Genomic DNA, 115,343 nt, shown 5'->3' with positions numbered 1-115,343 from the left:
GTCGACTTTGAGCTGCAGAAACCGAAAGTTTGGGACGTTGACTCACTCATTGACGAAAATATCCTGTTCAACTTCGAAGGGTTTTCCAATCACCGGGAAAAAGAGGCTATCTCTGTCCACGCCGAAAAAATATATCCGGCTTTTGAAACGTATAAAAAGGCTTTTAATCATGTTTACCAGCATTTGCAAGCCGGCAATTCCTTTTTAGTGAATCTTACCGCCAAAACTGAGCTCATTACATCGGCTAGCCTACCCGACATCTATCACGCCTCATCCGCCAAATACAAAATGTTCTACAAAGGCGAGTGGGTAGTTTTTTCCCCAGAGACTTTTGTGAGAATTTCAGGAAATACTATTGAAACCTGCCCTATGAAAGGCACAATTGATGCTGATTTGCCTGGGGCGGCAACCAGGCTGCTCAACGACCCAAAGGAACTTGCCGAACATGTGACAGTGGTGGATCTACTGAGAAACGACTTGAGCAGGGTGAGCCACGACGTGCGGGTGGAAAAATTCAGGTATACAGAAGAAATTCGCACCAACGGCAAGCACCTGCTTCAAACCAGTTCAAAAATTACCGGCAGATTGCCAAGTGGATATGAATCAAATCTGGGAGAAATTATAACGGAACTGTTACCTGCCGGCTCTATTTGCGGTGCTCCGAAGCCAATGACTTGCCAGATCATAAAGGAAGCTGAGGGTGAAAAAAGAGGCTACTATACTGGTGTTGCCGGATACTTTGATGGGGTCAGCCTGAACAGCTGCGTGCTGATCCGCTACATAGAAAAGGCTGGCGATCAACTTTTTTACCGAAGCGGAGGAGGCATCACAGCCCAAAGCCATGCGCAGCAGGAATATCAGGAACTAATCGACAAGGTGTATGTGCCTACTATTGGAGTCTATCAAAATAGCTAACGGGCAGCCCCAAAACCTGCCATGGCACCAGCGACGGCTCGATGCAAGCCGACTGGAAGTTTTTGGAGTTGGGCTGCCACCGATCAACCTTCTGGAGGTACTCGATACTTCCCAACTTGACAGCACCACTATTTATAAGGCGAGGGTAATTTATGGTGAACAGCTTAACAAAGTTGAAATAGAGCCCTACTCTGTCAGACCAATCCAATCGATAAGAGTAGTGGAAGCAAACAACCTCGATTACCGTCACAAGTATGCCGACCGATCAGCGATCAATATGCTTTTCAACGGAAAGGGGGGAGCAGACGAGATACTGATCACCCGAAATAGCCTCCTTACCGACTGTAGCTATGCCAATGTTTGTTTTTGGGATGGATCGAAATGGCACACTCCCGCAGAGCCCCTGCTGGCTGGTACCAAAAGAGCATCACTGCTTGAAAAAGGCCTGATCTCCGAAAGAAAAATAGCCGTCAACGACATTAAATTCTTTGAATCCGTCACACTCATCAACGCTATGCTGGACCCTGGCACAATTGTGCTACCAGTGAGCCAGCTCATTTGTTAACCAGATAAACCTGTTATTTTAGTGGCTGCATGCAAAAACACTTAGCATTCTTCTTTCTTTTACTTTGCCTGGCTTTAACAGAGTCATTTGCACAAAGTGCCAACGTGCCGTTGTGGAGCGACTACTACCATCTGCTTGACCGGTACGAGATCAAAAGCGGCAAGATGCACGATGGCTATTTCAGTTCTTTCAAGCCAACTCTGCGCCAGTCGGTAGCTGCTTTTACCGACTCGGTGTCCAGCCTGGGTGTTTTTGAGAGTTCGTCTGACAAGTTCAACGAAAAATATCTTCGACAGGACAACTGGGAGTTCTTTACCGACAGTCTGGAAGCAGCACCCACCAGCAAAAAACCCATCCTAAAATATTTCTACAGAACATCATCCGATGCCTTTCACGTGGGGGAAGATGGTATTGACCTTCATGTTAGCCCTGTTTTTCAGTTTGATGTTGGGCACGACCCAAATTCGCCCTCAACACCATTTATCAATACACGTGGAATAGTAGTGCGGGGCAGAATCGATGAAAAACTGGGCTTCTACACCTACCTCACCGAGAATCAGGCAGTGTTTCCGGCCTACACGCAGCGTTGGATCGACCGCTGGCACGTGGTGCCCAACGAAGGCTTCTGGAAGCGATTTGGTGAGGCCGGAACCGACTATATTACTGCCAATGGTTATTTAACTTTTAGTCCCACAAAACACATCCAATTGCAGGCTGGCCACGATAAACTCTTTGTGGGCAACGGCATGCGGTCGATGTTTCTTTCCGACTTTTCGAACAACTACTTTTTCCTCCGTTTCAATGCGAAGATCTGGAAGTTCAATTATACCAACGTTATCGCCAGGCTCAAGGCCGATGTTTTCTACTACAACGATGGGCTGCTGGGCACTAAGGAATTTCCCAACAAAAACCTGGTGATGCACCAGCTCAACTGGCAAGTCACCAAAAACTTCAATGTCGGTCTTTTTGAGGCAGTGATGTTTTCGCCGGAAGACTCGTTACGAACCGGCTCGTTCGATCCCAACTATCTTAACCCGTTTATCTTCTACAGGGGGCTCGAACAGCAGCTGGGCAGCCCCGACAATGTGCTTGTTGGCTTTGATGCCAAATGGAATTTTGCCCGCCACTTTTCGGCTTATGGGCAATTCCTGCTGGATGAACTATCGTTTACCAACCTGAAAAACAAGACAGGCTGGTGGTCGAATAAATACGCCTATCAGCTCGGCTTGAAGTGGGTGGACGTGGGCAACATCTCCAATCTCGACCTTCAGCTTGAACACAACTACGCACGGCCTTACACATACGCCCATCAGAGCAGCTACACCAGCTTCACGCATTACCGGCAACCGCTCGCCAACCCGCTGGGGGCAAATTTCAAAGAATGGGTGGCTGTGCTAAGGTATCAACCAATTGGAAAGCTTCAGCTCACTGCCAGGGCAATGCTTGCTTCCCAGGGTGAGGATATATTAGCGTCGAACTGGGGCAGAAATCCACTACTTCCCTATGCTACCTTTGAAAGAGAATTTGGGAATTTTACTGGCCAGGGAGTGGCTACAAAAATCAACCTTGTGGGCTTACAGGCCAGCTATCAGTTGCTCCACAATCTTTTCATCGATGCCAGATTCATTTACCGCAAAGAGCAACAAGAAAGTATTTCGCTGCGTAACAATGATCAGTTCTTTGGTTTTGGCATCCGGCTCAATACCGACACAAAACATCATTATTTCTAATTGACACCATTACACTCTACCTTTGCGCCCTCACTTCAAGTAGTTGAATGAAAACCTATTTCAGACTTCTTTCTTTTGCCCGCCCTTTCGGGAAGTTTATTCCCACTTATATATTGGTCACCATTCTCCAGGTTGTATTCAGCCTGGTGAACTTTGCTGTACTCATCCCACTGCTCGAAATACTCTTTGACCAGATAGAGCCGGAGAAGTTAGAGAACCTTAAACGCCTACCCGAGTTCACGATCAGCGTCGACTATTTCAAATCCCTTTTCTATTATCATTTTTCTGGCTTTATCGACACCGCTGGAAAAACCGGCGCCTTGAAATTTGTCTGCGCAGTCATCGTAATTTCAGTGTTTCTCGCCAACTTATTCAGGTATCTCTCCGCAGTAATGCTGGCAAAAATACGAGCGCTGGTCATCAAGAACCTCCGCACCCTGGTGTATGAACGCATCCTCTCTTTCCCAGTCAGCTTTTTTACCGAGCGCAGAAAGGGGGATATCGTAAGCAGGGTTACCAACGATGTGCAGGAAGTAGAGCATTCAGTGGTTAGCACACTTAAAGTGCTGTTCAAAGAGCCAGCCATGATCATAGGCTACTTCGCTGTGCTGTTCAGCATGTCTGTGGAACTCACCTTATACACCATGCTCCTACTGCCTATCTCAGGTGGGCTCATTGCAGGTATCGCCAGGCGACTCAAAAAGCGGGCTCATCAAAGCCAGCAGGCTTTGGGAAATATCAACAACATCCTCGACGAGAGCATCGGCGGCATTCGGATTATCAAGGCGTTCACTGCTACCAGGTTTGTGTTCCAAAAGTTCATAAAAGAGGTTCAATACTACGCCAGAAAGAATGTGTCTATTGCCAGAAGGTATGAAATGGCCGGGCCGATTTCGGAATTTCTCGGCGTTTCGGTCGTCGCTGGAATCCTTCTCGTTGGTGGAAACCTCATCCTGCAGGACAACTCCACCCTTACTCCCTCAGAGTTTCTTGCATTCCTTATCATATTTTCGCAAATATTACCTCCGGCAAAGGCTATGTCGTCTTCATTTAGCAATATCCAGCGTGGTCTGGCTGCCGGAGAAAGAATTTTCGAGGTTATCGATACGCAGTCGGCCATTACTGACGCCAGGAGCTCCACGGTGCTTCCCTCTTTCAGCACGTCTATAGAATTTAAAAACGTTTCGTTTGCCTACGAAAAAGAACTCGTACTGAAAAATATCAACCTAAGTATCCCAAAGGGGAAAACAGTAGCACTTGTCGGCCCCTCCGGAGGTGGTAAATCCACACTTTCAGACCTTATTCCAAGGTTCTACGACCCCAATGAAGGGGATGTGTGCATCGACGGAAAACCGCTCACCTCCTACACCATGGACTCCATTCGCAAGCAGATGGGCATTGTTACCCAGGAGTCCATTCTCTTTAACGACACGGTGTTGAATAATATCGCCTTTGGCGTGGCCGATGCTGATGAGAAAAAAGTAATAGCTGCGGCCAAAATCGCCAATGCACATGAGTTTATTGCTGAAATGCCGGAAGGGTATTATACAGAAATAGGAGATAGAGGCGTGAAACTCAGCGGTGGTCAGCGGCAAAGACTGAGCATCGCACGGGCTATTTTCAAAAACCCGCCTATACTGATTCTCGACGAGGCCACTTCGGCACTTGATTCGGAGTCGGAGAAGCTGGTGCAGGAGGCCCTTACCAACCTGATGAAAAACCGCACATCGGTAGTGATTGCCCACAGACTGAGCACGATACAAAATGCTGACCTTATTGTGGTATTACAGAATGGACAAATCGCAGAGCAGGGAACCCACAATGAGTTGATTGCCAGAGCAGGCCTTTACTCAAGGCTGATCGAAATGCAGTCGTTTTAGAAAATCTGTCTCACACAGCCTAAAAAAATAAAAACCCTGCTGACAGAGCCAGCAGGGTTATATTGTCATATCAACATATGACAAGCATCGACCTAATCAAAGTTTCATCTACCTGCCGAAGTCCAGCTTGACAAATGAATGCTCCATATTTTGTAGCATCATTTCCCATAGTTGTTCGTAAGGCACAATTTCTATCTCTGCAAATGCATCACCAGGTTCTGGCGTGCCTTTCAGCCTATTGAAATATTTTTCTCCCTTCTTGGCAGCTACGGTTGGATTAAAGCTGCTTTCCACCATAATAGTAATCAGCTTAAGGAACAGCTTCTCCCGCTGGCTTTCCGGGTTTTCGTTGAGGTAGCGATAAATATACTTTTCTGTGTTTGGCAATTTGGTGAGTGCAATATCCAGTTTATCTTTCTTCATTAAATCGATAAACTCGAGGATCATAATGGCGACCATGAGCCCCTGCTTGTCTTGAGTGTAAAAGGGCAGCTTCTGATAAATCTTGGAGAAATCGAGCACATCCTCCACGTCCCTATTTGGCATAAGGAAATATAAGTAGGCTTTGTACAGCTCCCACCTCTCTTTTGCCCTTTGCGAAATCTTTTCCATGTGTGGATTCCTGTACACCTGACCAATCAAATCCTCCGCCAATTCGTAGTTTCCGCTGTGCAGGGCCATTAAGTAGTAGTTCTCCATATGAGAAAACCAATTGCGTGAAGAGCGCCCGATATGCTCCAAACCAGCCTTTGCATAGCTCATACCATTCTTGTAATCCTTCGCCCTGAGGTATGCATATGTCTTTATGTAAACGTTGTATCTTACATCAAACCTAAGCGGATTAATTATCCCCTTTTTTACCATTTCTTCAGCCTCTCCCGTAACTTGAAGAATTCCTTCAAACTCCCCCAGAAGCTCATTAGACCTTATTTTCAACCTGTAATACTTCTCAAATACATTGTATGACTTACTCTTCTCCCAGAGAGCTTGCAATTGTTGCACCGATTTCAACGTCGAATCGAGGTGAGTCTTCCTGGAATGAACTGACTTTTGAAGTTGCATTTTCTTCATGCAGAAGATACTCTCAGCCTCTTCTTCTGCTCTAAGCAATTCTTCATACTTCTTAATTCTACCCAGGGTCTTTCTAAGATGATTAGGCCTGCACAACTCGGAATAAATCAACCTCAACATCCTAAGCCCTGATAAAGTCAACTCTGTAAATTCCGACTCTCTGGAAATGGCAAGTGCCTTATTTACATGCTTCTCTGCCAAATCATATTCACCCTCTTTAAACAATACTTTCGCTCGGAATATGTAACTGTGGCACTCCTGCTCATACGGGAATCCGATATTTACTTTAGAGTCGTTGAAGTCAACAAAATAAAGCAAATTATAGAGCTTGTACCGCAGTCGTGACTTGAGCATCCGGAAGCGCTGGTCGGTAGAATCCGATTCATACATGCCCAAAGAGGCTTCATCATCCGTATTATACAGCCCTTTTTGAATCCCGTTAAACAACTGCTGCTCTTTGCTAGGGTTTTCATCGTGGCTAATAACATCAATCAGCGAAACGTTCTTCTTTACTCTTGTTGTTATAATCCGCACTAATTTTTTTATCTCCTCCATTTCAATACAATTACTTACTTGCTAAATACTCACTAGGTTAATATTTACACTACTAGAACTATATTTTGTTATAGTTACGTCAAGTTACAAAGTGTCAGTTTTTTTTCCAAAGCACAGCCACATCTTCGTGCCATACAATTTTAATCATTTAAATCGCTTGACCTATGGCACAGTATGTTTTCTTTATGATTCTATCATTAGGGCTTTATTTTTCCGCTCCTAAAACAACCACTTCTCAGGTTTCAAAAAAGGCTAAGAAATCACTCCGCATCATCAAAACAGACGGAGGTGATTCAGAGTGGGATACAGGAGGAAAATAATCCGATAAATTACTAATAATCATTTCTCAGGTTTTAAATTAGCTCCTCTTTGAGGGGCTTTTTTTATGAATCAGAAATTAAGGTTATTAGGTTATTCTCTACTCTTTCTAGCTGGGTGCACTTCGCAGGTTGATTATCCTTCGCAATTGAGGATTCAAATCAATAGCTTTCCCGAAAGTTTTTCGCCCATCAAAACAAACGAGTTCGATGGGATTATATTTCAATTTCTAAGCGAAAGAGATTCGACGGATAAGATAGTTTCAAATTTAGCGGAACTTTCTGAAAAAATAACTATAAATGACACAATTAGTTTATTCGGCTTTACGCTAAAGAGCTCGGCCAAATGGGCAAATGGGGCTCCTGTGTCAAAAGAAGACGTGCTTTTTACCTTAAAACTCAATAAATGCAGGCTCAGAAGCGGCATTTCCTCAGGAAGCTTTCATTTAGATGCCATCAAAGCTTTTTACCCAGACTCTTCCAACGCCCGGTTTTTTCAGCTCGAAACGCATGGCAACCCGGAATATAGCAGGTCAGTAGCCGGAGATTTCCTTGTCATGCCCGAAAACATTTTTGACCCTCAAAAAACACTGAGAGATTATAGCCTGGAAGAGATAGGTAGCTTTAACGAGGACAACGCCCCGGATGATGTAAAAAAATACTTCGAGACGTTCAATGGCATTGCCCCTTACGATTCCGTCTACTTCAACGGTTCTGGCCCTTACCAAATCGAGAGCTACTATCCTGACCAAAGCATTAGCCTGGCACTGACTGAAACAAAGAAAGAGAAGCTGCCCTCACAGTTCCAATTGGCTGACAGGATCAACTATGTGATGATTACTGACCCTACGGCCGCCAGATTTGCTTTGCAAAACAATGAAGTAGACGTTATTACCCAGGTGCCCGCCACCGAGTTTGTTCAGCTGGAAGCCTTCAACAAAACCTCAAACACTCTTAATCTCTACAGACAAGCTGGATTCAAGTTTGTGTTTTTTGGCTTTAATACCCGTTGGCCAAAATTTAGCAGCAAGGACGTGAGAATTGCTCTTTCCCATATTATTGACGTTCAGGGCATTATCGACGCAGTGCGCCTGGGTTATGCTGAGCCTACCGTCGGGCCAGTAAACCCGGTGTTGTCGGATCTGTACAACGACGACATTAGCGTCTACAATTACAACCCAGACCAAAGCAAGGTGCTTCTTGAAAAATCAGGATGGAACTTCGACGGGAATAACTGGAAAAATGATGCTCGAGAAACGCTTGATTTCGAACTCACTTACAATGGAACAAATCCGGACTATCAAAAAATAGCGCTCATTATCCAAAGTGAAGCCAAGAAAATAGGCGTGCAGGTAAACCTGGCGCCGGAGGAGTCAGGCACTCTTTTAAAAAGGCTGCGATCGCACCAGTTCGAAGCTGTGCTCTATTCATTTGTTGGCTCGCCACGGGCCTATGATTACTCACCGCTGTTCCACACTGCGTCGGCTGCTCCGGGTAAAATGAATTTTTCTGGCTTCGGAACTGATGAAAGCGACCGGGAAATTGAAAAGGCTATCTTATCTACCTCAAGAGAAGAGATGGCCATTCATTTGAAAAAATTGCAACAAATTCTGCACGAAGAGCGACCTATAGTCTTTCTTTATTTTGAACAAAGCCTCATAGCAACGTCGAAGAGATTTCCTCGTTTAAACATTAGTTACTATCGTCCTGGGTACGATCCGGTTGGATTCTACCAGACACGCTAGTCCTGAAATTGAAGTATATCGTTTTTTTGTTTACTCACTCATTCTAACTACATTTTAGCCTCATTAGTTATCGAAAAATAATGCTTAAACGCTTTAGGTATATATTTTATCTGGTCTACGTCCTTTACGCTCTGATGCTCCTGTACCTTTGCGTTAAACTTCTGAAAGTGCCAGACGCCACAGAAGATGCCTTCTACCTTTATTTAAAAGAAACATTCGGAGGTTATTTTGGTGTGATCTCTTTCCTTGAAACTTACTTCAGATCGTTCCAAATATTTACCATTCTTGCCGTTGCATTTAGCTTCTTCATACTTTTCTCTGACTTCTTTGGGAAGCTTTTCCTTAGAAGAAAGATTGCCCGGCTTGAAGGGGAGGTTAACGATTTGAAGGCAAAACTTTACGACAGGGAGCAAAAAACCACTCCTCCGTCGATTACCACAACGCAACCAAGCTCTTCCGACGAAAAATGAAAGAATTGATCGAGAATGAGCTTAAAGAAGCTCATCAACTTCTTGAAAAGTTTCTCTCAGACCCTGCTACTGCTCAAAGCATCGAAAAGGCCGTTGACCTGATGGTAACCAGCATTTTGGAAGGAAAAAAAATAATTTCTTGCGGGAACGGTGGCTCAATGTCGGATGCCATGCATTTTGCCGAAGAGCTGAGCGGCAGATACCGGGGAAACAGACCTTCAATTCCAGCCGTTTCTATTTCCGACCCTACCCATATTACCTGCGTCGGCAATGATTACGGCTTTGACTACATCTTTTCAAGATATATTGAGGGACTTGGACAGCCGGGCGATGTGCTGCTTGGTATCTCAACTAGCGGCAATTCCAAAAACATCATCGAAGCGGTTGCCAAGGCAAAAGAAAAGGGATTGCGCATTATTTTGCTCACCGGAAAAGATGGTGGTAAACTCGCCAACGCAGGCGATGTGGAAATAAGAGTGCCGCATTTTGGCTTTGCTGACAGAATTCAGGAAATCCACATCAAAGTCATTCATATTTTTATTCTTCTCATTGAAAAGAAATTGGGGTACTGATGCTGGCAAAAACTTTCGGAAGCGCTGTATATGGAGTAGACGCCTCTATCATTACCGTTGAGGTAAATGTGAGCGCCGGCACCAAGTTTCTTATGGTGGGCCTGCCCGACAATGCCGTTAAAGAGAGTGAGCAGCGAGTAGAATCGGCCATTAAATACTTTGGCTATTCTATGCCAAGGATAAAAACAGTAGTGAACCTGGCTCCAGCCGACATAAAAAAGGAAGGCTCCGCCTACGACCTGCCAATCGCCCTGGGCATTTTAAAAGCATCGGGCCAGCTCACTACAGAAGCGCTTGAGCAGTACATCATCATGGGTGAGCTCTCTCTTGACGGCCTGCTGCGACCCATCAAAGGCGTTTTACCGATTGCCATTGAGGCTCGGAAGAAAGGATTTAAAGGTTTCATCCTGCCAAAGGAAAATGCCTCTGAAGCAGCCATCGTTGACAAGCTCGATATTATTGGTGTTGAGACGATCAATGAAGCCATTGAATTCGTGGAAGGCAGGCTGGAGATAGAGCCATTAAAAAAAGATACAAGAAGTATTTTCGAAGATACCTACGATGGGTATGAGGCAGACTTTGCTCAGGTGCAAGGGCAGGAAAATATTAAAAGAGCATTGGAAATTGCCGCTGCTGGCGGCCACAATGTGATCATGATTGGCCCTCCGGGGGCTGGCAAGACCATGCTGGCCAAACGGCTTCCTTCAATCCTGCCACCGCTGAACCTTCACGAGGCCCTCGAAACAACCAAAATTCATTCTGTCGCCGGAAAGCTTGGGGCTCATGCTTCACTGGTAGCAACAAGGCCATTTCGCTCACCGCATCACACTATTTCTGACGTTGCACTGGTCGGAGGCGGCGGCATTCCACAGCCGGGTGAAATTTCGTTGGCGAACAATGGTGTACTGTTTCTGGATGAGCTACCCGAATTCAAACGAACAGTGCTGGAGGTAATGCGGCAGCCACTTGAAGAGCGCCGGGTAACCATATCGAGAGCAAAAGTGTCCATCGACTTCCCTGCCAACTTTATGCTGGTGGCCAGCATGAACCCCTGCCCTTGTGGCTATTATAATCACCCTGAGAAGGAATGTGTGTGTCCGCCCGGCACAGTGCAACGCTACCTTAACAGAGTCAGCGGCCCACTGCTCGACCGGATCGATCTGCATGTGGAAGTCACACCTGTTTCCTTTGACGAAATGACCGCAGACCGGCAAGCGGAAACAAGCACGCAAATCAGGGAAAGGGTGATCAGCGCACGGCTGCTCCAAACCGAAAGGTTCAAAGACCACCCCACCATTTTCAGCAATGCGATGATGCCACCCCCGATGGTGAAAGACATTTGCCAGATCAATGAGGCAGGGAAAAAGCTACTCAAGACTGCCATGGAGCGGCTGGGCCTTTCGGCCAGGGCCTACGACCGCATTCTTAAAGTATCCAGGACCATTGCAGACCTGGCTGGCACCGAGGAAATCAGGATCGAACACCTGGCCGAAGCTATTCAGTACCGCAGTTTGGACAGAGAGGGCTGGGCTGGATAATTTGCGGTCAACTACTGGTTAAATATTGACCAAGATTTTTGATCATTCCCCACTAAATAAAATTCGGTTGTCTATTTTTGCGACGTGAAACAGGAGGACTTCTTTTACACGCAACTAAATGCACTTGTGGAAAATGCCCTGGCGGAAGATATTGGCGAGGGTGATCACTCAACCCTTTCCACTGTGCCTGCGGGAAAGCAAGGCAAAGCAAGGCTTCTGGTGAAGGACGACGGCATTATAGCCGGAATGGACGTGGCAAAATTTATCTTTCACAAATACGATCCTGCTCTTCAGTTTATCCAGCACATTGAAGATGGCTCAGCGGTGAAGGCAGGCGACATAGCCTTTGAGCTTACGGGCAGCGCCCGGTCCATATTAACCACCGAAAGGCTGGTGCTCAATTGTATGCAAAGAATGAGTGGAATTGCTACCTACACAAATAGTTTAAGTAGCATGATTTCGCATACAAAAGCTAAGCTGCTTGACACGAGAAAAACCACGCCGAACTTCCGGTTGCTGGAGAAAAGGGCGGTTGAAATTGGAGGCGGCAAAAACCATCGCTTTGCACTTTACGATATGATAATGCTCAAGGACAATCATATTGATATGGCCGGCGGCATCAGTTCTGCTATTCAGTCAGCTAAGAGTTACTTGAAAGAGCTCGGAAAAGGCCTTAAAATTGAAGTTGAAACCAGAAGTATGGCGGAAGTAAATGAAGTTTTAGCTGAGGGCGGGGTCGATTTCATCATGCTCGACAATATGAGCACCACAGAAATGAAAAAAGCAGTAGCTTTGATCGCCGGAAAAGCCAAAGTGGAAGCTTCCGGAGGAATAACCGAAAAAACAATAAAAGAGATAGCAGAAACCGGTGTTGATTTTATTTCGGTTGGCGCACTCACACACTCTTATAAAAGCCTGGATTTAAGTTTGAAAGTAGTAATAGAATAATTCATGATCGTAAAAACTAAGAAGTATCAACTTCCAAAAAATACCTATATAAAAATTGCTCTTTGGAGCGTGTTGAAGCAGCAATGGTGGGTTTCCCTCATCTATGTCGGCCTCAATCTGCCAGTGTTTTTTCTACCCAGCTGGTGGTGGTTCATTGGCTCTACCATTGCACTTGTACTGTATATACTGTTTTGGCTGATTCAGTTTGCTGGTGCCACTCAAATGGAGCAATTCAAAATTCTTTTTGACAAACTGGGCTATGAAATTGACAGCCGACAGATCCTGATCAAGATAAATACGAAACAGGGGATGCCGATGAAATGGGAAAATATCTCACGTGCGCTAGTCAAAAAAGACGCCTTTACATTGTTCGTGAACAAAGCGCAGATTATTCATCTTCCGTTCAAAGTTTTCAACACCGAGAATGAGGTGAAGTTTGTGGAAACCATTCTGAAAAGAAAAGGCCTTGTCAAATAGCTTTGACTGAAGCAGACAAAAAAAGAATAAAACCGCATTTGTCGAAGATGGCACATTACTGCTCCATGCAGGAACGTGCCGTTTCCGATATCCTCTTGAAATTGCGAAGCGCTGCTTTGTCTGATGATGACAAGAACCACATCGTAGCAACGCTGAAAAAAGAAGGTTTTCTGGATGAGGCCAGGTATGCCAGAGCCTTTGCCAACGACAAGTTCAAATTAAATCAGTGGGGCAGGATTAAGATCGGCTATGCGCTGAGGATGAAGCAGGTGGATAGTGCCATCATTGAAGAAGGACTCGAGCAAATTGACAAAGAGGACTACCAGGAGCTGATTGCTACTCTAGCCACAAGAAAGCTCAAAGATACCCGCTCAACCAGCGCCGCAGACCGCAACAACAAAATTGCCCGATTTCTTCTACAGCGTGGCTTTGAATCTGATCTCGTTTGGAAAACTATTCAAGCGTTGCCTTGATTTGTCTCGTATTTGACTAAAGCCCGTCTTTTTTTCAATCAGAATGATTAAATTCATCCTGATTCCCGTAAACTGTTGAGTTATTCACTCAAATGAAGTCTCATGAAAATCAGGAAGGTCGGAGTAATAATTTTGCGAATAGTGGCCGCAATAATTATGCTCCAAACACTGTATTTTAAATTTACGGGGGCCCCAGAGTCCATTTATATATTCAGCACCATCGGAATGGAACCCTGGGGCAGGTACATGGTAGGCAGCATGGAGCTTGTCGCATCAGTGCTTTTACTCATTCCAAAAATCTACTGGCTTGGCGGGCTGCTGGGCATGTGCCTCATGGCCGGAGCCCTGTTCTTCCACGCTGTATTTTTGGGTATTGAAGTACAAGGCGATGGTGGGCTTTTGTTTGGCTACGCCATTGTTGTATTTATTGCCAGCCTGGTGGCAGTGTTAGATCGTAAGAATGATATCCCTATTTTAAAAAATTTATTTTGAGTTACCTCTTTGTCCGTCATTTGACCGTATAGCGAATGAAGGATATGTATTTTTATAAGTTTGGATACCTAACATATATGAACCTAATTACCACCGCAGGAAACGTCTTGTCGCAGCTTGATGAAGTAATTGCTCAACTAAAGCCTGAAGATTACTCTCGTCCGGTTAAACTTCTCAACAACTCAACTATTGGCCAGCATGTGCGACATACGCTGGAGTTTTTTATCTGCCTCATGGACGGCACTCCCAGTGGTGTGGTCAATTATGACAACCGAAGAAGAGACAAGATGATTGAAGATGACGGAGACTTTGCCCGGCAAGTCCTGAGAGGTATTGGAGACTTTGTAAAATCCCATAAAGAAAATTCTACGCTGAATCTTGAGGCAGATTTTGGATCAACAGACCGACAGGCTGACCAGGAAGCAATGATAAGCATACCCTCCAACTACTTTCGTGAATTGGTCTACAATATTGAACATGCTATTCACCACATGGCGTTGATAAGGGTAGCGATCAACGAGTTTTGCGGGTACGTACAGCTGCCTGAAGACTTTGGGGTGGCCAGTAGCACCATTCGAAGCAGACAAGCGAGTAACTAAGATTCTACCTCATCACCTATTTCTGTAGTATGCGTCAAAGCAGCTGGCAGCTATTCAAAAGAAAGCTGTTTGAAGTGCCCTTCTTTATGAAGCTCTTCCATTGGGAATTCTGGCCATTTAATGTCGTCTACTTTCCCGTGTTCGTTTACTACGCTTTTCTGGCCGTCAGGGCCCGATCAATTTTTTTCTTTTCGGCGGCCAATCCAACTATCGAATTCGGCGGGATGCTTGGCGAATCAAAAGGCGATATTTTTAATCTCATCCCGGAAAAATACATCCCCACGACAAAGTGCTTCCCTCCTTCCTCCTCTGCCACGGACATTACCACCTGGATGGAAGCAACTAGCCAAAATTACCCGATTTTGCTCAAACCCGACATTGGGGAAAGGGGCTGGATGGTGAAAAAAATAGACTCCCTGGCTGACATTGAGCAGTATTTGAGGAGCGTCAAGGTCAATTTTCTGGCCCAGGCTTACGTTCCGTATCCAATTGAGCTGGGACTGTTCTACTACAGGTTTCCCGGGGCCAAAAAAGGCCGCATTTCGTCCATCACCCGAAAGGGCCTGATGGCGGTGACTGGTGACGGTAAAACCACCGTGCGCAGCCTGCTGAAGTCCAATCTTCGAGCCCGTCTTTATGTCAACGACTTCGAAGAAAAGTATCCGGAAAAAATGGACATGGTGCCGGGCAAAGGTGAAACTATTGAAGTGGAGCCAATCGGAAATCACTGCCGGGGCACAACCTTTCTAGACGACACAAAACTGGTGACAGAGGCGCTGGAAGCTACCTTTGATGAAATTGCAGCTTCTATCCCCGGATTCCATTTTGGCAGGTTTGACCTTCGGTGCCAGTCTTACGATAAGCTGGAAAGGGGTATCAACTTCAAAATATTAGAATTGAACGGTGCCGGTGCCGAGCCGGGCCACATCTACCAACCAGGGAGGTCTATTTGGAAAGGCTATAGAGACATTCTCCATCATTTGAATGTTTTGTGTAATATTGCCATCCAAAATCACCGATTGGGGGTGCCGTATACCCCATTTAAAGAAGGGCTTCGTTTCATCAAAAAAGTCAAAGCCTACAATCGGTTAAAAGAGAGTGAATGAATCTACTCTGGCTATTTGTAGTTGGTTTTGTTTGTAGTTACCTCGGATCGATTCCCCCGGGCGTTATTAATGTCAGTGTGCTTCAGTACGGGCTGCACGGACACCGATCCCTCGGGCTGCGGTTCGGCCTGGCAGCTAGCCTTGTCGAGTTTGTTTACGCTGCTGCCACTGTCCGTTTCCATATTTTTCTGACAGAGAATACCTCCTTCACAGAAGACTTCGAACTGGTGTCTGGGATTGTTTTAACTATTTTAGGAGTCGCCAGTTTACTGAGCTCAAACAAGGCTCCCTCAGAAAAAGCTGTTGAGGAATCGCCCAGGGCTTTTAGAAAAGGCCTGGTAATTGGCGTTACCAATATTATGGTCATTCCATTCTGGCTGGCGGTAACGGCCTACCTGCAAAGCAGGAGTATCGTGATCATCAAAGGCTCCGATTTATTCATATACGTGGCAGGTATTTCAGCCGGCACTTTTGCCTTGATGGCCAGCGTTGCCTACTTGTCAAACCGCTTCCAAAAGGTGGTGGAAAACCGGAAAACCGTCAACAAAATCCCCGGTATTGTTCTTCTCACGATGGGGCTCTACTCTTTTTACAACTGGTTCATGATGTCCTAAAGGCACTCTTCCTCCAGAAGATAGCTCTTAAACCCAGCGTCAGCATAATTGGCACCAACGCCAGGTGCAACATTTGCGGCAAAAAGCTCCATGAAACTATGACAAGAGCAAGTAGCACCGCTGCTGAAAGTAGGTAAGTACTTAGCCAATTCGGGGGACTATTTTTGAATGCATAAAAGGCGACAAATGCATGCACCGGAAATGCCCAAAGCAGATTGAAATTGTACTGCGAGATATGATCCGTGGCAAACCACAAAAACAACAACAGAATTCCCACTACCCCTACCACAAAAAACAAAGTGAAGTCAAGCCACTTTCTCCGCTTGCCTGCCTTCCACTCTTGCTGTGTAGAAAAACCAACCAGCATAAATACGAGAACAAACACAATGGTGGGGGTAACCAGAGAGGCCTGCGATTCTCCTTCCTCTATTGGCATAAACACCACCTCAGTATCACTCACAAGGGGCACTGTGCTATTACGTCTCTTAATGGTCGCCCCTGCAAAAGCCTTTTGAATATATTCAGGCAGGTACATGTACTGATAGCCAGTGGCTACCTTATCGATGCCTGTGCCAAGGCAAATATCAATGCCCAAATCACCCCAGGGCTGCTGACCGAGGTTCATATCCATTAGCTGACGGAAGGTCAGATCTTCAGTGACGTAAGAATAGTCAAACGTGATCCGGTCTTTGAAAACCGTTTCCAGCACGTCTCTGATTTTAGTGGCGCAGTTGTCGTAAACGTAATTGTAGTAGTAATCCCTGTTTTCTGGCTTGTTGTTCTCCACCAAAAAAGCATACAGCTGGTGTTTTTCGCTGACTGTCAGGTTGAGGTTTTGCTCCACAATCGACCTATTCTCTTCTATATAGGCCTCCTTGAAGTCTTCATACCGGTTGACTCCCAATTTGTAAAGGAGCTTCCCTCTGGCAAAGTTTAAGTAGAAATTAGGCTGATTGAAGCTGAAGATACCATAATTGAACACCAGGTCGATCCCGGTTTTATGATCAAGCACCCGAAATGCACTGTGGCCAAAAGCAGTGTACAGTTCTACCTGCGAAGGGCCCATGGTCATTACAGATACCGTGGTACTGTCGCTTATAAAGGGTGGTATTTGTGCCCGGCTTTCTGAAAAGCCACTTCCTCCCAATAGGAGGAGGCTGATTAAAACGAACTTTTTCATTAATGTCAATTTAGAACATCTCTGATTTAGGATGTAGCTGATTAGACACTAAATTTACTTGAATTTATTCAACAATGAACCTGGCAACATTCAATGATAACATAAGGCTGCTCAACAAATTGAGCTGGCGCAAGGCTGTCAATGGCGGCAAGCTGCTGGGTAGCTTCCTGGTGAGTAAGCAGCTAGGCAAGGCACATCACAGCGGGCTGCCAATTAGCCTGGCCATAGAACCTACTACAGCCTGCAATCTGCGTTGTCCTGAATGCCCCAGCGGACTGAGGTCATTTAGCCGACCAACGGGAAAAATTGCCCTGCCATTCTTTAAAAAAATCATTGATGAAGCACAGAGTCATTTGCTCTACCTCACCTTCTACTTTCAGGGAGAGCCTTATCTTCATCCTGATTTTCTGGAAATGGTGAGTTATGCACACCAAAAGAAAATATACACTGCAACCTCCACCAATGCACATTTCCTTTCGGACGAAATGGCCAGAAAGACTATTGAGTCAGGCCTCGACAGGCTGATTATCTCCATCGACGGAGCCACGCAGAACACCTACGCTTCCTATCGAAAAGAAGGCAAACTCCAGGAAGTAATAGGCGGAACCAAAAGGCTAGTGAAGTGGAAAAAGGATTTAGGCTCAAAAACCCCACATTTGATCTTTCAATTTTTGGTAGTCAAACCAAACGAGCATGAAATTGACGAGATAAAAGAACTGGGGAAAGAACTTGGTGTTGATGAGGTTCGGTTCAAAACTGCCCAAATTTATGACTATGAAAATGGATCTCCGCTAATTCCCACCATCGAGAAGTATTCCCGATACAGTGAAAATGGAGAGGGGAAGTGGTCTCTGAAAAACGTCCTTCGCAATGAGTGCTGGAAAATGTGGCACTCAGGAGTAATTACCTGGGATGGGCAAATGGTGCCCTGCTGCTTCGACAAAGACGCAACCCATTCGATGGGGAACGTTTCGGAAAATTCAATGGCCGAGATTTGGAGGGGAGCGTCGTACAATCGATTCAGAAACGCTTTGTTGCGGTCAAGAAAAGACATCGACATTTGCAAGAATTGCAGCGAGGGCGGAGCAGTCTGGGCCTGAGTTTTTACTTTTGAGCCGTTTCTTTCAGGGCCTTCTGGATGTCGGCTTCGCTACAGCCACAGCCTTTGGCACACCCCTTGTCAACTTTCAGGCTCAGATAAATCTTTCTCCCCAGGAATACGACGGCACCTGCAAATAATACCCCGATGATAATTGTTTCGATCATTTCAGTAAGTCAACGGTAGTATTGCTGCTGAAGTTCAGTCTAACCAGAATTTCTTAATCGTACCAAGCAGCTCGCTTTGTATGCCACAGCCAGCTATAAGCTCCCGGCCGAATATGTAGTTGTCGCCCCCTTTGAAGTCCGTAACAGTACCGCCTGCCTCCGTTACAAGTAAGACACCCGCTGCAACATCCCAGGAATTCAGGTTGAACTCAAAAAACGCTTCAAAACGGCCGCACGCAACATAGGCTAGGTCCACAGCCGCACTGCCCATCCTTCTGAGCCCATGAGAAGACTTCATCAATTCATTAAGAATATTCAGATAGGGCATCATCTTTCCAAAGTCGTTGTATGGAAAGCCAGTGGCGAGCAAAGATTCATTTATTTGTGTAGCCTTTGATACACTGATTGGTTTCCCATTGCAAAAGGATCCTTTTCCTTTTATGGCGTGAAAGCACTCGTCTCTGTTTACCTCATACACTACCCCCAGAATCGCTTGCTTGTCTCGTACCAACGCCAGGCTCACAGAGTAAATAGGAAGGCCGTGCACAAAGTTTGTGGTGCCGTCAAGCGGGTCTATCACCCATTGTAAGGATTGCTCTGAGCTGGCCACGGTTCCTTCCTCGGTAATAAAGCCAGCTTCCGGCAGCACTTCTCTCAAGCGCTCTACGATCATCTCTTCGCACGCCTTGTCAACATAGGACACCAAATTGTTGTGTCCCTTTAGTTCTATCATGTCAGGAGTAAAGCCTTCTGCTTCTTTTTTCAAAAATTGCCCGGCTTCCTTACTGATGGCTATTACGTGGTGAACAAGTGTTTCTAATGGTATTTCCATCGTGTTATTACTTTCCTGATACGACGATCACAATTTCCCCTTTGGGTGGCTTAGCCTGAAAATGAGCCAAAACCTCCGTTGCGCTTCCGGTAATGGTTTCTTCGTAGAGCTTGGAGAGCTCCCTGCTAACCGAAACCATCCGATCGCCGCCAAGTAAGGTAACAAACATTTCAAGAGTTTTTACCAACCTGTGTGGTGATTCATAGTAAATAACTGCCCTTTCTTCTTCCTTAATGGCTTCTATTTTGGACTGCTTACCCTTTTTGTGAGGAAGAAAACCTTCGAATACAAATCTATCGCAAGGAAACCCACTTTTGACAACTGCAGGAATGAGCGCCGTTGGGCCTGGCAAGCAATCGATCACAATGCCTGCACTTATCGCCTCCCTCACTATCAGGTATCCGGGGTCGGAAATGCCGGGAGTCCCGGCGTCAGAAATCAACGCCATGCTCTCACCTGCTTTCAACCTTGCCACAAGGTCACTTACTACTTTATGCTCATTGAAAATATGAAAGCTCTTAACCGGTTTACTGATTTCAAAGTGCTTAAGTAAAACACCGGATGTGCGGGTATCTTCCGCCAATATCACATCCACCTCCCTCAATACCCTTAAGGCTCTGAGAGTGATGTCCTCCAGGTTGCCAATGGGCGTCGGAACCAGATATAGCTTCGCTGCCGCCATCTATTTCAAGAGCGCATCTATCACGCTCGCAAGCTTCCTGTCCTTCTCAGTCACAGTATTGCCCGCACTGTGGGTGGTCAACTCTATGGTCACCTTATTATAAACGTTGCTCCAATTAGGGTGGTGATCCATTTTCTCTGCTTCAATGGCTACCTTTGTCATAAACCCGAATGCTTCAACAAAATTCTTGAAGGTAATTTCTCGTGCAAGTTTGTTGTTCTCTTCTGTCCACATAACATTTTATCTTTTAGTGGCGGTAATGATGTATTGGTAGGGTAGCGTCTTCGCATCTACCTCTTTTATAGTAAACCCCACTGCCTTCAATTCGTTCACGAGTTTTTGGCTCGAAATCCAAAAATTATCAGGCGGCGTTACCGGAGACCGCTCGGGCTTGAAGTCAACAATCACCAGTTGCCCCCCATCTTTTAGCCCACTCCTTATTTCTGCAAAGTACTTCTTCCTCTCCGGCAAAAAAGAGGCGGTATTGACTATGAGTACTCCGTCAGCTTCGTTCAACGCAATGCCGGGGGTTTCCGGCACTGTCTTTCTCGTCTCTATCCCACCTACGTTTGTTGGCAACTTCGTAGCCTCCTCTTCTATGTGATGCAAAAAGTTGTCGTCAATATCAATAGCTATCACATCGGCCCCTGATGCGGCCAACCTAAGAGTGAAATAGCCTGCTCCAGCACCAATATCGGCAATTTTCTTCCCCCGGGTATCACCAAACTTCTGTATGACCTCGTCAGGCTTTTGCCAGCTGTCCCGATCCGGATCTTCAAACTCATCAGAAAGCAAGTCTCCCCCGCCAACAGCAACACTCTCTGTTCCAACCACGTCCTTTTTTTGGCCTGACTCATCATTGTTAGCTGTCTCTCCGCCACATGACGTCAATACAATGCCTACACTCGTAATAACCAGGAACCGTTGAAAGCCAATCATATTACAAAGATATAACGCCCTCCACCGACTTCACAGTAACATAGACTTCAACCACTTCCTCGCTCGACTCAACAATCTTTTCCAAAGTCAAACTGGTGTACCGGTTATTGCTGGAGCTCCGCAAGCTTAGTTTTCCAACAGGGAGCAAACTTTCCACATCAGCAACTTTTTCGCTTGGAACAATAAATTTGAAGATATAAGCGCCTGGAAATGTGTGCTCCTGTTCCAGCTTCTCCTTGAAAGAAACGATTTGCGGGTCCATTCTTGCGTGTTGTAAAAGAAAAAAGGAGTTACCAAAAAATATCGGCAACTCCTTTCTTTAACTTCTAAATATTATCAGAAAAACTTATAACGCTCATCTTCTATCTCGGCAAACTCCCGAATAGCCTGCGATAAGCTAAATGATATTCTCGACTGACGACGCTGACTCAGTTGATCTCTGAATGTGCTGAAATCTGCCACTTCTGGAGCCTCTGTGATAGAAACAGTTTCAACTATTACTACTCCATTGTCTGCCTTCACCACACCTGACCTTTCGCCCGCTGCCAGCGCAAATGCCTGTCCAACAGCTTCAGGTGCGTTACCCACACCTGTAAGTGCGTTGGCGCTTAGCTTCAAATCGCTCATTGTATACACTGTGGCGTCAGCTCCCATTTGCTCGCTGATTTCATCCAGTGTGCCCGTTTTAGCTTTGAGTTTATCAGCAATTACAGCCGCCTTCTTTTCGTCCTTTACCTTTTTAGTAATGTCGTCCCTCACAGCACTCAGCTCTACGAGTCCTTTTGGCTGCTCCCCGGTCATGGCTGCCACTATATACTCGCTATCCAGCTCATAAACCTCTGATACTTTGCCCACACTGCCGTCGTTGAATAACCAGATGATAATTGTTCTGGCATCAGAAAGGCCGCCGAAACGGCGAGCATTTGGTGCTACTCCCTTCGCTTCTTCTACTTCAAGGCTCTTTTCTGCAGCATTGGCCCGGAACTGCTCCAGATTTTCGCTGCTCAATGCAAACATGTCTGCATCACGGTACGCCATATTGCGGGTATCATCGCTGGCAATAATTTCTTTCTCGATAGTAGCTACTTTGTAGGTAGTGTTTGTTTTTACAGCAGTTACCTCTATGATATGATAACCGAAATCTGTCTCAACTACGTCATTCAGTAGACCCGTTTTTGAAGCATCAAATACAGCCTTCTCGAATGGCTCAACCATGCGGCCTTCACCAAACCAACCCAAATCACCACCTCTGGTAGCGGTGCCGTCAGTTCCGTGAATACGAGCCATTTCGGCAAAACTTGCACCCTTTTTTATTTCACTTAGAATCTGTCTGGCTTCTGCTTTGGCTGCGCTTTTTGCTGCCTCACTCTCATCCTCTCCTTTGAAAAGGATATGATTCGCACGAGCATAGCCGGTTGTGCCTTCCGCTTTCTTGGATAGCTTGTAGATCGTGTACCTGTCATTGGCTAAGATTGGACCGATGATGTCGCCTTCTTGCATCGTTTTAATGGTGTCGTTCAATGACGCTGGTAGCTGATCAGGTGTGTATGTTCTAAAAGGTGTTTGTGCATCAGAGTTGGCTCTGGCGAAAAGCGAGTCGTTCTTCGACTGAGCCAATAAACTTTTAATCTCGTTAATCTCTTCGATCACCGCAGCTGTATCATCAGCGGAAGCGATGATAGGGAAAGAAATGTACTCAAGAGACCGTGAGAGCTCTCTTTGGTATTGGTCAGCGTTGCTCTTCAAGTACGCCTGCAGATCAGCGTCGGTTACGGTAACAGAAGAATCGCTAACGGTGTAATAAGGGACGTAAAGGTATTTTACCTCAGCGATTTTATTGGCTTGAGTATATTCCCTCTTAGCCTCCTCCTGAGTAACATAATTAGTTTGGAGAAACAAATTGTCAAACTTCAGCATTAACCTTGCCGGAGCCAGAGTACCCTCAAAATTGTACCACGCTGCCTGCTGTTGTGCGGGCATAGCGCTAAGATTCTGCAAATACGTGATGATCTGATCTTTGTCAAACTGGCCAGTTTCAGGGTTGGTAAACGCCTGAACGATTTCGGGGCTGATGTTATTACCCTGAACCATATCAACAACTTCTTCGTCAGATACAGTTATTCCCAGCCCGGCGAACTCTTCTTCATAGGCATACTTGTTGACCAGCAAATCCCACGCTTGCTGTCTGATGGAGTACATGTCGTCACCACTAGGGCTTCGTCCCTGACTCATTTGAAAGTTGAACGAAAGTTCATCTACCTTGCTCTGAAATTCATCAAGCTTAATAGTGGTGCCATTAATTTCGCCTATCTCGTTCGTATTGCCGCCCAACAAGGTCGAGTTTGGGCCAAGCAAATCTCCCCCTACTACGAATAGCCCCAACCCAACAGCAATAATACCTACTGCCAACCCAGTTCTCTCTCTTATTTTATTAATGAAACCCATATCGTCGTTTTTAGCGAGCCGCAAAATAATATCATTCGAAGCTAAAATCAAAATGGAGGTTCGAGGTTTTACTAGCCCCTATCTTCCTCATTTTGAACCGTTAGCTTCACTCTGTCAATCCTGTTGTCGGTTTTTGAATAAACGGTGATCACGAAAGGGGCGACCTCTATAATGTCGTTTACTTCAGGAATGTTTTCGTTCACAGAAAGTATCAGACCGCCGAGCGTTTCGTAATCTCCCACCGGCAAGTTCAAATCGTATCTATCGTTGAGGTAATCAATCTCAAGCCTCGCACTTAGTATGTAATTTCTTTGGTCGATTTTTTCTTCTACCAGATCCTCATCGTCATCGTGCTCATCGTTGATCTCTCCAAAAATTTCCTCAATGATGTCTTCCATACTTACGATACCCGATGTCCCTCCGTACTCATCTACCACCAATGCAAGGCTCTTTCTTTCGGTCAGGAACTGAATCATCAGCTCATTAACAAGAGAAGTTTCGGTAACGATAATGATTGGCGTTAAAATCGACTTGATGTCCTTCGGCTTTTTGAATACCTCAAGCGAATGACAGTACCCTATCACTTCGTCAATCGTGTTCTTATAAATAACAATTTTTGAATGTCCACTTTCAATAAAAGCATTTTTTAGTTCCTCTATCCCATCTTCAATGTCAACGGCCACAATCTCCGGGCGTGGAACCATACAGTCTCTCACTTTAACCGTCTTAAACTCAAGGGCATTATTGAAAATTTTCGCATCAACCTCCCTGTTGTCATTCTGGTTCTCGCTTGTCGACAAGTTTTTCAGGTAATTATTGAGGTCAATCAGTCCAAAAATGGGCTTGTCCTCAGAGTACTCGAACCTAAGTATTTTTGTTATGACAAACTTGGATGAAAGAACGATGATGAATACAAAGGGGTAAAGCACATAGTAAATCATCAAAATTGGTACTGCAAACAATGTGAGCAGCCAATCTGGATTGATCATAAAAATACTCTTGGGCGTATATTCGGCCGTGATGATCACTATAAAAGTTGAAAGCAGGGTTTGAATTAGCCCCACCGTCACATCGTTCCTCAAAGAGTCCGGAAGGCTTGTCGCCAGCCAGGGCTCGAGCAGCCCGGCCATGTAGTACCCATACAATACCAACGAAATAGTGTTCCCTACAAGCGTCGTGCTTATAAACTGGGATGGATTTTTTACAAACCGGGTTAAAATTTGTCCTGAAATAGCTCCCTGCTTACGCAGCAGTTCGATGTGAAGTCGATTGGCAGAGACAAACGCAATTTCTACACCCGAAAAGAAGGCTGAAAAAGCCAGGCAAACAAGAATAATTATGACTTGGTTTGGATCCATTAGCTTTGAAAGCCTCTATTGCCTTGCAAAGAAGAAGAACAAATCTTGTTACCCGACTTGCCCTTGAAATGTTTATTTCGGTTTATCATTTCACAAATTTATACAAAAGTAGCAGACAAACACTGATCATTAGGATCCAGTATGAATGCACCAGACCGACGGTCATCGTTTGATGAACGCCGATAATCAAAAAACCAACACTGAGTGTCAGCAATATAATACCCCAACCTTTCTTCATTGCGGGTCATCTATAGTCAACGTTCCTGTTGGCTTGGTGATGGAATAACTTGAAAAATCCTGGCGGGCTGTCATTCCTTCTCCAGTATGGATTTCGCCTTCAGACCTAATAGTAACAAATTTATCAGTGAAAATCTCTTCTTTTATTGGGGTCCAGTACAACTCTTCTGTGTTTAGCTCGTCTCCATCCAAAAGGCTGATAACAACCACATTCCCCTCTGCCTTGTAAAGGTTCTCCTTGGCATTTTTCTCTCCTCTATCGGCTCTCAGGGTGGATGACTTAGTGCCATCTTTCTCAAAAAACTCAATGTAAACACCGTCAGGAAACTCTCTGTCGCCATTCTCGAACTCAAATTGCGTTGGTGCTTCCAGCCTGATTCTTACTTTAGCGGAGTCGCTAAACAAGGTGACCACGTCTTTGATCTCCATGACAGGCCCCTCGTAGAGCGGCATGTCCGACATGTCTTCCTTTTTTTCGCAAGAAAATATAAGAAGAACAAAAGAAATAAGATAACCTAAGCAGACTCTCATATAAATAAAAAACGGTCGCTGCGTTACAACGACCGTCTCAATTAGGTTGTTATCCTTATGCTGGTCTTCTTTGTAAGGTAACAGATTCCTGTACCCAGCAGCCAACACTTAGGACGTCTCCCTCTTTCATGCCTTCCTCAAATATCTCTCCGATAGACGGAAATTGTTCTTTTGCTTTCTCCATGCCCTGGCTATTGCCGGCCTTCTTGTACATTTCATAAGCTGCAATGAATACCGCTCTGTCTTTTACTTTACTTTCTCCACCACGACAGTCGTCATAACTTGCCAGGTAAAGGTTGCCAATCAGCGTGTAAGCATCGGAAAATGAAGGATCCATGCTAAGTGCCTTCCGTGCGTTGGCACGGGCTGACACTTTCTGACCATCAGCAGCGTTAATTTTAGCCATGTCATAATAGATTTCAGCCTTCTTCTGGTTGTCATCTGCCAATTCCACTGCTTGATTGTAGTATTTAAACGCTTCTTCGTTCTTTCCTTCAGCAGCTAGCTTCTGAGCAATTACCTTGGTCAGTGAATATGTTGGCTCTTTTTCGTTAACAATCTTACTAGATGTCATGAAAAGAGGACTGTCGGTACACTTGCCGGTCAACTGAAGCTGTAAAATTTTCTTGGCCAATTTAAGATCTGTAGGGTCTGCCTTCAGCTTAGGCCCAAGGTTGTTTTCTACAAATTCGCAGTCAACGGTTACGGTAGCTGTAAGCAACTTGTCAATGTTTTCCGCAATTTTTTCGATCCTATCCAGGTTCTTGCCCGTAGCCTTTTTCAAATCGATAATGGCCATGATCTCGTCATAGTAGTCAAGCACCTGCACGTCCGTGATAGCACCGCCTGTTAGCTTAAAGCGTCTAACCACGTCCATGAACGCAAGCAAGTTGTTATCGAGTGTGTTCACTCCATTAAGTTCATACACCTTTTCGAACATCTTCATTAAGTCCGGGTATTTGGCCTTGTTGTCTTTGTAATACTTGTAGGCTGTGTAACCTTTTCTGTTTAGCACGTCCCCTTCGTTTCCAAAATACTGGATGCGCTTATCATACATTGACAGCGCTTGCTCCTGATATTGAACTGTTTTAGCTGCATCAGGCTCATTGTCGGCTAATCCCTCGTAAATCTTGGCTCCATTAATATACAACGACTCATTTAAGTCAGGAGCATTCGCCAACAACCAATCGAGGTGAGGCAATGCCGCTTTGAAATTATCTTGCTTTAGGAAGTCTGTGTAGAGAGCGTTTTTCTCTTCTGCCGTTGCTCTGTCTTCAGGCCAATTCCAACCCGGCTGAGCAACCGCTACCAGCTGGACACCAAGGAAAAACAGCAAACTGAAAATCCACGTCTTTTTCATGATTACTTAGTTTTAGTCATATTTACGTCTAACGAACCAACCTCTGTCATTGATGGTTGCTCCAATATATATCTGAATGTAATTCTCTTTTATCAAGTTATCCGTCACACTACCTCTTCTCCCGATTTTGGCCGCCACATCAAAACTTGACACACCCATTGGGAAAGATGACCCAAAGTTTATGCCAAAGTCAGTAACGTCATTCCCATTGGCCAAGTAGGGCAACCTCTCCCAAGCGGCCCCTAACCGGAATGTTGTGCGTGCCAAATAGCTATCCACGCTGCTAATATCGGGTGTATATTCTCCTCCTAAAACCAATTTTAGCCCTTTTTGATAAGTGGTGCTAACTATTTCAGGAGACGGATTCTCATTCCATTCGGAAATCCTTGCATCAAAGCCAACTGTAAATTTATTAAGATTTTCGAACGAAACGCCAAATCCCAGTTTTTTTGGCAAATTAAATGCAACTGATTGATCCAGAATCAGTGTATCGCCGGGTGTGGAGCCGCCTGTACTTCTTCTTTCAAGCCCGGCAAATCGAGTACCTGAAATAGATGAAGGAAGATCGTATACAACACCCAGGTTGACTGCTGTTCTTTCAGTCAACTTTTGTTGGTAGTGAAGACCTCCTCCAAATTCGAAATCTGCGTAATTGATTTTCTCTTTATAGGCGGTGGTGTAGTTGGTGCCACTGGTAAGCCCCAGCAAAAACGTTTCTGCCGACTTGTTAAACTCTCCAAAAACAAAGGAGCCACGAACGCCGAGCGAAAGTCCTTTGTATATTTTGAATCCATTAGAGAAATACGCCTTTGAAAGACCACCGTTTCCCTTGAAAAGATAATCTACCTGAGTAGTGGAATTGTTCACGTTGGCGGTGTAGCCAATGTTGTAGTTCATTCTGCTTAATGGCACCAGCCCAAAGCTGGAAGACCATTTGCCTGATACAATTGGGAAAGCATAGGCAAAATAGGCGAGGTTAGCACCCCCATTTCTATCGCTGCCGTTTGAACTGGACAGCGTCCTAATATCCGCAGCTACACCCATTTGGAAAGTGGACATCAGGTTCTGGGTAAGCATAGCCGGGTTCATCCCATTGATGTGAAATACCGTTGGCGTACCTATGCCCAGGTCGCCCATGGCAAATTGATTCGCAAAACTCCCCTCTTTGATGTCACCTATGCCATATAGCGTGAATGGTGAAAGTGTAACTTGTGCATAGGAAGTGGCACAGCAAAACAATGCTACCCAGCCCGTAATAACCAATCTAATTCCTCTCATTGTGCCTTAAAATACTGTTGAGTCCGATGAGGACCAATTCGGAGCGTACAAAGATGTGGTGTTTTATATTAGATTCAAAAAAATTACTCCCACCACCACACATAATCACCTGCAAGTCTGGCAGCAAACCAGAGAACCTCTCTATCATGCCTTCAATTTCTGCCAGTGTCCCGTGCAATACCCCATTGATCATTGATGTTTTTGTATCCTTTCCCGGCAGATCAACCCATTCGGGATGCTCTATAAACGGTAATCGGGCCGTAAAGGTATGCATTGATTTTAGTTTCATCTCTACTCCGGGAGAAATAGCTCCACCTTTATAGTAGCCATCGCTGGTGATGATGTCATATGTAATGCAGGAACCCACGTCTATTACCAGACAGTTCTTTCCCCTATAAAGATGGAAAGCTCCCGCTACTGCCGCTATTCTGTCGGTCCCAAGGGTATCTGTACTGCTGTAGTCAAGAAAGATTGGGAGCGGTAGCAGATGGGTCAATTTGACAACTTTATATTTTTCAGACAGTTCCTTCCCCAGGTTGCTTACGTCTTTGCCAACGGAGCTTACAATCACCTCCGACACCTCCTCCCCTTTGAGGGCACCCACAATAGCTTCAAAAGCCACGCTTGTTTTCAGCTTAATAAGCGAGTCATTTTCAAAAAAACCTATCTTGCACCTTGTGTTACCTATGTCAATAGCGGCGGTCATAGTACAGTAAACAATTAGTCGGCGATATTACCTATATAGATGCAATTATGGAAAAAGAGTTTCTTGTGATTGGCCTTATGTCGGGGACTTCTCTGGATGGGCTCGACGTGGCAGCGTGCAGATTTCGGCATGAAAAAGACAAGTGGGGTTATTCCATCGAGGCGGCTGAATCAATGGCTTATGAAGACGAAATGCAGCAGAAGCTCAAAGGCTCTGTCACACTGTCGGGGCTTGACCTGTCCTTGCTTGATGTCGAGCTCGGAAAATTCTTCGGCACCAGTGTACATGCATTTTGCAGAAAGCATGATCTTAAGCCACTATTTGTTGGGTCGCATGGTCACACCGTGTTTCATCAGCCTGAGAAACTTCTTACGCTTCAAATAGGCAATCCTGAAGCCATCAGCCATTTTTCTCAGCTACCGGTCATTGCCAACTTCCGACTTCAAGACGTCCTGAGCGGTGGACAAGGTGCCCCTCTGGTTCCCTATGGCGAGCACCACCTTTTCCCTGCCTACAATGCCTTTCTCAATCTTGGTGGCATAGCCAATGTCGCCTTGCACAGTCAAAACACCATGAAAGGCTTTGATACGTGCGCCTGCAATATGGGGCTCAACCACCTGGCGGGGAAGCTTGGGATGAGCTTCGACAAAAATGGTGAAGTGGCAAAAACAGGATCTATGAATGATTCACTTTTTCGATCACTCAACAAACTTGATTATTTTCAGCAAAAAGGCCCAAAATCTCTGGGGTACGAATGGTTCGAGCAAGAAGTAGCACCTTTACTTGACAACAGCAACACACCTGTGAAAGATGCCCTCCACACTTTCACTCATCACATTGCCTTTCAGGTGAATAACGGAATGGATGGCCTTGGATCTTCTACGGAAAAAGTAATGGTAACAGGTGGCGGTGCGCTAAATGGGTTCCTAATGGATGCACTTAATCGTTATGGCAAAGGAAGATTTACCTACGAGGCGCCGGATCGAAAAACTGTTGAGTTCAAGGAAGCATTAGTATTTGCCTTTCTTGCGTTGCAAAGGTTTCTCGGGCAACCCAACGTTTCTTCGCAAGTGACTGGCAGCAAAAAAGATGTGTCAGCGGGAAGCTTGCATGGAAATTTTAAGGCGTCGATACAATAGCTAAAACAAGTACACCGCATCTTGTTAGCTCCATCAGTCACTAGTGGTGTTGGAAGTGCCAGTCACCCGGGTAGTCATTTCTATTTAGAATAGTAGATAGTTTTTACCTATCTTATGCTCGACGGAGATAAAAATCTGGTAGCGGAAGCTGTGTTGATACACCGTGTTTCCAAGCTTATCGGGGCGCTCTCTTTCGAAATCATACCAGCTAAATAATCACGGTCAACAAATACCTAAAACTTCTTTTGAAATCGCACTAAAACAACTTATTTAAGCAGGAATTAACCAAGTGTATAAATAAGAGGAGCTAATTGGCAAAGCGGTACCGCCGCTCCTCCAGAACCTAACACTCTACTTTGATCGGCCTTTAATGAAAAAAATTGCAATATTTCTGTGCCTTAGTGTCGCTCTTATAACGGGCGTTTTTGCCAACGACGTAAAGGCAAAAGCATTGCATGAAAACAATGAGGTGGCAGCCAATATTGCCTTGAGCGACATTGCCGAAGAAACCCCTGGCACAGCCGAGGATGGGCATGCTGAGGAAGGAGAGCACCCGAGTGCACCCGGTTGGCTGGTGATTCCTTTCGTGCTGCTACTTTTGATGATTGCCACCGGGCCGTTGTTCTACGAGCACTTTTGGCACAAAAACTATCCAATTGTAGCTGTTTCGCTGGCTATACTAGTGGTGCTCTACTATCTGTTTGTGTTGCACAACGTGCACAATCCAGTGCACGCTCTGGCGGAATATATTCAATTCATAGCCTTGCTGACTGGCCTTTTTGTGGCAAGTGGGGGTATCATGATCAATGTCGACAAAGAGGCAAAACCACTGACTAATATAATTATTCTGCTTGTCGGGGCCGTCATCGCCAATATCATTGGCACCACCGGGGCTTCCATGCTGTTGATCAGGCCGTTTATCCGGCTGAACAAGAATAGGATCAAGGCCTACCACATCATCTTCTTTATTTTCATGGTAAGCAATATTGGTGGCTCTCTCACTCCTATTGGAGATCCGCCGCTGTTTTTGGGATTTTTGAAAGGGGTCCCCTTCTTTTGGACACTATTGAACAACAGCGTTTCATGGGTCTTTGCGCTTGCTTTCCTGGCCGGGATTTTTTACTTAATCGACAGAAACAACAAAGCGGACTATAGCTTCGGCGAGGATCCTCAGGATTTCACCAATAAGGTAACCGTAGTCGGTGCCAGAAACTTCGGCTGGCTTTTGGTTATTATTCTTTCTGTTTTCCTTGATCCGAATGTGTTAGAATGGGTTCCGGCCATCCATTACGAGGGACAGAAATTTTCTTTCATTAGGGAAGTCATTATGCTTTCCGCTGCCTTCCTTTCATTCAAGTTTGCAGAGAAAAAAGCACTGGAGGGCAACGACTTCAACTTTGAGCCTATTAGAGAGGTCGCCTTTATCTTTATAGGAATCTTCGGCACCATGATGCCCGCTCTTGAGCTGGTGAGCAATTTCGCTCAGTCCGAGGCGGGTGCTCCACTCATTACCCATAATTCACTTTACTGGGGTACCGGTGCGCTCTCGGGCTTCCTGGACAACGCTCCTACGTATCTTAACTTTCTAACTGCAGCCATGGCTGCCAAAGGAGGAGATATTGGGCAGGTCAAAGATGTGGTGGCGTTTGCCGCTGGTGGCACTTACGCTGACTCTGTCCTTGCGCTCAAAGCAATTTCAATTGCCGCAGTGTTCTTCGGTGCCATGACCTACATAGGCAACGGCCCTAACTTTATGGTGAAGTCGATAGCCGAGCAAATAGGCATCAAAATGCCATCTTTCTTTGGCTACATACTGCGGTTCTCGATTCCGATCCTCCTGCCTCTATTCTTAATCGTATGGCTGATATTCTTCTATATCCACCCTGTTTGAAAAAAGAATCAGGGATTATAAATTGAATAATCCCTTGTTCAAAACTTTCAGCGCTTCTGTTTTGTAGATGGTGTCGATAAGCAGGGAAATATTGTTTTTGCTTCCACCGTACGAAATCATTCTGACTGGTATGTCTTCAAGCGAAGCGAAGATATCTTTGCCTACGCCCTTCTTGTCGGCAACAAAGTCACCTACAATACACACAATCGACTGGTTCTTGTCTACCTCAATGGTGCCGTAGGGCTTCAGCTCTTCGATGATCTCGTTCAGATAAGTAGGCTCGTCTATGGTGAGAGACACAGCCACCTCCGACGTCGTGATCATGTCGATAGAAGTTTGGTACTTTTCGAAAACCTCGAAAATTTTCCTAAGGAAGCCGTAGGCCAGAATCATTCTGGTAGACTTGATTTTGATGGCTGTGATGCCATCTTTGACAGCAATGGCCTTGATGGCGTCTGGATTTTTGTTAGATGTAATCAAGGTTCCCCGTGCAGCTGGATTTAAAGTGTTTTTCAAACGAACCGGTACATTCTTTTGCTGCGCCGGAAGAATGCAGGTAGGGTGCAGGATTTTTGCTCCAAAGTATGCCAGCTCACCGGCCTCTTCGAACGATAACTCTGCAATAGGCATTGTATTTTCAACAATCCTCGGGTCGTTATTATGCATCCCGTCGATATCCGTCCAGATTTGAACCTCCTCCGCTTTGATGGCCGCCCCGATGAGGGTAGCGGTATAGTCGCTTCCACCTCTTTTCAAGTTGTCGACACCGCCAGAAGAGTTCCGGCAGATGTATCCTTGCGTAACAATTACACTTTTATCATCAATGCCTGCCAAAATTTTCCTCAGCTTTTCGGAAATCAAATCAAGATCGGGCTCTCCATTGTCTTTAAGGTACATGAAGTCGAGTGCTGAAAGAAACACAGCCGGCACCTTAATCTCATTGAGGTACTCATAAAAAAGACTGGTCGAAATAATCTCCCCCTGAGCCACGAGAAGCTTGTTGGCTTTGCCATAAAAGGGCTGCTTTACAAGCGTTTCTATCTGCTGGAAGTACCTGTCAATTACCTCTGTTCCCTTTTGCTTGCCTTCCTCAGTTGCGTAAAGCTGTTGCACAAAGTCAACATACTGAGCATAAAGCTTTCTTGTTCTGTCAAGTGCCCCCTCAATATGGCCATTGGAGAACTCATCAGAAATCGCAATGAGTTCATTGGTGGTGCCTGATACCGCACTAAGAACGACCAGCTTCTGGCCCGGCACACTCATCACAATGTCCTTCACAGAATGCATCCGCTCAGGCTTCCCAACTGATGTACCTCCGAATTTTACTACAATCATTGTTACTAGATAGGTTTAAAATCCAAGCATTTTAATAGCCGTAATGGCTGCCTCGTCACCTTTGTTTCCGTGCTTTCCGCCAGCTCTTTCCAATGCTTGTTTCTTATTATTGGTGGTTAAAACTCCAAAAATTACGGGCTTATTGTACTTCAAGCCGACCTCCGTAATGCCATTGGCTACAGCCTGGCATATAAAGTCGAAATGCTTTGTTTCGCCCTGTATCACGCAACCCAGGCTGATAACAGCATCAATGTCTGCCTGCTGAGCCAGCCACTGAGAAGCCAGGCTTAGCTCAAAACTGCCGGGTACGTTCTTCCTGATTATATTGTCTCTGTTTACCCCGTGCTTTACCAACACCCCGTAAGCACCCTGAAAAAGCGCCTCTGTCACTTCTTCATTCCACTCAGAGACCACTATCCCAAATTTCTTTTTGCTTACGTCCCCAACGTTGCTGCCGGAGAAACTGCTCAAGTTCTTTTCTGAAGACGCCATTTTTTGGTTTTTAGAAACAAAAAAGGGATAAAGCTATCTTTATCCCTCCTTCTGCCGATGTTTTCATCAACTATTTTGAAGCGAGGGCTTCCAGTCTGGCCTTGTGTTTCTTGGCGTCCTGGTACTCAGCTGCTCCGTAAAACTTATCTACTATCGTTGTGTAACACTTCAGTGCTGCACTTAAATCTCCTTGTCTTTCATAAGCAATCGCCGCTTTGGTCAAATACACAGGCGTAAACTGCTTGTTCGGCTTATAGTCTGATGCTTGCTGATAGTAGTCTGCTGCGTTCTTGTAGTCCAACTGCTCCATGTAAGCATCTCCAATGAGTGAGTAAGCTCTGGCCTGCACCAAATCGTCAGATGCGCCAAAGGCCTTCAGGTAACGAATAGCTGATTCGAAATCACCCATTTTCAGGTAGGTGGCTCCAGTATAAAAGTTCGCCAGGTTGCCGGCCTTCGTGCTACCGTACAGGTCAATGATGTCAAGAAAACCATAGTTGTTTCCGTCACCATTCAGGGCCTGTCCAAGACTGTCAGCCTCGAAGTAGTACACCGCCTGAAAAAGCTCCTTCTGGGCTGTAGTGTTTTGGTTCGACTGATAGTAGTTGTAAAATATGAACCCAGTGACTCCCAAAATAATAACAGCGCCTATGGCAAATACCAGCTGCCTGTTCTTTTCAAGAAATTCTTCTGTACGGGTGAGTTGCTCAGCTAAAGCTTCAGGGCTTTCCAACAAATCATTTCCGTGCTCTTTACCCTTTCTAGCTGACGCCTTTTTAGTCTTCGCCATTTATCCTAATCTTTTGAGGTCGCAAAGATATATTTTTTTCGATAAAATAAAGACTATCAGCCATTAAACAACCACATTATTTTAACCCCCCTATTTATCGCAGCTATTACCACTCATCACCTTTCCAGTGAATTGTGTGCGCAAACACCATAATATTTTTAAATTGTATGGTGACACATTATCTGCTAAAGAACACCACTATGAAAAAAATCGCTTTTCTTTTTATACTCAGCCTGGGGAGCATTGCCAAGGCTCAGCCGCTGGATTCCATCATGCCGGTGCGGGGGCTGGCGATAGTTGCGCCCAGCTCCAAAGGCCTTGATCGCTTCATCAAATTCATGGAAAATGAACTAACGGCCAACCATGTAAACACTTTGGTGTTGAGGGTTGACTGGAAGTATCAGTACAAGTCTTACCCAAAGCTTGCCGACAACGATGGCTTGACCAGGGAGGAAGTTAAAAAGCTGGTGGCGGCTGCGAAACGGAGCAATATTGAATTGATCCCACAGATCAACCTGCTAGGGCATCAATCGTGGGCAAGCACCACCTATGCCCTGCTGACAGAGTATCCTCAGTTTGATGAAACTCCTCATGTAACGATGCCGGAAAAGTATGAATGGCCAAACCCTGACGGCCTCTACTGCAAGAGCTATTGTCCATTGCATCCCGATGTGCATAAGGTAGTTTTTGATCTGGTAGACGAAATAATGGAAGTGTTCGAGGCAAAAACTTTCCACGCTGGCATGGACGAAGTATTTTATATAGGCGACGACAAATGCCCTCGCTGCAAAGGCAAAGACAAGGCAGAGCTATTTGCAGGAGAAGTGACTACTATTAGAAATCACCTGGCGCAAAAAGGGAGAAAGCTGTGGATTTGGGGAGACCGACTACTGGACGGAAGCGATACCGGCTTGGGGATGTGGGAAGCAAGCATGAACAACACGCACAGGGCGGTCGACCTGATTCCCAAAGATGTGGTCATTTGCGACTGGCATTATGAAAGGGCCGACCCAACAGCGGCCTATCTGGCTATGAAAGGTCTCTCGGTAATCACTTGCCCATGGAACAGGCCGGAGCCTGCCAAAAAGCAAGTAGCACAGACACTAGCGCTAAGAGAAAACAGCAGTAAAGTACTGAAGGAAAGATACCTGGGTATGATGCACACTGTATGGAGTGGTGCCGACGGCTTTATCGACAAATACTATGAGCTAAAGGAAAAAGGCACCTCGGAAGATGGTCAGGCCAATTGTTTTAATGCTATGTTTTCGGCGATTAATAGTCAGGTACAATGACGCTAACGGCTATGAACAATCGCATCGCCTCTATAGATATTTTCAGAGCGCTTACCATGCTGCTCATGATTTTTGTGAATGACCTATGGTCGCTCAGTGAAGTGCCGGAATGGATGGGCCACAAAGCAGGTAACGAAGACGGCCTTGGGCTGGCCGACGTGGTGTTTCCAGCATTTCTTTTCATAGTAGGTCTTTCGGTACCCATGGCCATTAAGGCACGCAGGGCCAAGGATGAAAACAATACTGAGGTGATTATCCACATCGCTAAAAGAAGCCTGGCCCTGATTGTGATGGGGGTAATGATGGTGAATCTGGAGAGCATCAACAAAGAATTAATTCCCATCTCAAAGCAAGCCTGGCAAATCCTGATGGCTATTGGGTTTATTCTCATTTGGAACAACTATAAAGACAAAAAGGCCTTCGGTAAAGTGCCTGAGTGGGTGATGCAGGTAGCAGGCATCGGCATTCTTATAGCCCTGTGTGCCATATATAAAGGAGGGCCGACAGACAATCCTGTCTGGATGAAGACTCATTGGTGGGGTATTCTTGGACTCATTGGTTGGTCATACCTTTTCTGCTCAGTTATTTATGTATTTGTAGGTGATAGAATACTTGTCATATCAGCAGTTCTAGTAGCCTTCTATCTATTCAATATCCACCAGATGAATGGAATACTAGGAATTCTTCCAAAAGGATTGCTGGTAGTAAGTGCCTCCAACCACGCCAGTGTGCTCAGCGGCGTGTGGGTAAGCCTTATGCTCACTTATTTTGCTCAAAAGAACAAACTGAGCCTCTTTCTAACCGCCTGTTTGGCCTTTGCTGTTATTTCTCTGGCTTTTGGCTTCATTACCCGCCCTGAATGGGGAATTTCTAAAATCAGGGCTACACCTTCCTGGACGGCCATCTGCGCTGGGATAAGCACCATTTCGTTTACGCTGGTTTATCTGATTGCCGACGTGTGGAAGAAGACGAATTGGGCTGGCTTTCTGGCACCAGCGGGAAGAAGCACACTCACCTGCTACCTGGTGCCCTATTGGTTCTACCCGATCTTTATGGTCACGATTGCAGCCTGGCTTCCCGAATTCGCCACAGTTGGGGCCGTGGGTCTTATCAAAACATTGCTGTTTTCTCTACTGGTTATCTACATAACCAGTTTACTGGAAAAAGTCAATATCCGTTTAAAAGTGTAAGTTTCATTCATTATGTAAAAGAAAGAGCTGCCTGATGGGTAGCTCTTTTTGCTTCTATGACCAATGATCAGTACTATGCTACTCCATCAAATAAGGGTAGTCTTGCTGAGCATACACATCTTTTAACGATTCTGACGGATCAGGCCAGCCTGAGTCCTCGGAGAACTGGACGGCTTCAGCTACCTGGTCCTTTATTTTGTCATCGATCTTGTCAAGATCAGCCTCCTTAGCGATTTTCTTATCGAGTATCAATTGGCGAACCTGCTCAATGGGGTCTTTTGCTTTATACTCTTCCAGTTCCTCTTTGGTGCGGTACTTGGCAGGGTCAGACATTGAGTGTCCTTTGTAACGGTAAGTCCGAAGTTCCAACAGGGTGGGGCCATCGCCCTTTCTGGCACGCTCGGCTGCTTCAGCAAATGCATGGTGCACATCGACTACCGACATGGCATCCACAGGGAAGGAAGGCATGTCGTATGCAGAACCCAGTTTATATAGCTCCGTTACGTTAGAAGTACGCTGAACAGATGTACCCATTGCATAGCCGTTGTTTTCAATAGCGAAGATCACTGGTATCTTATAAGTCATCGCCAGGTTGAGCGCTTCGTGGAAGGCGCCTTGCCTTACAGCACCGTCGCCCATGTACGTTACACACAGCTTGCCAGTTTTTTGGTATTTTTCAGCAAAGCCAATCCCCAAGCCTAGTGGAACCTGTGCACCAACGATCCCGTGTCCCCCGAAGAAGCCTTTCTCTTTGTCAAACATGTGCATGGAGCCTCCTTTGCCTTTCGAAATACCGGTTTCTTTACCGTAAAGCTCGGCCATGATGGTTTTAGGGTCGGATCCAAGGCCAATTGGGTGGGCGTGATCACGGTACGCTGTGATATACTTGTCGCCTGTTTCCAGGGCAGAAATAGCGCCCGCCACACAAGCCTCCTGGCCAATATAAAGGTGACAGAAGCCACGTATTTTTTGTTGACCGTATAACTGTCCCGCCTTCTCTTCAAATTTCCTCATCAGTTGCATGGTTTCATACCAGAACATGTAGGTCTCATTCGAAAAGTTGTCCTTCGCCGTTGCTTTTGCCTTCGCCTTATCTTTTACACTAGCCATTATTGGAAATATTTCTGTGTCTACGAATTGTAATATTACTTTTGGGATGTTGTGTTACCCTGCCCTGGAAATCAGCTGGCAGTTTTAACCCCCGCAAAATAAGTAAATTGCCTTCATTCAACAAAAGTAAATGTATCTGAGTAACCTGCACCTTGAGTCGTTCCGAAATTACCAGTCACTTGCTATTAACTGCTCAAGGGGTATAAATTGTTTTGTGGGGAAAAATGGCTCAGGAAAGACGAATTTGCTGGATGCAATCCACTATTTGTCGATGACAAAAGGGTCGTTGAATAGTGTTGACAGTCAGAATATTAGGAAAGGCGATCCGCTTTTTTTTATAAAAGGCGAATGGAAGGCTGCAAAAAAGGGTGCTGGAAAGGGCGAACAGGTGCAGGTAGCTTTTCAACCGGGGCAGAAAAAACTCATCAAAGTGAATCAAAAAGAGTACGAGAAACTGGCTGACCACATAGGTCGCTTTCCCGTGGTGTTGATCGCCCCCAACGACACAGACTTGATAAGGGAAGGCAGCGAAGGCAGGCGGAAATTCTTCGACAGCATCATTTCTCAACTGGATGCCAGCTACCTCGAAAACCTGATGGTGTATCACCACTACCTTAAGCAGCGGAACAGCCTGATGAAACAGTACGGTGAAACCAGAAGGCTGGACAAAACGCTGCTAGCAGTGTATGATGAGCATTTGATGAAGTCGGGGCAATTGATATTCGATAGCCGACGAGGCTTCACCGAAAAGTTTGAGGCTTTGTTCAGTCCCCGCTACCAATGGCTCTCTGGTGGGGCCGAGCAAACCAAGGTGGTGTACGTTTCTGAGCTTTCCGATGCCTCGTGGAAGGAAAACTTCAAAAAGGCGATTGATAAGGACATGGCCTTGCAAAGAACCACTTTTGGCATCCACCGGGACGACTTTGAGTTTTTGCTGGAGGAAGAACCTGTGAAAAAGTTTGGCTCTCAGGGCCAGCAAAAGTCTTTTGTGATCGCTCTGAAGCTTGCCCAGTTCGATATCACAAGCCAGGTAAAAGGATTTGCGCCCATCCTACTACTCGACGATATATTTGACAAGCTTGATGACGATCGCATCAAAAAATTGATGGAACTTGTGGGAGAGGACGATTTCGGGCAGCTGTTTGTAACGGATGCGAGACCAGAACGAACCATGACGCTTTTTAAAGGGCTGAAAAAAGACAAGAAGCTCTTCAAAGTGGAAGAAGGAAAGGTAGAGGAGATTGAGTTTTAAGATTGGAAGTTATGTACAAAAAGAAGGACGATAGAAAAAACGAGTCGCTGGAGCTGAAGGATGTAATCAGGGAAATGCTCCAGAATTACCATATTGAGGAGAAATTTGATCACACCAGGCTGCTTGCTTCCTGGGAACGACTCATGGGTAAGCCTATTGCCAGCCGCACCTCCAAGCTTTTTGTAAAAGACAACGTGTTGTTCGTGCGTCTTACGTCCGCCCCACTCAAAAGCGAGATGAATTTAAACAAAGCCAAGGTACTCGACATCTTCAAGAAGGAGTTTGGGGAGAAGGTGTTGAAGGATATTGTGTTTCAGTAAAAGGAAGAGCGGTGGATATAGTTTTAAATACTCTTCTACCCATCATTATCTTGCAAGTATTGCTGCTTGCCTTTTTTCTCTTCGCCCTTAAAAAAGGTAAAAAGCTAAGCAATCGACTGCTCGCCTTATTCTTTCTGTTTTTGGGAATCAATTTTTCCGACGGCCTTATCGGCCTTACCGGCTTTTACCAACAATACCCGGCCATTGCCCACCTCGAAGACGGGTTTGCCTTATTGCTCGGTCCTTTGCTATTGTTCTACACCCGGTCAGTAGTTTATGAAGGGTTTCAACTGAAAACTTCCCACCTGCTTCATCTCCTTCCTTTTATAATTATCACAATTACTTTTCAGGTCTTTTATCACTCTTACAGCCAGGAAGAACAACTTTTCATACAAAAATCTATCGCCGACCGACAGCTGCCTCCGGGCTTCTATTTCTCAGTAGCTTTAGTTTATGGCCATGTTTTGACCTACTTCTTTCTGGCACTGAAGGGAATCAGTTTCTATCAGCAGCGAATCAAAGACCTTTTTTCATCCACTGAAAAAATCAGCCTTGCCTGGCTACGCTTCCTCATACTGACCATGACAGGCATTCTATTATTTTCCCTCGTGAATGTGATGGCTCCATATGCAGGGCTTGACGCCTGGTTTCAGCCCACCTTTGCCATAGTGGTGGGGCTCTTTTTTCTTTTCGTGAATGCTGTCGTTTTCAAAGGCTTACAACAACCTGAAATATTCGCAGGGCTTGAAAAAAAGGACACTGCCAAATACACAAGCTCATCTCTTGGGAGCGAAGAAAAACAAGCACTGAAGGACAAACTGATTCAGCTGATGGAAAATGAAAAACCATACCTGGATCCAGAAATAAGTCTTGAGCAGCTGTGCGCAAAACTGGACGTGGCCCCCAGGAAACTTTCTCAAGTGCTGAATGAGCTGTTCGGTCAGAACTACTATGACTTTATCAATTCTTACCGGATCAATGAGGCGATGACCATCCTGTCCAATTCACCCGACTCAAAGCTTACAGTACTGGAAGTTCTCTACGAGGTCGGTTTCAATTCCAAGTCGTCGTTCAACACCATCTTCAAAGAAAAGACGGGAACCACTCCTTCTTCATTTAGGAAAGAAGCTCTTCAGAAACTGGCCGCTTCAACCTGAATAAAAAAGCTTCGGATTTCTGTCCCGGCAAAAAAACATTTAGTAGCCTGGAAGTGGGAGTAACCTTTTGCAATTTTTTTGAAAAAGCGTTCGACTTCCGGCAGTCGGTCGTGGGAGTGAGTACAATATGTCTCCTTTGTTCAAAAAACAAAGACATTATGAAAACTTTCACAAACACAAAAACTATTGCACTTTGGCTGTTGGCCACGATCAGCTTCTCACTGTTATCAGTTAAATGGATGTTTGCTCCGGCTGCCTGGGTAGCTCCGGCCTTCCTTATTTTGTTGATGAAAGAATACAAGCCCTGGAAAAGCCTGTTAATGGGGTTGTCGGTTCTTTACGTTTCGTCGTTGATTGGCAGTTACAAAGTCATGCCTTTCCCTACCATCGTATTTGTGGTGATCGCACTGATTGGTGCTTTGAAGCACTTGATTCCCTTCTTTCTTTTCCGCTTGCTTTCAAAAAGAGTTGAGGGCTGGTATGCTACTCTGCTGTTTCCGTGCCTCTATGTGGCTTACGACTACCTCAATGGTTTCGATGGGGGTGGCACCTGGGGATCGATTGGTTATACCCAGGTGAATAATGATGTTTTGATGCAGCTAGTTGCTGTTACTGGCTTATGGGGTGTTACCTTTCTCATTACCTGGGTTTCAGCACTTTTGGTGGCATGGTATTCCAACGGCCTTAGGTTTTCCTCAATAAAAAAACCAGCTACTGTCTTCTTATCAATCTTTACAGTGATCCTAATTGGCGGAAGCCTAAGAATCAACACACTATGGCAGGACGAAACAACTACTGTAAGGGTGGCTGGCATCACAGGGCAAAACCTTGAGTTGCTTCAGTCAACCTATGAAGCTGTGTTTGGAAGCCGACTGGATGTTGATCTGGCCAAGCTTACGCAAACCTCCCCAGAACTCCAGGAGCTAAACAAAGGTTTGGTGAAGTTTATTGAAAACCCAGGTGACCCAATTTTCGGTGCTTCTCATCGACAAATGGAAGCCTTTCAGGACAGCATGCTCTCTGTCGCTAAAAAGGAAGCAATTGCCGGGGCCAGGGTTGTCTCTTTTTCCGAAGGGCTCCTTTTTACCACCAAAGCCACGGAAGCCAAGCTTATTGCCAAAGCCAGGCGTTTGGCAAATGAAAACCAATTCTATCTGCTGTTAACAATGGCCTCTATTATCCCCGGCGAAGTCACCATGGGCTCGAAGTACCTGGAGAACAAGGCTTTGTTTATTGGCCCTGATGGGCAAGTGCTCAACACCTTTTTCAAAAATAAGCCTGTGCCGCTGGTAGAGCCCAGCATACACGGCGATGGAAAGGTTCCTGTAATCGACACCGAATTTGGGCGTATTGCGATCTCCATTTGCTACGACGCCGACTTCCCCTACCTGATGAGGCAGGCAGGGCAGCAAAACGCTGACATAATGCTGCTCCCTTCCGGCGACTGGAAAGAGATTGCTCCGTATCACGCCTGGATGGCCAAAGTCAGAGCTATAGAAAATGGTTTTTCGCTGCTGCGCCCCGTTAGCAATGCCACATCCATTGCTTCAGACTACTATGGAAAAGTACTAGGCTCCAATGACTTTAGCTCAGTGGGTGAGCATGTGATGGTCAGTCATCTGGCAACGAAAGGAATAGCAACTGTCTACTCGAAGATGGGGGATTGGTTGGCTTGGGGGTGTTTGGTGGGGTTGGTTGCTTTTCTTGGGCGCCATGGCGTGGCCTCTCAAAAAGTCATGGTTAAAACAGATTCGCAATAAATTACCCCAGGAACCACTCTATATGCGTACATTCTGAGCAGACAAAGCAAGTGGCGGTTCGGTCAGTCCAGTCGAGGTTGAAGAAGCTTGACACAGCGGAATTCATTTGAGCCCTCCTTGACCAGAACAGTTTGTTGTAGCAAATCGGGCAAGACAGCTCATGTCCGGCTACTTCTATTGGTTGTGGCTCTTCTTTCTTGAATAGTTTCATCTGCATAAAATTTACTTTTTAGAGGCCAGATGGAATAGCCTGTACCATTACGGAATAGATCGTAGTCTGTTGACTGGTTATTCATTCCGTTGGGTAGGGTATTCCTTATGGCTATTTCATGGTAGTAAAGTCAGCCCTTCGGTAAATAATGGAGAATATAGTATTTTATTACCTTATCTAAGTAAAATCGAGCTGAGGGAGTACAATTCCCAATTAATAATGGTTTTTGATTTGCTTCTGGAATAAATATCTTGAAGAAGAAACCTCATCCCTGCCCTTCTCCCCGGGGAGAAGGATTAAGTAACTCGGCAGCCTGCTGAGCGAGCCCCCTCTCCCAAAGGAGAGGGCCGGGGTGAGGAAAACACCTTGAAATACAGATGCCGAAACGAGACTTCCACAAAAACGCACAAGGCAACCTCTTCGAGTACGCAATAAATATGCGCAAGAACCACACAGCAGCAGAAGACCTGCTATGGCAAAACCTCAGAGGACGAAAGCTAGGCGGACATAAGTTTAGAAGGCAGCATCCCGTGGCTGGTTTCATTGCAGATTTTTACTGTCATTTTTTACTGTCATGAAGCGAAACTAGTGATAGATCCGGGTGGCAAAATTCATGACCTTAAAGAGCAAAATGAATATGATGGAGGGAGAACCCACGACCTAACGGAGCATGACCTGAGAGTGATTAGATTCACCAATGAAGAAGTTGAGAGGAATATTCTTATGGTGCTCGAGGAAATTAGAAACGCTTTAACGGAAAATTAAATTATGGCTCTAATAAAGCCTCTTCGAAAAAGAGCCTCTACTTCATTTTAAGAAATTCTTCTGGTGCAATATCGCATTGCTTGAGAATTGCTCTCAAAGTTCCCTCTGGCATATCTCCAGGATGATTGGGTATTGTGGTGAATCTACCAGTGCTTTCGTTCCACCAAATTTCATGGCTACCGGCCGCTTGCCTATGAAATGAAAAACCTAGCTTTTTTAGCATTTTTACAATCTCACGGTATTTAAAGCCCGACAACCTACCCATTACATCCCAATCACCAGCGGAAGATCAAACTCATTATCGAACTCAGGAAGCACAATGGGATTAGTTCCTTCCTGCGCTTCGAGCAGTTTCTTGGCCACATCTCTGGCGATCTCAAGCGTTTCCGAAATTGTCCTTCCCTGGGCAACCAGCCCCTGAATAGCATCAGAAGTTGCCAGGTAGACCCCTTCTGGTAATTTTTCTATATGTAAATCTATTTTTCTTTCCATATCATAAATATAGTTAACCCAGCTCTCATTTACGCCAATAGAACGCCTAGGTTGGTAGCCAAAAGTAGAGCAAATCAACGTATTGACCCTCTGTTTGCTCTAATCTTCACCTCAATCAAACATCCGCAGTTGTTGATGAACATTTTGATGAAATCGTGAATGAACTAGTAGGGTATTATCTCCAGCGCTCACCCAGGTGAAGAAGCACTGCATTTGTTCGAACGTTACTTGTGGTTTGGGCCAATCAGAAAAACAACAGGGTTTGGTAATATTAGCCTTGTAGAAACATGATCGTTTTTAAAAAGGTGCCAAAAAAAGGGGCATACCTATTAGGCATGCCCTGATTATATCTTTCTATTTCCCCTATTCTTCCGGCATCAACACCAACTTGATGAACTTCTCAGGATCGATATATTTCTTAGCCGCCTCCTGCATGTCTTTTGAAGTCAGGGTTTCAATCCTTTCTTTCGCTTTCAGGATACCTTCAGGATCCCATCCTTGATAATAATAGCTGCGCAGGGTATTGGCCCAGAAGCTATTGTCTTTCAAACTAACCTCCAGTTGCCGACGTTGACCTTCCTTAATTTTTTTCAAGTCTTCAGCACTCACGCCTTCCTTCTGGAGCTTCTTCAGCTCATCCAGGGTAGCCGTCACCAGCTCCTCAACATTTTCTGGTCCGCAAGGGAAGCTTACCTGGAAGGTATAGTGGTCGTACGGCATGTTCTCTGCATTGGCATTGGCCCCTACGCCGTACACACCACCTTTTTCCTCACGAAGTAACTCAACCAGCTTAATGGTCATTACCTCCCCAAAGCTTGACAGATAATATGACTGTTTCCTATCAAACTCCTGCTCTGTATCCCAATACATGATTACCTGGCTCTTTTGATCGACTCCTTTCTTCACTATTTTCTCCAACGGCGCCTTTGGTGGCCGTGGACTAACGTCCTTCCACTGGTCTTTTCTTCCTGAGGCTGGCAAGCTGGCAATGTACTGCTCCAGCATAGGCTTGATCTCGTCTACTTTAAATGCTCCGACAAAGAAAAAAGTGAAGTCGCTCACATCACTGAACCTGTCCTGGTAAAAGGCGAACGCTTTGTCCAGATCGATTTTATCCAAATCGGCCTCTGTCGGGAAGCCGCCTCCTCTGATGCTGTTGTTGGAAAGCGTACGTTGCACCTGATCCACAAAGTAGTACTGTGGGTTGGCCATCACATTCGACAAGATGGACTTGTTCTTTGTGATAAATGACTGGAACGCTTTTTCGTCCTTTCTTGGGGCTGTGAAATACATATTCGTCAGCTGGAAGAACGTTTCCATGTCAGCTGGCGTCGTGCTGCCCTGCACGCCCTCACTCAACTCTCTGATAAATGGCGTAACGCCAAGGCTCTTTCCTGCAAGCACTTTTTGCAAAGTGGTAATATCGTAGTCGGCAATACCGCCCTGATCCACCAAAGAGGCCGCATTAGAGGCAGACTGGTAGTCGGCATCGGAAGCAAGGCTGTGCCCCCCGGGACTCCAGGTAGTCATCACTATTTCGTCGTTCTTGAAGTCGGTCGGCTTCAAAAACACCTTCACTCCATTCGAAAGGTCGAGCTCGGTAATACCCAACGCCTCGTTCTTTTTCTCTGACACAATGCTGCCTGGCTTGGGCAAGGTGGTCATCAGGCTCTCACCAAAATCTTCGTCCTCGTAAGGATCAACTTTTAATATCCTGATCCTGTTGAGCACGCCTTTCACTTCATCCTCAGTTGGCAGCACCACACCCTCCTTGTCAGGTGCGGTGATCACCACTACCCTATTTTCTTTTGTGATCCATTTTTCGATAAGCGCATTTACCTCATCAAGACCAATGCCTTCAACATACTCCTTTGCAAAGTTGTATTCCCACTCAATGCCCGGAATCGGCTCCTTTTCGAGGAAATTATTGACATATTCGTCCACATAATTCTCCGACTCCGACTTGTCTCTTTCGTTGTAGGCGACTTCGTATGATTTCAGCAAGTCGAGCTTGTAGCGCTTTAACTCGCCTGAAGTAAACCCATGCCTACGAACCCGCTCCAGCTCGGTAATCATGGCCTGAAGTCCGCCTTTTATGTCTTTTTCATTTGCTACCGCAAAGGCCTGAAATGCATCTTTCGTTCTTGCCCAGGTGCCGCCATGGCTGGTGCTTGCGTATACAAATGGTGGCTCAGCTTCTCTCGTTAGCTCCTGTAGCCGCTTATTCAACATCCCGGTAAAAGCTCTCTCTACAAGAAAGTCTCTGTAGTCACTGGCTTTTGTCTCCTCTTCCGGGTCGGTTTTGAAATATAGGCGAACCTGGGCGAAGGTAGCTTCTTTGTCAGCCAACACAGAAACATAGGTATCGGCATGATCAGGCACCTTAAACTCTTCCCTTTTCTTTGGGCTTTTAGCCACAGGTATCCTTCCAAAGTACTTTTGAATCTTGGCCTCCATCACTGCTACATCAATATCGCCCACGGCTACCACAGCCATCAGGTCAGGACGGTACCAGTCTTTGTAAAACCGCTTGATCGCTTCATGCGGGAAGGTCTCCAGGTTTTCTTTGGTGCCTATTGGAAGGCGCTCCGCATACCTCGAATCCTTATAAATCACTGGCAGGTATTTGTCGAGCATGCGGCGCTCACCACTTTGACCAAGCCTCCACTCTTCAATCACCACACCCCTCTCTTTGTCTATTTCCTCTCCTTCAAAAGTGAGATTGTGTGCCCAGTCTTCCAGAATCTGAAGTCCCTGGTTGACAATTTTTTCATCGTCTGTGGGAATCGGCAGAATGTAGACCGTTTCATCAAAGCTGGTGTAGGCATTTAAGTCCGCTCCAAACTGCACACCTATAGATTGCAGGTAATTGACGATTTCATTTTTCTTGAAATTCTTTGTGCCATTGAAGGCCATGTGCTCCGTGAAGTGAGCAAGGCCGAGTTGGCTTGGATCCTCCAGAATCGACCCGGTATTTACTACCAACCGCAACTCCACCCGGTCTTCGGGACGGTCGTTGTGTCGGATATAGTATTTCATTCCATTTTTCAGCGTGCCGATCCTGACATTTTTATCGACTGGAATCTGTGAATCTAAGTCAACAGTTTGGCTTTGGGCCAAAAGTGAGGGCAGAAGCCCTAAAAGCAAGAAAAAGATAGCTTTTATAGCTCTGTTTTTGAAAGATGTTTCCATGGATTAAGTTCCAGGTTTGTTGAATAGGTGAAATTAACTAAAAATAGGCCTTCAAAATACGTCGAAGCAAAGTGCCGTCCAAAGCATCTTCGTTATTTCTATTGATCCATTTCCCTGGCTTCGGATTTTCTTTTTCCAAAAGGATTGACTTTCCTGGCAGCAGAAGAAACCCCTTCTGTGATTTTGGTGCCCGCTTTCACTATGGCCTGGCCCCCAGATTTAATGCTTTGAAATCCTGCATTTTTTGCAGCTTTCAGAATGCCGCCGACAACCTTTGTTGACCCCTGGGTCACAATCTGACTTAACATTTTTCCAGCCTCAAGGGTAGCGTTTTTCCTTGCCTTTTTGCTATCCCAGGTGGTTACGCAGCTACAATATTGCCGGGCAATGATGCCGACCCGCAGGGTAAGAAAGGCATTTGTGGAGCCTTCGAAAAGCGAATCCATCACCAGTGTGGCCGTGGGGCCCACCACCGGAATAGAAGAAAATGAGGTGCTTTTAGTTACACCCGATAGCAGCGACTCAAGCTGTAGACTGATGTCGAGGTCTTCAATTTCGGATACGAGAAAAGTGGTGGCGCCGATGTTCGCATAAAGGTGGGCGAGATCTCTCAGACCTGGTCGCTGGTGGTACAAATGGCAAATTTTCCACACCATGCGTGAGTGGGTAAAAAGGATGGTGAAGGCATCCAGCCGTCCGTTTTGAGAGATGGACGTAGTAAGGAATACTGACAGCGCCGTTTGTTTGATAATCTTGTCTGCCTCCTCATTGAGTCGGGTTAGCGAAACCTCCAATTGATCCTCAGAGGCGGGAACAAGACCCTCGGCGATCAACAGTTTATTTTTTCTAATCCGTTGAAATACTCTCCTTTTATGTTTGGGGACTTGGTCTTCCTCTTTAGGAGGTGTGAGGGTTTGCGGCAACCGCAAAAAGAGAAAAACAGGCACCAGCAGAATGCCTGCGGAAATGGCTATCAGGGCAACAAGTACCACCCTTCCGAAAGTTTCGTTTACACCAAGCGCCAGGTGATAAATCTGATAGACCTGATTGACCAGAAAAAGGGCTGTGAGGAAAACGATAATGGCAGAAAGCCAGACCGCAATAAGTTTGATCTCTTTTGAAAAGCTCGACATACCTGTATTAACGTTACGTTGGTTTGACAGGTTGGGGAAGACTGAAGTTACACGTTTTGTCGACTATTTGCGAACTACTTGCAGAGGCCCGAGTTAAAGTCGTGGACTGGCAGCTTAAATTGAAACATCACTCCAAAGAAAGGATTTCAAAGTCTTCTTTACGTCTTGGAAGCCTTTGCGTGAGACTATCCCCTGCAGCTTACCCTACCGACTGGGCATTTCGTGCTTCGTCGTCATCAGAAGGAACCTGCCCCACCATGGAAGTTTGAGAGTCGCCAGTAGCATCTCCTTCTTCGTGGTCAGCTTCTTTGAAAAATGACTTCTGGAATATGATAATAATTGCCACGCCAACGAAAATTGAGGCGTCTGCGACATTGAAAACGGGCCAAAGAGCTGTGTAGTCTCCACCGAACAAAGGCACCCACTCGGGGATTCTGCCCTCCCAGATGTCGATGTAAAACATGTCAACTACCTGGCCGTGAAACCATGGATTCGGTGCGTCGTAAGGAGCGTTGTTAAGAAAGACTCCGTAGAAAACACTGTCGATCAGGTTACCAATGGCTCCCCCAAGTATAAGCGCACCGCACCATAAAAGGCCGCTGTGTACTTCTTTTTTAGCCAACCTATAGAGGTAAACAGCAATCACGACCATGGCTATGAGCCTGACAACGGTAAGAATAAGTTTGCCGTTTTCACTGCCGAGCTGCATGCCGAAGGCCATGCCCGGATTGGTGAGATAGTGAAGCTTAAATACGTCGCCAAGGAGGTAAATCTGCCCGGCCACGCCCATTTCCATATTGAAGTGTACTGCCAACTTAACTACCTGATCCAAAATGATCATTGCAATGGCCAGTAGGTAATATTTAAAATACTTCACTTTGTCCTTAGTTTACAATGTTTGGTGTTGGCTTCGACGATTGATCTCTTTAAACGGCTACTTTGACTTCGAGGTTAAACTCATCCATATCCAAAACAACAGCGTCAGTCAGATCTCCCACCATTTCAAGCGAAAGGGCCTGGGTTTCACTACAAATATAGTCTTTGAAACTAATCAAAGCCTCATTTACCATTTTTTCACTTTCTTTAACAGACAGCCTGATTTTGTCCTGTACCTCAAGCCCCATGTCTTTCCTCAGGTTTTGTATCCTGTTCACAAGGTCACGGGCGATCCCTTCCCTCTTCAGGTCATCGGTAATGGTGATGTCGAGGGCGACAGTCAGGCCATTTTCACTGGCAACCAACCAGCCAGGGATGTCCTCAGAAGAAATCTCAAAATCTTCCGGCGTAAGCTCAATGTCGCCTTTGGCTGTTTTCAGTAAGAATTTGCCAGTACCCTCCAGGCTGGCGATATCGTCCTGTGTCATTTCCTTCACTGCAACGGTAATGTCCTTCATGATCGGGCCATGGTGCTGACCCAGCCTTCTGAAATTAGGCTTGATGCTTTTTACAAGGATGCCGGATGTATCGTCGATATACTCTATCGCCTTCACATTGACTTCTGACAAAATAAGGTCTTCCACGGCTTCGATATAATGCCTGGTAGAAGCATTCAGTACAGGAATAAGAATTCTTGACAATGGCTGACGCACCTTGATCATCTGCTTTTTGCGAAGCGAGTGAATCAAAGACGATACCTCCTGAGCCAACGCCATCTTCGTTTCCAGCTCCTTGTCAATAGCCGACTCGTCTGCCTTAGGGAAAGCTGCCAGGTGCACCGACTCTTCGGTTTCCCTTCCTGACACCTTATTGAGGTCAGAGAAAACACGCTCCATATAAAAAGGAGCAATCGGTGCTGCCAGGCGAGCTACTGTCTCCAGGCAGTCGTACAACGTTTGGTAAGCCGCTTTCTTGTCTTCGTTGTACTCACCCTTCCAAAAACGCTTCCTGTTCAGGCGCACATACCAGTTGGACATATCGTCCACAACAAAATTCTGAATCAACCGACCAGCCTTGGTTGGCTCGTAATCGTCATAGGCTTCTGCCACCTGCTTTTTCACCGTATTCAGGCGAGAGGTAATCCACCGGTCGCTCTCTGTCCTCTTATTCAAAGGAACGGCAGCCTCACTATAGTTAAAACCATCCAGATTGGCGTAGAGTGCAAAGAAATTGTAGGTATTGTACAGGGTTCCAAAGAAACGGCGCTGAACTTCTACTATTCCATCGATATCAAACTTGAGGTTGTCCCACGGATTTGCGTTGGTGATCATGTACCAACGGGTGGGGTCGGCACCGTACTTTTCCAGTGTAAGGAAAGGGTCGGCGGCATTGCCCAGGCGCTTCGACATTTTATTGCCGTTCTTATCCAGCACCAGGCCATTGGCAATCACATTTTTGAAGGCTACACTGTCGAACAGCATACCTGCTATTGCATGGAGTGTAAAGAACCAGCCACGGGTCTGGTCTACTCCCTCGGCGATGTAGTCCGCAGGATAGTTGGCTTCAAATACTTCCTTGTTTTCAAATGGGTAATGCCACTGTGCGTAGGGCATGGCACCCGAATCGAACCAAACGTCGATGAGGTCCGTCTCACGTTTCATTGGTCGACCGCTATCGCTTACCAAAACCACATCGTCTACAAAAGGACGGTGAAGGTCCATGTCGTCAGCCACAGGTGCTTTCATCAGGCCTGCCTTCACAGCCTTTTCTGATTCTGCCTTCAGCTCGGCAAATGAGCCAATGCATTTCATTTCCGACCTGTCGTCTGTTGCCCAAATAGGCAAGGGCGTGCCCCAGAAACGGCTGCGACTTAAGTTCCAGTCTACCAGGTTCTCCAGCCAGTTGCCAAAGCGGCCGGTTCCGGTCGACTGCGGCTTCCAGTTGATGGTGTTGTTCAGTGCAACCAGCTTGTCTTTGTAGGCTGTGGTTTTGATGAACCAGGAGTCCATCGGATAGTAAAGCACCGGCTTGTCTGTTCTCCAGCAATGCGGATAGGTGTGCTCGTATTTCTCTACCTTAAAGGCTTTGTTTTCCTGCTTGAGAATGATGGAAATAATGACGTCCGTCGACTTGAAATTCGGATCGCTTTCATCCTCCTCTTTATAGTTCTTTACATAAAATCCGTCTTCGTCATACTCCTTGTGGGCGGTGATGTCCCACTCTTTCATCTTGGCTTTCAGGTAGGCGCCCACTTCATTGACAAACTTTCCTTTCCTGTCAACGATAGGCACTTCAAAGCCACCCTCATCTTTTACAAAAACACCGGGCAGGTTGTTCTGCACGGAGGTTCGAAAGTCATCCGCACCAAAGGTCTTGGAGATATGCACGATGCCTGTGCCGTCTTCGGTCGTCACAAAGTCGCCAATCACCACAGTGAAAGCAGGTTTTTCCAGCTTCACCACAGGAACGAGCTGCTCGTAGGCCATGCCGGCCAGTTCTTTGCCTTTGTACTCCTGAACCACTTTAAAAGGAATCAACTTGTCACCCGGCTTATAGTCCTCAAGCTTTAGGTCAGCGGCCTTCTGATTGAAGTAAGCGCTGACTCTGTCTTTTGCCAGGATCACATTTACCGGCGCAAAAGTATACTGATTGAAAGTGGCCACCTTCACGTAGGCGATCTCCTTACCCACAGCCAAACCGTTGTTGGCCGGCAAAGTCCACGGGGTGGTGGTCCAGGCCAGGAAGTAGTCGTTTTCTGTTCCTTCGATTTTAAACTGCGCCGCAATGGTGGTGTCCTTCACCATTTTATACGTGCCCGGCTGGTTCAGTTCGTGAGAGCTTAGACCGGTGCCTGCTGCCGGTGAATACGGCTGTATGGTGTAGCCTTTGTAAAGAAGACCCTTGTCGTAAAACTTCTGCAATAAATTCCAGACAGACTCAATATAATCTTTCTCGAAGGTGATGTAAGGATTATCCAAATCGACCCAGTAGCCCATTTTCTCAGTGAGGTCGTCCCACTGCCCTTTGAACTTCATCACCGCCTCACGGCACTTCTGGTTGTACTCTTCAACTGATATTTTCTTGCCGATATCATCTTTGGTGATGCCCAGCTCTTTTTCTACCTGAAGTTCAACAGGCAGACCATGGGTATCCCAACCGCCTTTTCTTTTTACCTGAAAGCCTTGCTGCGTTTTGTAACGACAAAAAATATCCTTCACCGTCCTCGCCATCACGTGGTGAATACCCGGTGTGCCATTAGCTGATGGGGGTCCCTCGTAGAAAGTAAAAGTCGGGCGGCCCTCTCTTGAGTTTACAGATTTTTCAAAAATTTTCTTCTGCTTCCAGTCTGCCAGCACTTCGGAAGCTACTTTGGCCAAGTCTATAGATTTATACTCTCTGTATTTCACAGCTTTCGTCATGATCTTCTCCTGAAAATTCAATCTTTAAGTACTACGATTGTGTTTCTCTGCTATTGAGCTCCTCCAGCTTAATTCGGTCAATGTCAATTTCTTCGTCGTCATTTTCCGTGTAAAAATCGCTATAGCTATCAATAAGCAAATGCTCGTTTTTGTTCCTCTTGCCGCTATCGAATCGCAGCAGTAAAGACGGCAGCAAGATGGTGTTCGTAAACATGGCAAAGAACAAAGTGGTAGAGGTAAGTGTTCCGAGCGCCACTGTTCCGCCGAATTCTGAAAAGGCAAATATTACGAAGCCAAAGAAAAGGATGATCGAAGTATAGATCATGCTCGACCCAACTTCTTTAATGCTTTTGCTCACAGCCACGGGCACAAAGAAATTGTTCGCAAACAATTCCAGCCTATACTTGGCCAGGAAGTGAATGGAGTTATCAACCGATATTCCGAAAGCAATACTAAAAATAAGGGCGGTGCTTGGCTTAAGCGGTATTCCAAAATAACCCATGATTCCCGCCGTAATGATCAACGGAATAAAGTTGGGTATCAGGGAAACGATGATCATCCGCAGGTTTCTGAAAAGCAGCCCCATCACAATGGCGATAACAAAAAAGGCCAGCACCATGCTACTGATAAGGTTTTGTATCAGGAATTTATTACCCTTTATAAAAAGTAATGTAGTACCTGTGATGGTGGCCGACATTTTTGTTCCTTCAAAAAGGTCGGTAATCTTTGGCTCTATTACCTGAGTGACCAGGCTGTCCATTTTATCTGATCCCACATCGGCGATGCGTACTGACACACGAACGATCTGACCTGTTGAGTCGATAAAGTTACTGGCCAGCCCTGAGCTCATTCCAGCCTCACCCTGAAGATAGCGAAGGACAAATGCCTGATCTCGGCTGGTTGGCAGCGAATAAAACGCAGGGTTTTCGTTATAAAACGCCTGCCGGGCAGCTTTCACAAAACTCACAATGGAAACCGGCTGCGAGATATAAGGAATGCTGTCGAGAAAACTCACCAACTGATCAATTTTTTTGAGGTTGTTCAGGTTGAGTACTCCTTTTTTATTGCCAGTATCAATCAACAGTTCCAGTGGCATCACACCACTAAAGTTCTCCTCAAAGAAAGCGAGGTCGTACCTAACGGGACTGTCGTCTGGCAGGTCATCGATCATATGCGAAACTGCTCTGATACGAGTCATTCCAAATATCGACACCCCTACCAATACTATTGAGAACAAAAACACTTTGTATTTGTGCCTGTGCACCAGAAGGTCTATTCCATATAGCAGCTTAGCCAGCGGCTTCATGTCCAGGTGCTTCAGGTGGCGCTTTTTCGGTGGCGGCAAATAAGAGAATACCGTCGGGATGAATACGATGCTCACGATGAAAGTGGACATGATATTAATGCCGGCAATGGTTCCAAATTCACGAAGCACCACAATGTCGACAATAAGGAGTACAAGAAATCCAATAGCCGTGGTGAAGTTGGTCATCAACGTCACAATGCCGATCCGTCTGATCATGTTCGACAAGGCCATCATTTTGTCGCCATGCAGGGCATATTCCTGGTGGTATTTGTTGAGCAAATACACGCAGTTGGGTATGCCTATGACGACAATAATCGGCGGAATGAGCCCAGTAAGGAGTGTGATTTTATAGCCAAAGAGAGACAGTGTCCCCATCACCCATACGATCATGGTGCCAATAAGAATGAGCGGGAAAAGCACAGCCTGGAATGACCGGAAGAAAAAGAAAAGGATGATGCCCGTAACAATGATAGAAAGCACCAGAAATAGCTGGAGCTCGGCCTTTACCTTACTTGTGTTGATAAATCTGATGTAGGGCAAGCCAGCATAGTGTAGCTTGATGCCCGTTTCCTCTTCAAATAGCTGAGCCACCATCAGCACATCGCCCACCACACCATCACGGTTTTTTGTACTCAGAATCTCCTTGTTGATGGACACCATGATAAGCGTGGCTCCATTGTCAGGGTTGATTAGCTGGCCACTATAAACTTTGATTTGATTGGCCTCCCTCAACATAGAGTCGAGCGCCGGTTGCGTGTCAGGAATGCTCGTGAAAAACGGCTTCATTTCAAGCCGCTTTTTTTCATCGTTCTTCACCAGGTGCTGGAGGCTGGGAAGGGAAAGTACGTTTGTGATATTGTTGATGCGAGCCAGCTCGTCGGCCAGGTACCTGAACTTTTGAAAGTTCTCCACCTTGTAGATGGCGCTGTCTTTTACGCCAATAGCCAGCATGTTTCCATCTTCACCAAACAGCTTTTTGAATTCCTGAAAATAGACCATGTCGGGGTCTGTATCCGGAACTGTTTTGGCAAGATCGAACGACCACTCAACTTTCCGGGCCTGATAGCCAAAAAAGGCTGTAAGGATAACCAGAATGATAAGAAGGGGAAGCCTGAATTTCAGGATGATATGTGCTAACTGGGTCCACATTTCCAAACGGAGCACAAATGTAATGAAATAATCTTTCTAAGGTAGTTGAGGGTCATTATTCCTTTCCTATTTCTACGATCTTATTCCTGGCAGCGATATGCCGGTCAGGTTTCGGTACAGGGAAAGTGCATGCCCATCGGTGAGACCGGAAATAAAATCAAGTACCGTTCGTAAGAGTTGATAGGTCGTTTTTGACTTTTGAATGCCCAAAAGAATGTCTGACGGCATGAGTTTGTATACGAGCTGGTCTCTATAGCCTGGTTTGTCATCAAAACGAACTTTATAGGCAGCGCTACAGAAAGCCTCCATCAAACCTGAGATTACCTGAAACCCTGCCGCTTCTTTTTCAATCACCTGCCTCGACTGGTAAATCTGTGCCACCGACAGTTTGCTGATTTTTTCCAAAGTAGTACTGCAAGGCACCAGCGAAAACAGGTCAGTGTTCAATGTGCCGTCAAGGATTTCCTTTTCGTTATCCAGAAAGGCTTTTGTTAACTGCCCTACCAGCACGTTGATGGCCAGCGCCCTGAGCGTCGCCATCTTTTCCTCCACCGTTTCCAGGTCATCCAGCTTCTCCGGTTTGTAGGCGTCGCCTATTATTTCAGCCAGTAAGTCTCTTGCCACCTCGTACCGCACCCAACCAAGCCGGCACCCATCCTCCAGATCGATGATATGATAGCAGGTGTCGTCAGCCGCTTCCACCAGGTACACCAGCGGGTGCCTGGCCCAGGCTATGTTTTTTATTTCTTCTTTCAGGCTGGTGGCTGCTGCTACATCCTGAAAGATGCTTGCCTCTGTCTGATAAAAACCAAACTTCTTCTGGCTCTTTTTCTCTTTACTCTTCCCTTCAAATGACGACTGGCAGGGGTACTTAGTAAATGCCGCCAGCGTAGCATGTGTGAGCCGCAGCCCTTTGTTCTGAGCATGGCAAAGCAGCCGGAGCCCCTGGGCATTGCCCTCAAATGAAACAAGATCCGCCCATTCCGCCTTAGTTACTTTCGACTCGAATATCCTTCCTTCGGCATGGTTAAGAAAAAACTCAGAAATGGCCTTTTCGCCCGAATGTCCAAAAGGCGGGTTGCCAATGTCGTGCGCCAGGCAGGCGGCAGCCACTATGGAGCCAAAGTCAGCCGCTGTGAGCGCAAGGTCTTTTTCTCTTTCCAGTATTTTCTCACCGACCATTTTCCCCAGCGATCTGCCCACGCTTGACACCTCAAGGCTGTGGGTAAGCCGGTTGTGCACAAAGTCGTGGTCGGGCAGAGGAAATACCTGCGTTTTGTCCTGCAGCCTGCGAAAAGGATACGAGAAAATAATACGATCGTAGTCCATTTCGAAAGGACTGCGGGCAGGGTCGAAGTTGATGCTTTTGGTGGCGCCGTAGCGTTGGCTGTTGAGGAGTTCTTTCCAGATCATTTACTAGATGCTCGTATTTATAATTAAATGGAGAATTACTATCTAAGAATCGCTAATGTTTCAATATATTTCAGTCTCTTTTATATTATTAATCAATGGATCAATTCTTAAAAAGCTTCTTTTCTCTCAGTCTTTTGGCTGGCCTTACAATTTCGTTCAGCCCAATTCTGGCACAACCAGATTTTCGCCCAGGATATGTCGTCAGGTTACAAGGCGACACCCTGCATGGCTTCATAAATTACAGCCATTTGGAGATCTGCGAGTTCAGAGAAAACAAGCGCTCCGCAGTAAAATTATACAAACCTGTAGAAATAAAGGGCTATGGATTCATAAATAGCCGGTTTTATGAATCATTTAGTTCGTCAGCGACCAAATTGCCCGAATCCGTTTTTCTGGAACTGGTGCAAAGTGGAAAGCTTAGCCTTTACGCATATGAACATTATTTTTTTGTAAAAAAGGATACTCTTATTCGGCTCGATAAGGGAGAACAGAAGCGAGTTGAAATTGGCAACAGAGCATTCGTTCAGGAAGGAAAAAGCTACATCGGCATACTCAACTTACTTACAAGTGATTGCATGTTGGAGAACCTGTCAAAAGTGCGATACACCCAGAGAGAAATAAGCGATGTGATAGAGAAGTATAATGCTTGCTCAGGGAGTGAAGTGTTTATTCCAAAGAACAGCTTACCATGGATAAGTCCAAGATTATCATTGGCCTCAGGATTCAATAATTCACTCCTAAGCCTGCCTGGATATCCGGCCGGTATGTTTAACCCTGCCAAATATGCTATTTACGGGCTTGGCTTGTCCGTAAATTCCCCTCGCCTAAATGAGAAGATCGCTATTGTGGCAAGTGGGTTATTTACAAGTTCGATTTACCAGGGTCTATACACCTCAAAAGAAGGGTCTATTGCGTCTAATAAGGATATTATTATCAATTCCAGCTTTCTAAAAATCCCTTTTGGTGTGAAATATTCTCTTTTGTCCGAACTAGCAACTCCCTATATAAAAGGAGGCATTTCTGTTTCTGCATTCAGCAGAACATTCAGTAAAACAATTGAAGAGAAAATGTTGACCAACGGTGATGTTCAAACATATTTAGAGAAAAGCGAGGTAGAAAGCTTTTATCTCACTGGATATTGGGTAAGTGTTGGTTACGAAAGGAGGATATTGAGAAAACTGAGTGTGTTCGTAGAAGGATATTTTGAAAAGGCAACGGTGTTTAAAATTGTGAACTTTGCCGAGGACTCTAACGTCACGAATTTTGGGCTGCTTGTTGGGATAACCTATTAACCATTTGATTATGATGAAGATTGTCAGAACTATCTCCTTTATAACCATTTCCACAGTTTTCTTAACCTGTACAGAGGAGAAAGTAACTCCACGGGCCTACCCTCGGGTTCTTACACACCCCGTTACCAATATTACGCCAGGTGGGGCTACCTTCAACGGAGAACTATTCTTTACCTCGGTAGAAGTTATCGACTATGGGTTTGTCTGGAGTGATGCTCCAAGCCAGCAGTTGGGAAATACCGACTATGTTTCGCTGGGTAGTAGATCAAATACTGGAACATTTTCAGCAAAAATTGAAAGGTCTCTTGAAGAAGGCAAAACACATTATGTAAGAGCCTATGCCCAGAGTGCAGAAAACACAGTATATGGCCCGGTTCAGGAATTTGTAAGCCTGGGGAGCAAAGCTCCTTCAATTGAAGACTTTGAACCAAAAACTGGCACCTGGGGTGACACCATCCAAATCAAAGGAAAGAATTTTAGCCAGGTCTCTGGTAAAAATCGGGTTCTCCTGGAAGATGTCGAAACGCAGATTGTTTTTAATTCAGATACTCTGCTAAAAATTGTCGTGCCACAAAGCTTTATTAATTCTATCGGCAAAATCAAAGTAGTCGTAGCTGGAAACTCTGGCGAATCAAGCGACTTCTTCGAGTTAGAATCAGCTTTGATAAACGGGTTTAAGCCAGACTCAGCAAATTATGGGGTACCCTTCTCAATTACAGGAAGCCTTTTCAGTAAAAACTTTACCAAAGTTTACTTTAATGATGTCGAAATAAATGCCGTAACCGTCAACGACTCATTGAACATAATAACCTTCGAAGTCCCAAAGGGTCTCACAGTCGGGTTTCAGGATGTAAAAGTGGTAATTGGTGATCGAACTATTACAGCCGCCAAACAATTTTTCAGGGCGACCCCTATAATTAAAATGGTAGATCCTGAGTCTGCGACATATGGCGAAACCGTCACAATTACAGGAAAGTATTTTGCACCTGACATTAACGAAAATTCAGTAAGGCTATATTTTGAAGGCGATCCAATAAGATACCATGAAGTCCAGAAAGTTGAATCAAGCACAACAAGAATACTTGCGAAAATTCCTAACCAATACGTGGGGTATGCCCCAAAAATTGGTGTGACGGTGAACAACGATAATTCAAATAATGTATTGCTTAATATTCCCAAGCCCTTTATTGAATCAATTATTCCCTCCTCAGGCCTCCTACCTGGCAGCAAGGTTTTGATCACTGGTAGAAACTTCCCAATGGGCGGATCAGCTTTTGAGCTTTATGTAAACGGCGTAAGAATTAATAATGGCACAGTAGCAGTAAATTCCCATGAAGAACTGAGTTTCAATTTTCCGTCAGACGCTGAGTCACATAGTATTCAACTTAGTGTAAATATGGCTGGAAAAATTGGCGATTTTGACATAACAACCTCCTATGTGCCCCTCACAAAGACTAAGACAAGCTACGGAAGCCGTAGTTTTCTCAACTTTGGAGACATCTATCAGTATAATCCATCAGATGGGGGACCTTTCTGGAAATACAACCTTGCGTCCAACTCTTGGAGCGAACTACCAGCAGTGAGCGAAAGTGGCAATGGGAAGAATTTTTTTGTACTTCACTTTGATGGAGCCATGTATATGGGTGAACAAAGTGTCGTCAACCCTCCAATCAAGAATTTTCGCAAATATACATTTGCCGCCAATACCTGGGAGCAGAAAACATCTATACCAAATGCCGGTATCACCATGGCAAGCTACTCTGTTGGAGACTATGGGTATGTTATGTGGGCTGGCCACGATGGAGTCTCCCTTACTGGTAAGTTTGAATTGTGGAAGTTCGATTCCGCCACTGAAAGCTGGTCCTTTCTGGCCCCTTTTACACATGAGACAAATTACCGATCCCAAAGTTTTGCGATTTCCTTCGTCAGTTATGGAGAGTTGTTCTATACGGTAGCCAATTATGACGGTAAGCCAGCACCAGAACCCCTATGGCATTTTAATTTGGAAACCTTAGAATGGTCCAAAAAAGACATGGATTTCCTCTCAGATATCCAACATGTGCCCTACAATGGAAAATCATACATCCTTGCTAACGAATACGGGACTAACAATTCTCGAATCTACGAAATTGACAAAACCAGTTTGGAAATGACGCCTTCCGAATTTCCAGATATTCCTATAAGCCTGTTGAAGGGAAAGGCGATAATTGAAAATGGAAATAAGCTTCTCTTGATCAACCAGAACACCATTTGGGAATATGATCCGCAATACTAAAGCCGTTGTTTCTAGTGCGGTTGTCTGGATCCTACTTGGCCTTCTAACAGGGGCATGCGAAGAGAAGATTGATAATATCTCGATTATTAGAACCGGTGCTGTAACCGACATTTCCGCTGAAGGTGCCACGTTTCGGGGAAATATAACACAGCTCGGCCCAGAAGAGATAATTGATTATGGATTTGTCTGGTCGGAAGAAGCCTTTCCAACCGTGGAAGGAAATGCAAAGTTTTTCGGCAAACCACCAACCATAGGGGAGTTCGAATACCAAAACACTGCTGGACTGAAAAAAGATACCACCTACTATCTAAGAGCGTTCATGCAAACTTCCGGGTCGGTAATCTATGGAGATGTGGTCACCTTCAAGAGCCTCGGCGGGCAGCCTCCTGTAATTTCAGATTTTGAACCTAAAGAGGGCACATATGGGTCTGAGTTGACTGTAAAAGGGGATTTCTTCAGCGATGCTCCGGCGGAAAACTTCGTTAAAATCGGCGCACTAAATTGCGAGATAATTAAGGCCAGTAGAACTGAACTGACTGTTAAGGTGATAAATGGCACCATGATTTCAGGCAGCTACCCTCTTTTTGTACAAGTGGGAAATCATAAGACGCAGTCGATAGATTCCTTTATGATGGAAGGATTCCAAATCGATAGCATTTCGCCACACAAGGGAATAGCAAATGTTGATGTTCAATTATGGTGTAAGAATGCACCGCAATATTATATGCAGCTTTCACTCATAGCTAATGGTTCTTCAAACGACATTTCTGGCTATCACTACGCCTACTCGCCGACCGAAATCCGTTTCAAAATTCCATATGACTTTTCCTTTGTCGGCCCCGCACAAATCAGTGTTGAGTTTTTCGATAGCGAATATAACTCCGCAGGTTTGCTGCTCAAGGATTATGAAATTGCCGGGCCTCAAGTGCTTTCGTTTACCCCAAAACAAGCGTTTCCTGGCGAGAAAATATTTGTAACCGGCCAATACCTTGACAAAATAACCCAGGTATTGATCGGCAATTCATCATCAGTTCTAACACCAACGTCTTCAACCTCAGGAAGTGTAGCAATAGATTATGCCACGCCACCTGGCAAGTTCACGATAGATGCTCCCTGGGTAAATCACACCAAAATCCCATCCTCTGACTCAATAGAAATTATTAGCCCATGGACATCAGATCGAACATTTCCGGGAGGTGAAATTGCGAATGGTGTTGGCTTTGCTATCAACAATAAGATGTATGCTGGGATTGGTAGCATCATGCAACAAGACTTCAAAGCAAACAATGATTTTTGGGAGTTTGACGAAAATGGCAGCTACTCAAAAAAAGCGACTTTCCCAGGCGTAGCACGAACCTCTGCCTCTTCAGCGGCAATAGGAGATAAAGGCTTTGTGATAGGTGGTAAAACTGAAAAAAAAGCCAGCCTAGGGGATTTTTGGAGCTATTCTCCCGCCACGGACAGCTGGCTCCAGCTAGCAAACGTACCCTGTGGCACCCGATATGATGCCATTGCCGCTGTAGTCGACGAAGATATCTATTTTGGCACTGGTCTTTCCGGCTCATCTGCATACAGTTACACGTTTCATGCAGATATTTGGAGATACAGTACGATAACACAAAAATGGGATTCGATCACCAGTTACCCGGGTAGGGCACGCCAAAGCCTGGTTTCCTTCGTAATTGGGAACGATATATTTGTAGGAGGTGGGTTTCTTGGAAGTATTAATCCGAAAGATTTTTGGGTGTATCATACAAAAACTGATTCATGGCAGAATCTTGGCGCTTTGCCGCTTCTATATGCCGCCGCCAATGTAAGTGCATTGGTAATAGACAATGTCGCTTATGTAACAGGAGGGACGGGGTTACCTGAACAGATTTGGAAATTTGATCCTACAAATCACTTATGGACGCAGTTGCCTAGTATGACGCTGGTCGACAGAACAAACAGGGTGTATAATACCATTGGAATTACCGTCAACAAAAAAGGATATATCATTGGGGGATACAAAAGTTATGGACCAACCTACCTTTCAGAAGAAATTTGGGAATTTGACCCGTCTGTATTTTAAGCTCGCTTTTTTCTTGGTAGGTGTTCTTTATAGCTCGTGTACCTACTCACAAAAGCTGGTTTTGGACAACCACCTGGCCGTTGGGCTGAGTGGTGGATGGGGTAGCAGCAGCGGGGCAGCAAACACCGCCTCAAGTGGCTACTTTACTCCTGCTTTGTTTGCAAATTATGACAAATTGTTGAGCGCCTCTCTATTCGTGAATTATAGGCTTTCACCTTTTTTGACCGTCGGACTAACAGGAGACAATGTACATTTTTCAGATTGGAGCTACCCTGGTGATGCACAAACATACGAGGGGGCAAATTCTACTATCAAATCGCTACGTCCTTCGTTGAGGGTATTCCTACCTTACAGAAGGATTGGATTGAGAAATAGATTCAAACCGTTCCTTGAAGTCTTTCAGGTAAATAGTTCGATATCAACCTCACTAGCCTACCTCCCATTCGGCGAAAAAGAGTCGTTTGAAGAAACAACGTCAAAAGCTTTCAATTTCGGCTATGGAGCCAGACTCGGTCTTGAGCTTGCTTTGACCAATAGGCTTGGCTTTCAATTAACCTATGGTGTCACGAAACATCGTTTAAAATCCAAACTCTATGATGACACGTCTGTAATCTTTACCAAGACAGCGATGGGAATGTTTTACAGAGGACTATTAACTAAAAAACTTTTCTAATGTGGGCAAAAAATAGAACTTCCATATTACTGTTTGTTTATCTCGTTACATCCAGTTCTCTTTTTGGGCAATCAAAAAAATACAAGACCATAGGCAACTCCAATGAAAGTATCCAGCAAATCGTAGTCGGCGACAAAGGGGAATATATTGTGGCTCTCACAGAGAAATACATCTTACAGACTTGGCAAGTCTCCAACAACAGCCTTTTGGCTTCACAAAAAATAGATGGAGCGAGCGCCAGTATCTCGTTATCCCCGGATAACTCAACGCTGGCTTGTGGCACTTCTTCGGGGCAAGTCCAGCTACGAAGTTTCCCTTTGCTTGAGCTCAAGGAAACCCTGAACACAAAGGATAAACTTCCAGTTTTAAAAACCGCTTGGGCCAGTCAAGACTCCCTAACCGTATTGCTAAACGACAATTCTGTCAGCTTATTTAGTGTGAAAAGCTCCAGGCTGATTTACAACCTGCCCGCAAGCGAATTTTCAGCCACCTCCCTGGATGTTAGTGACTCACTCAACCTCATGGTTGTTTCGGACATTGAGGGGGGACTGTCCTTCAGAAAACTGTCTGATGGTCAGCTGTTACGAACTACAAAAAGCCACTCTAAACAAGTTCGTGAGGTCAAGATAGACAAAGAAAGAAACGCAATAGTAACAGTTGGTGATGACGGGAAATGCCAAATGACGAGCATAAAAACCGACTATCTCTTGTTCAAAAGGAAAAGATACTTCACCTGGCTTACCGCAATAGATTTAAATCAAAAAAGTATTCTACTAACATCTAGTGAAGGTTTCATTGAAATTATCACCCCGTTTAACAGCTACGACCTAAAAATTAACGCCGTCATCTCCAGCGCCAAATTCATTCCTTCTGGTGAATCGAACCAGCTAGTTCTGTGTCTTGGCACTTTAGGTAAGGGTATAATTATTGTGAAGGCTTCTAACATGAAAGCCAGAGAAAAGCTTAGGTCACCACAGATCCACGCCAATCGAATTTCGTTTTAACAGCAAGAGTGGCTTAGAGGCTTTGTTTAAAAATAATTTAAGCCTGCGTTTTGTCCTACAGCCAGCGAAAAGGATACGAGAAAATAATACGGTCATAGTCCATTTCGAAAGGACTGCGGGCAGGGTCGAAGTTGATGCTTTTGGTGGCGCCGTATCGCTGGCTGTTGAGGAGTTCTTTCCAGATCATTGCACCAAAGATAATAACCGGATGGGGTCCTGCCTTAACAAAAGCACTGTAAACTTGTAAAGCCTGGGGTGCTCCTGGTGAAAGCCTACTGGCCTCTCGAAGAAATTCTCTATGGCCACGGCAAAAAATTCGTCTATGGAAACCCCTCCATAGCTTCTAAAAAAAGTCTCCGTTCCTTCCCGTATTTCGCCGATGGTGTTGCGGGCAATAGTGGTCCACTCCTGGAGCACACCCTCGTCAAAGAAGTTATACTCTTCATTAAATATTCCATTCTCCAGCTTCAGGGCATGGGCCATTTCATGCAGGCCCAGATTGAGCCCGTCGGTGCCGTCAGCATAGCCGCTCACAAAACCTTTCCAGGAAAGCACGATGATGCCTCCTCCCAGATTTACTTCGCCCCGGTGGTAGCGTTTGAAAATGGTGCTGTAATAGTCATCCGGATAGACGAGTATTCTGCTGAAGTTCTCCAAATAGATGTCAGGCAGGCCAAAAGTGAGTTGCGTGGCAGCCGCCGAAATAAGCACCTTCATCTCCTCAGTCACCGACTGCATTTGGCGGGGCGTGAAATCTTTGCGGTCGATAAATTCTATCAGCTTATTTTCGAATTCAATTTTATACACAGGGGGAAGGCGCCGGTAGTAGTCAAAGTGCTTTTCGATGTGGGGGCGAACCCGGTCGGCAGTCAACGACGAGCTTTCCCACCGCATCCATCGCCAGTAGCTTTCTGAGCGGGCGCTTCTTCGTACGACAACCCACAAAAATGCAAATACTACACCAGCAGATAGAAAATAAGCCATTCAGGTTGGAATGAGGTAACTAACATTTCGGCCATACCAAGTAATAATAATAACAAAAGGCTCAATCATTCCAGAAAGAGCCTTTTGACAATTTACTAATTTAATCGCTTTACCCCAGCTTCTCAAATATCCTCTTAATCGAAACCGCCTCACCAATTTTTTCCTTCAGTTCCGAGATATGCACTCTTTCCTGCGCCATGGTGTCTCGGTGACGGATGGTGACAGTGTCATTTTCCATGGTCTCGTAATCCACTGCTATACAGAACGGTGTACCAATCAAATCCTGCCGGGTGTAGCGCTTACCGATTGACTGCTGCTCTTCATAAATCAGGTTGAAATCGTACTTCAGCATGTCAAAAATCTGGCGCCCTTTTTCTGGCAGGCCATCTTTCTTCACCAATGGAAAAATGGCCGCTTTGATAGGCGCCAAAGCCGGGTGCAGCTTCAGGTATGTTCTTTCTTTCTTGTCGTCTCCTTCTCCCACAGTTTCTTCTGTGTAAGCATTGCTCAACACCATTAAAAATGCCCTATCGGCACCAATGGAGGTTTCCACCACGTACGGAATGTAGTTCTGATTTATTTCCGTATCGAAGTACTGCTGCTTCTTTTTGGAGAACTCCTGGTGGTTCTTCAAGTCAAAGTCAGTACGGCTGTGGATGCCTTCCACTTCTTTGAAACCGAATGGATATTGGTACTCGATGTCAACGGCAGCGTTGGCATAGTGCGCCAGCTTGTCGTGGTTGTGGAACTTGAGCTTTTCAGCCGGAGTACCGAGCGCAAGGTGCCATTTCATTCTAGCCTCTTTCCAGTACTCATACCATTTCATCTCCTCGCCTGGGCGCACAAAAAACTGCATCTCCATTTGCTCAAACTCCCTCATGCGGAAAATGAACTGGCGAGCGACAATCTCATTTCTAAAAGCCTTACCAATCTGCGCAATTCCAAAAGGCACTTTCATCCTGGCTGTTTTCTGCACATTCAAAAAGTTGACGAAGATACCCTGCGCCGTTTCCGGCCTCAGATAAACCACATCAGCCTCCTCGGATACAGACCCTATTTTGGTGGAAAACATCAGATTGAACTGGCGTACCTCTGTCCAGTTGGCCGTTCCTGAGATAGGGCATACTATTTTGTGTGCCTCAATGAGTTCTCTCACCCCTTTGAGGTCTTCTGCAGTAAGCAGTCGGTTCATGTCGGCCAGCAACTGCTCTGCTTTTTCCGTGTCCCCGTTGTTCTCGTATTCGGTTGCCTTATCTTCAATTAGATTATCGGCCCGATAGCGCTTTTTCGAGTCCTTGTTGTCGATCATCGGGTCATTGAACCCATCCACGTGACCTGACGCCTTCCAGGTGGTAGGATGCATGAAAATGGCTGCATCGATGCCTACAATGTTCTCATTCAGACGGGTCATGCTTTCCCACCACACCTTTTTGATATTGTTTTTCAACTCAACACCATAAGCACCATAGTCATACACAGCCTGAAGGCCATCGTATATTTCGCTCGATGGATAGATAAAGCCATATTCTTTTGCATGGGCAATGAGGGTACGAAGCAGACTGGTTTCTTCTTTAGGTGCGTCCTTAGGGTTCATCGGTTCTTCTATTCAGTTCAAAATCAAAGACTCAGCGTCAGTTGACCTAAGTCTTTTCAGGCCGCAAAGATATAGGATTAATGCTTGCAGAATAAAGAATTGACAGGCAAAAATGGCTTATTCTGCGAAGAAACGTTAGTTGCCGAATTTCAGCTCTATCTCGTCGAGGCTGCTGTTAGACCCAACCATGGTCACGATGTCACCCACTCGCAGCCGGGTGTAGCCATGTGAAATGATCATTTGCCCGGCACGGCGCATAGAAAGAATGATAACCTCTGGGGGCAGGCGAAGGCTTCGAAGCGGGAGTCCGTGAAGATCCGGATTGCGGATGACAATGTCTCTGGTGTCCTGGCCCTGCTCCATTCCAAGCAGCAAGCTGGTAGCCTGGGGTGAGCGCACAAAATGGTCAAGCAAGCTTACCATGGCAGTGGACGGGTCGATCACTTTCACGCCCAAGTGAACAAATTTGTCGAGGTTGACCCTTTCGTTCAGGCGCACAACCACCTGTTTTGTCCCTATTTCTTCGTAGACTATCTCACATATTCTATAGTTCTCCTCGTCAGACAGCAAGGTTACAATGGCATCGAATTTTTTAGCATCGATCCCCTCAAATAGTTTTTTGTCGATCTGAGTAACAAAATGAAGTTTAATTCCGTCAGGGACTTCCACATCCTTTTGATCACTCAGCGTAATCATCTCTACTTTCCAGCCTTTTTCCATTAGCTGCCGTGAAAGGGCCAACGACTGGCTTTCGTAGCCAAAAATAAGGGCGTCCATAACGCCATCAAACCGGGGAACATCCGCTCTGCTTTTGTTTTCACCTACCAGGTCGATGGCCCAGCGGACAAATGGCGGGCCCACAAGTTGGTTGATAACTATGATGGCAATAATGAGTACTGCAAAATCTTCCCCCCATCCGGGAAACTGGTTGGCGATAACCGTAGCCAGGCCAAGGGCTACTCCAGCCTGGGCAATATATGGCATCCAAACCACCTTCAGAAACCTGTGCGGGTCTCCGGCCAGCATATTCCCCGCAAGGGCTCCCACCGTGGTTGCGAGCAGTCGGATAACAAAAAAAAGCAGCGCAATTCCCCAAACCTCTGCCAGTACAGGCAAGTCCATGGAAGCTCCCGTGAGTGTGAAAAATGCCACATATACAGGTGTTCCTACTTCATGGAGGATTTTAAGAAACTCTGGTCTGTAGTTGGAGTAATTGGCGACGTAAAAACTCCCAACGAGGCAAATAAGCAGCGGCTCCAGATAAAGCCCGTGCCCCGAAAGCTCTTCGCTCCACGCCAGAATGTGATGAGACAATAAGTAAACCAGGTACCCCAGGGCCAAAATGAGGACGGTTTTGACCAAGTGCTTGATTTTCAGTTTTAAAGCTGCCTCAAGCCCCTTCCCCACAAGAAAGCCCCCCCCAAACGAAACAATCAGCTCAATAACTATTATTAGCAGGCTTGTGAGCTCAAAACTATCGCCATGAGCCAGCGTTTTTGCCACGGCCAAAATAATGGCAAACATGACAACCACTACAAAATCCTTCACAATAGTGACACCGAGAACGACTTGAGTAAAAGGCCCCTTCGCTCTCAATTCATTGACGATAGCTATTACCGAAGCGGGAGAAGGTGTAACAAATATGACTCCCGTAAGCAGTGAAACCGATAATTTGTCGCCCAGCGAAAGCTCTTTCATAAAGGGGATCATATCGGCTAGGAAAAACACGAGGAACCCGCTTGCCAGAAAAGTGATGGCCGTTTGGGCAAAAGATTGAATCTTAATGCTCCGCAGCTTGCTCCGCATTTCGTTGAGATAAAGCTCTGAACCTGCGGCAAATGCGATATAAGCCAGGGCCGTCTCACTGATGAAGCTTAGTTGTACTTTGGCTATCTCTGGGATCAGGTTGAGCACGTAGGGCCCGGCCAAAACGCCAGTGATCATGAGCCCGGAAATCAAGGGCAAATGAATTTTTTGGAATTGGCGGGCTATTTGATTGGAGGACACGGCAACCAGGGCAAAACCCGCAATCAAAATGAGCATTTGTATCATTGTCGATTCCTCAATCAAACCTAGTCTTTAATATCAATCGAATACTTAAATAGAAGGTGTTGGAACCAAAAATTAGTCAAAAAAAGAGCATAAACCGTAATGAGATTTTTATTTTACACCAACTTTTGGTTAACCAATTTACCGTGAACAGGTTATCCTTCAGGAAAAATCATAGTGTCTTTTTCAAGACACATCTCATTTTGCCGCCAACAAGCGTTGGTTTCACTCGTTTGATCTTTAAAACACCTCTGGACATGAAGCCTATCCTGTACATTTTTCTATTGCTGACCATCGTGAGCTGTGGTGCCGCCTCACCAGAGCAGGAAAACAGCAAGCCCATCAGTCATGCAAGTTTTGATGTGTTGCTAAAGAAGCACGTAAATAAAGACGGCTGGGTGAATTACGAAGGCTTCAAAGAAGACAGAGCGGATCTAAAGAAATACCTGGAACTGATTCAGAACAACGCTCCCAATGATAAGACCTGGAGCAAGAACGACAAGCTGGCATACTGGATCAATGCCTACAATGCTTTTACCATCGAGTTAATCCTGCAATACTATCCCCTGGAAAGCATCAAAGACATCGGCAGCAAAATTCAAATACCTTTTGTGAATACTCCCTGGGATATCAAGTTCATCAAAATTGGAGGAAAGGAGATGGATTTGAATAATATTGAACACGGCATTCTCAGAAAGGAATTCAATGAGCCCAGGATACATTTTGCCGTCAATTGTGCTTCCTACTCATGCCCCGTGCTAAGGGCCGAGGCCTACACCGGCGCAAAGATTGACCAGCAGCTAAAAGAGCAGGCCATTAGCTTTGTCAACGACGAGAGACGTAACAAAATCACCAGTACAAGCGCTCAGTTGTCAAAACTCTTCGATTGGTACAGCGGTGATTTCACTAAAGACAAGAACCTGAAAGATTTTATCAACCAGTTTGCCAAAGTAAAGATCGCAGATAAAACCAAAGTCAGCTACATTGATTACGACTGGCGACTGAATGATTCAAAGGACTTTTAGAAATGAGGCCGGCTCACCGCCAGCCTCATTTTTACCGTTTCAGAATCCGGGTTGAATACTGGCCCCCTTCCTTCTGGATAGTAAGGAGATAAACACCACTTGGCAGGTCTGCCAAATCAATCCTTGTGGCTCCCTCTACCCTGGTTTGTACCTTTAAAAGCTTGCCCGACAAGTCTGTTAACCGAATATTGAATGGCCCAATTTTGCCTGCCTCCGACGTCACATTAACCACCGCCGTAGTTGGGTTGGGGTAAACTTTAACATTTTGTTTCAAATCATCGGCTACAGAAAGCACTTCTGTGAGAATAATGGCGGTGCTTTGCTTGTTGTTGGTTTCATCTTTCTCTTCGATCAAGCTCTCCTCATCAACCACGGCAATGATGAAATACTCCCCGGCTGGCATAATCACCATGTCAAATGTGCCCGAGGCAGTTTGCTCTGCTCCATCCTCCATCTCTTCAAAAGCTACCGCACCTAAAAACTCATCCACCAAGGAAAGATTTTCGTCCTTTGAAAGGTAAAAACTTACCTCAAAAGCGCCTTCCGTGGGATCGTCGGAATCGTTGGAAACGGTGGCCCCAACCGTAATTTCTTTAGCGCTCTGAGAAGCAGGGACATTCAGGTCAGTAATGGTAAGGTCTGCAAAGCCCTTTTCTGGCGTTGATACTGCAAGCGAGGTTGTTTTTGAGGAAACTTCAAGCACATCGTTCACTGCATACAAGCGGTATTTATAGTCTGTCAATTCAAGCACGGCATCATCTGTAAATTCCGTGACATCGGCATCCAATTCCGTTAGTGTAGTAAACGCTCCGGCCCCTACCGCCCTTTCCACAATAAAGCCAGTTTCCCTCGAAGAGTTATCTGTCCATGACAGGATAACTTTGCGCCCTGTAGCCTTGTCGAGTGTCAGAGACGTAGGTGCCTCAAGAGGATCAAGCGTTTTGATTTCCACAACCTCGGTGTAATCGGACTCGCCTGTGGCATTAACACCTTTTACTTTGTAGAAATAAGTTGACGACGGCACCAAACTCAAGTCATCAAACGAAATGGTGTCAGCTCCAATTGTGCCAAGTGTAATAAACTGATCATTGTCCTCTGACCTTTGAATTTCAAAACTCTCTTCATCATCCGAATTGTCGATCCAATCAAGTGCTATTGACACTGAAGAGTTAGCTACCACGTTAAGTCCGGTAGGCGCTTCAACCGTAAACTCTGTCGTTGTTATTTCCACCACATTGCTATAATCGGACTCGCCATTTTTGTTAGTGGCTGCCACCCGGAAGAAATATTTGGTTGCTTCGGTGAGTCCTCCGCTGGTGTAAGTAGAGGCATTGACCGGCAAGTCTTTGATCTTAGTGAAAGTGGTGCCATTAGTTGACCTTTCGACAAAAAATCCAGACTCATCGATCGCATTGTCTTCCCAGCTCAGTTTTACTTCTGAGGGTCTGGCCTCGGCGGTAAGAAGTGTGGGGGCTACTGGCGGATCGTTGCCAATAATGGCGCCGGCGATTCCACTGACGCTCAATAAATCAAAGCCAGGAGAGGCACCTCCTAAATCCAGTCCAACCACTTTTATGGCTATAACAGGCTCCTGAAAATTTATCGTTTCCAGGTCGAAAGTAGTTGTGACATTGCTGCTGTTAGTACCTATCGCTGTGCCAATAAAAGAGAAATCAACCCCATTGGCGCTGACATACACATTGGCATATTCATTGACTCCCTCACATTCCCTGATAAATATATCGTCCTGACCAGGGGCATTGATAATCACATTGTCAGTAAATTCTACCGTCACATACGATCCCAATGGTAAGCTTACAAATGTGTCAGTATTTCCATTGACATTCGTAGGATCTAAAAGCCTCCTGTTGGCGAAAAAAGCATTGCACTCTCCGCCATACAAGCCCGTGAAATCAGGGTTGGCATTGCTGTAATAGGAGTCTATCACGCCGTCAGAGAACTCAATGCCTGTGCTTACATAAACCCTTACATGGTCTTCAATCGTTAGGGTGTTTGTTTCAGCTCCTTTTGTAACCTTGAGGGTCACGTTGAACTTACCGGAAGTATTATAAACGACAACTGGATTCTGACTGCTCGAAGTAGCCGGTGTTCCTCCTTCGAAAGTCCACGCCCAGGAGGTAGCACCTCCTGTTGATATGTCTGTGAACTTGATTTGATTGCCTACAAAAACAGTGGGCGTGTTGACCTTGAACTTCGCCTTCAAAGTTGAGTTGTCAGCGGTAACCGTCACATAGTTGGCTTTTAATATTTTATTCTGCTCCCCTTCTTTAAACACCACCAACTCTACATCAAATGAGCCAGTCGTTTCATATTTTACTGTCGGATTCAGTTCCGTTGAAGCGGAAGGCGTGCCCCCTTCGAAAAACCAGATAACTGACTCCGGCATCCCTTTGGAGGTGTTTGTAAACTTCACGGTGTTGCCTTGCACCACTGTTTGGATATCGGAGGTAAACAGCGCTTCAATTGGCCCATCATCTACCGGCCCCACCTGCACGTAGCCCTCGATGGTTTTGGTTGATGTTGCTCCGCTGGCATTTTTTGAAACAAGGGTCACTGTGTAGGCACCGTCGGTAGCATAGGTTACTGATGGGTTTTGAGAAGTTGAGGTCGCCGGTGTTCCCCCATCAAAAGTCCAGGCCCAGGAGGTTGCTCCCTTCGACCTGTCAAAAAACTCCACAGCAGTGTTTTTCTCAGTAGCCCTGTTTTTCGCTACAAAGTTTGCTGTAAGCGCCGACTGACCGGCAAAAATTGAGCTTGAGTAGAGGCCTCTGCCATGAGTGGCTGCGATGACTTCAAAGTCTGAGTCCCTCATCTGAAGCATGTCCACCCTCACATTGGCGAGGCCATTACTGAACTGCGCCCACGTTGGTGTGGTAGCGGTCACAGACTTTGTTCCCCAAATTCCCATTTCGGTAGCTAAAATTACCTCATCAAAGTTAGTTGGATTGAACATGGCCCAACGCACCGGAATATTGGGAAGATCACCTTCCTTCGATGACCATGTTGTGCCTCCGTCGGCAGTATACCAGACTGAATTGACGCCATAGTTCGAAAATGTTACCAGCAGGTGGCTTTCGTCCTGCCCAACTTCAATGCTGGAGATCCACCCGTTCGGAAACCCGCTGCCAGTGATCTCTGTCGAGTTTGAGTTTGAGGAGTTTGCCTTACTAATTTTGAAAACCCTTCCTGCTGCCGTGCCAACAAAGAGGGTAGTTGACTGGCGAGTGTGCTGAGACACCCTAAGGTGAGATGCTTTTGCACCAAGACTGATGTTGAGATCATTTCTTGTGAAGCCGGTAGCACCTTTGACAAACCTTCCAATAGTTGACTCAGTCGCTGCGGTATAAAGCACATTCATTTCGTCATCATAGTCTGCCGGGTTGATAAAATGGCCCGTAGCATCGTCGCTGGCGATACTGCTGCTCGTCGCCCAATTATTAGTTGAAAAGCGGTAATCGTTGTAAACATAAGAGGCTATTTGAGTTACGGCATCAGTCTGGTCAATGAAACAATAAGCCCCATCACCCCCTCTCACGTCCACCGTGGCGTTGATTCCCGCCGATTGAAATTGTTGCGTGCCATTGTCTTGTGCCCCAGCCAGAAAATAGTTCTTGGCTTTGTCTGGATGAATGGCATTTGCATAAAATTGCGTGACGTTGTACCCGTTATTTCTTGCAACAATCAAGTCCGTAGCCGATGGGTTCGAAAAATCGTTTGTCCAAAACACGCCGCCGTCATTTCCGAAAATAATTTCCGATGAGCTTCCGGGTTTGTACCGAATGGCATGCTGATCGGCATGCACATAGGAATAGGGCATGGAACCCATATTAGCATTGTTCGACCACTTCGATATCTGTTTCCAGGTGCCCCCTCCGTCGGTGCTCATATGAAGATTGATCCCGCCCACAATCACCGTACTGTCTCTGTTGGGATCAACTTCGGCGATCAGGTCATACCATGCCTGTCCCCTGGTAAAGTCATCAGCATCAATGCCGTTGTCATCATCATCCGGTAGCGCCAGAACGCTCCAGGTTGCTCCTCCATCAGAAGTTCTGACGATCTGTTTTATCTTTTCGTCGTTTTCAATCAAGCCATAAACAGCCAAAGCATTTGAGCTGGACACGGCCAATTCAACCCTGCCACTTCTTTCCGAAACAGTGGTTTCGTAAGCGGTGGTGAAAGAAGTTCCATTGTCGGAGAACAGGATGGTGCCACCGCCCAATCCATTGTAATCAGAGTAGTTGTTTCGGTATGTTCCAATCCAGAGCCTGTTGTCGGGGCCAATTTCGATGTCGCCCACACCATATTTTGCACTAGGTTGGGTGAAATTGGGTAGATTCTTCATCACCTGAGTAAATGTCGTGCCGCCGTCCGTTGACCTTTGCAGGCCTTGAAACTCACTACCAAAAAAACCACCCTGCGTACTACTCGCTATTACGCCTGCGTAAACAACACTTGTCGCCGCTTCATTCCTCACAACGATATCGGCTACATATCCAAAATTTGCAGAAGCGGATAGCTGGATCCACGTTGTTCCGCCATTGGTCGACTTCCATATTCCCTGTCCGCTAATGCCGCCGAAACTTTCACCGGTTCCGACGTAAAAGGTTTGGGTATTATTTGGGTCATAGGCAATGCAATTGACAGCCAGGTTGCTCCAGAAATCATCGACTTTTGTCCAGGTAGAGCTGGCGCTGGAGATGTCATTGTTGAACCATAAGCCTCCCGATACCCCACCTGCCCAAACTTTTTTGCCTGTGGCGTCATTCGGATCCCACATGAGTGCTCTTGTCCTGCCTCCCACATTCTTGGGGCCTCGTTCCACCCATGGCGCTGTTGACTCACCTGGCAGGGTTCCATAAGTCCTGGCATTGCGTGTAGCCGCCAAAATTTCGGGGAGCTTTTCGGGCGTAGGTCTCAGCAAAGCTGGATCCATTGTCATAAAAAACTCTTGTTGCATTCTCTTGTCAGGGCCCTCTCTTTCCCTTTCCTCCTCTTCTCCCTCACCCACACCTGGCTGTCTGGATTTGGTGATCTTTGAGTATGGATGCTCCCTTATAAAGGTCTCGTAAGCGATTCGTGAATCAATTGGCCGATTTTCCTCTTGAACAAAAAGGACGGTTGAGCCTACAAAAAATAAAAATAACAGGCCATTGAGATAGTGCTTCCTCTTTATCATAAGGGGTCAGGTTAGTAAAATTCCAGGTTACAGTAAAAATCAATGCAACAAATTACTAGGTTTAACCTCAATAAGAAATACTCAGAAAAAAGTATTTATCAAATCTCAAATTGTACATAATGAAGTCAGTCTGTGTGTTTTGTGGTTCGGCTGAGGGAAAAAACCCTCAGTTTGTGGCTCAGGCAGAAATTCTCGGAAAACTGATGGCCAACCAAAATATTGAGTTGATTTATGGTGGGTCTCAAATAGGCATCATGGGTGCAGTAGCCAATAGCTGTATGAATGCAAGTGGAAAGGTCACTGGAGTCATCCCAAATTTTCTGGCGAGCAAGGAGATCGCCCACACGGGGGTTACCAAACTTGTCAGGGTGGAGTCGATGCATGAGAGGAAGACCATCATGTCGCAACTTTCAGAAGGATTTGTCGCATTGCCTGGCGGGTTCGGCACGCTTGAGGAACTCTGCGAAATACTCACCTGGCGTCAACTGGGGCTCATTCATGCCCCTATTGGCATCCTCAATACTAACGGATACTACGACTATTTGCACCAGCTGTTCGCTCACATGACAGTGAATGGCCTGCTGAAAAAAGTGAATTTCGACTTTGTGATCTGGGAAACTGACCCTGCCCGTCTGCTTGATAAAATGGGAACGGCAGCCGGTGAAATCTCTGCCCGGAAACCGTCAGGCCTCAGTAAGTCATGAATAGGTTAATTCATCAAGAAGCCTTTCAAAGCATCGAGGCTGGCTTCCATTTTCACTGACTTTTTAGGCTTTGCCATAGTGTCTTTCAACACTTCAGGGATTTCCACTTTCCCACCAAGCACTTTGTCAACCACGTCGTAGAACTTAGCGGGGTGGGCTGTCGCTAGAAATACTCCCGTCTTGCCTGAGTGGTTTTTCAGATAGTCTTTGGCTCCCAAATAGCCAATGGCACTGTGAGGGCAGAGCAAGTATTCTTCTTTTTCAAAGACCTCCTTCATGGCCTGCGACGTTTGATCGTCAGTATACCATGCACCTGAAATATCCCGGTTGATCTTATCGTAGCTTCCGCTATACAAGGCCTGCACCCTTGGAAAGTTACTCGGGTTGCCCACATCCATGGCATTGCTGATGGTTTTCACAGAAGGCTTTGGCTGAAACTTTTCCGTCAGCAAATAATCGGGTACAATGTGATTGGCATTCGTTGCAGCCACAAAGTGGTCGATAGGCAATCCCATTTTCTTTGCAATAAGGCCTCCACACAAATTCCCAAAGTTGCCTGATGGCGTGCAGAAAAACACGGGCTTGTCATCGCTGTGCAACATCGACCAGGCATAGTGATAATAGAACGATTGAGGGATCAGCCTCGCTATGTTGATGGAATTGGCTGAGGTGAAGTGGCGCACGTTGTTCAGCTCTTTGTCGAGGAAAGCCTGCTTCACCATTCGCTGGCAGTCGTCGAAGGTGCCATCAACCTCCAGCGCCTTCACATTTTGGCCTATGGTTGTCAGCTGTTTTTCCTGGATTTCGCTCACCTTTCCGCTTGGGTACAAGATCACCACATTGATGCCCGGAACACCCAGGAAGCCGTGGGCAACTGCACTACCGGTATCGCCTGAAGTGGCCACCAAAATGGTAATCTCTTTTTGTTTTTTCTCCAAAAAATGGCCCATTACCCGGCTCATGAACCTGGCACCAAAGTCTTTGAAAGCCAGCGTAGGCCCATGAAAAAGCTCCAACCCAAAAATATTGTCTTCTACCTGATGAAGCTCTATCGGAAAATTCATGGCGTCATAAATGATCTTCTCCAGGTCTTTTCTTCCTATTTCATCACCAATCAAGGTATCCGTTACATCCAAGGCCATCTCCTGAAAAGACATATCCTCCAGCCCTTCGAAAAACTTGGCAGAAAGTGCCGGAATGGCTTTTGGCATATAAAGCCCATTGTCGTCGGGCAGGCCCTTAAAAACCGCCTCTTCAAAACTTACTTCCGCAGATTGCTTGTTAGTGCTGTATAACTTCATTTTCAATCTAAAATTTTAGGGCCTACCGTATTCACTTCGGAAATGTAAAGATTGGCAGATATGCCTCGCTTTTTAAGGATATTCTCCATCACTGCACCAGCTTTTGTTATTGCGTCCAGTCCATCCGCTAGCGCAAACATGGCTGGCCCAGAGCCTGAAATGCCAAAACCAATAACGCCTTCTGAAGACAATGCAGCTTCTTTGATTTCATAAAAATGCGGGATCAATGAAGCTCTTTTTGGCTCCACAATCTCATCTATCAGGGTTCTGCGCATTAAACCAAGGTCGTTGGTGTATAGCGCTGAAACAAAACCGGCTAAATTACCGGCGTACTTTACCGAAGCTTTCATGGCCACTTCCTTTGGCAGCATCGCTCTGGCATCGCCTGTCGACACTTCCACTGCAGGGTGCAAAACTGCCACATACATATTCGGCGGCACCGGCAAAGAAAGCACTTCCAATGGTTCGTAGCTTTTAACCAGCGTGATGCCTCCGAGCAGCGATGGCGCCACGTTGTCGGCATGGCCACTGCCGCACGCAATCCGCTCACCTTCCACCGCAAAGGGCAGCAAGTCCCTTTGGCTCATGGGCCTTCCCAGCAATTCGTTGACAGCAAAAACACCTGCCACCGCACTGGCAGCGCTGGAACCCATTCCACTTCCAAAAGGCATCCTCTTGTGAAGAGACATTTCGATACCCCCTTTATAGTCAATTGCCTGCAAAAACTGGTTGGCTGAAATGCCTGCGGTGTTCTTCGCTGCATCTTTCGACAGCCGTCCCTCGTCCCCTTCGATGGAGGTGATAGTTACTCCTCTTCCGTTTGTTTTTTTAGCCACTAATTCATCGCCAGGGCCGTTGATGGCCAGTCCGAGAATGTCAAAGCCACAGGTTAAATTAGCTACAGTTGCAGGAGCAAACACTTTGATACTATCCGCCATAGCCGCCTGCAAATTTGTAGTTGTCCTGAATAAAGTGATTGCTGATGCTGATGATCTCTGCAAATACACCAGCAGAAGTCACTTCTGCTCCGGCTCCCGGCCCTTTTACCACCAAAGGCCTTTCAAAATACCTTTGGGTGGTGAAGGAAATAATGTTGTCGCTGCCGGAAAGACTGTAAAACGGATGTTCGGCATCCACAGCCTGAAGTGAAATGGAGGCTTTTCCCTCCTCTACTTTGGCAATAAAGCGAAGCTTCTTCCCTTCGTCCATCGCTTTCTTTCTCATGGCTTCCAGTCTGCCGTCTTCTTTTTTGAGTTCTTCAAAAAAAACATCAATGTTTGGTGCTTTGAAACAGGCGTCAGACAAAATCGGCTCCAGCTTCACATCCTTTATGTCGAGTTTCTGGCCCGCCTCTCTACCCAAAATTAATATCTTTCTTGCCACGTCCATCCCGTTCAGGTCGTCTCTTGGGTCGGGCTCGGTCAGCCCTTTGCTGCGTGCCTCAGTCACCACCTGGCTGAATGGCACACCTTCTTTGAAGCTGTTGAATATATAGGAAAGTGTGCCAGACAAAATCCCTTCTATTTTGATGATCTTATCGCCACTGTACTTCAAATCATTGAGCGTGTTGATGACGGGAAGCCCGGCACCCACGTTCGTTTCGTACATGAATTTCACACCGTGTTTGGCCGCCTGCTTTTTCAGCTTTTCGTAGAAAGCCAGTGGGCCCGAGTTGGCCAGTTTGTTTGGCGTAACGATAGAAATGCTGGACTCCAAAATATCTTCGTAAAACTCGATCACTTTAGCGCTCGAAGTGCAGTCGATAAATACTGAATTGGCCAGGTTCATAGATTCCATTTTTTCTATGAATGCTGAAAGTTCTATGCCCTTTCCTGGCTTGTCCACAAGCTTGCGCCAAGTGTTAAGGTCAATGCCGCCTTCATCAAAAACCATGTGACGAGAGTTGGCAATACCCACAAGATTGATTTTCAGTGAACGCTCCTCCATGAGGTAGGCAGCTTGTGCTTTTATTTGCTCGATAAGGGTGCTGCCAATCAGCCCAGTACCCACAAGAAACACATTGAGCGATTTTCTGTCTGAAAGAAAGAAGGTTTCGTGCAACGAATTAAGTGCCTTGGAAATATTGGCTCTGTTGATCACCACCGACACATTGAGCTCGGAAGAGCCCTGGGCAATGGCCACCACGTTGATACCGTTTCTGCCGAACGCCTGAAAAAGCTTGCCAGCAATGCCCGGCGTATTCTTCATGTTTTCGCCAATAACGGCGACTATAGACAAGTCTTCTTCAGCCTGAATTCTATCTATCTCTCGGTTTTTGATCTCTTGCGCAAATTCCTCTTTCAAAACGTCTCTGGCAATGGTGCCGTCCTTTGGGCTCACCGCAAAAGTGATGGAGTGCTCGGATGAGGCCTGCGTGATGAGGACGATGTTCACATTCTTCCTGGCAAGTGCTCCAAAAAGCCTCGATGCCACACCCGGCACACCCGCAATACCGCCACCTATCAGGCTAACAAGCGACATGTTTTCAATGGAAGAAATGCCTTTAACAGGGTACTTTTTTCCAGTGCTTTGCTGCGTAATCAAGGTGCCCTCAAAAGCGGGATTAAACGTGTTCCTTATTCGTAGTGGGATTTTCTTCGAAATGGCTGGCTGCAGCGTAGGCGGGTATATAACCTTGGCACCAAAATGCGACATTTCCATTGCCTCCACGTAGCTCAGGCTCGTCATTGAGTAGGCCTCTCTCACCTTGCGTGGGTCGGCAGTCATTACGCCGTCAACATCGGTCCATATTTCCACCTCGTCGGCATCCAGTGCCGCAGCCAAAATGGAAGCGGTGTAATCAGAGCCTCCACGCCCAAGTGTGGTAGTTTCATTTTGTGCTGTGCTGGCAATAAACCCGGTAGCCACCACCATCGACTTGTTCCCTTCAAAGAACCCCTTTACCAAAGCATTGGTCTCCTTGAAATTAACCTTAGAGCTCCCAAAGTGATTGTCAGTCCTGATCACCCGGCGGGTATCAAGAAATGCAGCGTTTATGCCTGTTTTTTGCAGATACAGCGTAATTATATTGGCTGAAAGCCGCTCGCCAAAGCTCTGTATCAGATCAAGCGATCGGACAGAAAGCTCTTTGATAAGAAACACCCCGTGAAGCATGTCCTTCAACTCGGCAAACAGCTTATCAATGGTATCCCGCCCTTCGGGGTGGAGTTTGTTATCATTGAGGCGCTTCATGGTGTCGAGGTGCAGCAGCCGCAGTCGCTCCAAATCCACCAGGTACGACTCATCACCGGAAACCGCCACATCCCCCAGCGCAATAAGCCGGTTGGTAACACCGCTCATGGCGGAGACCACCACTGCAACTTCAGTTCCCTGCTTTTGGTAATCCTGAAGAATTGCCGCCACCTTTCGTATATTTTCCGAGGACCCCACTGAAGTGCCTCCGAACTTTAAGACTTTCATAAATTCTCAAAAAATTTAGTCCACAGACAGCCCACACTGACTAATCATCTTTTGTTTCGAGGAAGATTTATCACCGATTTCGACCGTCAAAAATAGGAATCGGCAAATTTGATAAAAGAATTACCAAAAAGAGAATGAAGTTGGGAAAAAACAGGCACAACGGTTTGATATTGCAAAATAATGAACCGAATGACGGGCACTACGGGCGCTTTAACAGATAGATGTTATCCTGTACCGCTGGCAATGCCAACGAACGGGGTTAATAATACGTCTATTAGCCGATAGAAATAATGGAAAATGCACCGGAAGTATGATCGACCTGCTTAAACGAATGATAACCAGACGACCCGTTACCCTTTTACTTACGTTAATTTTGGCCGGATGCATAGAGCCAATCGAGCCAGAGCTGGGGGTTTTCGATTATCTCATGGTGGTTGAAGGCCATGTGTCCAACCTCGATGAGGTCAATACCGTCAGGCTTTCACGCACCAAACCTCTTGGTGTGGAATACGGCGGGGTTGAAGTTGGTGCACTGGTATATGTGGAAGACCAGGAGGGCGCTAAATTTTACTTTGAGGAATCCAGCCCCGGTGTCTACCAGAGTGATCCCGCATGTTTCGTTGGAGAAACGGGCAACTCGTATGCTTTGCATATTGAGACTCTTTACGGAGAAATCTACCAATCCAAGCCCATTTTGCTCAATACTGCGCCAGCCATCGACAGCCTATATTTCGAAAGAGAGCGTCGGCTAACTAATGAAGGGATCACCAAAGACGGTATCAAAATACTTCTCGACTCTCATGACCCTGAAGGACTCACGCAATACTTCCGCTATGAATGGGAAGAGACCTATCAAATCAAAGTTCCCTACCCGCAGGATATCAGTGTGTGGGTTTGCTACAACACCGAGACAAACTCCGATATTCTTACGGCAAACACCAGTCAGCTCAAAGAGTCAAGAGTCAGCCAACTTGAAATAAAGTATGTAAGCACAGAGGGCTACCAGCTTCGCTCATTATACCGGTTGTTAGTTCGCCAATATGCACTCAGCAGCAGCGGTATAAAGTACTGGACTGAACTCAAAAAAATTTCTGAGAGTCAGGGTACACTCTTCGATCCTCTACCATACGATTTGCCGAGCAATCTCTTTAACCCTAATAATCCTGACGAGCAGGTAATCGGCTTTTTTGATGTGGGTGCTGTAACCGAAAAAGAAATTTACATCGACAGAAGCCAGCTTTTGGAATTAGATTTTGCTTCCGATGGGTGTTCTTCGAAGCTTGTGGAGGTGTCTGGCGGTGGAAGTCCGCCGGCTGGCTATTGCCTCGCAAGTCAGGGGCCATATGGGTCGGGCATTAATTATTACGCCCCAGAGTACTGTTGCGACTGTCGGCTATATGGTGAGCTGGACGAGCCGGAGTTTTGGCCAAATTGATCTTAAGAAAGTTTAGAACATGCTAGTTAACTTAGCTTTGTGCAATGCTATATGAACTTCGTATTGAAAGCACGCCACGTTTTTAAAGGGTCTGGCGGCCTGCTATTTTTCGTTTGCTTTTGCACATCATGTATAGAGCCTTTCACCCCCGAACCAAATGAAACCCAGAGGCTGCTTGTAGTGGAGGGCCACATCTCGGACAGCCCTAAGCCTTATACAATTCGGTTATCACGGGCCCAGCCACTAAATAGTGAGGGCTCAAACCCCGAATCTGGCGCCACAGTATTTGTCAGGAATAACGAGGGGACTGCATATGATTTTACAGAGGTGAGCCCGGGCACATACCAAAGCGATCCTGCTTGCTTCAAAGGCGTACGAGGCGCAACTTATCAGCTCCATATCGAAACCACCGACGGGGGCCAATACGAGTCGGTCGAAGTGCTGCTCAAAGCCACTCCACCCATCGACAGCGTGTACTTTGAAAGAGAAAAACGTTTTACCGATGTTACTGGAGAAGAACTTGATGGCATCAAAGCTCTTGTTGACACGCATGACCCTGAAAGAAAAACACGGTACTACAGATATAAATGGATTTCAACCTATCAAATAAAGGTGCCTTTTCCCTCCCAATGGGAGCTGGCGCCGGATGGAAGCTTCGCCCAAGTTGAGTTTTACCACATCTGCTATAACTCCGACACAAGCCGAACAATTCTTACCACAAACACTCTCCAACTCAATGAAGATCGGGTCACAGCCTTCGAACTAGATTACGTCAATACCATTAGCTACCGCTTAAGAACGATGTACAGCGTGTTGGTACGTCAGTATGCTCTTGACGAAAGGGGGCATTCTTACTGGAGCCAATTGAATAAAAATTCCGAAAACCTTGGCACTCTATTCGACCCAACTCCCTATCCCATTGTTGGCAACCTAACAAGCAGTACTAGTCCGGATGAGGTAGTACTTGGCTATTTTGATGCCAGCTCAGTCGAAGAAAAGAGGCTGTATGTAACAAGGGACGAGCTTGATGACCTTGGGCTATCCTTCCCGACCAATCCTTGTGTGCTGCAGGCCGATACTGTGAAGGGTGGCTATGACGAAATGCTCCTTCGGCTTAGCTGGGGGCAACGGATAATCACAATTCCGGGATTTGGAAGCGGTGCTTTGATAATGGGCCCAGCAGAATGCAGCGACTGTCGTTTGCTCGGCGATGCTGATGCTCCTGATTTCTGGGAAAACTAATTTCTAAAATCAGTATCTTTCTCGTCACGCATGAAACACTCAAAAATCCTTCTCCTGCTTCCTACTGCATTTTTTTGCTGTAGCGATCCTTCACTCACTCCAGCGTCGTTGCTTGAAAAATCCATAGAAGTCCACGACCCAAACAACTACTGGCCCCAGCTTAACAACCGCTTCCACATGTCCATCAAGCGAGATGGGAAAGCAGAAAGGCACTTCTCTATTCTTATTAATAATCCTGAAGGCATTTTTGAATATGCCCTGCAGCAGGGCGACAGCACCGTCACGCAGGGAGTACGACATGGCGAGTATTACGTCTCGATAAATGGCAGTTCAAACTTCAATGATGAAATAAAAACTAAATTTCAGCTAAGTGAAGAGCGAACCCAGTACCTCAAAGAGGTATACGAATACCTATACGGCGTGCCGATGAAGCTCAAAGACATTGGAACCATTGTAGCCCCTGTTTTGAATGAAGAGACATTTAACGGAAAGGCCTGTTGGGTAGTGAAAGTGACTTATGACCCCTCCACTGACGGTGAAACCTGGTATTTCTACATTGACAAAGAGAGCTTTCTCCTGGCCGGCTATCGTTTCTATTTTGACGAGAGCAAAGGGGACGGGGAGTTCATTTTTGTTGACAACTATCAATCGCTGAATGGCTTACAGCTTCCTAAACTCAAAAAATGGCATTGGAACAAAGACAGTTCTCACTTCAGAACCGACGAATTGCTCAAAATAGAGTAGCTATTGTCCTGAAGCCCTACTCCTTCAACACCATATCAATACACATCACTGCACCCAAAATCAGAACCCTCAAAGGGTGGGCTGCAGGCACTTTATCATTAATTTGTAGCATATAATTATCAGCAGAGGTAAACATCTCCCTTCCTAAACCAGCCCATTGTTTGTTAACATGGGCAAATTCAACATTGTCTTTGACGAACTTGAAATCCCAACTTGTCCACCGGCCCTGAAGTGTACACATAAATGTTTCGCTGGCATCCAGCACGTCAAACTTCCCTCCGATGGAAAAGAACTTCTGTTTGAATTTACCCACCAGTTGGTCGTTCGCATCTAGTACTTCCACATTCGACAGAATGATAGATACTCCCCGCTTCACTGTCAAAAGCTTTTCTCCCATTGGCGTCCTGATCTCAATGTGAAACGGTGTCATCCTCTTATAGTCGGTGAACCTGAGCATTTTCGAAAAGAACCCCAGGTTCTCCTCCCGACAGTGAAGGATCACTTCCTGTGAGTTTGGGTCATGGATGTCATAATTGTTGGCTGCTTTGAAAATACCTGTGTGTTCTTTGACAAAGAATAAGTTGCGGTTGAGTGCTGCGTTCATAAATTACTTTTTGGCGGATAACTATCAATAATATGTTCGGAGAAAAGTAATTAAAAATGAGCTTCCAGTACAGTCCCATTATTCATAATGAGTCCACATTCTCAGCACTTTTACTATTTTCTTCTCTTCCAGTACCTGGTAAACAAGTCGATGCTGAATATTAATCCTTCGGGAATATGCTCCAGATAAATCACCAAGAAGTTTTTCGTAAGGAGGATAGTCTTGAAATGGGTTGGCTTCCAGTATTTTTAGAAGCTCCTTCACTTTAGGCTTAAGCCCGCCAGATGTCACTTTTTTTGCATCCTTTTGAGCCTGCTTTGTATAAACCAACTTGTAATTGCTCACCAATCCAGCTTATCTGTGGTTTCTTCGAGGGGTGTTTTCATTCCTGTTATGATAGATTCTCTCATACCCGGAATTGAAATCAAATAAAGTGTCTCCTGAATAGCACGCCAGTCTTCCTCACTTACCAACACAGCGTTATTTCTCTTGCCAGTAATCTGAACGGGTTGGTGAGTCTCGGTAGCCTCGTCTATCAGCTTGTAGATATTCTTCCTGGCCTCTGTAATCGATAAGCTTTTCATAGAATGAACGTACGCTTTCCCGTACTTTTTAGCAAAGATTCATTAAAAAATATTACCCCAAAAACGAAATAAGCACCCCACCAACCATGGCTGATCCTATCACTCCAGAGATATTGCTGGCCATGACATATTGTAGCCGGAGCTTTAATATGATTAAAGAACAGACCAAGAGTAGTTGAGAAAATATCCGTGAGTTTGGCTTTCAACTACTCTATAATAATCCTCCTAATTATGCTTTGACCACCAGCAAGCTTCACATCTAGCAGATAAAGTCCGGGATTCACAGCATAGGAGTGAAGGTCTATAGTTAGTAAGCTTTTTCCTTCTATTCCAACATTCTTGTAAACCACCTTCCCTGACAAATCATAAAGATGAATGGCTCCAATATTGATCAGGTTATTGGTTGTTTCAATAGACAAAAGATTCGTAGCAGGGTTTGGGTATATCCTAACGTCGTTGGTGTTTTCTGATAAACCGTCCACAAGAAAGCTTCTATAAGAGCCAGCGGTAGCCGCCGCAATGATGGAGCCGCTCAGCTCTCCTATCTTTCGGCTGCTTGCATCATGTTTGTTAATAGCAAACAACGTCGACAATGCCAAGGGGTCCTCATCTCCGGAACAGCAATACTCAGCTCCTCTCAATCCCAACAATTCACCATCCTTTGTGAAAAATATAGAAAATGAATGCCACTCTTCCCCATCTACAAGTCCAACGCTATCAAGTGCTTCACTATTCCACCTATACAGTTCCTTTTCATTATACAATAAATAATACTGATCAGAAGATCTGTCGATAGCTAAATCAAACCCGCCTACCTTGCTTTCATCAATCGTTGGGATGAATTCCTCAACAGAGAGCTCGCTGGTTACAAAAGAATATTTGCTGATAGTTGTGCTTGCAGTTTCTTTTGAGCCAGGGTGGTATTGAGTGGCAACAATTAAATTATCGGAGCTATCAAAATCCATCGCTATAACTTCTCTTCGTCTTACTCCTGGTAGATTAACGAACTCAAACAACTCAGTCACTTCCTCTAAAGCACCGCTTTTTGGATCCATTTGATACAAGGTGGAGGCAATGGCCATAAATAATTCTCCCTTTGAGTTAATCGCCATTGGGGATTTTGTTTGGCCAAAATATGCGTTCCCTAAAGTGGTCGCCGTTCCCAGAGCCATGTCAAAGCTTTTTAGTTTGCTCCCTTCATAAAATGAGTAGTCAATCATCAAAATACCATCCTCTGCTGAAACAGTATTCATTTGATATCCTAAACCGTTTAACCTCACACTGTCAGACAACCTAAGCTGATCGTTAGTGACGAACGTCAAAAAGCTCTCGAATTCAGCAGACTGATTTGGCTCAAAACTTACCTGGAAGGTGAAATATCCAGAGGGTTCTATCTCTACAACTTCTGGCAGGTTGGTTGAAAAAGGAGCATTTACATTTACATTCGATATTCTTAATGTCGCATCTCCGTGATTATAAAAAGTAAAGTTTGTTGTTGCCGTAGAGTCTTGCGTGGTCTTTTCAAAGAGAACATTCTTACTGGTTAAACCCAACATTGGCCCTGTTTGCGACCGCTCTCTGAAGTATGGTATAATATCAAAAAGGTCATCTTTAGAAACTGCTACCGACTCAGTTGCGGGATCAAAACAATACCTGCCATTTAAATACAAAGAACCATATGAGTCTGTCTGAGGAGCAGACGCATAACCATATGAATACTCTTTCGTTTCTCCAGTTTCGAGGGAATAAGCATAGAGCTTCAAACATTCGGAACGGACACCGCAGACGGATCTGTCTTGTTCCACCACCCACAATATTCTTCGGTAAGAATCATAAGAAAAATCATAAAATGAGTTTTCGTACTGATATACCTGCTTTTCCTCACCGGTTTTTAAATCAAAATGAAAAATTTTAGAATCAACCTGACTATTGTAAAAAATGGAGCTATCAGTCTCGAACCTAAAGATGCTGCTTGTGTTGAAGAAATCCTTTTTGATAAGTAAATACTCCTTTCCTCCACTTGTCAAATCCAGCAAGTAGATACCATGATCGTCCGAGCTGGCTAATCTACCACTGGGCGAAAAAACCAGAGGAGAAAGATTCTCTTTCTCAACGGGCGACAGATCAATACTCACAGACGAAGCATTCTGAAAAAATGCGTCATACTTTACTAACGAATCTCCACCTTGGGATCTGTAATACCACCCTTCACTGAGGGTGTCCTGGGCATGGACAGGAAAAAAGAATGTTAAGCTTAGAACGGCTGCCGCCATTAGTTTAGAAACAGTTCTCCTTGAAGGCATAATAAATATTAAAATAGCTGATCAAAACAGCTCTAATTTACCTTAAAAATACTTTGCCAAAAAACTTGCAAAAAATATATAGTTGTACTTTCAGCTCAAAAAAGAAATCAGCACCCCAGCGGCGACAGCGGAGCCAATCACCCCTGAGATATTGCTAGCCATGACGTACTGCAGCAAATGGTTGCTGGGATCGTGCTTGATGGCTATTTCTTTGGCTACCCTAGCGGCCTTGAACGGCGAGCCGGTCACAACATTGGTGACAATTGTGGTCAACGTGATCTTTATGGCAAGTTGCTGGCGACCACTCGTTTACCTAACGGCGACAAATTGTTAATTCTTCCAATTCAACCAGTGATTACAAAACGACGGCCAATTAGCCCTTCATTTTCTCTGGGTCTTGCCTGGAGTCAAAAAAGTCTATGATGTAGATGTGTTCCCTCTCAATCCTATAAATGATTTTGACATGCCCCTCTATTACTCTCCTATGGCCCTTTCCTAAATGCTCCAAATATTCCTCCTGCTGATAGTTGTTATAGGTGGTTTCCAGGGCATCCGCTTTATCCAACAACCCGCTTCTGAACGACAACAATTTCTCTAATGTCCAGCCTTGTTCTTCCAGCAAAAAATCTGTTAACTCCTCCAAACTATCATACGATTGTTCGGTATAAACTACTTTCATTTGCTCAACTTGCTACTCAATCTTTTCTCCAGCTCATGCCTGTCCATGACCCGGCCGGCGCTAATGTCGTCTTCTGCCTTCAAAGCTCTGGAAGTTAGTTTCTGCTTTAATGCGGGGTCTAAGCTTGATTTTCGGAGCAAAGTCCTGATAGCTTCTAATATACTATTATCAGTCTCTTTTTCAATGAGCGCTTGTAACTCAGCCTTTATATCTACAGTCTCCATATCATAAAAATAGCTATTATTTGACTCAACGTAAATTTTTCGATTTGTATTTACTTGTCAGTCGGACAGACTGGCCCGGCTAATTTCGCTTTCAATCGCATGATGCTAATAAACACAATCGCCCTCGTTTCTGGTGATTGTCGAGCTAAGAAAACGAAGGAGAGGGGCAAATCATCAAAGATCAAAAACGGGCCATGGGGTACGCTGATGAATCAAAGCGGGAAGATGATCCTGCGCCGTACAGTCTCAACCCCACCTACCCCAAAAACGAAATCAGCACCCCCGCAGCCACGGCAGAGCCAATCACCCCTGAGATATTGCTGGCCATGGCGTACTGAAGCAAATGGTTGCTGGGATCGTGCTTGATGGCTATTTCATTGGCTACCCTGGCAGCCATCGGTACGGCACTCAGGCCAGTAGCGCCAATCAGCGGATTGATCTTCTTTTTGGCAAACAGGTTGTACACTTTCACAGCCATGATGCCGCCCAAAATGGAGATGGCAAAGGCGATAAAGCCACCCACCACGATCATCAGCGTTTGCGTGTTCAGGAAGGCTTTGGTGGTCATGGTGGCGCCGACGGATAAGCCGAGAAATACAGTGGCTGAATTCAGAATGGTCTCGGATGTGGCCTGGTACAGGCGTCCTGTAGCCACGCCAATTTCCTTTACCAGGTTGCCAAACATCAGAAAGCCGACCAACGGCACAGAAGAAGGAACCAAAATAGCCACAATAGAGCCCAGGGCGATGGGAAACATGATTTTCAACGCCTGCAAATTCTTGATAGGCTTCGTGGAAGGAAACAGTTTGTCCTGCTCCTTCATATTGATGAGCAGCTCCTTTTTTGTCATGGAAAACCGAACGACAAACGGAATAATAACCGGCACCAACGCCATATAAGAGTAAGCCGCAATAGCAATTGGTCCCAATAGATGCGGCGCCAGCTTGATGGTGGTATAAATAGCCGTCGGCCCGTCGGCGCCGCCAATGATCCCCAGTGCTGCAGCCTCTTTCAAAGTAAAACCCATGGCCACTGCCGCCATCAACACACAGAAAATGCCTATTTGTGCAGCGGCACCGAAAAAGGCCAGTCTGAGGTTGCGCAGCATAGGACCAAAGTCCGTCAGCGCACCCACACCCATGAAAATAATTGGTGGCAGAAAGCCCGTTTTGATCAAGGCGTAGTAAACGAAGTTCATGATGCCGAACTGCTCGGCAATCTGCGGCAGGGTAAGCCCCTCAGGAATCTTTTCCACTCCCATCCCTCCTCCGGGAAAGTTGGCCAACAACACCCCAAAAGCAATCGGCACCAGCAGCAATGGCTCATATTTTTTGGCGATGCCCAGGTAGAGCAAACCAAATCCAATGAGGATCATCAGGATATAAGACGGATGGGCAAACAAGTCGCCCAGGGCGGTCATTCTGTATACTTTTTCAAGTAGTTCCATGGTAGGGAGGTAAAGGGTTAGTGGTAAGACTGTAAACAGTAGTTTGGGCGTGCCTTAACTTTTCACTCTTACCAGCACGTCGTCGTCGTATACTTCTTGTCCGTCTTTGAAGCAAACCTCCACTACCGTTCCTTCTTTATCTGCGGAAATAGCGTTAATTACCTTCATGGCTTCTATGTAGCCAACAGTATCACCTTTTTTGATGATGTCACCCGGCTTGATGGCCTTTTCGCCGGCGTCCTTCGTTGCAAAAAATTTGCCTTCAAGCGGCGCTAGTATTTCCAGTGTATGTCCGTTGCTGGAAGGCTGTGGCGTGGCCTGGGTTTCAGAAACTGACTTCGGCTGACTATCTCCATCGTAGGATACCGTCACCCGAAAAGCCTCACCGTTCACATCCACCAATAATGTTTGAGGCAGTGCCGCCATGGCAGGCGTTTGGCTTGTAGCCTGAGCAGCAGGCGCCGACGCAACCGTTTTTCTTTGTGTCAAATCCTCATCAAAAGCTTTCTTGGCTTTACCCGACTTGTAATCGATATATTGCTTGGGGTGCATGGCGTATTCCAGCAGCTCCTCTTCATCCTCTCCCACGTCCCAACCTTTTTCTTTCATCTCGCCCCTGATTTTCTCGAGTTCATTTGGGTACAGACTGTGTGGGTCGCCTTCAAAAAACTCCCTGTTTTGTGCTTTGGCCAGGGCTTTCAATTCATCGGCTACGGGGCCTGGCAGCTGACCAGAATTACCCAGCATCATGTCCCAGGTGTTGTCGTCAAGCATGCTCCAACGCTCCTTGCCCTTGTTCATCTGCATCACATTCATGAGTGCAGCATTTTTCACATACTGGCTATAGGGAGTCACCAGCGGGGGGTAGCCCATCTTTGGCCAGATATGCTCCACTTCTTCAAAAAGCTTAATCAGCAGGTCGTCCTGCGACATGGCGGCTTCCCCATTCTTTTCTCTCGCCTTATTCACCGAAACCAGGTTTTTTTCAAGGTCAGCCATCAGGCTGCCCATCATGCCTCCTGGCAAGCCCGGGCCAATCAACAGCGAGTTCATCAATCGGTTTTTAGGGTCGATATAGTAGCCCAGAAAATCATCAATAAATTCCTGCGTCAGCGACCTCACCTGCATGTACGCCTTCATGTTGATGTCGGGCAGCGAAAAACCAGCATCCCGCAGCATAGCATGAACAGTGAGCAAATCTGCATGCCCCGTACCCCACGACAGTGGCTCCATGCCCACGTCGATGATATCTGCACCGGCCCTGGCGGCTTCCAGCGAAGAAACGACCGAAAAGCCTGGCCCAGAATGGCCATGGTATTGCACCAGAATGTCTTTTTTGATGGCTTTGATCCCAGCCACTATTTTGCCAATTGACGCCGGACGGCCAATGCCTGCCATGTCTTTCACCGCTATTTCATCCGCACCCGCCTCTATCAATGTGCCCGCCATGTTCACAAAATAGTCGACGGTGTGGATGGGGCTGTGGGTAATGCTCAATGCCGCCTGGGCAATCATGCCTCCCTTTTTTGCCAGCTTTATTGAATTGGTGATGCTCCTTGTGTCGTTGAGGCCATCGAAGGAACGGGATATATCGGTGCCCTGCTTTTTCTTCACCTTGAACATTAGCTCCCTCACATCCATAGGTACCGGGTACATGCGAAGTCCGTTCAGGCCTCTTTCCAGCATTTGCGTTTGAATGCCTGCGTCGTTGAACGGTTGTGTCCATTCCCGAACCGAGCGGTTGGGATTTTCACCATAAAGCAAATTGATCTGTTCAAAACCGCCGCCGTTGGTTTCCACTCTCCTCCAGCAACCCATGTCTACAATGGGGCCTGCCACCTTCACCAATTGGTCTTTCCTGGGCATGTACTTGCCCGACGACTGCCACATATCTCTGTACACAAGACAAAGTCCTATTTCCTTACTCATATCCGGGTTGTTTAAACACTACAATTTCTCAATCTTTTGGATGTTGGCCTTACCTCCTGAGAGCTGATGAACCGCCGAGGTAATGGCTGCTACTTTTTTGGAAGCTACCTGGGATGTTGGTGTGGAAAGGGATTTGGGGGAAGCCTGCAAGGTTTCCGGAACAAAGGCGTTGACAAACTTGATGAGTGCATTTCCTGTAAGCACCACAAGGGCCAATACCAGAAACACTGTGATCATACCTACTCCCATCAGGGAAACTGCTCTTTCTATGTCTTCCATCACACTTGGGTTAGCGACAAATTAGAAATTTTAGATCGATTAAAAAATGACATTTAGACGAAGTAATACAGACAAAATGAAGGCTACCCTGAATCAGCACATAAAAAAACCGTCAGTGAAAGAATTTTATTAAACTTGCCGGGAGCTCAACAAAATCCCGGCTTTAAATACTCTCAGCGTTATGCACGATCAGCTTCTTCTTAAGCTCGACAACCTAACCGCTCGCTACGGTGAAAAATTCGTTTTCAAGGACTTATCCTTTGAGGTGAGAAGCGGTGAATGCTGGGCTCTCCTGGGGCATAGTGGCTCCGGTAAAAGTGCCTTACTGGAGGCCATTGCAGGTAATTTCAATGTGGTAAAGGGGCAAGTCATCAGGCCTTTTTACGATGAATATATCAGGGCCCATCCACCAAAAGATCCCTATTTTAACTACCGACAGCTCATCAGCTACCTCCCGGTAAAGTACCAGTTCAAGAATCTTTCCAACACTTCGGAGTTCTTTTACCAGCAACGCTTTAATGCCGCATTTTCAGAGGATGCCCCAACCGTCGAAGATTTTCTTAATGACGAGGTACAGAAAAGCTTGGCGGAAGGGCCCTGGGATGTCAGCAAAGTTATCTCGCTTTTCCAGCTTGAGCGACTGCGTCAAAAGCAGCTTATCAAGCTAAGCAATGGAGAAACCAAAAGACTCAGGCTGGCAGCTTCACTGCTAAAAAACCCCAGGCTCCTACTTCTGGATAGTCCACTCGTTGGCTTAGATGTGAAAACCAGAACAGCGTTCAATGCCATCCTTGCGCAAATCATTGCTTCTGGCACCACCGTTGTGCTCACCTGCACCGTTGGTGAAATACCACCGGTAGTCACTCATGCAGCCGTTCTGCACAACTACCAGATTCAACAAGTCGTCGCCCGGGAAAGATTTAGCTTAATTAAGCTGCCCAAGCCTCCTTCTTACTCCCTTGATGCACGCAAGGTGAGCACACTTACTGAGGGTCGAGGGCCATCTCAATACAAATTGATCGTGGGCATGAAAGAGGTGACTGTCAAATATGGCGACAGCACTATCCTCAATGGAGTTAACTGGGTAATCAAACCCGGCGAGCGTTGGGCACTGAGGGGGCCAAACGGTGCGGGAAAGTCAACATTGTTAAGCCTGATCAACGGCGACAATCCCCAGGCCTATGCCAATGATATCACTCTTTTTGACCACAAGCGAGGAAGCGGAGAAAGCATTTGGGACATCAAGAAAAAAATAGGTTTTGTGTCGCCGGAGTTGCTGCAGTACTTTCATTCGAGGGCTACCTGCTGGGAAATTGTGGCCTCAGGCTTCCATGACACACTGGGCTATTTAAAGCCGGTGGACAAGGAGCAAGCGTTTTTGGTCGATCAATGGCTTAAGCTGCTTGGACTGGAAGGTTCAGCCGGTCAGGTTTTTGAGACCGCCTCACCCACTATCCAGCGAATCATCCTCCTTGCCAGAGCCATGATAAAAAACCCTCCGCTCCTTATCCTCGACGAGCCGTGTCAGGGCCTTGATCAGGTGCAACAAACAAGAGTGCGAACAGTCGTGGATGCCGTTTGCAGCGCATCCGCCACGGCACTCATCTATGTCACACATTATGAGGAAGAATTGCCTGCATGTGTTGACCACGTGCTCCAGCTGGAAAAGGGAAGAAGAGTCATTTGAGGATTATTTAGACCAAATCCTTATCTTTGCCAAAATAACTTTTAGTCTCTGATACTTTTAAAAATTTCTATTCCAGGGCTTGATATAGCCTAAAGCGCTCCTTCGGGCAGCGCTACTTTCAGATCCACCTTCCCACGGTGGAGTAGATTTTTATTGACTAAATCCTATACTGAAATGGAATACAATCACTTAAGCCCACTAGGCTGGAATACCTATTTTGAAAATCAAATTGCCGAAGACGAAAAAGAGTTAATCGTCGGAAGAGTATCTATAGAAAACAAAACCAACTATCAGGTACTCACCGCCAGGGACACATATATTGCCGAAGCGACTGGACGCCTTTTTTACATGGCGGAAACAGACGCTGAGTTGCCAAAAGTGGGCGACTGGGTGCTGACGATGGAAATTGACAAGGGCAAAGCCATCATTCAAAAGGTGCTGGAACGGCAGTCTGTCATCTCACGAAAAGTGCCAGGCAAGAAGCTGGAAGAGCAAATCATTGCTACCAACATCGACAAGCTTTTCATTGTGCAGGGGTTGGATGGCAACTTCAATCTCGCCCGACTTGAGCGCTACCTGACACTTGCACAAAACGTGGAGCCAATCATTGTTTTGAACAAAGCCGATCTCTGCCCCGACCCGGATGACATTGTTCAGCAGGTGAAAGAGCGAATAAAGAATGCGGAGATTGTGGTGGTAGCTGCCCTGCAAAATCAGGTAAGCGCCCTTCATCCTCACATAAAGCCTGGATCAACCATAGCGATTGTAGGCTCCTCTGGCGTTGGCAAATCGACAATCATCAACAGTCTGATTGGGCAGCCGCTTGTGGCAACCGGCGAGGTGAGGGAGTTGGACTCAAAGGGCAGGCATACCACTACAAGCCGACATCTGATGCTGCTGGAAAGTGGAGGCGTTTTGATAGACACTCCGGGCATGCGTGAACTACAGCTCTGGCGTGACCAGTCCAGCTTGGGCACTTCTTTCGAAGACATTGAAGCCTTGAGCGAGCATTGCAAGTTCAAGAACTGCACACACACCGATGAAAAAGGCTGTGCCATCACCCAGGCGCTGGACGAAGGTTCGCTGGACGAAGCACACTGGATCAACTATGCCAAAATGAAAAAGGAGCTGGCGTACCTGGAAACCAGGCAGGATGTAAATGCGATGCTGGAAAAGAAGAAAAAATGGAAGAAGATTCAAAAGGACTACAAGGCTATCCAGAAAAACAGAAACATGTAATGCTTCCACCTTGTTAATCTTACCGTGGTTTACTCAAATCACTTTTCTGGCAATTAATTACCTTTTGGTAATCCTGCCAATTTTACAATAATCATATATGCTGTTAACTTTGAAAACAATAAACCTAGATCAACAATGAAAAAACTTAGCTATTTATTAGCCGCTGCCGTTTTGGTGGCCTGCCAAAGTGGAAAGAAGACAGAGGAAGCTGTGGTGGAGGAAACTCCGGCAACTACCGTTTCACTTGTTAAAAAATGGGAGACCGACACAACGCTGACCACGCCTGAGTCTGTTTACTACGATGTAACCAATGGCGTGCTGTACGTTGCCTGCATCGGAGCGGTGCCACCGGATGCCAAAGATGGTGACGGATTTATAGCCAAAGTAGGACTTGATGGAGCCATCATCGATACCCAATGGGTGGTCGGTTTAGACGGCCCTAAGGGCATGGGCATGGTAGGCAACCTGCTTTACGTAAGCAACATCGACGAAGTGGTGGAGATAGATGTCAACACCGGTGAGATCACCAATAGGTTTCCGGTAGACGGGGCCTCCTTCCTCAACGATATTACTGTTGACGCTTCAGGAACCGTTTATATCAGCGATTCGGGCGTGAGCAAAATCTTTGCACTGTCCAACGGCGCTGTGGCACTATGGACAGAAGGCGAAGTCCTTGGCGGCCCCAATGGCCTTTTGGCTGAAGACGGCAGGCTAATGGTGGCTTCCTTCGGCGCAGGCAAATTCAGCACTATCAGCATTGCCGATAAGGACGTGAAAATGGTGGTGGACTCAATACCCGGTGGTGATGGCGTGGTGGCGCTGGATGGCGACTACTTTGTGTCTAACTGGAACGGCGAGGTGTACTACGTGACCGAAGACTGGAAGAAAACAAAACTGCTTGACACCAAAGCAGCCGGTGCCAATGCGGCGGATATTGAAATTGCGGCGGATCAAAGCTTACTGTTTGTTCCTACGTTTTTCGGCAACACAGTGGTAGCCTATGACATCGTGAAAGAGTAGTCTTCCGTTCTAGAAAATCCGTGGCCACTCGAAAAGACAGAATTTTATGGTTCTCCGTCGTTTCAATAATTTACTTTATTGGCGGAGTGGTGGCCATCGGATGGAATAGAGAATACCTGGTGCCCAAAGATTGGTGGTTTTCAGCGACAGTTGCCGTATTGGCCGGTGCAGGCTCGGCTTATTTTGGCCCCAGGGCTGTTGACGTCGTTAAAGCCATAAAGTCCGACAAGAATTCCTAAATCAAAAAAAACAGGCTGGTTTCCCCAGTCTGTTTTTTTAGTATAAACCATTCATAAACCTCAGGCTATTGGCTTAAAACCTGCCAAGCCTGATTGAAAACGTTCCTCCCCAGCTGGTCAAATCATCATCCGAAATGTTTCTCAGATCCGACCCCTTTATGAGGCGATAGGTGGCGCCCACTCCCACCCGCAAGAATTGCGTGATATTGACTTCCAGCTGCGCACTGGGCTTCACTACAAAAAACGCCGTTGACTCAAGTACATACTCCTTATCGAAGGAAGTAGGGAAATACTGCTTGTCGACTATGTGAAAAGCACCAGCCCCAAATAATACCGGGATCGTTAAGTGCACCACTTCGTTTGGAAACAGAATACCCCCAAGGTACAGCCCACCGTAACCACCTTCGATATTGAACATTGTGCCGGCCTCCCCTCTAAATTGGTTCTCGGTAGAGATTCCGTAGCCTGCCAGCCCGAACATCACATGCTTGTTGATGATAGCACCCCCATAGGCACCCAGCAAAAGGCTTCTTTCCTGATATACGTCTGTAATATTGATGTCTACACCACCGAAGCCCTTGATCTCATTTTCTTTGCTAAAAAGAGACTTAATCTCCTCGGGATTCTCAATACCCTGTGCAGCACTACTGAGCCACCCGCATGTGATAGAAAGTATAAAAACAATTTTGACAGCTTTCATCGATCTTTTTTAAAAAATGTACTTAAATGAAATGGCTGAGTCCCAGAACCTCGAATCCGTTTTGCGGAAACCGATGTAGTCGAAATACGGCTTTACATCAAAAGAAACGGTTATCGGAGCCGCCAGCCACCGGTATTCCACACCAATAAGAAAGTCAGCCCCCATGGTAAAAAAGGTCGCCCCATTTTCATAGGTGAACGCACTCCCGTCTGTCCCTACCAATATCTTGGTCAGGTTGTTTCGCTCCTCAAATCCGAAATGGCCGCCGGCACCGTAGTAGGCATAGAAGTTTGGAGAAAAAGCCAAATCCATCGGCACATGGAACACATACATAGTAGTGAGCTGCAGCCCTTCATGCCTGCCACTTACCATGATTTCCAGTGCCTCTTCTGTTACCAGAAACTTCTTGTAAGTCAGCGCTGACGTGGCTCCAAATCGTACGCCGGCTGACTGCGAGTATTCCTGCGTCGTTTGCGCATTGGCCAATTGACATGTAGCAAGACTAAGGACAGCTATCAACAACTGCACTCCAAAAAATAATCTCTTCATTGTTAGTATTAGTTCTTCGTAAACGGCAACGCTTCCATATAGCGAAGGGTTACCGAGGCACCTTGCAGATCCAGTTGCATGATGCCTTGTTTGTCATTCGTTCTACCCACCTGGCCACTCAACTGGATGTAACCTTCCTTGCCAGCTACCGGGCTATTGGTCAGCATGGGAATCCAGTTTCCCGGAATATAAATCTTATCCTGCTCCGCCTTGATATCAAGATTGACCCAACTGGCAGGATCCATCGTGACATCCAGGTCAGTGTACTTACTTGCCAGCCTCACCTTTGCAAAATCTTTATTAAGGTTATGAAGTATCACCTGCCCGTAGTTCACCTCCAAATCAAGGTTCTCCTGTATTTCACCCAACGTCCAGTCTGTAAACATTCCTTTGCCACTGATCCAGCCAACTTTCTGAAAATTAAGTTTATCGTTTCTGGAATCTACTCTCGCTGAAAGTGCACTTTCTACCCTCAGTTCGGAAGTCATCGATTGTAGAATGATACCCTTTGCCTGCTGAATGTCAACCTGAGCCGCCTTAAGGGTCAGCTCCACATCATGCACCCGTCTTATATTCGCCTTCCCAAAACTCAAGTCAACGATCGACTTACCCTTCAACTCATTGGCCTTCAAATCACCATGCGCAAGGGTAAGCTTGATGGGGCCCCCGTGATCGGCAATAAAAACATTCCCAAAGCGGTTGTCCAAAAATAGGCTCGCACCCTCTGGCAAGGTTATCTCGTAATCTATGGTCAGCTTGTTGCTGCTCAAAACCGTCTTCGACACATCGCCAACCGTGTTCAGCAATTCCTTAAACGTTCCGCTGCCCCTGTCCAGCACAGTTTCAACAGTTAAAAAAGACCCAAGATTGCTAAAGTCAATTTCAACTCGCTCCATCAGCTTTTGAGTGGACCTCGAGTCCTTGGCATACGCTGTGATCTCCACCGAGATAAGCACAGAATCTTTTGCCCACGACTTTACCGCTACCCGTCCATATTTATTGCTCACGTCAACTGTGATGTCCTTCGGAACCTTGTACGCTTTGTTGATGCTCTTCGTCAGTCTCGTATCGCTCTGCGCTTGTGCTTGGCTTCCAGCCAACACAAGCAACAGCATGATCAACCACTTAAAGAGACGATTCTTTCCTACCTGCTCCATTTTTTGCCTCCTTTATTTGCGCCAGTATCCTGTCGAGGATGTCCAGCTTAATTTTATAATTCACGATCATTGCATGAATGACCTCTTCATTGTCTACGTTGTCTGCCAGGTCAGTCTGGAGCTCATTATAGGCTTGATCGAGGGCCAGCATGTCCTCCACCACTTCCTTGTCTACCCACTGCCCATTGGCTTCTATTTCATTCATTTTTTCAGAAATCATCATGGCATAATACTGCTCCGTTTCTGCCATCTCCGGCGACACCATAGAAAGGGTCGGTTGCGACTTTGATGATCCCGCACTGTTCCACATGAAAGCGATGGATGCCACCAACAATAATGTAACAGCAGCAGCCACCCGGACTACTTTACCGCTCCAGCCCCACATGGGCAGTACCTTTCCCGATTTCTTACCGCCATGGAGTCGCTTGTCAATGTTTTCCCAGGCCAAATCAAGGTCGGTATCGAAAACATCGAAGCTGTCCCGCCGCTCATCAATGTTCTTTTTTAGAAAATCTGTCATTGGTTGGCTACTTTCAATTTTTCCATTCCTAACAAGTCTCTCACTTTTGCTTTGCCTTTACAGTACTGGGCCTTCGAAGCCGACTCCGTTATACCCAATATTTGCCCGATCTCTCCATGGTCATACCCTTCAAAGAGGTACAGGTTCATCACTGTTTTACAGCCCACCGAAATCTGATCCATCGCCTGTAGTATTTTACCAGCCTCCATTCGGGCATAGTAGTTATCGTCGTCGTCTTCATAGGCCAGGTCAAACTTTTCTTCTATGCTAATGGTGAAAAGTCGCTTCTTTCTAAGCGTATTGATGCAATGATTCACCACCACCCGCTTGATCCACGCAGGAAACGTCTTGGGTTGCTGAAGCTTTTTCAGGCTGGCAAAGGCATCGACAAAGGCATCCTGAAGTACATCTCTGGCTTCTTCCTCGTCGCCTATCATCCGGCGGCAGATATTGTACATCGCCTTTGAGTACAGCTTGTACAACTCATTGATCGCCCGACGATCGCCCTCCTGGCTCCTCACCACAAGGTATTCCTGTAAACTCGCACTTTCTGAATCCAATTTCTAATTAGGTTGCAGGGTAAAAGACATCCAAAAAATGAATAGGTTTCGATTGAATCGGTTGGAGCAAAAAATATTTAGCTTCTCGCTAAAAGGTGAGTACCTATCATTCCTCTACAATACGTGGCACTCTGCTTAATGTTCCATCCAGCTCGGGCAAATGCCTCCTGCCAATTGGGAAGCCTATGTGCCTCAATATCACAAGTTAAGCGAAAAAATAAGTACATACCCCTTATGAGAAGTGATTTCCACCCTCGCTTTTCCTGTTCCACAAAATCAGTCACGATCAACAGTGTGTTCGGTTTACTCACCTGCGATACCGACTTCACAATACGTTCCACCGACTCGTGGGAGAACATGTCCAGAAAAAACGGCAGTAACACAAGGTCATAAGAATCGGTTTCGCCGTAAGTCAGGAAGTCCGCCCGCACAAAACTAATATTCATGCACGGCGTCGTTCTCGACTGTGCCTTTGCAATCATGCCCGGCGACTTCTCAATAAAAACCAGTTGGCTATCGGGATGCTGCCTGAAGTATTCTTCAAAAAACCGGCCGGTGCCGCCGCCTGCTACCAGTGTAGACTTGACATTCTCTGGCCTTCCGAAAAAGTGGCATTGACTCCTGTCAATGCAGTTTCCAAAGACAAGCCGGGCCAGCGGGTCGTACACTGGGGCCAAAAGGTTAAATCCATTGGCCATCTTAAATCAGAAGAACTATCGGCATCAGAAAAATGCCATCGCCAATGAGCCGATAGGTGAGAGAGTTTTCAAAATCAGCCATTCGCTGATAAAGTATCCAAAGAACTCCCAGCATCAGCATCAGCAACCCTTGCAAAGGAAGTAGGCTGCCACTAAACCAGGAGAGCCCAGCTATCCCAATAACGGCTACAGTAAAAGCAGCCCGTAACAGCAAACGTATTTTTTCAGGTTTCCACCGGGTTATGAATGATTCCTGACTATCGGCCATGTCGTACTGCCGCTCTTGGCGGGAGAATAGAACCAGGTTGATAAAAGCAATGAGGAATATCACTATAAGAATCAGCAGATCTACAGGCCGCACACCGCTGTTCGCTAAGGCCCTGGGTGCCAGCGAAATTCCAGCGGTATAAAGCGCCGCCACAACTACCTCTTTAGGCAGGCTCCGGGTCGACAAAAAAACCCACAGCAAATAAAGCAGGCAGCTTCCCATCACCAGCACGCCATAAAGCAACACCGGCGCTGGCAAATAAATCAACGAACCGAGGCCTGCGCTACCAACCATCACAAGAACTGTAAGCAACTGTGAGAAGTGCTCCTGGTAGAAATGATGCCGGGGGTTACTGGCCAATGCGGGTATTTTTCTGGCATCAAAAAGCCGGTCGAGAATATAGATAAACCAAACAGCCAAAAACAGGGAGACATAAACGGAGGCTGGCACATGGGCACCGCAGGTAGAGGCAACAACCATCGACATGACGACAGCACCCAGAGCTACCTCCAGGCTGCCGTGTTTAAGCAGTCCTATCATGAAAGACCTGCCCATCAACAAAAAAGCCCATGAATTTTCACGGGATCAATTTATCTTCTAAATTTTACTTTAGCTACTGTTCTGGGCTTCCGTGCTGCCAACAACTCAAAGCATCCGCCAGGGATTTGGTGAGCCCATGCCCTGCATTTGAAATGCAGGGCCCTATTCTTGTTGACAACTAATGACATTCGGGTCAAGGCACCATCGTCGACTGATATGACGGACCTTGACGGCTCATAAAGGGGAATTCCACCGAAAAGCAAAGAAAGTTATTGAAGGCATCAGAAATGGTAATATATTTAGAAATGTTATATTCTGTAACCAGAGGAACAACCATAATTTCTGTCGTCTATTTTTTCCTTTTTACGCAAGAAGTGCGCTCACAATCGGTGTCACTAAGCTTTGAATCTACTTATGGCACCTACGATATGGAAGATTTTAAGACGGCGCAAAATAACATTCCTTTCATTTTCCTTGGTTACGGAAGAATCAACCTGCCTTACAAGATATATAGCAACTTCGAACCATACTATGGCTACAATGGAATGCTGACTCTTCATCTTGAGAAGCTAGAAGTGTCGATTGAAAATGGGGCCAATTCAACTGGTTCCAGACTGAGCTATAAAGATTATTCGGGGACGTTTGAAAGTGATCAACTAGTGTCCAACAAGTACTGGGGCGCAGGAATATCACCATTTAAGATGTCGCTCACCGACGCCTTTTTTATTAGACCTCGCCTGGTAAGTGGGGTTTCCCTTTCTAGTTACAGCATGGAGAACTTCGCTGAATTGACTAACACCAATTCTTATATCAACCAGTTAATCGTTGTGAAATCAAAACAACTTTTTTTTGAACCGCAAGCTTCGATAGGCTTTACGAAGTATCGTTTCATAGTAAGTGCTAGTGTCGGCTACCATCTACAGGTTGTGTCCCTAAAAGAAAAGGTTATTGAGGGTAGCGAGGCGGAATGGCAGGCTTATTTCCCTTCAGGCGAGCCGAAGCCCCAATGGAATGGTGTTAGACTTAAAGCTGGTCTTGGCTTCATTCTCTTAAAAAAGAAGAGCAAAGCTATTATAACAAAAGCCTGATGAAAAATAACATCATTTTCGCTGTTCTACTGACTCTGCTCTCGTCAGTCTTTGCATGTGAGTTTCAATTAGATGGAGAAAATTATGTAGAAATAGAACAAGAGGTTAATTCAAGCTTATCAGAGTACGAGCTGACTGCAATAGCCGATGATGAGTTTATCGTCCGTCCAAAGCAAATCACCTACAGTTTTAAGGTTACGGATGGGCTCTTTTATTTAGTCGTAGCGACCCTGGATGAAAAGGAGATTTATGTTTCTGACCTACCATCAGGTAGTTTCATACTTAGACCTGGTATGGCTGTAGCCGATTATGGTTTTGCTGAACTTGTTGTGAATGTTTACACAAGCACAAATACTAACAGCCTGGCCGATCAGGTGCAGGCCGAGGCCGCCATTTATCAATTTAAAAAGCGAATCCGAATTGATAAACGACCGGCTGAAGCCATCCCCTTTACCATTACAAGCACCACAAATGCACTCACATTCAATTTTCAGCAATATCCTAACAACAACTTGTGGAGAGTAAACATATACGGAGGCCCCGATCCTGACCAACTATTCAACAATGAAAATCAGCTGTCGTCGGTTTTCGAAGTTCCCTCTCAATATATCGATCTTGGCTACGTAGGCGGAACGATGTATTACGGGGTAGAAACGCAGGTATTTCGGGGTGATATAATGGAAAGTGAAAGATCAAATATTACGACTATCAACTTATCGGATGGACCTAAAATTGTCAAGTATGAATCAACGGCAGATGGACACCTCAAAGTATATTGGTCGAGGGCCCCATTTGAAAGCAGTTTTTCAACTTATACCCTGAAATGGTTATTCAACGGAGTAAAGACCCTTACCAGTACTAATTTCAATGATACAACAGCGTCGATCAGTGGGTTGCCGATGGGTGACACTATCAGCTTTGAACTGGTGACTACCAGTGCCAATCAAGTGAATAAAGTAATCAACTCAAGCCTTGGTGCGTTAGGTGACCGAGCTTTCCAGTTTGATGAATTGTATGTCGACCGAAATACACCATCCAGAAAACTAAGTTACGACGCTAGTTCACAACTACTCCGAAATACCGAAAATGAGCAAATTTCTATTTCACTACCAATTTCTGGATTATCTTTTTCAAATAACGGAAGCACAATTGCTGCTTACAGTCGGGACATCATTAGTCTCTTAAATTCTTCGACGCTAACCTTAATCAGGCAAATTGAATTGAACGGTTTGGCAAATAATTCATTCCCAAGACCAGTAGCTCGCTTGCAAGTCATCGATGATAGGTACGTCGCATACACTGACAGAGTTTTTAAGTTGTTGGATTATGTAGAGGACGCAATAGTATATCAAGGCAATTTTAATAACAATGTGATTTACTATGAGGAATCGAAAAACCTGGTACTTATCGGAAGGGATTTCTCCGGAAACTCAAGGGCATATAAAGCAGAGCATTTCGTGGTTGAAAATGGTACGTTGACCGAGCTTCCCAACGAGTTCAAATTCATGAATTATACCAATTCTATCGGCTTCGGAAACTACGTAGCGATAGTAACTACCACAGAAAACAAAATTAATGTTATAAAAATACCAGAAATGGAGAGTGTTGCCGAGTACACTCTTGGCACTCGATATTTTTTAAAGAGTGCGGATGCTGCCACTAACTGGGGGCTATTCTTTATTGAAAGCTCCGTGCAAGTAAGGGACATGTTAACTGGAACTATTATCTACTCCGGCCCTAACAAAATTGAGCAAAATTATGCTCTTGTCGATGGTATCTTGTATAGCGGCAATGGCTTTTCTCTTAATTTGAACAGATGAGAATTCCTCTGAACTGAACCATTAGCCTCCCCTGCCAATGCCCGGATAAACCACAAAAAAGCCCGTGATTTCTCACGGGCTCAATTTATCTTCAATTATTGATTAACTACTCTTTAGCGCTTCAGCACCACCAACTATCTCCAGAATCTCTTTGGTGATCGCCGCCTGACGAGTTCTGTTATACATCAGCTTCAGCTCCTTCAACAGTTCACCTGCATTGTCGGTCGCTTTGTCCATGGCTGTCATCCTGGCACCTTGCTCGGAAGCGTTGGATTCCAAAGTAGCCTTGTACACCTGTATCTTCAGAGACTTGGGGATTAGCTCCTTTACAATAAACTCCTTAGATGGCTCATAAATGTAGTCGATGGCGTTTGAGTTTGATGTACTCCCCTCCGCTATCTCAGACGGCTCTATTGGAAGAAACTTTTCTACCTTCAATACCTGAGTGGCAACATTTTTAAACTCGTTGTATACAAGCTCTACAGCGTCAAAATCTCCATTCTTATAGGCTTCCATCAGGTGCTCGGCTACCGGGCGAACTTCATCAAACGAGAGGTTGGAGAAAATGTCCCAGTATTTCGTATCGACCTTGTAGTTTCTCTTTTTGAAAAACTCCATGGCCTTCTTTCCCAGAGGAATGATGGTAACTCCACCGAACTCATTCTGCTCCTTGTATTTTGTCTTCAGAAGGCTGACAGCCGCTTTAAAAACTGAGCTATTGAAAGCTCCACACAAGCCTTTGTCGGAAGAAACAACAACCAAAGCGACCCGATTCACCTCCCTTACAACGGCATATTCATTCTCCAAATTGTCGCTAACAGATGAAGTAACATTTCTAAGTATACCTGTCAGCTTCTCAGAGTAGGGGCGCATTTGGGTAATACGGTCTTGTGCCCTTCTCAGCTTCGCAGCCGCCACCATTTTCATGGCTTTGGTGATCTGCTGAGTAGAAGTAACCGACTGAATTCTGCCCTTAACCTCTTTTAGGTTCGCCATATACTTTCTATTTGAAAAGTCCGCCAGTGGGCGGACTCACCATTCTATTTAGGATACGTAACTTTTTTGAAGACTCTTAGCCGTCTCTGCAAGTGTATTTATCACACTGTCTTCCAGCTTACCCGCACGAAGCAAATCCAGGGCATCCTGATGCTGCGCTGATAATAGTGTCAAAAACTCCTTCTCAAAGGCTTTCACCTTGTCCAAAGGCACCTTATCAAGGAAGCCTTTTGTTGACACGTAAATGATAGCAATCTGATGCTCAACCGACATAGGGCTGAACTGAGGCTGCTTCAATATTTCCTGGTTTCTTCTACCCCTGTCAATAGTCAGCTTGGTAGACGCATCGAGGTCAGAACCGAACTTGGCAAAAGCCTCAAGTTCACGAAACTGAGCCTGATCCAGCTTCAGTGTACCTGCCACTTTCTTCATCGACTTGATCTGGGCATTACCACCCACCCTTGATACAGAAATACCAACGTTGATCGCAGGGCGCACACCTGAGTTAAACAGGTTGGTTTCAAGGAAGATCTGTCCGTCAGTAATTGAGATTACGTTAGTCGGAATGTAAGCAGACACGTCGCCAGCTTGTGTCTCAATAATCGGAAGGGCTGTCAACGACCCTCCTCCTTTTACTTTGCCTTTCAATGACTCTGGAAGGTCATTCATTTGGCTGGCAATTTCATCGTTGTCGTTGATTTTGGCAGCACGCTCAAGCAAACGAGAGTGGAGATAGAATACGTCACCCGGGTAGGCCTCACGTCCCGGCGGGCGGCGCAGAAGCAATGACACCTCACGGTAAGAAACCGCCTGCTTGGAAAGGTCATCATAGATAACCAAAGCAGGGCGTCCGGTATCACGGAAGTACTCCCCTATAGATGCCCCTGTAAATGGTGAGAAGAACTGCATTGGCGCAGGGTCAGATGCAGCAGCCGACACGATAACAGTATAAGGCATCGCTCCTGCTTTTTCAAGAGAAGCAACAATACCTGCTACGGTAGAAGCCTTCTGTCCTACCGCCACATATATACAGTAAACAGGCTCGCCCTTTTCGTAAAACTCTTTCTGGTTGATGATGGTATCGATGGCCACAGCGGTCTTACCAGTCTGACGGTCACCAATGATCAACTCCCTTTGACCACGACCAATTGGAATCATCGCATCAATTGCCTTTACACCAGTTTGCAGCGGCTCATTTACTGGCTGACGATAGATAACACCAGGCGCCTTTCTTTCAAGCGGCATTTCGTACAAGTCGCCAGTCAAAGGACCTTTACCGTCGATAGGATTACCAAGTGTATCTACTACCCTGCCGCACATGCTATCGCCTACTTTAATGGAGGCAATTGTTTTTGTGCGCTTTACAGTAGCACCTTCTTTAATTCCTTTTGGGTCCCCCAGCAATACCGCACCTACGTTGTCTTCTTCCAGGTTAAGTACCAATGCCTTCAAGCCGTTTTCGAACTCTAAAAGTTCACCAGCTTGTGCCTGAGTAAGTCCGTAAATACGGGCCACCCCATCACCTACCTGAAGAACTGTTCCTACTTCTTCGAGCTCAGCTTCAGTTCTGAAGTTTGAGAGTTGCTCTCTCAAAATCGCTGATACCTCGTCAGGTCTTACGTCTGCCATTAGTGTATTATTATGGTGTTTTTAAAACTTCTTAATGTATGAACTTGAAATCAATTTCGTCTTCAAATCTTTGAGACGAGAATCGACGCTGTCGTCTAATTGAAGGTCGCCCACTTTAATTATGTAGCCTCCCAACATCTCCTTATCTACCTTCTCTGTCAGCTCGATTTCCTTCTTGGTAATCTCTTTCAAAAGCCTGGTAAATTCTTTCCGCAAGTCAGGCGTCAGTGCAAAATTAGTTATTACTGTTGCCTCTGAAATTCCCTTCCGTACATTGTATTGGTGGGTAAACTCGCTTGCGAGCATTGGCAAAATGAACTCCCTGTTCTTTCTTGTGATGATATCAAAAATGGACAGGGTCAGGTCATGCACCTTGCCGGCGAAAATCTTTTTAAGAATGGCCAGCTTGCGGTGGTGCTGAATAATTGGATTTTTCAGCATCAAAGTAAAATCCCTGTTAGCCTCGCACAAGTGATCAAATGAGATCATGTCTTCGTTGACCTTATCAAGCACTCCTTTCTCCTCTGCCAATTCCAGCAACGACTTGGCGTATCTTGTGGCTATCCTGAATTCTGACATCTTAGTTGACTTTTAGGTCTTTGATGTATTCGTCTACAAGTGCCTTTTGTGCTTTGTCGCCACTAAGGTTCTTTCTCAAAACCTTCTCAGCAATGTCTAAAGAAATTTCAGCCACGAGGTTTTGTACCTCAGCCAGAGCAGCCTTCTTCTCATTTTCGATAGAAGACTTGGCATCGGCTATCATTTTTTCGGCGATTTTTGAAGTGTCGGCTTTTGCTTCTTCCTTGATTCTATTGGCGGCAGCAAGAGCCTCTTTCAATATGTGGTCTCTTTCTTTTCTGGCATCCTCCAAAAGAAGCTCATTGTCTTCTTTCAATTGTGCCATTTCCTCTTTGGCCAGCTCAGCTGATTTCAGGGCATCGTTGATGAAGCCTTCTCTCGCTTTAAGAGCGTCAGCAATCGGCCTCCAGGCAAATGTAAGCAGAACAATAAAAACGATTATGAAAATAACCGTTTGCCAAAATATAAGGCCTATCCCGGGTGTTAAGAGTTCCATTATTTTATCACGTTTACAGTCAAAAACAAACGGAGGCTACTAAGTGCAGCCTCCGTGAAGCCATTTTTAGGCTTTGAATGAGATAAGCAAACATACTACCACACCAAAGAGGGCAATTACCTCAATAAGTGCAGCAATAATAAGCATACCGGTTTGGATTCTGCCGGCAGCTTCTGGCTGACGAGCCATTGCTTCCATTGCAGAGCCACCGATGCGACCGATACCAATACCTGCGCCTATCGCAACAAGTCCGGCACCGATACCAGCGCCCATAATTGCCAAACTCATGTCAAGCAAAATAGATAACCACATAGTTTTATTATTTAATAGTGAAAATGGTTTCGTAATTAATGATGCTCTTCGTGATGCTCCTCAATGGCAAGGCCAATATAGAGCGACGAGAACATTGTAAAAACATAAGCCTGGATTGTGGCAACGAGCAACTCGATAAAGGTAATGAAAACCACTATCAATGTTGACGCAAAGCCCACCATATAGCTCTCGAATATGAATATCAAACTAATCAAGCTCAGAATTACAATGTGGCCTGCGGTGATCGCCACAAACAAACGTATCATGAGAGAAATCGGCTTAGTGAAAACGCCGATGATCTCAACAGGCACAATGATAAACTTCAATGCAAACGGAACTCCAGGGGTGTTAAAAACGTGTCCCCAATAAGTCTTGTTGCCACTAAAATTTGTGAAAAGGAAAGTAATAATGGCCATTACGCCAGTCACGGCAATATTGCCAGTGAGGTTAGCAGCGCCCGGCATCAACCCCAGCAGGTTGCCAAACCAGATGAAGAAAAACAGCGTCAACAGATATGGTAGATACCGCTCGTATTTGGGGCCAATATTAGGCTTAACGATGTCGTCTCTTACAAAAACGATAATTGGCTCGAACAAAGACTGAATACCTTTCGGCGCTTCTCTCGGTCGCTTTTTGTATCCCCTTGCCACCGCAAGAAAGATTACTATCATCAAGGTGGCATTCAGGAAAAGAAAGGCCACATTTTTCGTGATCGAGAAGTCGATCACTGTACGGCCTTCTGCTAAAGGAAGAATGTGTCCGTGCTCGTATTTGTAACCATTAAATTCAACGATATTATGATGCTCGTCGTAGAAATTGCTGCTGGAAAACACCTCCAGCCCTTTGTCTGACGAATACAAAATAACAGGAAGGAAAAGTGTGCCATAGTGGCCGTCGAAGAAATGCCACTCATGGGCATCCAAAATGTGATGATTGATCAATTCTGAAGGATTAAAGGCTCCCCCTGTTTCCTCTGCAGCTACCGCCAACGGGCTATTAAATAAAATAATCACCAGTGATAACACGGTGATTTTTAATAGGTTGGCCCTCTTATGATTTACACCTTCATCCATCAATTTGAACGCTTTTCGAATTTGAGCGCAAGTTAGTCATATGCGTAAATAATTCAAACCCAAGAAATAATAAATACAGAGCAAAGAAAGTCATGATGAAACTGGTGTTTTCTTCGCCAATTGCTACAAGGTAGGTGATTGCCGCCAATAAACTTGTCAGAAGACGAAAGGAAATACTGCCAATAACAAAAAGCACGAAATTTTGACCATCGTTGTTTACAAAATTACCCTCGGCCCAAAGTAGCAGCAGGGACTGGAGCGAGTAGAAAATAATAGCTGCTATCGCCGTGGAATGGATGTATTGACCAAAGTCGGAAGCCATTAATGCGAAATATGCCCCAACGACAACTGCTGAAAAAATAAACAGCTTGAGATAGTTATTCATTATTCTTTAGGAAGGCGCTTATAAAGCAGATAAAGAGAGCCAAAAAGCGAAATGAACGAGAGCGACAACAAAAATACTGGGAACTGCAGCTGGAAGTATTTGTCAGCATAGTATCCGGCAGTCACTCCCACGCCAATGGTGGCCAACATCTCAAAACCGACACCAGTAAACTTCAGAAAGGTTGAACCGGTGCCAGCGTCTTTGAGTTTTCCTGCCTCAGGTTGGTCAGGACTGGGCTTTGAGGAGCGGCCGTTCTTCCGAATTTTTTTCTCCAATTTTTATTTCCTTAACAGTTACACCCATCTGGCATTTTCCGTTGAAAGAAGCACCTGATTCAATAACCAGTTTGTTGGTGACGATATCCCCGTTAATAACCGCCGAAGGTTTTAAAACAAGCATTTCCGTTACTTCCACTTTGCCGTCCACCGTGCCGGCGATTTCAGCATTTTGTGCCAACACATTTCCCTCAATGTAAGAGGAATGACCAAACGCTGCTTTTGATTTAGTGATAATATCGCCAATAACTTTCCCTTCTACCCGAATGTTACCGAAGGTTTCAATACCTCCTCGAAGGATAGTTCCCTTTCCAATAATGTTGCTGGAGTTGCTGAGCTCTTCGGCTTCCTTAATTTCCTTGTTATTAAACATGGTCATAATAAATAAATTAAAAAGCTACGAATTCTTCGGGATCCACAGGCATTCCATTGTGCCAAAGCTCGAAATGCAGGTGAGGCCCGGTTGTCAATTCGCCTGTGTTGCCTATAATAGATATAATCTCGCCGGCGCTGACAAAGCTACCAACGTTTTTCAATAATTCCGAATTGTGCTTGTATACTGAAATCAAATTACTTCTGTGCTGAATACCAATTACATAGCCGTCATTTTGTGTCCAGTCGGCGAGTATAACCGTTCCGTCTGCCACACACTTGACCGGCTCGTCCTTTTTTGCCACCACGTCAGTCCCATAGTGGTTGTTCTTAGGGTTGAATTTGTCGGAAATAATGCCCGAAATGGGTTGAAAAAGGTAGATGTCCTGAAGGTCAGAGCCAATAGAAGAGCTTACAGGCAATATCTCAGAGTCAGCGCTTTCGAACCTTTGTCTGAAAATAGAGTCGATAGGTGCCAGTCTTTCGCTATTGATCTCAGAAGCCGACAACACTCTTTCCTGTTGCTCAGAGGCCCTTAGGTCTGACTCCGTTTCCAACATGCTTGTGTCGCCCGAAAGCACCAGTTTCAGGTTATCGATGTACAAGTCTTTGTTATCCATCTCAACAAGCATAGAATCCACTTTGAGTGAAAGACTCACTAATTTCCGATTGGTTTCCATTTGCTGATGGCGTGGATCGTACCATTTAGCTAAAATGGTGGTAGCCAGGTAAAAGCAAATCGCAAAAAAAACTGATACTACTACAAAGGCTAAAAGCAGAAGCCTTGCGTAGTTGAACCTGATGGTGCTTTTTTCCGCAAAATTCTCCTCACTCCGTATGATCAGCAGATAGCCAGTGGTAAGCCAGCTGGATAATGTTTTCTTATTTTTCAAATCCTTTTAGGTTCTGGGAGCCACAAAATTATAGAATAAAATAAGACCTTCTTATTTTTATGTATTATTGAGACATTTTTGAGCGTTAGCAATTCAAATCGATTCAGTTGGCCCAACGTATTTTACCATACCATTTCCTCAGTTTTCTTCTTTTCTCCTATTTCCTCATTGGCTGCAAAGGAAGCAAAATAACTCCGGTGGGCGACGTGTATCATAATACGACTGCTCACTACAATGCCTATTTCTACGCCAGAGAACGAATCCTCGAAGTTGAACAAAATCTACTTAATTACGGCGAAAGAAATTACAACAGGATTTTACCTATCTATCCTCTCATGGATTCGTCTTTCTCCAAGGCTAACGAGGAGCTGATAGAGGATGTTGTCAAGAAGGCTTCCATCGCTATTCAACGGCATGAAAACAGTAAGTGGGTTGATGACAGCTACATCACAGTCGGTAAGGCACGGCTTTTTAGCCTCGATTTCCCAAATGCTGTGGAGACGTTCAAGTATGTGAATGTGAAGAGCAAAGACAAGGACACCCGCCACCTGGCGCTGGTTTGGCTTTTTCGCACATTTGTTGACGCCGGGGAGTACAACAACGCCACCGCTGTGATCGACTACCTGCAAAGAGAAAAACTTAGCAAGGACAACAAAAGACTGTTCGCTCTTTTTAAGTCCCGTTATTATCAGTTGACCGACGATCTCGATAACATGGTGAAAAACCTGGTCGAAGCGGTTCCTCTCGAAACCAATCACGACGAGAGGGCAAAAATCTATTTCATTATTGGTCAGGTGTATCAGCAATTGACATTTGATGCACTGGCTTATGAAAACTATCAGTCCTGCCTACAGAACAACCCTCCCTATGAGCTGTCCTTTTATGCCAAGCTCAACATGGCATCGGTCACCCAGCTCACCAATTCGGATGACCTCAAAACTGTGAGAAGGTATTTTCGGAAGCTCTTGAAGGACGAGAAAAACATTGACTTCAAAGACAAGATTTACTACGAGCTGGCCAACTTTGAGCTAAAGCAGGGGAATTATGATGAGGCTATTGAAAACTACAACAACTCCATCAAGTCAAGTACGTCTAACCCTCGCCAGAAGGGCTACTCGTACCTTCAGCTAGCCGAAGTGTACTACAAGCATTTCAAAAAATACAAGACCGCTCAAAACTACTACGACAGCACCCTAAGTGTGCTTCCAAAAGACGAACCTAATTATGAAGCGCTGAGTCAACGACTTGAAATCCTTACTGCTTTTGTTGAACAGGTAACCATCATCGAAACTCAGGACAGCCTGCTAACGCTTGCAAAAATGCCAGAAGATGAGCTGGACAAGTACCTCGATGATTACATCGCTGCCAAGGCCAAGGAAGCAGAAGACAAAGAGAAAGCCATTGCTGAGAGTAAGAAAGGACGACGTGGAAGCCAGGCAGTAAACTTCCAAACACAGGGTAGGGAAATTAATGTGCAACAGCAGGGCACCTGGTACTTTTACAGCGCTTCGGCCGTCAGTCAGGGCAGGCAGGAATTCGCCAGAGTTTGGGGCAACAGGCCTCTGGCTGACAACTGGAGGCGGTCAGTGAAGCAGGGAGAGATTGCAGCAACGGTAAGGGATGCCGAGGCACCAAAACAAACGGTGCAGGCTAATCCTGACGAAGCAATTGCTTCTATTTCGAAGGAAGATTTGATAAAAACACTTCCATTGACTGAAGAGGCACAAAATGAGGCGCTTGCGAAAGTGGAGGAAGCCCATTTCCAGCTTGGCAACATCTACAATTTCCAGTTACTGGAAAAGGATAACGCCGGCATCACGTTCAACACCCTCATTGTAAGATTCCCGGATTCTGAGCATGCCCCTGAGGCACTATATGAACTGTATCTCATCTACAAAGAGCTTGACAGTGCTATTTACTCTGATTATGAAAGACAGCTAATCAGCCGTTTTCCAGAATCCATTTTTGCCAAGCTTATTGTAAATCCACGGTACCGGGAAGAGAGCTCCTTAGCGTCAGCCAAGCTCCAGAAGATGTACGCAGAGGCATATAACTATTATCAGCGGGGAGAGTACGAAAAAGCCAGAGAAATTACTTCTGAGGGGCTTTTGACTTACGACGATAACGATTTTACGGACAACATGAAGCTACTGGACGTGATGCTGATTGCAAAGCTGGACGACGTGTACAGATACCAGTTTGAGCTGAACAACTTTATCACCACCTACTCCGAGAGTGAGCTAATTCCTTATGCGAAAACACTCGTGAAAGCATACGATGACTTCCAGCTAAACCTGGTCAATAGCGCAAAGGCAAAATTCAAACAAGAGTTCGATCAACTCCACTTCTTCGTTATTATTTATCCGCCTGACGGAAAATTGCCTGACGAACTCCCTGGGAAAGTTGACACTTATATCAAAACCAATCTGCAAATTCAGGGACTAACGCTCGGTAATTTGATTCTTGACGCCAGAAGATCGATGATTTTAGTTAACTCGTTTCCCGGTAAAAAAGAGGCGGCTGAGTTTTATCAAAATTTCAATAGCAACAATAGCCTGCTTAACGAATATGGCACCATAAAATTTTATAATTTCGTAATCACTAGAGAAAACTTCAACGTTTTTTATCAAACCAAAGACCTGGAAGCTTACTTAACCTTCTTTAACAATAACTATTAATGAAGAGCAATAAAATCAAATGGCTATTGATCACTCTCTGGGTGGTTTTCATTTGCACAATGGTTGGTGTTCCTGTGTTCTTTAACATGATTGGAAACAATTCCTTTGGTCTTTTCGGTGAACTCCCCGGCCTTCAAAGCCTTGAAAATCCCGAAGAAGAAACTGCCTCACAGCTATTTTCAGCCGACAATGTGCTGCTTGGCAAATACTTTAGAGAAAACAGAACTCCGGTAACTTACGATGAGCTTTCCAGAGAACTTACAGAAACGCTTCTTGTAACTGAAGATCTCAGATTCAGTAAGCATTCCGGCATCGACTTACGAGCACTCGTAAGAGCGGTCGTTGGAAAACTCACTTTCAGCTTTGCCGGCGGCGGCAGCACCATAACGATGCAGTTAGCAGAGAATCTTTATAAAACTGAGCAGGAGAACAAAGGCAAACTGCATAGTGTACCCGGCCTTGGGCAAATCATTACGAAGTTCAAAGAATGGATCATTGCGGTGCAGCTGGAAAAGAACTACACAAAGGAAGAAATTCTGGCAATGTACCTTAACACAGTGCCGTTTGGGAGCAACGCCTTCGGAATTAAAGCAGCCGCCAAAACCTTTTTCAATAAAGAGCCCAAACAAATTAACTACCATGAGGCTGCACTCCTCGTAGGCCTGGTCAATGCGCCAACCAGGTACAGCCCGATCCTCAACCCAGAAATCTCCATGCGCAAAAGGAATGAGGTGCTATACAACCTTCGCAAATACGACCGAATCGATCAGGTAGCCTACGATTCTCTCAGAGCCAAAGATTTCGATCTACAGTACAAGGTTGATGGACACAATGAAGGTCTCGCTACCTACTTCAGAACCGTCATAAGAAATTTCCTGATGGACTGGACCACGCAGCACGGCTATGACCTTTTCGAAGATGGTCTCAAGATTTATACGACCATTGACAGCCGTATGCAAGCCTACGCAGAGGAGTCGATGAGAGAGCATATGGACACCCTCCAGTCGGTCTTTATAAAGCACCTTGAAGGAAGAAGCCCCTGGATCAATGAAGATGGAACAGAAATGGAAAACTTCATTGAAACTACCATGCAAAGAACCAGCTATTACAAAAGCCTGGTAAAAGAATACGGCAAGGACGCTGATTCAGTCGATATATTACTTAACCTGAAAAGGCCCATGAAAGTATTTAGCTGGGATGGCGAAATTGACACTCTTATGTCGGCTTACGACTCGCTAAAGTACTATAAGCACTTTCTTCAGGCTGGTTTCATGGCAATGGATCCACATTCCGGCCACATAAAAGCCTGGGTCGGGGGAATAGATCACAAATATTTTCAATTTGACCACGTAATGCAGGGAAAACGGCAGCCTGGTTCGACGATCAAGCCCTTCGTTTATTCTGCTGTCATAGATAATGGCTATTCCCCTTGCTATGAAGTTGCCGATGCTCCCATCACCTTTTCCTTCCCGGGGCAGGATCCACCCACCTGGACACCCAGCAACGCTGTGGGAAACCCGACAGGAAATATGATGACCATCAGAAGTGCCCTCGCACAAAGTGTCAATACGATTACCGCCTACTGGATGAAAAAACTTGGGCCGCAGACCGTCGTCGACTATGCGCATCGCATCGGCATTCAAAGCGAATTGGCAGCTGTTCCTGCATTGTGTTTGGGGGCTGGCGGCGAAGTTTCCGTTTATGAAATGGTGGGTGCTTACTCCACTTTCGTGAACCAGGGGGTATGGACAGAACCCATCTTTATTACCCGTATTGAAGATGAGAACGGTAGAGTGCTACAAGACTTTGTTCCGCAAACACGGGAGGCCCTTAGTGAGGAAACTGCCTACACCATGCTCTACATGTTGCGAGGAGCCACCGAAGAACCTCATGGAAGCGGTGGCGGCCTTTCAAGAGAAATAAAAGCAGATAACCAAGTTGGA

Annotated in this window: 107 protein-coding genes (2 of these 107 cut by a window edge); 45 read left to right on the top strand and 62 right to left on the bottom strand. The window is 45.7% G+C overall.

Annotated features, from left to right (window positions below; all coding sequences use genetic code 11):
- The 4 genes in view from GC130_RS28490 to GC130_RS28475 are tightly spaced (at most 47 nt apart) and all read left to right on the top strand, a layout consistent with a single transcriptional unit that may run on beyond the window.
- Window positions 1-915 carry the 3' portion of an aminodeoxychorismate synthase component I gene (locus GC130_RS28490; protein WP_152001763.1) on the top strand. It extends 69 nt beyond the left edge of the window, so only the last 915 of its 984 coding nucleotides appear in the window; its start codon lies beyond the left edge, outside the window; the stop codon is at window positions 913-915.
- Window positions 881-1,480 carry an aminotransferase class IV gene (locus GC130_RS28485; RefSeq protein ID WP_152001762.1) on the top strand — a complete coding sequence of 200 codons (600 nt, stop codon included), beginning with the start codon at window positions 881-883 and terminating at the stop codon, window positions 1,478-1,480. The genes GC130_RS28490 and GC130_RS28485 overlap by 35 nt, the downstream gene beginning before the upstream one ends.
- Before the next feature lie 29 nt (window positions 1,481-1,509).
- Window positions 1,510-3,210, top strand: a complete 1,701-nt coding sequence (locus tag GC130_RS28480; RefSeq protein ID WP_152001761.1) for a hypothetical protein — start codon at window positions 1,510-1,512, stop codon at window positions 3,208-3,210.
- A gap of 47 nt (window positions 3,211-3,257) precedes the next feature.
- Entirely contained in the window at window positions 3,258-5,090 is a 1,833-nt protein-coding gene (locus GC130_RS28475; RefSeq protein ID WP_152001760.1) for an ABC transporter ATP-binding protein, read from the top strand.
- 108 nt (window positions 5,091-5,198) lie between these two features.
- Here the strand turns inward: GC130_RS28475 and GC130_RS28470 are convergent, their stop codons facing one another.
- Entirely contained in the window at window positions 5,199-6,716 is a 1,518-nt protein-coding gene (locus GC130_RS28470; protein WP_152001759.1) for a hypothetical protein, read from the bottom strand.
- Between the two features lie 164 nt (window positions 6,717-6,880).
- Here GC130_RS28470 and GC130_RS28785 point away from each other — a divergent pair, with 164 nt between their 5' ends.
- The 12 genes from GC130_RS28785 (at window position 6,881) to GC130_RS28415 (ending at window position 16,067) form a co-directional block, all read left to right on the top strand.
- Window positions 6,881-7,036, top strand: coding sequence for a hypothetical protein (locus GC130_RS28785; protein WP_193218049.1), 156 nt, complete (start codon window positions 6,881-6,883; stop codon window positions 7,034-7,036).
- Window positions 7,037-7,101: 65 nt separating this feature from the next.
- Window positions 7,102-8,778: an ABC transporter substrate-binding protein gene (locus GC130_RS28465; protein WP_152001758.1), complete on the top strand. Its 1,677-nt coding sequence runs from the start codon at window positions 7,102-7,104 to the stop codon at window positions 8,776-8,778.
- Between the two features lie 80 nt (window positions 8,779-8,858).
- Entirely contained in the window at window positions 8,859-9,248 is a 390-nt protein-coding gene (locus GC130_RS28460) for a hypothetical protein (protein ID WP_152001757.1), read from the top strand.
- Entirely contained in the window at window positions 9,245-9,820 is a 576-nt protein-coding gene (lpcA, locus tag GC130_RS28455; protein ID WP_152001756.1) for a D-sedoheptulose 7-phosphate isomerase, read from the top strand. The genes GC130_RS28460 and lpcA overlap by 4 nt, the downstream gene beginning before the upstream one ends.
- Entirely contained in the window at window positions 9,820-11,358 is a 1,539-nt protein-coding gene (locus GC130_RS28450; protein WP_152001755.1) for a YifB family Mg chelatase-like AAA ATPase, read from the top strand. Before lpcA ends, GC130_RS28450 begins: the two co-directional genes overlap by 1 nt.
- Window positions 11,359-11,442: 84 nt before the next feature.
- On the top strand, window positions 11,443-12,306 hold the full coding sequence (gene nadC, locus GC130_RS28445) for a carboxylating nicotinate-nucleotide diphosphorylase (protein WP_152001754.1): 864 nt from the start codon (window positions 11,443-11,445) through the stop codon (window positions 12,304-12,306).
- A gap of 3 nt (window positions 12,307-12,309) precedes the next feature.
- Window positions 12,310-12,783 carry a YcxB family protein gene (locus GC130_RS28440; RefSeq protein ID WP_152001753.1) on the top strand — a complete coding sequence of 158 codons (474 nt, stop codon included), beginning with the start codon at window positions 12,310-12,312 and terminating at the stop codon, window positions 12,781-12,783.
- Window positions 12,784-12,830: 47 nt separating this feature from the next.
- Window positions 12,831-13,256: a regulatory protein RecX gene (locus tag GC130_RS28435; protein ID WP_152001752.1), complete on the top strand. Its 426-nt coding sequence runs from the start codon at window positions 12,831-12,833 to the stop codon at window positions 13,254-13,256.
- A gap of 102 nt (window positions 13,257-13,358) precedes the next feature.
- The gene (locus GC130_RS28430) at window positions 13,359-13,748 is read left to right on the top strand and encodes a DoxX family membrane protein (RefSeq protein ID WP_152001751.1); all 390 of its coding nucleotides are present in this window, start codon (window positions 13,359-13,361) and stop codon (window positions 13,746-13,748) included.
- Between the two features lie 77 nt (window positions 13,749-13,825).
- Entirely contained in the window at window positions 13,826-14,347 is a 522-nt protein-coding gene (locus tag GC130_RS28425) for a DinB family protein (RefSeq protein ID WP_152001750.1), read from the top strand.
- Between the two features lie 29 nt (window positions 14,348-14,376).
- Window positions 14,377-15,453, top strand: a complete 1,077-nt coding sequence (locus GC130_RS28420; RefSeq protein ID WP_152001749.1) for a hypothetical protein — start codon at window positions 14,377-14,379, stop codon at window positions 15,451-15,453.
- Window positions 15,450-16,067, top strand: a complete 618-nt coding sequence (locus GC130_RS28415; protein ID WP_152001748.1) for a LysE family translocator — start codon at window positions 15,450-15,452, stop codon at window positions 16,065-16,067. Before GC130_RS28420 ends, GC130_RS28415 begins: the two co-directional genes overlap by 4 nt.
- Here GC130_RS28415 and GC130_RS28410 read toward each other — a convergent pair.
- Complete coding sequence (locus GC130_RS28410; RefSeq protein ID WP_152001747.1) at window positions 16,054-17,247, bottom strand: DUF4105 domain-containing protein; 1,194 nt, start codon at window positions 17,245-17,247, stop codon at window positions 16,054-16,056. The genes GC130_RS28415 and GC130_RS28410 overlap by 14 nt on opposite strands.
- A 74-nt stretch (window positions 17,248-17,321) precedes the next feature.
- Here GC130_RS28410 and GC130_RS28405 point away from each other — a divergent pair, with 74 nt between their 5' ends.
- Window positions 17,322-18,347: a radical SAM/SPASM domain-containing protein gene (locus GC130_RS28405; protein WP_152001746.1), complete on the top strand. Its 1,026-nt coding sequence runs from the start codon at window positions 17,322-17,324 to the stop codon at window positions 18,345-18,347.
- Window positions 18,348-18,351: 4 nt separating this feature from the next.
- Here GC130_RS28405 and GC130_RS28400 read toward each other — a convergent pair whose 3' ends face one another.
- From GC130_RS28400 to GC130_RS28345, 12 genes are all read right to left on the bottom strand, one after another.
- Window positions 18,352-18,513 (bottom strand): FeoB-associated Cys-rich membrane protein, encoded by a 162-nt coding sequence (locus GC130_RS28400; protein WP_226940640.1) that lies wholly within the window; start codon window positions 18,511-18,513, stop codon window positions 18,352-18,354.
- A gap of 34 nt (window positions 18,514-18,547) precedes the next feature.
- A complete protein-coding gene (locus GC130_RS28395; protein ID WP_152001745.1) occupies window positions 18,548-19,345 on the bottom strand; it encodes an inositol monophosphatase family protein in 798 nt (265 codons plus the stop codon).
- Between the two features lie 7 nt (window positions 19,346-19,352).
- Complete coding sequence (gene rsmI / locus GC130_RS28390) at window positions 19,353-20,027, bottom strand: 16S rRNA (cytidine(1402)-2'-O)-methyltransferase (RefSeq protein WP_152001744.1); 675 nt, start codon at window positions 20,025-20,027, stop codon at window positions 19,353-19,355.
- Entirely contained in the window at window positions 20,028-20,261 is a 234-nt protein-coding gene (locus tag GC130_RS28385) for a 4a-hydroxytetrahydrobiopterin dehydratase (protein ID WP_152001743.1), read from the bottom strand.
- A gap of 6 nt (window positions 20,262-20,267) precedes the next feature.
- Window positions 20,268-20,966: a class I SAM-dependent methyltransferase gene (locus GC130_RS28380; protein WP_152001742.1), complete on the bottom strand. Its 699-nt coding sequence runs from the start codon at window positions 20,964-20,966 to the stop codon at window positions 20,268-20,270.
- Between the two features lies 1 nt (window position 20,967).
- Window positions 20,968-21,228: a DUF493 family protein gene (locus GC130_RS28375; protein ID WP_152001741.1), complete on the bottom strand. Its 261-nt coding sequence runs from the start codon at window positions 21,226-21,228 to the stop codon at window positions 20,968-20,970.
- A 74-nt stretch (window positions 21,229-21,302) separates the two neighbouring features.
- Window positions 21,303-23,411 carry a peptidylprolyl isomerase gene (locus tag GC130_RS28370; protein WP_152001740.1) on the bottom strand — a complete coding sequence of 703 codons (2,109 nt, stop codon included), beginning with the start codon at window positions 23,409-23,411 and terminating at the stop codon, window positions 21,303-21,305.
- A gap of 71 nt (window positions 23,412-23,482) precedes the next feature.
- Window positions 23,483-24,769 (bottom strand): hemolysin family protein, encoded by a 1,287-nt coding sequence (locus tag GC130_RS28365; RefSeq protein WP_152001739.1) that lies wholly within the window; start codon window positions 24,767-24,769, stop codon window positions 23,483-23,485.
- 234 nt (window positions 24,770-25,003) lie between these two features.
- A complete protein-coding gene (gene lptC / locus GC130_RS28360; RefSeq protein ID WP_152001738.1) occupies window positions 25,004-25,537 on the bottom strand; it encodes an LPS export ABC transporter periplasmic protein LptC in 534 nt (177 codons plus the stop codon).
- Window positions 25,538-25,592: 55 nt separating this feature from the next.
- Window positions 25,593-26,897: a lipopolysaccharide assembly protein LapB gene (locus GC130_RS28355; RefSeq protein WP_152001737.1), complete on the bottom strand. Its 1,305-nt coding sequence runs from the start codon at window positions 26,895-26,897 to the stop codon at window positions 25,593-25,595.
- 12 nt (window positions 26,898-26,909) lie between these two features.
- Complete coding sequence (locus tag GC130_RS28350) at window positions 26,910-28,175, bottom strand: hypothetical protein (RefSeq protein WP_152001736.1); 1,266 nt, start codon at window positions 28,173-28,175, stop codon at window positions 26,910-26,912.
- Window positions 28,162-28,881, bottom strand: a complete 720-nt coding sequence (locus GC130_RS28345) for a type III pantothenate kinase (RefSeq protein ID WP_152001735.1) — start codon at window positions 28,879-28,881, stop codon at window positions 28,162-28,164. Before GC130_RS28345 ends, GC130_RS28350 begins: the two co-directional genes overlap by 14 nt.
- A gap of 47 nt (window positions 28,882-28,928) precedes the next feature.
- Between GC130_RS28345 and GC130_RS28340 the strand changes: the two genes are divergently transcribed.
- Window positions 28,929-30,020, top strand: a complete 1,092-nt coding sequence (locus tag GC130_RS28340; RefSeq protein WP_152001734.1) for an anhydro-N-acetylmuramic acid kinase — start codon at window positions 28,929-28,931, stop codon at window positions 30,018-30,020.
- 370 nt (window positions 30,021-30,390) lie between these two features.
- Window positions 30,391-31,911, top strand: a complete 1,521-nt coding sequence (locus tag GC130_RS28335; RefSeq protein ID WP_152001733.1) for a sodium:proton antiporter — start codon at window positions 30,391-30,393, stop codon at window positions 31,909-31,911.
- 15 nt (window positions 31,912-31,926) lie between these two features.
- Here the strand turns inward: GC130_RS28335 and GC130_RS28330 are convergent, their stop codons facing one another.
- The 3 genes from GC130_RS28330 to GC130_RS28320 form a co-directional block, all read right to left on the bottom strand.
- Window positions 31,927-33,246, bottom strand: coding sequence for an aspartate kinase (locus tag GC130_RS28330; protein ID WP_152001732.1), 1,320 nt, complete (start codon window positions 33,244-33,246; stop codon window positions 31,927-31,929).
- A gap of 15 nt (window positions 33,247-33,261) precedes the next feature.
- Window positions 33,262-33,738 carry a 6,7-dimethyl-8-ribityllumazine synthase gene (gene ribH, locus GC130_RS28325; RefSeq protein ID WP_152001731.1) on the bottom strand — a complete coding sequence of 159 codons (477 nt, stop codon included), beginning with the start codon at window positions 33,736-33,738 and terminating at the stop codon, window positions 33,262-33,264.
- A gap of 70 nt (window positions 33,739-33,808) precedes the next feature.
- Window positions 33,809-34,528 (bottom strand): tol-pal system YbgF family protein, encoded by a 720-nt coding sequence (locus GC130_RS28320; protein WP_152001730.1) that lies wholly within the window; start codon window positions 34,526-34,528, stop codon window positions 33,809-33,811.
- A 200-nt stretch (window positions 34,529-34,728) separates the two neighbouring features.
- Between GC130_RS28320 and GC130_RS28315 the strand changes: the two genes are divergently transcribed.
- Both GC130_RS28315 and GC130_RS28310 read left to right on the top strand, forming a co-directional pair.
- Window positions 34,729-35,820: a family 20 glycosylhydrolase gene (locus tag GC130_RS28315; protein ID WP_152001729.1), complete on the top strand. Its 1,092-nt coding sequence runs from the start codon at window positions 34,729-34,731 to the stop codon at window positions 35,818-35,820.
- An 11-nt stretch (window positions 35,821-35,831) separates the two neighbouring features.
- Entirely contained in the window at window positions 35,832-37,010 is a 1,179-nt protein-coding gene (locus GC130_RS28310) for a DUF5009 domain-containing protein (protein ID WP_193218048.1), read from the top strand.
- A gap of 78 nt (window positions 37,011-37,088) precedes the next feature.
- On the opposite strand, the gene pdhA is transcribed toward GC130_RS28310, so the two are convergent.
- Window positions 37,089-38,120: a pyruvate dehydrogenase (acetyl-transferring) E1 component subunit alpha gene (gene pdhA / locus GC130_RS28305; protein ID WP_152001727.1), complete on the bottom strand. Its 1,032-nt coding sequence runs from the start codon at window positions 38,118-38,120 to the stop codon at window positions 37,089-37,091.
- A gap of 130 nt (window positions 38,121-38,250) precedes the next feature.
- Between pdhA and GC130_RS28300 the strand changes: the two genes are divergently transcribed.
- The 4 genes from GC130_RS28300 to GC130_RS28285 all read left to right on the top strand — a co-directional run bounded on the left by GC130_RS28300 (window position 38,251) and on the right by GC130_RS28285 (window position 42,609).
- A complete protein-coding gene (locus GC130_RS28300; protein WP_152001726.1) occupies window positions 38,251-39,372 on the top strand; it encodes a DNA replication/repair protein RecF in 1,122 nt (373 codons plus the stop codon).
- An 11-nt stretch (window positions 39,373-39,383) separates the two neighbouring features.
- Window positions 39,384-39,692 carry a DUF721 domain-containing protein gene (locus GC130_RS28295; RefSeq protein ID WP_152001725.1) on the top strand — a complete coding sequence of 103 codons (309 nt, stop codon included), beginning with the start codon at window positions 39,384-39,386 and terminating at the stop codon, window positions 39,690-39,692.
- An 11-nt stretch (window positions 39,693-39,703) separates the two neighbouring features.
- The gene (locus GC130_RS28290; RefSeq protein WP_152001724.1) at window positions 39,704-40,849 is read left to right on the top strand and encodes an AraC family transcriptional regulator; all 1,146 of its coding nucleotides are present in this window, start codon (window positions 39,704-39,706) and stop codon (window positions 40,847-40,849) included.
- Between the two features lie 158 nt (window positions 40,850-41,007).
- Window positions 41,008-42,609, top strand: coding sequence for a nitrilase-related carbon-nitrogen hydrolase (locus GC130_RS28285; protein ID WP_152001723.1), 1,602 nt, complete (start codon window positions 41,008-41,010; stop codon window positions 42,607-42,609).
- Between the two features lies 1 nt (window position 42,610).
- Here the strand turns inward: GC130_RS28285 and GC130_RS28280 are convergent, their stop codons facing one another.
- Entirely contained in the window at window positions 42,611-42,820 is a 210-nt protein-coding gene (locus GC130_RS28280; RefSeq protein ID WP_152001722.1) for a hypothetical protein, read from the bottom strand.
- A gap of 377 nt (window positions 42,821-43,197) precedes the next feature.
- Here GC130_RS28280 and GC130_RS29310 point away from each other — a divergent pair, with 377 nt between their 5' ends.
- Together GC130_RS29310 and GC130_RS29165 are read left to right on the top strand one after the other, a co-directional pair.
- Complete coding sequence (locus GC130_RS29310) at window positions 43,198-43,398, top strand: endonuclease domain-containing protein (RefSeq protein ID WP_236583005.1); 201 nt, start codon at window positions 43,198-43,200, stop codon at window positions 43,396-43,398.
- Between the two features lie 10 nt (window positions 43,399-43,408).
- The gene (locus GC130_RS29165; RefSeq protein WP_236583004.1) at window positions 43,409-43,585 is read left to right on the top strand and encodes a DUF559 domain-containing protein; all 177 of its coding nucleotides are present in this window, start codon (window positions 43,409-43,411) and stop codon (window positions 43,583-43,585) included.
- A 37-nt stretch (window positions 43,586-43,622) separates the two neighbouring features.
- Here the strand turns inward: GC130_RS29165 and GC130_RS28270 are convergent, their stop codons facing one another.
- The 8 genes from GC130_RS28270 to GC130_RS28235 all read right to left on the bottom strand — a co-directional run bounded on the left by GC130_RS28270 (window position 43,623) and on the right by GC130_RS28235 (window position 56,565).
- Window positions 43,623-43,850, bottom strand: coding sequence for a type II toxin-antitoxin system HicA family toxin (locus tag GC130_RS28270; RefSeq protein ID WP_152001721.1), 228 nt, complete (start codon window positions 43,848-43,850; stop codon window positions 43,623-43,625).
- A complete protein-coding gene (locus GC130_RS28265) occupies window positions 43,850-44,077 on the bottom strand; it encodes a type II toxin-antitoxin system HicB family antitoxin (protein ID WP_152001720.1) in 228 nt (75 codons plus the stop codon). Before GC130_RS28265 ends, GC130_RS28270 begins: the two co-directional genes overlap by 1 nt.
- A gap of 363 nt (window positions 44,078-44,440) precedes the next feature.
- A complete protein-coding gene (locus GC130_RS28260) occupies window positions 44,441-47,269 on the bottom strand; it encodes a pitrilysin family protein (RefSeq protein ID WP_226940639.1) in 2,829 nt (942 codons plus the stop codon).
- A 98-nt stretch (window positions 47,270-47,367) separates the two neighbouring features.
- A complete protein-coding gene (locus GC130_RS28255; protein WP_152001719.1) occupies window positions 47,368-48,402 on the bottom strand; it encodes a DUF697 domain-containing protein in 1,035 nt (344 codons plus the stop codon).
- Window positions 48,403-48,601: 199 nt separating this feature from the next.
- Complete coding sequence (locus GC130_RS28250; protein WP_152001718.1) at window positions 48,602-49,279, bottom strand: lipoprotein signal peptidase; 678 nt, start codon at window positions 49,277-49,279, stop codon at window positions 48,602-48,604.
- Window positions 49,280-49,328: 49 nt separating this feature from the next.
- A complete protein-coding gene (gene ileS / locus GC130_RS28245) occupies window positions 49,329-52,697 on the bottom strand; it encodes an isoleucine--tRNA ligase (protein WP_152001717.1) in 3,369 nt (1,122 codons plus the stop codon).
- 31 nt (window positions 52,698-52,728) lie between these two features.
- Window positions 52,729-55,152 carry an RND family transporter gene (locus tag GC130_RS28240; protein WP_152001716.1) on the bottom strand — a complete coding sequence of 808 codons (2,424 nt, stop codon included), beginning with the start codon at window positions 55,150-55,152 and terminating at the stop codon, window positions 52,729-52,731.
- A 72-nt stretch (window positions 55,153-55,224) separates the two neighbouring features.
- The gene (locus GC130_RS28235; RefSeq protein ID WP_152001715.1) at window positions 55,225-56,565 is read right to left on the bottom strand and encodes a deoxyguanosinetriphosphate triphosphohydrolase; all 1,341 of its coding nucleotides are present in this window, start codon (window positions 56,563-56,565) and stop codon (window positions 55,225-55,227) included.
- A gap of 95 nt (window positions 56,566-56,660) precedes the next feature.
- Here GC130_RS28235 and GC130_RS28230 point away from each other — a divergent pair, with 95 nt between their 5' ends.
- The 5 genes from GC130_RS28230 to GC130_RS28210 all read left to right on the top strand — a co-directional run bounded on the left by GC130_RS28230 (window position 56,661) and on the right by GC130_RS28210 (window position 63,880).
- Complete coding sequence (locus GC130_RS28230; RefSeq protein ID WP_152001714.1) at window positions 56,661-57,857, top strand: hypothetical protein; 1,197 nt, start codon at window positions 56,661-56,663, stop codon at window positions 57,855-57,857.
- Between the two features lie 10 nt (window positions 57,858-57,867).
- Window positions 57,868-60,132 carry an IPT/TIG domain-containing protein gene (locus GC130_RS28225; protein WP_152001713.1) on the top strand — a complete coding sequence of 755 codons (2,265 nt, stop codon included), beginning with the start codon at window positions 57,868-57,870 and terminating at the stop codon, window positions 60,130-60,132.
- Window positions 60,116-62,203 carry a kelch repeat-containing protein gene (locus GC130_RS28220; protein WP_152001712.1) on the top strand — a complete coding sequence of 696 codons (2,088 nt, stop codon included), beginning with the start codon at window positions 60,116-60,118 and terminating at the stop codon, window positions 62,201-62,203. Before GC130_RS28225 ends, GC130_RS28220 begins: the two co-directional genes overlap by 17 nt.
- A 61-nt stretch (window positions 62,204-62,264) precedes the next feature.
- A complete protein-coding gene (locus GC130_RS28215; protein WP_226940638.1) occupies window positions 62,265-62,876 on the top strand; it encodes a hypothetical protein in 612 nt (203 codons plus the stop codon).
- The gene (locus GC130_RS28210) at window positions 62,876-63,880 is read left to right on the top strand and encodes a WD40 repeat domain-containing protein (RefSeq protein WP_152001710.1); all 1,005 of its coding nucleotides are present in this window, start codon (window positions 62,876-62,878) and stop codon (window positions 63,878-63,880) included. The genes GC130_RS28215 and GC130_RS28210 overlap by 1 nt, the downstream gene beginning before the upstream one ends.
- Window positions 63,881-63,935: 55 nt before the next feature.
- Here GC130_RS28210 and GC130_RS29160 read toward each other — a convergent pair whose 3' ends face one another.
- From GC130_RS29160 to GC130_RS28195, 4 genes are all read right to left on the bottom strand, one after another.
- Window positions 63,936-64,067, bottom strand: coding sequence for a hypothetical protein (locus GC130_RS29160; RefSeq protein ID WP_255471555.1), 132 nt, complete (start codon window positions 64,065-64,067; stop codon window positions 63,936-63,938).
- Window positions 64,064-64,864, bottom strand: coding sequence for a zinc-dependent peptidase (locus GC130_RS28205; RefSeq protein ID WP_152001709.1), 801 nt, complete (start codon window positions 64,862-64,864; stop codon window positions 64,064-64,066). The genes GC130_RS29160 and GC130_RS28205 overlap by 4 nt, the downstream gene beginning before the upstream one ends.
- A gap of 109 nt (window positions 64,865-64,973) precedes the next feature.
- The gene (locus tag GC130_RS28200) at window positions 64,974-66,458 is read right to left on the bottom strand and encodes a glycine--tRNA ligase (protein WP_152001708.1); all 1,485 of its coding nucleotides are present in this window, start codon (window positions 66,456-66,458) and stop codon (window positions 64,974-64,976) included.
- Between the two features lie 135 nt (window positions 66,459-66,593).
- On the bottom strand, window positions 66,594-68,501 hold the full coding sequence (locus GC130_RS28195; RefSeq protein ID WP_193218047.1) for a cation:proton antiporter: 1,908 nt from the start codon (window positions 68,499-68,501) through the stop codon (window positions 66,594-66,596).
- Window positions 68,502-68,764: 263 nt separating this feature from the next.
- Here GC130_RS28195 and GC130_RS28190 point away from each other — a divergent pair, with 263 nt between their 5' ends.
- Window positions 68,765-69,532: a DUF547 domain-containing protein gene (locus GC130_RS28190; protein ID WP_152001706.1), complete on the top strand. Its 768-nt coding sequence runs from the start codon at window positions 68,765-68,767 to the stop codon at window positions 69,530-69,532.
- 31 nt (window positions 69,533-69,563) lie between these two features.
- Here GC130_RS28190 and GC130_RS28185 read toward each other — a convergent pair whose 3' ends face one another.
- A complete protein-coding gene (locus GC130_RS28185) occupies window positions 69,564-74,732 on the bottom strand; it encodes a PKD domain-containing protein (protein WP_152001705.1) in 5,169 nt (1,722 codons plus the stop codon).
- A gap of 119 nt (window positions 74,733-74,851) precedes the next feature.
- Here GC130_RS28185 and GC130_RS28180 point away from each other — a divergent pair, with 119 nt between their 5' ends.
- Window positions 74,852-75,436 carry a TIGR00730 family Rossman fold protein gene (locus GC130_RS28180; RefSeq protein ID WP_152001704.1) on the top strand — a complete coding sequence of 195 codons (585 nt, stop codon included), beginning with the start codon at window positions 74,852-74,854 and terminating at the stop codon, window positions 75,434-75,436.
- 5 nt (window positions 75,437-75,441) lie between these two features.
- Here the strand turns inward: GC130_RS28180 and thrC are convergent, their stop codons facing one another.
- From thrC to thrA, 3 genes are read right to left on the bottom strand one after another with little or no spacing between them, the layout of a single operon-like run.
- Complete coding sequence (gene thrC / locus GC130_RS28175) at window positions 75,442-76,737, bottom strand: threonine synthase (protein ID WP_152001703.1); 1,296 nt, start codon at window positions 76,735-76,737, stop codon at window positions 75,442-75,444.
- A 2-nt stretch (window positions 76,738-76,739) separates the two neighbouring features.
- A complete protein-coding gene (locus tag GC130_RS28170; RefSeq protein WP_152001702.1) occupies window positions 76,740-77,675 on the bottom strand; it encodes a homoserine kinase in 936 nt (311 codons plus the stop codon).
- The gene (gene thrA / locus GC130_RS28165) at window positions 77,665-80,157 is read right to left on the bottom strand and encodes a bifunctional aspartate kinase/homoserine dehydrogenase I (protein WP_152001701.1); all 2,493 of its coding nucleotides are present in this window, start codon (window positions 80,155-80,157) and stop codon (window positions 77,665-77,667) included. Before thrA ends, GC130_RS28170 begins: the two co-directional genes overlap by 11 nt.
- Window positions 80,158-80,467: 310 nt before the next feature.
- Here thrA and GC130_RS28160 point away from each other — a divergent pair, with 310 nt between their 5' ends.
- Genes GC130_RS28160 through GC130_RS28150 form a run of 3 tightly spaced genes read left to right on the top strand, consistent with a single transcriptional unit; the run spans window position 80,468 to window position 83,578 of the window.
- Window positions 80,468-81,592, top strand: a complete 1,125-nt coding sequence (locus GC130_RS28160; RefSeq protein WP_152001700.1) for a DUF4249 domain-containing protein — start codon at window positions 80,468-80,470, stop codon at window positions 81,590-81,592.
- A gap of 51 nt (window positions 81,593-81,643) precedes the next feature.
- Window positions 81,644-82,834 carry a DUF4249 domain-containing protein gene (locus GC130_RS28155; protein ID WP_152001699.1) on the top strand — a complete coding sequence of 397 codons (1,191 nt, stop codon included), beginning with the start codon at window positions 81,644-81,646 and terminating at the stop codon, window positions 82,832-82,834.
- Window positions 82,835-82,864: 30 nt separating this feature from the next.
- On the top strand, window positions 82,865-83,578 hold the full coding sequence (locus GC130_RS28150; protein ID WP_152001698.1) for a DUF6503 family protein: 714 nt from the start codon (window positions 82,865-82,867) through the stop codon (window positions 83,576-83,578).
- A 16-nt stretch (window positions 83,579-83,594) separates the two neighbouring features.
- Here the strand turns inward: GC130_RS28150 and GC130_RS28145 are convergent, their stop codons facing one another.
- The 10 genes from GC130_RS28145 to GC130_RS28100 all read right to left on the bottom strand — a co-directional run bounded on the left by GC130_RS28145 (window position 83,595) and on the right by GC130_RS28100 (window position 91,627).
- Window positions 83,595-84,182, bottom strand: coding sequence for a phospholipid scramblase-related protein (locus GC130_RS28145; protein ID WP_152001697.1), 588 nt, complete (start codon window positions 84,180-84,182; stop codon window positions 83,595-83,597).
- A gap of 78 nt (window positions 84,183-84,260) precedes the next feature.
- Window positions 84,261-84,527 carry a Txe/YoeB family addiction module toxin gene (locus GC130_RS28140; RefSeq protein ID WP_152001696.1) on the bottom strand — a complete coding sequence of 89 codons (267 nt, stop codon included), beginning with the start codon at window positions 84,525-84,527 and terminating at the stop codon, window positions 84,261-84,263.
- Entirely contained in the window at window positions 84,524-84,766 is a 243-nt protein-coding gene (locus GC130_RS28135) for a type II toxin-antitoxin system Phd/YefM family antitoxin (RefSeq protein ID WP_152001695.1), read from the bottom strand. The genes GC130_RS28140 and GC130_RS28135 overlap by 4 nt, the downstream gene beginning before the upstream one ends.
- Before the next feature lie 206 nt (window positions 84,767-84,972).
- Complete coding sequence (locus GC130_RS28130) at window positions 84,973-87,039, bottom strand: T9SS type A sorting domain-containing protein (protein WP_226940637.1); 2,067 nt, start codon at window positions 87,037-87,039, stop codon at window positions 84,973-84,975.
- 120 nt (window positions 87,040-87,159) lie between these two features.
- Window positions 87,160-87,342: a sodium ion-translocating decarboxylase subunit beta gene (locus GC130_RS28125; RefSeq protein ID WP_226940636.1), complete on the bottom strand. Its 183-nt coding sequence runs from the start codon at window positions 87,340-87,342 to the stop codon at window positions 87,160-87,162.
- Window positions 87,343-87,442: 100 nt separating this feature from the next.
- Window positions 87,443-87,748 (bottom strand): type II toxin-antitoxin system RelE/ParE family toxin, encoded by a 306-nt coding sequence (locus GC130_RS28120; RefSeq protein ID WP_152001693.1) that lies wholly within the window; start codon window positions 87,746-87,748, stop codon window positions 87,443-87,445.
- Window positions 87,745-87,972, bottom strand: a complete 228-nt coding sequence (locus tag GC130_RS28115) for a hypothetical protein (RefSeq protein WP_152001692.1) — start codon at window positions 87,970-87,972, stop codon at window positions 87,745-87,747. The genes GC130_RS28120 and GC130_RS28115 overlap by 4 nt, the downstream gene beginning before the upstream one ends.
- Window positions 87,973-88,228: 256 nt before the next feature.
- Entirely contained in the window at window positions 88,229-89,419 is a 1,191-nt protein-coding gene (locus GC130_RS28110; RefSeq protein ID WP_152001691.1) for a sodium ion-translocating decarboxylase subunit beta, read from the bottom strand.
- A gap of 54 nt (window positions 89,420-89,473) precedes the next feature.
- Window positions 89,474-91,348 (bottom strand): biotin/lipoyl-containing protein, encoded by a 1,875-nt coding sequence (locus tag GC130_RS28105; RefSeq protein WP_152001690.1) that lies wholly within the window; start codon window positions 91,346-91,348, stop codon window positions 89,474-89,476.
- A gap of 18 nt (window positions 91,349-91,366) precedes the next feature.
- Window positions 91,367-91,627, bottom strand: a complete 261-nt coding sequence (locus tag GC130_RS28100) for an OadG family transporter subunit (RefSeq protein ID WP_152001689.1) — start codon at window positions 91,625-91,627, stop codon at window positions 91,367-91,369.
- A 181-nt stretch (window positions 91,628-91,808) separates the two neighbouring features.
- Between GC130_RS28100 and GC130_RS28095 the strand changes: the two genes are divergently transcribed.
- From GC130_RS28095 to GC130_RS28080, 4 genes are all read left to right on the top strand, one after another.
- The gene (locus tag GC130_RS28095) at window positions 91,809-93,314 is read left to right on the top strand and encodes an ATP-binding cassette domain-containing protein (RefSeq protein WP_152001688.1); all 1,506 of its coding nucleotides are present in this window, start codon (window positions 91,809-91,811) and stop codon (window positions 93,312-93,314) included.
- 174 nt (window positions 93,315-93,488) lie between these two features.
- Window positions 93,489-94,553 (top strand): ribosome small subunit-dependent GTPase A, encoded by a 1,065-nt coding sequence (gene rsgA, locus GC130_RS28090; protein ID WP_152001687.1) that lies wholly within the window; start codon window positions 93,489-93,491, stop codon window positions 94,551-94,553.
- 135 nt (window positions 94,554-94,688) lie between these two features.
- Window positions 94,689-95,573: an SMP-30/gluconolactonase/LRE family protein gene (locus GC130_RS28085; protein WP_152001686.1), complete on the top strand. Its 885-nt coding sequence runs from the start codon at window positions 94,689-94,691 to the stop codon at window positions 95,571-95,573.
- Between the two features lie 20 nt (window positions 95,574-95,593).
- Window positions 95,594-95,812: a hypothetical protein gene (locus GC130_RS28080; RefSeq protein ID WP_152001685.1), complete on the top strand. Its 219-nt coding sequence runs from the start codon at window positions 95,594-95,596 to the stop codon at window positions 95,810-95,812.
- 73 nt (window positions 95,813-95,885) lie between these two features.
- Here the strand turns inward: GC130_RS28080 and GC130_RS28075 are convergent, their stop codons facing one another.
- From GC130_RS28075 to GC130_RS28045, 7 genes are all read right to left on the bottom strand, one after another.
- Entirely contained in the window at window positions 95,886-96,512 is a 627-nt protein-coding gene (locus GC130_RS28075; RefSeq protein WP_152001684.1) for a hypothetical protein, read from the bottom strand.
- Between the two features lie 9 nt (window positions 96,513-96,521).
- On the bottom strand, window positions 96,522-97,061 hold the full coding sequence (locus tag GC130_RS28070; protein ID WP_152001683.1) for a hypothetical protein: 540 nt from the start codon (window positions 97,059-97,061) through the stop codon (window positions 96,522-96,524).
- Between the two features lie 8 nt (window positions 97,062-97,069).
- Window positions 97,070-98,218, bottom strand: coding sequence for a hypothetical protein (locus tag GC130_RS28065; RefSeq protein ID WP_152001682.1), 1,149 nt, complete (start codon window positions 98,216-98,218; stop codon window positions 97,070-97,072).
- Window positions 98,187-98,738, bottom strand: coding sequence for a hypothetical protein (locus GC130_RS28060; RefSeq protein ID WP_152001681.1), 552 nt, complete (start codon window positions 98,736-98,738; stop codon window positions 98,187-98,189). Before GC130_RS28060 ends, GC130_RS28065 begins: the two co-directional genes overlap by 32 nt.
- On the bottom strand, window positions 98,735-99,298 hold the full coding sequence (locus tag GC130_RS28055; RefSeq protein WP_152001680.1) for an RNA polymerase sigma factor: 564 nt from the start codon (window positions 99,296-99,298) through the stop codon (window positions 98,735-98,737). Before GC130_RS28055 ends, GC130_RS28060 begins: the two co-directional genes overlap by 4 nt.
- A 77-nt stretch (window positions 99,299-99,375) precedes the next feature.
- Window positions 99,376-99,996: a class I SAM-dependent methyltransferase gene (locus tag GC130_RS28050; RefSeq protein ID WP_152001679.1), complete on the bottom strand. Its 621-nt coding sequence runs from the start codon at window positions 99,994-99,996 to the stop codon at window positions 99,376-99,378.
- Between the two features lies 1 nt (window position 99,997).
- A complete protein-coding gene (locus tag GC130_RS28045; RefSeq protein ID WP_152001678.1) occupies window positions 99,998-100,804 on the bottom strand; it encodes a hypothetical protein in 807 nt (268 codons plus the stop codon).
- Window positions 100,805-101,076: 272 nt separating this feature from the next.
- On the opposite strand from GC130_RS28045, the gene GC130_RS28040 reads away from it, so the two are divergent.
- Window positions 101,077-101,892 (top strand): hypothetical protein, encoded by an 816-nt coding sequence (locus tag GC130_RS28040; protein ID WP_152001677.1) that lies wholly within the window; start codon window positions 101,077-101,079, stop codon window positions 101,890-101,892.
- Window positions 101,892-103,712, top strand: coding sequence for a hypothetical protein (locus GC130_RS28035; protein ID WP_152001676.1), 1,821 nt, complete (start codon window positions 101,892-101,894; stop codon window positions 103,710-103,712). The genes GC130_RS28040 and GC130_RS28035 overlap by 1 nt, the downstream gene beginning before the upstream one ends.
- 102 nt (window positions 103,713-103,814) lie before the next feature.
- Here GC130_RS28035 and atpG read toward each other — a convergent pair whose 3' ends face one another.
- The 10 genes from atpG to GC130_RS27985 all read right to left on the bottom strand — a co-directional run bounded on the left by atpG (window position 103,815) and on the right by GC130_RS27985 (window position 110,722).
- On the bottom strand, window positions 103,815-104,708 hold the full coding sequence (gene atpG / locus GC130_RS28030) for an ATP synthase F1 subunit gamma (RefSeq protein WP_152001675.1): 894 nt from the start codon (window positions 104,706-104,708) through the stop codon (window positions 103,815-103,817).
- A gap of 48 nt (window positions 104,709-104,756) precedes the next feature.
- Window positions 104,757-106,337 carry a F0F1 ATP synthase subunit alpha gene (gene atpA, locus GC130_RS28025; RefSeq protein ID WP_152001674.1) on the bottom strand — a complete coding sequence of 527 codons (1,581 nt, stop codon included), beginning with the start codon at window positions 106,335-106,337 and terminating at the stop codon, window positions 104,757-104,759.
- A gap of 21 nt (window positions 106,338-106,358) precedes the next feature.
- Complete coding sequence (atpH, locus tag GC130_RS28020) at window positions 106,359-106,916, bottom strand: ATP synthase F1 subunit delta (protein WP_152001673.1); 558 nt, start codon at window positions 106,914-106,916, stop codon at window positions 106,359-106,361.
- Window position 106,917: 1 nt separating this feature from the next.
- Entirely contained in the window at window positions 106,918-107,412 is a 495-nt protein-coding gene (gene atpF / locus GC130_RS28015) for a F0F1 ATP synthase subunit B (RefSeq protein WP_152001672.1), read from the bottom strand.
- A 66-nt stretch (window positions 107,413-107,478) separates the two neighbouring features.
- Entirely contained in the window at window positions 107,479-107,724 is a 246-nt protein-coding gene (atpE, locus tag GC130_RS28010) for an ATP synthase F0 subunit C (protein ID WP_152001671.1), read from the bottom strand.
- 35 nt (window positions 107,725-107,759) lie between these two features.
- A complete protein-coding gene (gene atpB, locus GC130_RS28005) occupies window positions 107,760-108,797 on the bottom strand; it encodes a F0F1 ATP synthase subunit A (RefSeq protein WP_152001670.1) in 1,038 nt (345 codons plus the stop codon).
- Complete coding sequence (locus GC130_RS28000) at window positions 108,790-109,182, bottom strand: hypothetical protein (protein ID WP_152001669.1); 393 nt, start codon at window positions 109,180-109,182, stop codon at window positions 108,790-108,792. Before GC130_RS28000 ends, atpB begins: the two co-directional genes overlap by 8 nt.
- On the bottom strand, window positions 109,182-109,457 hold the full coding sequence (locus tag GC130_RS27995) for an AtpZ/AtpI family protein (RefSeq protein ID WP_152001668.1): 276 nt from the start codon (window positions 109,455-109,457) through the stop codon (window positions 109,182-109,184). The genes GC130_RS28000 and GC130_RS27995 overlap by 1 nt, the downstream gene beginning before the upstream one ends.
- Window positions 109,408-109,836 carry a polymer-forming cytoskeletal protein gene (locus tag GC130_RS27990; RefSeq protein WP_226940635.1) on the bottom strand — a complete coding sequence of 143 codons (429 nt, stop codon included), beginning with the start codon at window positions 109,834-109,836 and terminating at the stop codon, window positions 109,408-109,410. Before GC130_RS27990 ends, GC130_RS27995 begins: the two co-directional genes overlap by 50 nt.
- A 10-nt stretch (window positions 109,837-109,846) precedes the next feature.
- On the bottom strand, window positions 109,847-110,722 hold the full coding sequence (locus GC130_RS27985; RefSeq protein WP_152001667.1) for a M23 family metallopeptidase: 876 nt from the start codon (window positions 110,720-110,722) through the stop codon (window positions 109,847-109,849).
- A gap of 107 nt (window positions 110,723-110,829) precedes the next feature.
- Between GC130_RS27985 and GC130_RS27980 the strand changes: the two genes are divergently transcribed.
- The gene (locus GC130_RS27980; protein ID WP_152001666.1) at window positions 110,830-113,400 is read left to right on the top strand and encodes a tetratricopeptide repeat protein; all 2,571 of its coding nucleotides are present in this window, start codon (window positions 110,830-110,832) and stop codon (window positions 113,398-113,400) included.
- Window positions 113,400-115,343, top strand: partial view of a penicillin-binding protein 1A gene (locus tag GC130_RS27975; RefSeq protein ID WP_152001665.1) — the 5' portion only. It continues 333 nt past the right edge of the window; the window shows 1,944 of its 2,277 coding nt (coding positions 1-1,944); it begins with the start codon at window positions 113,400-113,402; the stop codon falls past the right edge of the window. The genes GC130_RS27980 and GC130_RS27975 overlap by 1 nt, the downstream gene beginning before the upstream one ends.

The organism is Imperialibacter sp. EC-SDR9, from assembly GCF_902498805.1.
Classification (GTDB): domain Bacteria; phylum Bacteroidota; class Bacteroidia; order Cytophagales; family Cyclobacteriaceae; genus Imperialibacter.
The sequence above is the reverse complement of the archived record's forward strand: the minus strand, read 5'-3'. Positions and strand labels throughout refer to the sequence as shown.

Bases quoted from the DNA above. Each gene is read 5' to 3' on its own strand.
- GC130_RS28185 (WP_152001705.1), bottom strand. From the start codon at position 74,732: ATGATAAAGAGGAAGCACTATCTCAATGGCCTGTTATTTTTATTTTTT.
- GC130_RS28340 (WP_152001734.1), top strand. From the start codon at position 28,929: ATGGAAAAAGAGTTTCTTGTGATTGGCCTTATGTCGGGGACTTCTCTG.
- GC130_RS28045 (WP_152001678.1), bottom strand. From the start codon at position 100,804: ATGATAGGACTGCTTAAACACGGCAGCCTGGAGGTAGCTCTGGGTGCT.
- GC130_RS28470 (WP_152001759.1), bottom strand. From the start codon at position 6,716: ATGGAGGAGATAAAAAAATTAGTGCGGATTATAACAACAAGAGTAAAG.
- GC130_RS28135 (WP_152001695.1), bottom strand. From the start codon at position 84,766: ATGAAAAGCTTATCGATTACAGAGGCCAGGAAGAATATCTACAAGCTG.
- GC130_RS28170 (WP_152001702.1), bottom strand. From the start codon at position 77,675: ATGGCGGATAGTATCAAAGTGTTTGCTCCTGCAACTGTAGCTAATTTA.
- GC130_RS28785 (WP_193218049.1), top strand. From the start codon at position 6,881: ATGGCACAGTATGTTTTCTTTATGATTCTATCATTAGGGCTTTATTTT.
- GC130_RS28465 (WP_152001758.1), top strand. From the start codon at position 7,102: ATGAATCAGAAATTAAGGTTATTAGGTTATTCTCTACTCTTTCTAGCT.
- ribH (WP_152001731.1), bottom strand. From the start codon at position 33,738: ATGGCGTCTTCAGAAAAGAACTTGAGCAGTTTCTCCGGCAGCAACGTT.
- GC130_RS28060 (WP_152001681.1), bottom strand. From the start codon at position 98,738: ATGACAGATTTTCTAAAAAAGAACATTGATGAGCGGCGGGACAGCTTC.
- GC130_RS28000 (WP_152001669.1), bottom strand. From the start codon at position 109,182: ATGAATAACTATCTCAAGCTGTTTATTTTTTCAGCAGTTGTCGTTGGG.
- GC130_RS28155 (WP_152001699.1), top strand. From the start codon at position 81,644: ATGAACTTCGTATTGAAAGCACGCCACGTTTTTAAAGGGTCTGGCGGC.
- GC130_RS28220 (WP_152001712.1), top strand. From the start codon at position 60,116: ATGATCCGCAATACTAAAGCCGTTGTTTCTAGTGCGGTTGTCTGGATC.
- thrA (WP_152001701.1), bottom strand. From the start codon at position 80,157: ATGAAAGTCTTAAAGTTCGGAGGCACTTCAGTGGGGTCCTCGGAAAAT.
- GC130_RS28070 (WP_152001683.1), bottom strand. From the start codon at position 97,061: ATGAAGAGATTATTTTTTGGAGTGCAGTTGTTGATAGCTGTCCTTAGT.
- GC130_RS28050 (WP_152001679.1), bottom strand. From the start codon at position 99,996: ATGGCCAATGGATTTAACCTTTTGGCCCCAGTGTACGACCCGCTGGCC.
- GC130_RS28315 (WP_152001729.1), top strand. From the start codon at position 34,729: ATGAAAAAAATCGCTTTTCTTTTTATACTCAGCCTGGGGAGCATTGCC.
- GC130_RS28145 (WP_152001697.1), bottom strand. From the start codon at position 84,182: ATGAACGCAGCACTCAACCGCAACTTATTCTTTGTCAAAGAACACACA.
- GC130_RS28210 (WP_152001710.1), top strand. From the start codon at position 62,876: ATGTGGGCAAAAAATAGAACTTCCATATTACTGTTTGTTTATCTCGTT.
- GC130_RS28085 (WP_152001686.1), top strand. From the start codon at position 94,689: ATGAAAAAACTTAGCTATTTATTAGCCGCTGCCGTTTTGGTGGCCTGC.
- GC130_RS28075 (WP_152001684.1), bottom strand. From the start codon at position 96,512: ATGAAAGCTGTCAAAATTGTTTTTATACTTTCTATCACATGCGGGTGG.
- GC130_RS28410 (WP_152001747.1), bottom strand. From the start codon at position 17,247: ATGAAAAAGTTCGTTTTAATCAGCCTCCTCCTATTGGGAGGAAGTGGC.
- pdhA (WP_152001727.1), bottom strand. From the start codon at position 38,120: ATGGCTAGTGTAAAAGATAAGGCGAAGGCAAAAGCAACGGCGAAGGAC.
- GC130_RS28300 (WP_152001726.1), top strand. From the start codon at position 38,251: ATGTATCTGAGTAACCTGCACCTTGAGTCGTTCCGAAATTACCAGTCA.
- GC130_RS28350 (WP_152001736.1), bottom strand. From the start codon at position 28,175: ATGAGAGGAATTAGATTGGTTATTACGGGCTGGGTAGCATTGTTTTGC.
- GC130_RS28415 (WP_152001748.1), top strand. From the start codon at position 15,450: ATGAATCTACTCTGGCTATTTGTAGTTGGTTTTGTTTGTAGTTACCTC.
- GC130_RS28150 (WP_152001698.1), top strand. From the start codon at position 82,865: ATGAAACACTCAAAAATCCTTCTCCTGCTTCCTACTGCATTTTTTTGC.
- GC130_RS28110 (WP_152001691.1), bottom strand. From the start codon at position 89,419: ATGGAACTACTTGAAAAAGTATACAGAATGACCGCCCTGGGCGACTTG.
- GC130_RS28420 (WP_152001749.1), top strand. From the start codon at position 14,377: ATGCGTCAAAGCAGCTGGCAGCTATTCAAAAGAAAGCTGTTTGAAGTG.
- GC130_RS28320 (WP_152001730.1), bottom strand. From the start codon at position 34,528: ATGGCGAAGACTAAAAAGGCGTCAGCTAGAAAGGGTAAAGAGCACGGA.
- GC130_RS29310 (WP_236583005.1), top strand. From the start codon at position 43,198: ATGCCGAAACGAGACTTCCACAAAAACGCACAAGGCAACCTCTTCGAG.
- GC130_RS28065 (WP_152001682.1), bottom strand. From the start codon at position 98,218: ATGGAGCAGGTAGGAAAGAATCGTCTCTTTAAGTGGTTGATCATGCTG.
- GC130_RS28195 (WP_193218047.1), bottom strand. From the start codon at position 68,501: ATGCTCATTTTGATTGCGGGTTTTGCCCTGGTTGCCGTGTCCTCCAAT.
- GC130_RS28230 (WP_152001714.1), top strand. From the start codon at position 56,661: ATGGATCAATTCTTAAAAAGCTTCTTTTCTCTCAGTCTTTTGGCTGGC.
- GC130_RS28200 (WP_152001708.1), bottom strand. From the start codon at position 66,458: ATGAACCCTAAGGACGCACCTAAAGAAGAAACCAGTCTGCTTCGTACC.
- GC130_RS28035 (WP_152001676.1), top strand. From the start codon at position 101,892: ATGAAAAATAACATCATTTTCGCTGTTCTACTGACTCTGCTCTCGTCA.
- GC130_RS28105 (WP_152001690.1), bottom strand. From the start codon at position 91,348: ATGAGTAAGGAAATAGGACTTTGTCTTGTGTACAGAGATATGTGGCAG.
- GC130_RS29160 (WP_255471555.1), bottom strand. From the start codon at position 64,067: ATGATCTGGAAAGAACTCCTCAACAGCCAGCGATACGGCGCCACCAAA.
- GC130_RS28160 (WP_152001700.1), top strand. From the start codon at position 80,468: ATGATCGACCTGCTTAAACGAATGATAACCAGACGACCCGTTACCCTT.
- GC130_RS28345 (WP_152001735.1), bottom strand. From the start codon at position 28,881: ATGACCGCCGCTATTGACATAGGTAACACAAGGTGCAAGATAGGTTTT.
- GC130_RS28330 (WP_152001732.1), bottom strand. From the start codon at position 33,246: ATGATTGTAGTAAAATTCGGAGGTACATCAGTTGGGAAGCCTGAGCGG.
- GC130_RS28380 (WP_152001742.1), bottom strand. From the start codon at position 20,966: ATGATTGGCTTTCAACGGTTCCTGGTTATTACGAGTGTAGGCATTGTA.
- GC130_RS28235 (WP_152001715.1), bottom strand. From the start codon at position 56,565: ATGATCTGGAAAGAACTCCTCAACAGCCAACGCTACGGCGCCACCAAA.
- GC130_RS28400 (WP_226940640.1), bottom strand. From the start codon at position 18,513: ATGATCGAAACAATTATCATCGGGGTATTATTTGCAGGTGCCGTCGTA.
- ileS (WP_152001717.1), bottom strand. From the start codon at position 52,697: ATGACGAAAGCTGTGAAATACAGAGAGTATAAATCTATAGACTTGGCC.
- lptC (WP_152001738.1), bottom strand. From the start codon at position 25,537: ATGAGAGTCTGCTTAGGTTATCTTATTTCTTTTGTTCTTCTTATATTT.
- GC130_RS28480 (WP_152001761.1), top strand. From the start codon at position 1,510: ATGCAAAAACACTTAGCATTCTTCTTTCTTTTACTTTGCCTGGCTTTA.
- rsgA (WP_152001687.1), top strand. From the start codon at position 93,489: ATGGAATACAATCACTTAAGCCCACTAGGCTGGAATACCTATTTTGAA.
- GC130_RS28375 (WP_152001741.1), bottom strand. From the start codon at position 21,228: ATGGACCCGCAAATCGTTTCTTTCAAGGAGAAGCTGGAACAGGAGCAC.
- GC130_RS28115 (WP_152001692.1), bottom strand. From the start codon at position 87,972: ATGGAGACTGTAGATATAAAGGCTGAGTTACAAGCGCTCATTGAAAAA.
- atpF (WP_152001672.1), bottom strand. From the start codon at position 107,412: ATGGAACTCTTAACACCCGGGATAGGCCTTATATTTTGGCAAACGGTT.
- GC130_RS28295 (WP_152001725.1), top strand. From the start codon at position 39,384: ATGTACAAAAAGAAGGACGATAGAAAAAACGAGTCGCTGGAGCTGAAG.
- atpG (WP_152001675.1), bottom strand. From the start codon at position 104,708: ATGGCGAACCTAAAAGAGGTTAAGGGCAGAATTCAGTCGGTTACTTCT.
- GC130_RS28280 (WP_152001722.1), bottom strand. From the start codon at position 42,820: ATGAAACTATTCAAGAAAGAAGAGCCACAACCAATAGAAGTAGCCGGA.
- GC130_RS28130 (WP_226940637.1), bottom strand. From the start codon at position 87,039: ATGGCGGCAGCCGTTCTAAGCTTAACATTCTTTTTTCCTGTCCATGCC.
- GC130_RS28435 (WP_152001752.1), top strand. From the start codon at position 12,831: ATGGCACATTACTGCTCCATGCAGGAACGTGCCGTTTCCGATATCCTC.
- GC130_RS28240 (WP_152001716.1), bottom strand. From the start codon at position 55,152: ATGTGGACCCAGTTAGCACATATCATCCTGAAATTCAGGCTTCCCCTT.
- GC130_RS28180 (WP_152001704.1), top strand. From the start codon at position 74,852: ATGAAGTCAGTCTGTGTGTTTTGTGGTTCGGCTGAGGGAAAAAACCCT.
- GC130_RS28120 (WP_152001693.1), bottom strand. From the start codon at position 87,748: ATGAAAGTAGTTTATACCGAACAATCGTATGATAGTTTGGAGGAGTTA.
- GC130_RS27990 (WP_226940635.1), bottom strand. From the start codon at position 109,836: ATGACCATGTTTAATAACAAGGAAATTAAGGAAGCCGAAGAGCTCAGC.
- lpcA (WP_152001756.1), top strand. From the start codon at position 9,245: ATGAAAGAATTGATCGAGAATGAGCTTAAAGAAGCTCATCAACTTCTT.
- GC130_RS28255 (WP_152001719.1), bottom strand. From the start codon at position 48,402: ATGTCGAGCTTTTCAAAAGAGATCAAACTTATTGCGGTCTGGCTTTCT.
- atpH (WP_152001673.1), bottom strand. From the start codon at position 106,916: ATGTCAGAATTCAGGATAGCCACAAGATACGCCAAGTCGTTGCTGGAA.
- GC130_RS28365 (WP_152001739.1), bottom strand. From the start codon at position 24,769: ATGGATCCAAACCAAGTCATAATTATTCTTGTTTGCCTGGCTTTTTCA.
- atpE (WP_152001671.1), bottom strand. From the start codon at position 107,724: ATGTGGTTATCTATTTTGCTTGACATGAGTTTGGCAATTATGGGCGCT.
- GC130_RS28425 (WP_152001750.1), top strand. From the start codon at position 13,826: ATGAACCTAATTACCACCGCAGGAAACGTCTTGTCGCAGCTTGATGAA.
- GC130_RS28460 (WP_152001757.1), top strand. From the start codon at position 8,859: ATGCTTAAACGCTTTAGGTATATATTTTATCTGGTCTACGTCCTTTAC.
- GC130_RS28485 (WP_152001762.1), top strand. From the start codon at position 881: ATGTGCCTACTATTGGAGTCTATCAAAATAGCTAACGGGCAGCCCCAA.
- thrC (WP_152001703.1), bottom strand. From the start codon at position 76,737: ATGAAGTTATACAGCACTAACAAGCAATCTGCGGAAGTAAGTTTTGAA.
- GC130_RS28260 (WP_226940639.1), bottom strand. From the start codon at position 47,269: ATGGAAACATCTTTCAAAAACAGAGCTATAAAAGCTATCTTTTTCTTG.
- rsmI (WP_152001744.1), bottom strand. From the start codon at position 20,027: ATGGCGGCAGCGAAGCTATATCTGGTTCCGACGCCCATTGGCAACCTG.
- GC130_RS28475 (WP_152001760.1), top strand. From the start codon at position 3,258: ATGAAAACCTATTTCAGACTTCTTTCTTTTGCCCGCCCTTTCGGGAAG.
- GC130_RS28270 (WP_152001721.1), bottom strand. From the start codon at position 43,850: ATGGGTAGGTTGTCGGGCTTTAAATACCGTGAGATTGTAAAAATGCTA.
- GC130_RS28385 (WP_152001743.1), bottom strand. From the start codon at position 20,261: ATGTGGACAGAAGAGAACAACAAACTTGCACGAGAAATTACCTTCAAG.
- GC130_RS28225 (WP_152001713.1), top strand. From the start codon at position 57,868: ATGATGAAGATTGTCAGAACTATCTCCTTTATAACCATTTCCACAGTT.
- GC130_RS28405 (WP_152001746.1), top strand. From the start codon at position 17,322: ATGAACCTGGCAACATTCAATGATAACATAAGGCTGCTCAACAAATTG.
- GC130_RS28430 (WP_152001751.1), top strand. From the start codon at position 13,359: ATGAAAATCAGGAAGGTCGGAGTAATAATTTTGCGAATAGTGGCCGCA.
- atpA (WP_152001674.1), bottom strand. From the start codon at position 106,337: ATGGCAGACGTAAGACCTGACGAGGTATCAGCGATTTTGAGAGAGCAA.
- GC130_RS28335 (WP_152001733.1), top strand. From the start codon at position 30,391: ATGAAAAAAATTGCAATATTTCTGTGCCTTAGTGTCGCTCTTATAACG.
- GC130_RS28190 (WP_152001706.1), top strand. From the start codon at position 68,765: ATGAAGCCTATCCTGTACATTTTTCTATTGCTGACCATCGTGAGCTGT.
- GC130_RS28440 (WP_152001753.1), top strand. From the start codon at position 12,310: ATGATCGTAAAAACTAAGAAGTATCAACTTCCAAAAAATACCTATATA.
- GC130_RS28450 (WP_152001755.1), top strand. From the start codon at position 9,820: ATGCTGGCAAAAACTTTCGGAAGCGCTGTATATGGAGTAGACGCCTCT.
- GC130_RS28205 (WP_152001709.1), bottom strand. From the start codon at position 64,864: ATGGCTTATTTTCTATCTGCTGGTGTAGTATTTGCATTTTTGTGGGTT.
- GC130_RS28310 (WP_193218048.1), top strand. From the start codon at position 35,832: ATGAACAATCGCATCGCCTCTATAGATATTTTCAGAGCGCTTACCATG.
- GC130_RS28370 (WP_152001740.1), bottom strand. From the start codon at position 23,411: ATGGGTTTCATTAATAAAATAAGAGAGAGAACTGGGTTGGCAGTAGGT.
- GC130_RS28095 (WP_152001688.1), top strand. From the start codon at position 91,809: ATGCACGATCAGCTTCTTCTTAAGCTCGACAACCTAACCGCTCGCTAC.
- GC130_RS28265 (WP_152001720.1), bottom strand. From the start codon at position 44,077: ATGGAAAGAAAAATAGATTTACATATAGAAAAATTACCAGAAGGGGTC.
- atpB (WP_152001670.1), bottom strand. From the start codon at position 108,797: ATGGATGAAGGTGTAAATCATAAGAGGGCCAACCTATTAAAAATCACC.
- GC130_RS28100 (WP_152001689.1), bottom strand. From the start codon at position 91,627: ATGGAAGACATAGAAAGAGCAGTTTCCCTGATGGGAGTAGGTATGATC.
- GC130_RS28355 (WP_152001737.1), bottom strand. From the start codon at position 26,897: ATGAAAAAGACGTGGATTTTCAGTTTGCTGTTTTTCCTTGGTGTCCAG.
- GC130_RS28395 (WP_152001745.1), bottom strand. From the start codon at position 19,345: ATGGAAATACCATTAGAAACACTTGTTCACCACGTAATAGCCATCAGT.
- GC130_RS28285 (WP_152001723.1), top strand. From the start codon at position 41,008: ATGAAAACTTTCACAAACACAAAAACTATTGCACTTTGGCTGTTGGCC.